Origin of the sequence: Bacillus sp. SRB3LM, from assembly GCF_015712745.1 — a bacterium.
GTDB lineage: Bacteria > Bacillota > Bacilli > Bacillales > Bacillaceae_G > Bacillus_A > Bacillus_A thuringiensis_K.
This window is the reverse complement of sequence record NZ_VWVQ01000103.1, coordinates 634,384-749,726: the sequence shown is the minus strand read 5'-3', so window position 1 is coordinate 749,726 and position 115,343 is coordinate 634,384. Positions and strand designations below refer to the sequence as shown.

Below are 115,343 nucleotides of genomic sequence, written 5' to 3'. Positions count from 1 at the left end.
TGATTTTATCGTAACAACTCTAAAGGTAGAGTGCAATAATGGAAGTTTTCCAATTTACGATATTTGTTTTGCTGTGGAACGAGAAAATAGTATTTCTAGCAAGATTGCCATTACAGATCCAAGAACGAGACCATTACTTAAAAACGATGCTAGAAATGGTGGAAGTGTGGAATATGCTCCTGCTGGAACAAACATAACTCCGACTCCTGTAAAGATTGAAAGACCGGCTACTTTAAATAATCGTTCTTTATCCTGGACAGTTTCGTATTCTCGAAAGGCGAGGCCAATCATGCTTGCGAATACAGGATAAATAGCGGCATAACCAACTGCAACAGGGATTGCTGCAAAGAATGAAGTAATCTTTGGAAATATACTAACGACAATAATAAAGCTTGACCCTAATATAAACGGGAGACGTTTATAAATATTAGTCGTTGCAATAAAACCTGCTGATCCAGAAATAGCGACAGGCCCAATAGCTGAAAACAGGCCGCCTAGCAATTGGTTGATTCCTGTTATAATGCCAGCTTGTTTAAAACGATCTGATGCAGCATTTTCTTCATATTTAGAGACAACCTTTTGTACAACGCGAATACTTGCTAACATATTTGTTAGAAGTAAGAGTGTAACGAAAATGACTGTAATTACCATATTCCATTCAACACGAGGCATTCCGAAAACAAATAAGGACGGAAAACGGATTATGTCTGTCACTGGTGTTATTGGATTAGATAATCCGAAGCATGCGAATAATATCCAGCCGCATATGATACTGAAAAGAACGGAATATTGTCCAATAATAGGTAGCTTCATGATGAAAAAGGATAGTAAAATAACAATGAGTGAAAGAATAAATACGTTAGGTTGTACTTCTGTATGTTTTCCATCAAGGCCAAACATTCCCTTTAAGAAGGAGCCACTAAGCTGCGCGACAAGAAGAAATAAATACGTTCCAATGACTGTCGGTGTAAAATAGCGAACAAGTTTATCAATAAGTCCAAAAACGCTAAGAATAATACAAATAATACCGCTTAATAAGAAAGCATATTGAAGAACTTTAAGTGTCTCATTGCTGGATCCAAATAATACGACACCTAAACTTGCGTAAAGGGAGAAAATTCCCCACCAAAGGCCAGCAGGACCTTCTTGAATAGGAAGTTTATGCCCAAATATAGCTTGCAAGAGACCAGCAAAGCCTAGAACAAATAACGTTCTTTGTACGAATGCGATAGCTTCAGCGCCATCAAGACCATAACTAGTTGCGACACTAATTGGTACAATAAGGCTTCCAGCTAAAATAAATAGTGCCCATTGTAAGGCGGAAAGAAATGTCTTCATTATATCAACCTCTTTCATAGATTCCGTATCTAGTATATACGTATTTTATTTCCACTGGCAAAGATTGTAGATAGAGAAAAGAGTTGAAACAAGGTATGAATGCACGTAAGCAATTATGGATAGCAGTTATATGTATGACTTTTGTTGTAATTCTAGGAACGATAGGATTTATGACGATCGAAGAGATTAGTTTGTTTCAAGCATTTTGGATGACGATGATTACTGTATTGACTGTTGGATACGGGGATGCCGTTCCTGTAACGCAAGCGGGGAAAGTATTTGCGCTCCTTATTATTCCTGTTGGCGTAGGTATTGTTACGTATGCAATTGGGGTAGTGGCAGCTATGATTATTGAAGGGAATTTATTTCATGCAGTACGGAGGAAGAAGATGGATAAACAAATAGCGCAGTTGAAAAATCATATTATAGTATGTGGTTGCGGTAGAGTGGGGCTTCAAGTTGTACATGAATTGCAAGAAAAGAATATTCCATTTGTCGTTGTTGATAAAGATGAAAGTATATCGGGGCAGGAAAAGCTTTTATTTGTACATGGAGATGCAACGGAAGATCAAGTATTACATAATGCCGGAATTTTAGAAGCAGCTGGTTTAGTTGCTATTGTTGCAAATGATGCCGAAAATGTATTTATTACATTAACAGCCAGAGGATTAAACGATACGATTAAAATTGTGGCGAGATCTGAAAAGCCAGAAACTGAAGAGAAATTAAGGCGTGCTGGTGCAAATAAGGTTATTAATCCATCTAGTATGGCAGGTATTCATATCGCAAAAGGTATTGCCAATCCATTAACCGTTCATTATATTGATACAGTGTTGTATGGAGTGGAACAGTCATTTGTCATTGAAGAAATTCTAGTTGGAAAAGATTCAATATTAGTTGGTAAATCGTTACTAGAGAGTAATGTAAGGAATCAGTTTGATGTAACAATATTAGCGATTTTAAGAAATGGTAATATTATACATAATCCAGCGGGGCAGGAAAAATTGAAAGAACGTGATATGATAATAGTATTTGGTTCAGTAGAGAAACTGGGACAATTCGAGAAAGAATTACAAAGTACGAGGTGATAAGGAATGCAAATATCTAGCGACAAGATTTTAAATAAAATGGCGAATGAAATTGCGAAGGCAAAAAGTAGTGAAGGACAAAAGTCAAAAGAACATTTATTAGTTGTGCGCGCTTTATGTGACTTATTATTAGATGAACAAGTTGAAACATCTACATATAGAGAACCACAAATTCCATCGAAAGTAATTGGATCACAACCAGTAACAACTATGCAACCAATTGCACCTGTTTCTGGGGAGCCAGTATATATAAAAGAAAGTGATGCAAACGGTAATTCTTTATTTGATTTTTAGAAGATAAATCGTTTGGCTTATATGCAAAAATTGCTTATGATAAAGGTAAAAAAGGGGAATTAAGATGAAAATTTTCTTTTTACTAGGTTGTATTGCAGCGGGGCTATCTGTTGCGTTAGGGGCCTTTGGAGCACACGGTTTAGAAAATAAAATTTCTGCAAAAATGTTAGAAGTGTGGAAAACAGGCGTTACATATCAAATGTTTCATGCAGGTGGACTATTCGTAGTTGCTTTATTAATGGATAAGGTCCAATCATCACTTTTAACTACTGCTGGTTGGCTAATGGTAGCTGGGATTATTATGTTCTCAGGTAGTTTGTATGCATTAAGTACGACAGGAATTAAGTTCTTTGGCCCAATTACACCTCTTGGTGGTGTAGCATTTATTGTGGCATGGATTTTAGTCGGAACTGCAGTTGTAAAAGGATTATAAAAAAACAAAAGCTGGCATATGCCAGCTTTTTTTATGGTCTTGGAGCATAAGTTGCTTGTTGACTAGGTAAATACGTAATTTCCTCTGGAAATTCTACGTAATCTAAGTAAATCATTAGTAGTAAATAGCGTTTTCCTGATTGTGGTTCACTAATAACGATATGGTCACGGCCAGCCGCTTCAATAATACCTGTATAAGATTGTGTACCAAGGGAACTGCCACGTTCATAAGTCATTACAACCGTAGCTTGCTTACCTTTGTTTAAGCGAAGGATATTTTCAATATAGGATTGCTCTAGAGGTAACATGCCTTGAGAAATTGCATATTGAGCTTGTGCAGCTTGAGCTGATTGTTGTTGCATTGCTTGCTGTTGTTGTTGAGTCATTTGTTGCGGTTGTACATAAGTTCCAGATGGTTGATAAAAACCTGTTCCATAGTACGGATTTTGTTGCTGTGCCATTCAAAAATCCCTCCTCATTTTCATCTCTTAATATACGCTAGGACAGTCTTCGCCAGATGGTTGGAAGAAGCAGTGTTTTTTGAAGCGACCAGAGTTTTGTTGGTTATACCAAGTTGGCGGACATGCACCCTCAGGTCTAAAGAACCATAAGGCAAAATTGGCAGGCCAAAAACGTTGCCCTTGAATGGTCCGTCTCGCCAGGGCAATATCTTGTTCACGTGCCCGTTGATAAAAATATCCTTTTTGCGTTGCTTCAAAACCGCCGGGGTTTTGATAAACCATTTGACGTAAATTACGAATGCTTTTAAAGTCTAAACAATTTCCGCGGACACGATTTACCCCAACGTTTCCGACCATTAACATTCCTTGTTGCCCTTCTCCTTCGGCTTCAGCACGCATCAGTCTAGCTAACAACTTTACATCTGCTTCGTTATAAGCAATAACGCCCATTATGTGTCACCTCTCTTTTTGTAATACCTTTTGGAAAGAGGTTTATCTCTAGATGAAGTGTGTAACAATTACTAGTTCATACGTATGAGGAAAAGGACTCAGATATGACAACCAAACGAAGTTTTACATTGAGAGTGGAAAATAAAAAAGCTAGCGTGAGCCAGCTTTTTTATTAAAAAACTTTAGACCATAAGTTTGAGAAGAAATCACCAATAGAGCGCATTGTTAACACAAACCAATTTGCTTTTTCAACTTCCTCTGTCGTTTTTGCAGTAACTTTCATACTTTTACTACCGTCTAAGAAACCATATTTATCAGTTGATTCTAAAGTAATTGAGCCTACTTTGGCATCTTTCTTAGTAGGAGCAACTAAATGTCCATCTTCAGCAAGAGATTTATCTAATTCAGTCCCAATTTTATAAGGCTCTTTGCTACCTTTTTTCGCAATTACTGTTATTTCTTTTTCGGGTGCAACAGTTACTTGGTCTTCTTTCCCTTTTACTACAGAGATTGTATTGTTCTTATTAACTTTTAGTTTTTGTTTTTCAAAGTTATTAAATCCATATTCGATTAATTCACGAGATTCTGTGAAACGTTCATCCATTGATTTTGTTTTAATAATAACTGAGATAAGACGTACATCACCACGTTTAGCAGTAATAGTAAATCCGTATCCAGCTGTATCAGAACTTCCGGTTTTTAAACCATCAGTACCTTCATAAGCGAAAGCAGCTCCTGGTAACATCCAATTCCAGTTTTCCATACGAATTGGTTTTGGATGATTGTCTGGGAAGTTTCTAAATCTTTGTTTTGTATCCTCTAGCATTTCTGGATACTTTGTAATCATTGCTTTTGAAAGCATACCCATATCACGAGCTGACATAGAGTTTTCTGCATTTAGATCAGTTCCCTCAGGATGTTTTCCTTTTAAGTCAGCGTTATTTAAGCCAGTAGCGTTTACAAATTTATATTTCTTTAATCCTAGCTTTTTAGCATGTTCATTTGCAAGATTTAAGAAGTTTTTCTCACTTCCTGCAAGAAGTTCTGCTAAAGCGATACTAGATCCATTTGCAGAGAATATAACAATAGAATGATATAATTCTTTTACAGTATATTGACGTCCTTTTTCGAACGGTACATTAGAGAATTCATTATTACGAGAGACTTCATAAGCGTAATCAGAAATATTTACTTTCGTATCCCATGTGATTTTTCCTTCTTTAATTGCTTCTAAAACAGCATAAACAACAATTAATTTTGACATACTAGCAATAGCTAGCAATTCATCTGGATTTTGCTCGTGAAGTATTTTTCCTGTATCTGCATCAAATAAAAGTGCAGCCGCCGCCTCAATATGTATTTTTTCTTCCGCATGGGATGTTGTCACTCTTAAGGAAGAAATTGACAATACAAGCAATAGTAAAATAGACAAGATTTTTTTCATATAGATTATCACCTTCGCATCGTTATTTAGCATATAGCTCGTATCATTTTAGCATATCTTTACATATAAAAAGGTTACAATTTTACAATAAATTTGAAAAAATGTCGGTTTTTCTTCAAAAGTGCAGAAAAAAGGAGATTTTTGAGGATAAATATAGAGAAGAATAAAAAAAGGAACGAAATTCGTTCCTTTTCACCATTTATATGTGTAAAAATTTCTCTACTTTTTCGTCTGGTAAAATGTTTCCAACGAAGAATGTTCCAAATTCACCATAACGAGCACTTACTTCATCGAAGCGCATTTCATATATAAGTTTTTTAAATTGAAGAACATCGTCAGCGAATAATGTTACGCCCCATTCGAAATCGTCGAATCCAACAGATCCTGAAATCACTTGGCGTACTTTACCTGCATATTGACGACCAATTTTACTATGACTGTACATCATTTTTTTACGCTCTTCCATAGGAAGCATGTACCAGTTGTCATCACCTTGGCGACGCTTATCCATTGGATAGAAGCAAATATGATTTGCTTTCGGCAATTCAGGATATAAGCGAGCTAAAATTTGTGGGTTTTGGTATGGATCCTCATCAGCTGGAAGATAGTTGCTTAATTCAACAACAGATACGTAAGAATATGCAGGAACCATATATTCAGCTAAAGTTGTTTTATTCAATTCTGTCTCAATTTCATTTAACTCTTCCATTGTTGGACGTAAAATCATAAGCATAATATCAGCTTTTTGGCCAACAACTGTATACATTGCGTGACTACCTTTTTTCGCAGTAGCTACTTCGTTCCATTTTTCAACGACATTTAAAAATTCAGACACTGCTTGTCCGCGTTCGTCGCTAGATAATGTTTTCCATGCAGCCCAATCAATAGAACGTAAATCATGTAAACAATACCAGCCATCTAACGTTGTTGTTGCTTCACTCATTCTATTCACCTCAGTTAATGATAGTTTTACACGTTAACTATAGCATATATAGTTTTAAAATCATCTATATAAAACCTTGGCGCATAAAATTGTCACATTTAAGTGTTTAAGCAAGTTGAATTCAACGGCTGAATTTTATGAAAATATAATCATTTTTATTTTATCTATTTTTTGGGAGCTATAAGTTTAAAATATAGAAGAAAAGCAGTATTCTTAAAGATAGAGTATTTTTAACATATGTAGGAGGGTTTATTCGTGAGCAACTTATTTACAACAGTAAAAGAAAAAGTTCAAGGAAAAGGCATTTCTATCGTACTTCCTGAAGGAACTGATGAAAGAATTTTAGGCGCTGCAGAGCGTTTAGCAAAAGAAGAGTTAGTAAAACCAATCTTAGTTGGTAATAAGGAAGAAATTAGCGCAAAAGCTGCTAGCATGAATTTAACATTAGCAGGCGTTGATATTTACGACCCAGCTACATACGAAGAAATGGATGCAATGGTAGCATCTTTCGTTGAACGCCGTAAAGGTAAAGCAACTGAAGAAGACGCTCGCAAAATCCTTAAAGACGAAAACTACTTCGGTACAATGCTTGTATACATGGGAAAAGCACACGGTTTAGTAAGTGGTGCAGCTCACTCTACAGCTGATACAGTTCGTCCAGCACTTCAAATTATTAAAACAAAACCAGGCGTTACAAAAACTTCTGGCGTATTCATTATGGTACGTGAAGAAGAGAAATATGTATTCGCTGATTGCGCAATTAACATTGCACCAAACAGCCAAGATTTAGCTGAAATCGGTATCGAAAGTGCGAAAACTGCTGAGTTATTCGGCATTGATCCACGCGTTGCTATGTTAAGCTTCTCTACAAAAGGTTCTGCGAAATCTCCAGAAACAGAAAAAGTTGTAGAAGCAACTCGCATTGCAAAAGAAATGGCTCCTGAGTTAACTTTAGATGGAGAATTCCAATTCGATGCTGCATTCGTACCATCTGTAGCTGAGAAAAAAGCTCCAGGTTCTACAATTAAAGGTGATGCTAACGTATTCGTATTCCCAAGCTTAGAAGCTGGTAATATCGGCTACAAAATCGCTCAACGTTTAGGTAACTTCGAAGCAGTAGGACCAATCTTACAAGGCTTAAACATGCCTGTAAATGACCTATCTCGTGGATGTAACGAAGAAGAAGTGTACAAGTTAGCTTTAATTACAGCAGCTCAAGCACTTTAATTCTATAATGAATTGAAATAAAGACCGTCGCTATTATAGCGACGGTCTTTATTTTTCTAAGCCAAGTGCTTTATTATTACGATCAATAATACGTTGTAAATTCGTCTCATATAAAGGAATCTCATCTATTGTTAATTGAGATGGAGTTAACTTTGGAGCGAATTGCTGCAATGTTTTTAAAAGACGCATCATTAAATCTTGTACTGTAATGGTTTCGTCAAGTAATTCTGAGAGTGAGGCCATCGTACTTGGTACAATTTCAGGGTACGTAAAGCGTGTTTCTTCCCCTTGAATTGCTAGGTTGTAGAAATCACGAACGAGTGCGGCACGCTCAGAGCCACTTCCTGTAGCACAAAGATAAATTTGGACAGCGACACCGCCGCGAATACGACGTTGTGAAATACCAGCGAATTTTTGATCGCGAATACTTAAATCATAACTACCAGGACAGTAAGAGCCGACAATTTCTTTTGCTTCGATAGTAACGTCGTAATCCTTTAACATCTCCTTAATCAAATGCCACATCGTATCGTATCCAAGATCAATATCGATACCTTTTTCTGTTTCTTGGAATAAAAGTGATACGTTTAAAACACCTTCATCAAGCACGACTGCAAGCCCGCCAGAATTACGAACAATAACATTGAAGTTGTTTTGTTTTAAAAAAGAAATACCTTCTTCTAAATGCGGAAGGCGTGAATCTTGAATACCAAGGACAATTGTATTGTGATGAACCCAAGAACGCATTGTTGCGGCTGACTTGCCATTTCCAATGCTTGTGCATAATGTGTCATCCATTGCGAATGACTGAAGTGCATGGAATGTTGGCCCCAAACTAGATTGATCTACAATGCGCCACTCTGGCTGAGATAAAATGGAACGGGAATTGCTCATATAACTAACCCCTTATCTTTAAAATGACAATCTCTATTATAGCAAAAAATGAAGAATGGAGTTTTCTCACATATAAAGGGGAGCTTAGAGGTGAAATAATAAAAAGGATGCATTACATGCATCCTTTTTATTCTGCAATTTTTTCTAAATTACCGTTTCGGTCCATTCGGAAAGATGTTTGAGAACGTTCTTCATCATCCATGACTGCCAATTTACGAGCTCGGTTCATAATGTTCATAAGTGTTTCGTAATCTTCTTGTACAGTATGAGATTGCTTTTCTAATTTTTCTAGTTTCTTTTCTAGTTCCTCATTCCTAAGAATTTGTGCTTTAATTTCTTGTTTCAATCTCGTATTCTCGTTTTCAAGAGCTGTCACTTTTATATTTGAAGATCCGACTGTTTGTAAAAAATAAATAACATCTTGCATTGTCATAGAGCTTCTTGCAGCAGTAGATTCTTGATATGGAATAGCTTCTTTATATTGTACGATTGAATCTTCTTGTACTAACTCTTCATAATTAGTTATCGAATCTGAAACTGGTGGTGTATAAAGTAAACGTTTTTTCGCTTGTTCACCGCTTGCAGCACGCATTTTATCTTTACGATGTTTTTTTGCTAGTTGAAGAGCTTGTTCATAGCTATAGCGAACGACAGCATTCCAGCGGAAACCACAAGCAGCAGATGTACGATTTAACTGATCCCCTACTTCCTCAAATGCATTTAATTGTGTACTTCCTTCTCTAACATGACGAAGTACCGTTTCAGCAAGTAATAAATCATCCTCATCTGTCCAAGCATCTTGTCTTACTTTCATAGATTCAACTCCCTTTCTTTTTATGAACTTCCTATTTTTATAATGGGCAAAAAAATAAACTTTTATACAAAGCTTTTAAAAATATGGTAGATTTCGATGAAAGGTAAAAATTTTCCCATGAATGGTGAGCGCTTCTGTAGGAGAGCATATAAATATGTAGCATTATGTAGAGAATAGGCTTTGTAGGGAAACTTGCAACGAGCTTCAAAGAGCGGTAAAATACCATTTAGTGTTTATTTTTAAATGTACTTGAGAAAAGTTTAAAATAGAGGAAGTGTTATGTAATGGGAAACGAGTTTCGCGTGTGCGATGACTGTCAGGCAACGAACGTTAAAACGTTAGTTCCGAAGTTAAAAAAAGTAGATTCATGTGCAACGATTGAAGTTGGATGTCAGTCTTACTGTGGTCCTGGTCGTAAAAAATCATTCGCATTTGTAAATAACCGTCCAGTTGCGGCTCCAACAGAAGATGAGTTAATCGTAAAAATTGAAGCAAAGTTAAATAAGTAAGAAAAAGAAGAGTGAAAAGATTACTCTTCTTTTTTTATGCCCATAAGAGGAATGGTTTATTCTGCAAAAGTAATCTTGTGTGTACGAACGTTTTCTAAAGGATGGACATAATTTTTGTATTAAAATTCCAATTTATATAAATTTATATTTCAAAATAATGGTTGACAGTCTTTTAAAGCGATAGGTAGAATAGAAGTGTCTGATTCTGAGAATCATTATCAGGAAAATAACAATTCACCTAATTTTTTTATTACTATTTGAGAATAAATTTCATTTTAATAAATATATGTTGTTGGTTAGGATGGTTGAGGGATGGAAGCGAGTGCAAGCAGTATAGAACAGCAAGAAGAGAATGTTAAAGAGATTAAGAGCAGACCGCTCATCGCTTCTATTATTTTAGTAGCGGGTACAATTTTGTTAGCTTTAAGCATGGCAGTTTCTATTTCTTTTGGGGCTGCAGATATTAGTTTAAAGACTGTATGGCAAGCTGTATTTCAGTTTGATGGATCTATTACACATCATAACGTAATTCAAGAGCTTCGCATGCCTAGAGCAATAGGGGGCGTAGTAGCAGGTGCCTTTTTAGCGGTATCAGGAGCAATTATGCAAGGTATGACGCGAAATCCACTTGCTTCACCATCATTAATGGGGATTACAGATGGGGCTGTATTTGGAATTGCAATTATGTATGCATTTTTCCCTAATTCACCTTATTTAATGTTTGTAATCGCATCTTTTATTGGAGCTGCGTTTGGTGCAAGCATTGTATATGGAATTGGGTCTTCTTCACCAGGTGGATTAACACCTGTGAAATTAGCTTTAGCAGGTGCAGCTATTAGTGCTTTATTAGGGGCAATTTCATCTGGAATCGCATTGTATTTCAATCTTGCCCAAGAGGTGAGCATGTGGAATGCAGGCGGAGTTGCTGGAGTGAAATGGCAAAGTATTAATATGTTAGTACCAATTGGCCTTGTTTGTCTTTTTATCGCAATTATGATGTCGAGATATATTACAATTTTGAGCTTCGGTGAAGAAATTGCAATTGGACTTGGTCAAAATACGACATTGATTAAATTTATCGGAACAGTACTTGTTCTTGTTTTAACGGGTTCTGCAGTTTCCATGGCAGGATCAGTTGGATTTGTCGGTCTTGTAATCCCGCATATGACTCGTTTCCTCGTAGGCTCGGACTATAGATGGGTTATTCCATGTTCTGCGGTCTTAGGCGGGCTGTTAATTGAATGTGCAGATATGTTATCTCGCGTTATTAACCCACCATTTGAAACGCCAATTGGAGCAATTACAGCGCTAATTGGGGTTCCATTCTTCCTCTACTTAGCACGTAATGAAGGGAGAGGAAAGATGTGAGGACGAGTGTCTTAACAAAAAAGAACATTTCTATATTAACGATTTTAGTAGGACTAATCATTTCTATATTTCTTATTAGTTTAAATACAGGAACTTTTAAAATCCCGCCAATGGACGTATTAAAGTCATTGGTTGGACTAGGGGCTGAAGATCAGTCTGTTATTTTATTTGAATTCCGTATGCCGCGTATGGTAATTGCTATACTAGTCGGATCTGCCTTAGCTATGTCAGGTGCGATTTTGCAAGGTTTATCGCGAAATCCGCTTGCTGATCCAGGTATTATAGGTATTAATGCTGGAGCGGGATTAACAGTTGTTATATTCGTCTACTTCTTCTTCGGGAAAGTAGGGACTGGTACATTTTTATCTGTATTCATTCTTCCATTCTTCGCACTAGTTGGAGCGATATTAGCAGCGGTAATTATTTATTTACTAGCATGGAAAGATGGCGTTTCATCGACTCGATTAATACTTGTCGGTATTGCCGTTGCAGCTGGATTTGGAGCTGTTAGTTTAATTTTCTCTATGAAGATGACATCTAACGATTTTCGTTTTGCTACGATTTGGCTAGCGGGAAGTCTGTGGGGTACAGATTGGAAATTTGTATTAAGTGTACTTCCATGGATGGTTATTTTCTTACCGCTTGCTATAAGTAAAGCACACATATTAAATGTAATGAACCTAGGCGATTCTACAGCAGTTGGCCTTGGTGTAAACGTAGAAAAAGAAAGACGTAAATTATTATTTATTGCAGTTTGTTTAGCAGGTGCATCTGTTGCTGTTGCCGGCGGAATTGGCTTTATCGGTTTAATGGCCCCGCATTTAGCAAGGCGCCTTGTTGGTGGTAAACATCAAATTATGTTGCCCACAGCTGCGCTAATAGGAACGTTTTTACTTTTATTCGCAGACGTAATTTCAAGAAGTGTACTAACAACTTCAGAAATACCAGTCGGTCTTGTTATTTCTGTAATTGGTGCACCGTATTTCATTTATTTACTTATGAGGACAAAATAAAGGGAGGCTTTTCGTATGGCAACTTTAGCGGTGGATGCGGTATCTGTTGGCTATAATGAAGGTTTAATTATTGATGGATTAACAGTTGAAATTCCGGAAGGCAAAATTACAACAATTATTGGACCAAATGGTTGTGGGAAGTCCACATTATTAAAAACGGCGTCTCGTATTTTGAAGGCAAAGCAAGGTACTGTTTATCTTGACGGAAAAGCAATTGAGAAACAGCCAACGAAAGAAATTGCAAAGAAAATGGCGATTTTACCACAAACTGCAGAAGTGCCAACGGGTCTTACTGTATTTGAGCTTGTGTCATATGGAAGATTCCCTCATCAAAAAGGGTTTGGCACGCTGAAAGAAGAGGATTATCGCTACATTAACTGGGCACTTGAAGTGACAGGAATGAAAGAATTTGCGAATCGTCCAGCAGAAGCGCTATCAGGTGGTCAACGTCAACGTGTGTGGATCGCAATGGCTCTTGCACAAGGGACAGAATTACTCGTATTAGATGAACCGACAACGTACTTAGATATGGCCCATCAATTAGAAGTATTAAACTTATTGAAAAAGTTAAATGAAGAAGAAGGTAGAACGATTGTTATGGTTATCCATGACTTAAACCACGCTTCTCGTTTCTCAGATCATATGATTGCATTAAAAGCAGGTAAGTTAATGAAACAAGGAACGCCAGATGAAGTTATGACAAGTGAAACACTTCGTAACGTATTTGAGATTGAAGCTCAAATCGTTCCATGCCCAGTAAACTGTAAGCCAATTTGTTTAACATATGATTTAGCGATGATTAGTAATCAATTGCGTAAAAAAGCATAAGTAGAACCCCCCTCGTGAAGAGGGGGACTTCTAATGGACGTTGAGCTTCTTATATAAGAATGGGAAGTTGAACGCCCGTTAGAATGGGTTATTAACAACAATTAATAAACATATATTGATTAATTGTTATCTTTGTTTCTTATAGTTCATTGTAACTTATAAGATAAATACAGCTAGAAGGAGTGGGAACATGAAGAATTTTAAAATGGCACTATTAGCAATGGTACTAGTTGTGACTTCTGTACTATTTGCAGCTTGTTCTAACAAAGAAGAAGAAAAGAAAGCAGATGCAAAGACTGAAGAGCGCACTGTAAAACATGCAAAAGGGGAAATTAAAATTCCTGCAAACCCAAAGAAAATTGCTGACCTTAGTGGTTCAACAGAAGAATTATTAATTTTCGGTATGAAACCGGTTATTACTGCTAATACATCTCAAGAAAAAATTGATGCACATATTGAAAAGAAACTAAAAGATGTTAAACCAGTTGGTTCTGCTTGGGGCGATAAAATTAACATCGAAGCAGTAGCTGCTGCAAAACCAGATTTAATTCTTGTAAATAATCGTCAAGAAAAGATTTATGACCAATTATCTAAAATTGCACCAACAGTTATGTTAAACACTCCATTAGATCAATGGCGTCCAAAATTCGAAGAAGTAGGTCAAATCTTCGGTAAAGAAAAAGAAACAAAAGAATGGTTCAAAAAGTATGATGAAAAAGCAAGCAAATTACATGACAAAATCGTCGCTAAAACTGGTGAAGCAACATTTATGAAAATGGCTGCATATCCAAATGCTTTCCGCGTATATGGTGATTACGGTTACGGTAGCGTAATCTTTAATGATTTAAAACTACCAGCAGTTAAAGGTACACCAACTGATAAACCGTTAGTACAAGTACAAAAAGAAGCTTTAATCGATTACAACCCAGATTACTTATTCGTATTTACAACTGGTGACGGTTCTCAGCGCTTAAAAGAATTCCAAGAAGAATCAATTTGGAAAAACATGAACGCTGTTAAAAATAACCACGTATTTACAATTAAAAATGAAGACTTAAACAAAGGTTACTTCCCACTAGGGAAAGATATGATCTTAGACGAAGTTGCTGAATTCGTTTTAGGTAAATAATGTATAAAGGAAATCACTTTTACTTCGGTAAAGGTGATTTTTTCTTTTTATAAAGGGAATTAATATAGTCTTTCATTTCTTTCTGTTTCTCATTTCGTTTATAATATAAAGTAAGAATGTAGTAAAGAAAGGGGGATGTCGGAAAGTGGTATATTTAAACGACAAACTCAGCGAAACAAAAGTGTTTAAAGACCCAGTACATAAATATGTGCACGTGCGTGATCGTGTTATTTGGGATTTAATCGGAACGAAAGAATTTCAACGCTTGCGCCGTATTAAGCAGCTTGGAACGACATTTTTTACATTTCACGGTGCAGAGCATAGTCGCTTTACTCATTCGTTAGGTGTATACGAAATTATTCGTCGTATGATTGATGATGTGTTTGATGGCAGACCAAATTGGAATGCTGAAGATAGATTGTTATGTTTATGTGCGGCATTACTTCATGATGTCGGCCACGGCCCATTTTCTCACTCGTTTGAAAAAGTATTTTCATTAGATCATGAGAAATTTACGCAAAAGATTATCGTTGGCAATACGGAGATTAATGATGTATTAAGTCGTGTTGATAAGGAGTTTCCACAAAAGGTAGCAGATGTAATTGCAAAAACGTCTACTAATAAATTAGCGATTAGTATGATTTCGAGCCAAATTGATGCGGATCGTATGGATTATTTATTAAGAGATGCTTATTTTACAGGCGTAAAGTACGGAAACTTCGATATGGAACGTATACTGCGTGTAATGCGTCCGTATGGGAATCAAGTAGTCATTAAAAATAGTGGTATGCATGCTGTTGAGCATTACATTATGAGTCGTTATCAAATGTATTGGCAAGTATATTTCCACCCGGTAACGCGAAGTGCAGAAGTTATTTTAACGAAGATTTTACACCGTGCGAAATCACTGCACGAGAAGTATTATACATTTAAAAATCATCCTGTTCATTTCTATTCTTTATTTGAAGAAGAAGTAACAGTAGAGGATTATTTAAAGTTAGACGAGAACGTTATGTATTACTACTTCCAAGTATGGCAGGAAGAAGAAGATCCAATTTTAAGCGATTTATGCCGCCGTTTTATGAATCGAAATCTATTTAAATATGTAGAGTTTACAGATAAACACGGTTTAGATAATTGGATGGAATTAAGTAGTTTATTTAAAAAGATTGGACTTGATCCGGAGTATTATTTAGTAGTTGATTCAACATCAGACTTACCGTATGACTTTTATCGTGCAGGAGAAGAAGAAGAGCGTCTACCAATCCTACTTCTTATGCCAAACGGAGAGCTTAGAGAGCTTTCACGTGAGTCGGATATTGTTGAGGCGATTACAGGTAAGAAAAGAACGGATCAAAAGCTATTCTATCCACATGATTTAATCTATGAAGATGGAAGAAAAGGAAAATATAAAGAGAGAATTATTGAGTTGTTAGAAGGAAAGAAATAAGAAGCAGCTAATGGCTGCTTCTTATGAAAAAACTTGAAATTATTTGTCGCTTAAGCGTTTTCCGCCAACTGCATAATGGTTTTTAGACATTTCTTCGATGAAAACAACGATGTTTTCTTCAGGAGCACCAGTTGTTTCGCTTACTGCTGCTGTTACTTTCTCAGCAAGAGCTTTCTTTTGTTCTTCTGTGCGTCCTTCTAGCATTTTCACTGTTACGTATGGCATGTACAATCGCTCCTTTTATGTAAGTTACACTCTTATTATAGCGGATTATGGGGAAGAACAATCGAAAAACAAATAATTTCTTTTTTTGACATATGGAAGAGGAGATGAAGCATGGATCAGTTATTTAGATACCCGTTGCACCAAATTCCTTTGGTAGCAATGGCCATTATTATCGCATTATCAGTTCATGAATTTGCACATGCATATGTAGCATATAAATTTGGAGACGATACAGCAAAGAGACAAGGCCGTTTGACTTTATCACCGATGGCACACTTAGATCCTATAGGTTTGATTGCAGTATTAATTCTTGGATTCGGTTGGGCAAGACCGGTTCCTGTTAACCCATATAACTTTAAAAGACCGCGTCTTGCAGGTATATTAGTTTCAATTGCAGGGCCGATTAGTAACTTCATTTTAAGTGCAATTGGTTTAATTATTTGGTATAGCTTATTAAAATTTGGTGTATTATACTCAATTCCATCTGCAGTGGCAGATACGTTAGCTCAATTTTTCCAGATTTTTATTATGCTGAATATCGTTTTACTTGTATTTAACTTATTACCGATCCCACCACTTGATGGGTATCGCGTAGTGGAAGATTTAGCACCAGCAAATATTCGCGCGAAAATGACACAGTATGAAAAATACGGGGCAATTGCGTTATTAATTCTCGTTATTACACCGCTTAGTAATTACACAATTCAACCTATTTTTCAGGTAGTTATTCCGCATGTATTTGTATTTTTAGATAGCGTCATTGCGCCTATTTTTGGCCTTTTATAATTTTTAAGTGAGGAGGATTTTACATATGACAGAGAAAAAGAAAAAAATCGGTTTTAATATCGTGAAAAATGATTCAACAGATGGACATGGTGGATTTGGTGTTGGAGCATTAAGCTTAGAAAACATTTCACCTGTATTTGTTGATGTACTAGAGAAGACTGCATTCGTTGATATCGGTGCGATGCATGCGCGTAGTACAGTAGAAAAAGGTATTAAGTTTTTAACAAATAAAGATGAGGTTCCAAACGGAAAACCGTTTTGGCTTGTTTGGGTAACGATTGAAAGAACTGCAACGGGTGCGTATTACGCAGGTGTAACAGCTTGTGAAATGACAGTTGACCGTGAGATTCGCCGCGGATATAAATCACTTCCAGAGCACGTAAATAAAATGGATAAATCATTGAAGCGTCACATTATGGTTGACCATATGGACGAGTCATCTAAAAAGGTACTTGGTACGTTCTTAAAAGAACATAATGAAGCGATTTGGAACGAATCTAGTGAAGAATTGCGCCGTGCATTATTAAGTGAATAAAAAATAGCTGACGGGTGCCCGTCAGCTATTTTTTTTACCAAGGAAGATATTTTTTCCACCAACTTGTTTTTTTCTTTTCTTCAGTCGTTTTTTCAAATTCTTCTTTATCATCGACGTGATCCATACAATATTCAGTCGGTTCGGTACCTTTAGCGAAATACATTTTCACAGAAATAGGACAATTTTTTGTAGCAATTTTACCGTTCTCTGGATTGATATTAACCGCTACGACGTCACTTGGTTGTTTAAATTCTTTTTTAGGCTGTCCATCTAAGCCCTTCTCCATCGTATCAGTCCATATTTTCTTCGCATACCCTTGTTCTGCTACGTTTGAAATAGATTTAGGTTGATCGTATCCGACCCATACACCTGTTACGATTTGCGGAGTAAATCCGATCATCCAACTATCCGTTTCAGTAGAACCAGATTTGCCGGCATATGTTCTTGATAGTTTGGATAACATCGATTGACCAGTTACAGCAGCATAGCTGCTTAGTTTCTTATTAAACATACCAGTCATCATTTCTTCCATTACAAACGCTTTGCTCTTGTCGAGAACTTGTTTACTCTCTAAATGAGCATCGTATAATATATTTCCTTCATGATCCATAATGCGGCGAATGAAAGTAGGTTTTACTTCTTTTCCACCGTTTGCGAACATGCTATAAGCGTTAACCATTTCAATTGGTTTTACTGGTGATGTACCGAGAGCTAGAGAAGGCACATCTTTTAATGCACTTGTAATTCCAAACTGTTTCGCTGTTTTTGCAAGCGCGTCATCGCCTAAAAACAAATTTGTTTTCACAGCATAAATGTTATCAGAGACTGCGAGAGCTTGTGCCATCGTTACGAAATCATCTGCATAATAATCTTTATAGTTCTTCGGTTTATACTTTGAAACGCCGTCACCTAAGGTGAATACAGTATATTCGCTTTTTAAGCGTGTAGCAGGCGTGAATCCTCGTTCTAATGCTGCATAATATAGAAATGGCTTAAATGTAGAACCAGGCTGACGAATGGCTTGTGTAGCCCTGTTAAATTGACTCGTAGTATAATCAGTTCCACCAACAAGAGCAGCCACTTCACCTGTCTTTGGATTCATAGAGACGAGAGCAGTTTGTATGTTTGTTGTGTCAGGTATGTGATCTTTTACAGCTTGTTCTGCTACAGCTTGTAGTTTAGGGTCTAGCGTTGTATAAATTCGCAAGCCACCCCGTTGTAAAGCTTGTTCGTCTAATCCAACATCACGAAGGAGCGAAGCTTGTACAGCATCTTGGAAATATGGTGCGACCTCTGCTACTTTTTTCGTATCTAATGAGGCAAAAGTTAGTGGCTCTTTCTTCGCTAAGGCTGCTTGTTGCTTCGTAATATATCCTTGCTTTACCATTTCATCTAATATGAGAGCTTGTCGTCCTTTCGCACGATCCTCTTTCAAAAAGGGAGAATAGACACTTGGCCCTTTCGGGATACCTGCGAGCATACTAGCTTCTGCTAATGTTAACTCTTTTGCCGTTTTATCGAAATATAGACGGGACGCAGCTTCGATGCCATAAGCGCCATGTCCGTAATAAATTGTATTTAAATATCCTTCTAAAATATGATTTTTATTATAATTCACCTCAAGGCGAATTGTGTACATTGCTTCTAATAGTTTACGTTTCCACGTTTTATCATGATCTAAGTAAAGGTTACGAGCATACTGTTGTGTAATCGTACTAGCACCTTGGACTTTTGCCATCGCTTTTAAATCGGCAACAATGGCACCAGCAATACGTTTCATATCAAAGCCATGATGTTTGTAGAATCGTTGATCTTCAATAGATAGTGTCGCCTCTTTTACATAAGGTGAAATTTCATTAAGAGATACATTGTAACGTTTTTGCATTTCATTACTTTGTCCTATAACAGTGTCATCATTTGCGTAAAAGACGCTTGTTTGCGGGACCGCAACAGGAGGAGGTCCCATAATTTTTGCAACTATAATAATAACAAAAAAAGAAAAAACGAAGAAAAGGACGCAAGAAAACATTGCGGTGAAGAAAAGACGTTTATATTTTTTAAGTTTTGGATTCATAGTTTGATCCATCTTTTTTCAGCCCCTCATTAATACAAGCGTTATTGTATTAGTATTGAGGGTTTTCGTTTATTTTAAACAATGAAATTTCGAAAATAAAAAAGCCCCTTCCATTAAGAAAGGAGCTCAAAGGCACGTGCTGGCCAATCGGTAATGATGACATCTACACCATAATCAATCATAGTTTGTAAATCTTTGTATTCATTAATTGTATATGGACGGAAAACATACCCTTGCTCTTGTGCTAACTGCACAAATTCTTTCGTTAATAACTGGAAGTTTGGATGTAATCCATTTGCTTCTCTATGTTTTGCTTCGGCAATTGGATCAGCAAGTGGTGTATCATATAAAATTGCTCTTGGGATTTCAGGAGCAATTTCTGCTAATAATGAAACAGAGTCATGGTTAAATGATGAAAATACAATTTGATTAGAAAGATGATATTCACGCACAAGTGCGACAGCTTTTTCCTCAATATTTGGGTAATGAATAACATCTGTCTTTAATTCAATATTTAGTTGTAAGTTCGTTGTGGAAAGCCAAATGAAAACCTCGCGCAATGTTGGGATTTTTGCTTCATGGAAAGAAGGGTCTTTATAGCTACCAGCGTCCAATGATTGTAGTTCCTCCACCGTTTTTTCCGAAACAAGTCCAACGCCATTTGTTGTGCGATCGACGGTTTCATCGTGAATTACGACAAGTTCACCATCTTTTGATAAGTGGACATCGAGTTCAATTCCGTGAGCGCCAATGCGTTCTGCTTCTTGGAAGGCAATCATCGTATTTTCGGGATGTGTTCCTTTTACTCCGCGATGAGCGAAAATAAGTGGTTTAATCATGTGAAATTCTCCTTATTATCTCATTTCTTTTATTATGAAACTGCTTTAGGGAAAATACAATTGAATATGACAAACATTTACAAAAGTCTAACAGTTGCAGAAAAGTTAACGTTAACGTAAAATGTAATAATCAAGTGAAGGGAGGAATAAACATGTATAAAATTGATGAAGTAACAAAGCAAGTCGGTTTAACAAAACGTACACTTCGTTATTATGAGGAAATTGGTTTAATTCATCCCCCAGAACGTAGTGAGGGAAATATTCGTCTGTATACTGATGAGGATATTGCCAGAATTAAAAGAATTGTAGAAGCGAAAGAAGTGCTAGGAATCACACTTCAAGAAATGCAGCATTTCTTATCACTAAAAGAAAGAATGGAGCAAAGGAGAAATAGCGAGAACCCTCGTGATCGTGAAGTGATTCAAGAAATTAAAGATATGCTTGAAAAACAAGTGCAAACGTTAGACGAAAAAATGGAGCAAATGCAACGTGTAAAGGCAGAACTCGAAGATAGTTTACATCGTGCAGTAACATTTTTAGAGAGCACAAAAGGAGAGTAATCAAAATGGAGAGCAAACAAAAACTAGGGAGATTGATTACAGTGGTGGCTACCTTCCTTGCCTTTTCGGGTATAGGAGTAGTCGACCCAATTTTGCCAATTATTGCAGAGAAAATTGGTGCAACACATTGGCAAGTTGAAATGTTATTTACCGCTTATATTTTAACGATGGCAATCATGATGTTACCAGCTGGTATATTTGCATCGAGATTTGGTGATAAACGGATGATGACAATCGGTCTTGCGATTGTGACTGTATTTGCGTTTATATGTGGTATATCGCAAACGATTGCTCAATTATCTCTTTTCCGCGCTGGATGGGGATTAGGAAATGCGATGTTTTTTGCTACAGCAATGACGCTGTTAATAGCATTAAGTAAAGAAGTTCATGAAGCAGTAGGATTATACGAAGCAGCTATCGGTTTAGGCATGGCTGGCGGACCATTATTAGGCGGGATATTAGGTGGTCATTCTTGGCGTTATCCGTTTTTCGCGACGAGTATTTTAATTTTCTTAGCATTTATTTTAGTATTCTTTTTTGTAAAAGAACCAGAGCGAAAAGTGAAGCGTAAGGCTGCTGGCGTAGGGGAATTACTTAACCTGGTGAAGTATAAACCATTTATGCAAGGTGCCATTTCAGGGATGCTATACTACTACGGATTTTTTGTCGTGTTAGCATATTCACCACTTATTATGCATTTATCAGCTATTCAATTAGGTTTTGTATTTTGCGGATGGGGACTCGCGTTAGCTTACGGTTCTGCAATTTTAGCACATAAGCTAGAAGGGAAATATGAACCAAAAACATTATTGAAGGGTAGTTTACTTGTATTTGCGATTTTCTTAATTGCACTATTCTTTGTGAAAATTATGTGGTTACAAATTACTCTTATCGTTTTATCAGGATTGGCATCTGGTTTAAACAATGCATTATATACAAGTTATGTAATGGATATTTCACCTTATGAAAGATCTGTTACGTCAGGTGTTTATAACTTCGTTCGTTGGCTAGGGGGCGCAATTGCTCCGATTTTATCAGGAGTTATCGGTCATACTGTTTCACCACAAAGTCCGTTTTTAGTAGGTGGAATTGTGGTATTAGTTGGTTGTATTATGATCCTAATTCCAATTCGTAAACCAGTAGAAATTGAGACAAAAGCCCTTTCTTAAGAAAGGGTTTTCTTTCCTTTTACGGTGCAAACCCTTTCTGCACATATGTTAGAACCCTCTGACTAAAATATATTTTCGGTATTTTTGTACTTTTAACTATACATTTTGGATGTTTTGTTTTATTTTTGTTAGGGGACATTAATGATGTCCCTATTATAAATTTGCATTGAAAGGCGTGATTGTACGATGGAACTATGGTTCACTGAAAAACAAACAAAACATTTTGGGATTACGGCGCGTATTAACCGCACATTACATACGGAGCAAACAGAATTCCAAAAACTTGATATGGTTGAAACGGAAGAGTTCGGAAACATGCTTATTTTAGATGGCATGGTTATGACGACAGAAAAAGATGAGTTCGTTTACCATGAAATGGTAGCGCACGTACCTTTATTTACACATCCAAACCCTGAAAACGTATTAGTTGTTGGTGGCGGTGATGGCGGTGTTATTCGTGAAGTGTTAAAACACCCAAGCGTAAAGAAAGCAACTCTTGTTGAAATCGATGGAAAAGTAATTGAGTACTCTAAACAATACTTACCATCAATTGCAGGCGCATTAGATAATGAGCGTGTAGAAGTGAAAGTAGGAGACGGTTTCCTACATATCGCAGAAAGCGAAAATGAATATGACGTAATTATGGTAGATTCTACTGAGCCAGTAGGACCAGCAGTAAACCTATTTACAAAAGGCTTCTATGCTGGAATTTCAAAAGCGTTAAAAGAAGATGGTATTTTCGTTGCTCAAACGGACAACCCGTGGTTTACACCAGAATTAATTACAACTGTGTTTAAAGATGTAAAAGAGATTTTCCCAATTACTCGTTTATACACAGCGAATATTCCAACTTATCCAAGTGGTCTTTGGACATTCACAATCGGATCTAAAAAACATGATCCATTAGAAGTAAGTGAAGAGCGTTTCCACGAAATCGAAACGAAATACTACACAAAAGAATTACACAATGCAGCATTCGCATTACCGAAATTTGTTGGCGATCTAATTAAGTAAGAGAATCGTATCGAACAAATAAAGTGTAAGTAGCTCATTTAAGGTGTTTGTCCAGAAGACTTGAACATGCTAGCTATTTACACTTCTGTAAAGAAAATTGTCTTCTTGTATGAAACAGAAGACCCGGTAAATCGAGAAAGAGGAGCAACTCGCTCCAAATTTGAGAAATAATGAAAGGTTGGGATACCTTAAGTTCCACATAAGGAGGAAAAGAATATGCGTTTTGATGAAGCTTATTCAGGTAAAGTATTTATTAAAAGTCATCCAAGTTTTGAAGAGTCAGAGGTAGTTATTTACGGGATGCCTATGGATTGGACAGTAAGTTACCGTCCAGGATCTCGCTTTGGCCCTGCACGTATTCGTGAAGTATCAATCGGTCTTGAAGAATATAGTCCGTATTTAGATCGTGAACTAGAAGAGGTAAAATATTTTGATGCGGGTGATATCCCATTACCATTCGGAAATGCACAACGCAGCTTAGACATGATTGAAGAATATGTATCAAAACTTTTAGATGCCGGTAAGTTTCCACTAGGTCTCGGCGGTGAGCACCTAGTGTCTTGGCCAATTTTTAAGGCAATGGCAAAAAAATATCCGGATTTAGTAATCATCCACATGGATGCTCATACTGATTTACGTGAATCGTATGAAGGGGAGCCTTTATCCCACTCTACACCAATTCGTAAAGTGTGTGATTTAATTGGTCCGGAAAACGTATATTCTTTCGGAATTCGTTCTGGAATGAAGGAAGAATTTGAATGGGCGAAAGAAGTGGGTATGAACTTATACAAGTTTGACGTATTAGAACCGTTAAAAGAAGTATTACCGAAACTTGCAGGACGCCCAGTCTATGTCACAATCGACATTGATGTATTAGACCCAGCTCACGCTCCAGGAACAGGAACGTTAGAAGCTGGCGGTATCACATCTAAAGAATTATTAGATTCCATCGTAGCAATTGCAAATTCAAATATAAATGTAGTTGGAGCAGACTTAGTAGAAGTAGCTCCAGTCTACGACCATAGTGATCAAACACCAGTCGCAGCAAGCAAATTCGTGCGGGAAATGCTGCTCGGTTGGGTGAAATAAAAGTGAAGCCGACTGTTTAGACCCGGTGGCTAAGGTTCTTTCCTGCAAAAGGTGCTTTTTACCTTTTGGCAGGGAAGGTTCTTAGACGCAATGGTCTAGGAGGCGTAACTGGATAGTAATAAAAGCGGAGGCAGCTCGCTCAGAATCGCAGGTCATTGGAACGCTCGATCGAGAAGCACTTTTGGCGCAGGCCGAGAGTGTGAAATGGCCAGAGATTCTAGCCGCTGCAGTTAGATAAATTAAAAGCCCTCTATATGTGAAGTGCACCCCAATTGTTAGACACAGTCTAACAATTGGAGGTGCATTTTTTATGGCTAAATTTTCTTCAAAAGAAAAAATCCAAGCGGTGAAACGATATTTAGATGGTACAGAAAGTGGAAAAACAATTGCTAAATCTATAGGAGTTAACCCTAGCGTACTTCGTGAGTGGATTAGACGATATGAGTCTTCAGGTGAAAAGGCCTTTGAAAAGTGCTATACATTCTACCCAGCCCAGTATAAACTAGATGTACTTTATTATATGAATGAACACGGGACATCTATCAGAGAAACAGCGGCACTTTTCAATATACCGTCTTATGAAACACTTCGGAAATGGAAAATAGCTTATGAAACAGGAGGATTGGATGCCCTACAATCAAAGAAAAAGGGGCGTCCAACCATGAAAGATAAAAAAATAAAACCAGTAGATGAAGGATCAATCGAAGCCTTACAAGCGGAAAATGAGCGTTTACGTATGGAAAATTCATATTTAAAAAAGTTGAATGCCTTAGTTCAAAACAAAGAAAAATCACCAAACAAGACAAAGCGCAAGTAATCTACGAGTTAAGGCATGAATTTCCTATCAAGGAGTTACTTCAACTCGCAAACATTCCACGTAGTACGTACTATTACTGGATGAAACATTTTAATCGTCCTGATCCAAATGCGGAGGTAAAAGAACTGATTCAAGCTATTTATAATGAACACGATGGGTGTTATGGTTATCGTCGTATTCGTGATGAACTTATGAATCGTGGACACAAAGTAAATCATAAAAAAGTGTATCGTCTTATGAAAGAATTAGGGTTAAAATGTCTGGTTCGTATGAAAAAATATCGCTCTTACAAAGGGACAGTTGGGAAAATTGCACCAAATATTTTAAATCGCAACTTCCAAGCTGAAAAACCAAATGAAAAGTGGGTTACAGATATTACGGAGTTTAAGTTATTTGGGGAGAAGTTATACCTATCACCAATGTTGGATTTATTTAATGGTGAAATTATCACGTATACAATTGGTTCAAGACCGACCTATTCCCTTGTTTCAACGATGTTGGACCAAGCCCTTTATTGTGTAACCGATCCGGATAAACTCCTCATTCACTCTGATCAAGGTTGGCACTATCAAATGAAACAATACCGTCATTCTCTTAAGAATTGTGGCATAACTCAAAGTATGTCTCGCAAAGGAAACTGTTATGACAATGCCGTTATTGAAAATTTCTTCGGTATCATGAAATCGGAATTTCTGTATCGAAAAGAATTTGAAAGTATAACACATTTCAAACAAGAGTTAGCAAAGTATATAGAATACTATAATCATAAAAGAATTAAGGCAAAATTAAAGGGTATGAGCCCAGTACAATACCGGGCTCATACCCTAGAGGCTGCCTAATGAAACGACCTGTCTAACTTTCGGGGGTCACTTCAGAATAGGGGGCTTTTCTTACTTTTTATAAATATTTATTCCAATTATATTATCAGATGAGTCTAAACGAATATAAACGTCATCTGATAAAAGGTGTGCATTATATATTCGTTGTTTATATGTTGATATCTCGAAGCGTTTTCCATTTAATTCACATTCTAGAATAATCATATCGCCATGTTCTTTCCAATTTATTAATTTAGCAGTTGTATTCATATAAACCTCCTCTAAATCATTTTATGAAAATTAGTAGAGATAGTGTGAGAAAGGAGTTTATATAACAAAAAAAGACACCTTAAGTGTCTTCTTTGATTACTATAAAAGTCGTTGAATGAAATAGGTTTCTATTTTTATTTGCGTGAAAAGCCTTCTTCATCAAGGTATTCCGCAGCTTCTGGATAAGAGTTGAATGTACCGTCTAAGTTTACACCAGCGTACACGTTCCACATGTCATCCTCTGAAATAAGAGTAAGAATATGACCATCTTCGTTCTGCCATTCTTCTTCTTTCGCAGGTTCTACAGGTGCTACTACCTCTTCTTGTGATAGAAGGTCAATTGATTTCTCAATTACTGAACGTAACTCCTCTGCTGAAAACTCACGGATGTTAACCATACCTTTATCATCTGTTTTATAACCTTTAATACCGCTTGCATATACAAATCCATTTCCATTTGGGTGTAAATGAAATACAACGTTCTTTTTATCTAAACGACTTTCTTCAAAGTGGAAGTTTACACGTTTTAATGATACGTTCTTTCTTTCTAGTTCTGGGAAAGATTCAATAATCGATAATTTTTCTTCAAAAGTTAGCATAGTGCCTCCAAGTATATAGTAAAAGATTTAATTTGTTCATTATAGCATAGTTGCAATTGTTTCCAAAGATAAGGGGAAAACTTTTCGTTGAATACGTTTACGTCACGAGAATGTAAAAAGTGAGCTAACGAATGTATCTTTTTAGGTGTACAATGGAACATGGACTTTATACAAAGGTGGTTTTTTTATGTTTCAAAAAATAGCAAAGGAATGTTTAGCAGGATTTACTGTTGCGATTGTTGCGTTACCACTTGCGATTGCGTTTGGTATTGCTGCGACAGGAACGTCTGAGGGAGCGCTTGTTGGATTGTATGGTGCAATTTTTGCAGGTTTATTCGCAGCGTTATTTGGCGGGACACCTGGGCAAGTAACAGGGCCAACTGGACCGATTACCGTTATTGCAACAGGAGTTATTGCGACGCACGGGTTAGAGGCAAGTTTTATTGCCTTTATGATGGCAGGATTATTTCAAATTTTATTCGGTGTATGTAAGCTCGGTTCTTACGTTCGATATATTCCGTATCCTGTCGTTTCAGGATTTATGAATGGTATTGCATTAATCATTATTTTAGGCGAAATAAAACACGTACAAAATAGTTTTCTACTTGTTGTGTTAACGATTATTGTAATGATTGTTTCTGGCAAATGGATTAAGGCGATTCCGTCTAGTTTAGTAGCACTAGTCGGTGTGACAGCTTTGCTTCCTTTATTTTCTTCTCTACTCGAAGGACTTACAGTAAAGTTACCGATTATCGGAAATCTTTCACTAAATAAAGTAATTGAAAAGATTGGAACTATTCCAGAAGCGATACCTACGCTTCATATTCCATCTTTAAGTGGAACAGGAATAGCAGCACTTATTTTACCAGCGCTTAGTATTGCTTTGTTAGGGTCGATTGACTCGTTGTTAACATCGGTCGTAATGGATAATGTGACAGGTACACGTCATAAAAGTAATAAAGAGCTCGTTGGACAAGGTATCGGTAATATGATGAGCGGATTGTTTGGCGGATTAGCAGGTGCAGGTGCGACTGTAAGGTCTATCGTGAATATAAGAAGTGGCGGTAAAACGGCACTTTCGGCATGTATGCATAGTGTTATCTTATTTATTTTTATTATGGGTCTTGGTTCGGTCGTACAATATATTCCACTTGCTGTATTATCAGGTATTTTAATTTTAACTGGTATTGGAATGTTCGATTGGGGAAGCATGAAAAAGATGCATGTCGCTCCTAAAGGTGATGTCGTTGTTATGCTCGTAACGATGATTGTAACGGTGAAGTTCGATTTAATGATTGCTGTTGCCTTCGGTATTATTCTTTCGTTCATCATATATATGGTGAAATGTAAAGAACGTAAAACTTCTATCGTAAAAGAAAAAGAAGAAACGTACACAATTCAAGGGCCGCTCTCTTTCCTATCAGTAGATCGTATTTTCTCTACTTTACAAGATGTGAAGTCACCGGTTGTTTTACGTATGAAAGATGTGCGTTATATGGATGTATCAGGAGCTATGGCATTATTAAATTTTGTTGAGCAATCAAATAAAGTAGGAGCAAGTGTAGAGCTTGAGCAAGTACATCCGAGTATTGAAAAAACAATCGCAGCAATGGCAAGCGATGAACAGAAAGAGCAATTGAAAATCTTAAGTGTTTAGATAGTAATTAGAATATCTCACAATTTTACATAAATTATAATGTAGAGTTGTGGGATGTTTTTATAATGTTTTTAGTAATATGTATCGCAGTGACAGAGAGGAAGGGCTCTTTTGGCGTAACAGAAACGCTTATAGTGTGTACATATATAATGGAAGGAATTAGAAAAATATTGTGAAGAGACAGGCTTAAATGGGTTCGCTTTTCTATTTTGAAAAAAAAACCAAGTATTCAACCTATAATAAATTTGTTATGATAACCAATGGGATAAAATGAATCCCTATCGCTTAAAACAATATGTTTGAGAGTATATGTATAAAAGAAAAGAGAAAAAATATGAATAAAACATTTGTAAAAGGAGCAGCAATTTTAACCATTACAACTTTTTTGTCAAAATTGCTTGGTAGTTTTTTTCAAATTCCATTACAAAATATTGCAGGAGATGAAGTGCTCGGTATTTTTCGCCTTGTTTTTCCTGTATATATGATTGCTCTTACATTATCGGTAGCCGGAGTTCCACTTGCAATTTCGAAACTAATTGCAGAGTTGAACGAAAAAAATAAGCAAAAGGAAATTGCGAAATTATTTAAATCAGCGTCAATTATTGGGATAGCATTTGGCGTTTTCGGCTGTTTAGTCATTGTATTATTTTCTATTGAAATTGCGAATATGCTCGGTGGACAAGAAACTAGAATGCCGTTGCTTATTACTTCATTAGCATTACTCATTGCGCCATACATGGCGGTGTATAGAGGGTATTTTCAAGGTTTCGGTGATATGAAACCAACAGGGGTATCACAGGTCATTGAGCAATTTGTACGTGTGTTTTTTATGTTAATAATTGCTTACATACTAGTATCATGGGATAAGAGTAATACTGTTATTACTAGTGGTGCGATGATTGGCTCTTTTCTTGGAGTCATTAGTTCGCTTATATATTTGCGTATAAAATATAATAGAAGTCCATACTACAATAAAAGCAATTCCTATTCGCTCCGAGATTTAAGAGAAAACGGCAAAAAGATATTGCGGGTATCGATCCCAATCGCTATCGGAGCTTTATCAATGCCACTTTTAAATTTAGTAGACTCGCTTACAATACCGCATGTATTACAAGGATCATCAACAGAAATTCAAGAACAATTTGGAATATACAGTCGCGGTTTTGCATTCACGCAAATAATTGTTATTTTTGCAAGTGCAATTGTATTTCCGTTAATACCACTCTTAACTTCCGCATTGGCCAAAAGAGATATAAATTTGGCGAAAATAACAATTCAAAATACAAATCGACTAGCGCATGTTTTGACAGCACCGTTAACAATATGGTTGATGGCATTAACAGTACCGTTAAATGTCGGATTGTTCACAGACGTAAAAGGCAGTAGTATGTTAACAGTTATGATTGGCAGTTCGTATTTTACTGCGGTTATGGTATTATCAATAGGTGTTTTACAGGGCATTAACCGTTCTGCACAAGCTGCATGGATTGTTATTGGTGCGAGTTGTGTGAAAGTCGTGTTAAACATGATGTTCGTGCAGAAGTTTGGTATAGATGGAGCGGCGTATAGTACACTAATTACTTACGTATTGATTTGTATTGTAAATCATTTGTATATTCGAAGCTATATTGCCTATTCTATTCATTTAAAAAGCTTTTTTGGTGTGCTAGCAATAGCATGTATTTTGGGACTAGGATTGTATGAACTATGTAATGTGATAGATGTTACATCTTCAAGAATTATGACGTTATTATTCAGTGGTATAGCATTAAGTATTACAACCATTTTGTATGGTGTATGTGCTTTGAAATTAAAATGGATATCAATAAACAAAATACCATTTTTGAAAAGATAAATATAGAAATTTAATTTTTTATTATAATTCATATGAGCTGATAAAGAGGAAACTATGTAGGGTATCAAGTGTTTAGGTAAGGAATGGGTACCAGTTTATGTTAGATGAAATAAACGGTTACCTAGTTTTGGAGGAGATTTAGGGTGCGTTTAGTCTTATCAGGATATTATGGTTTTTATAATGTTGGAGACGAGGCGATTCTACAATCAATTATTGAATCGTTAAGTAAAGAGAACCCGGATATAGAACTAGTAGTACTATCAAATGATTCTAAATATACAAAGGAAATGTATGGTGTAGAATCGGTAGATCGCTGGGATATAAAAGCTGTTTATCATGCAATCAAAAACAGTGATGGAGTTATTAGCGGTGGCGGGAGCCTTCTTCAAGATCAGACAAGTACGAAGAGTATTCTATATTATACGGGTATTATGGGACTCGCTCGATTATTAAAAAAGCCGTATTATATTTATTCACAAGGAATAGGTCCAATTACAAAAGGATATAATCGTTTATTAGTAAAATGGAACTTGTCAAAAGCTTCCTACGTATCAGTTCGAGATGAGGATTCGTTTTTATATTTAAAAGAACTTGGCATAAAAAACGATATTGAAATTGTTCCAGACCCTGTTTTAACATGGAAACGGACAAAACAATCGGATTGGTTGCAAAAGCATTCGATACATGGAAAAGTAATTGCGGTTAGTGTGCGTTATTGGAATGCAAAAGAAGATTATATAAAAAAATTAGCTGAGGCATTAAAAAAATTAAAGCAAGAAGGATACCAAATTCTATTTGTTCCAATGCATGAGCCATTTGATCAAAAAGCTTCGCGTGAAGTAGTAGACTTAATGGGAGAAGAGACGTATATGCTTCCATATAAAATGGATATCGACGAGAAAATATTCATTTTATCACAATGTTCATTACTAATTGGTATGCGTCTTCATGCACTAGTTTTTTCTGCTGTAGCCAAAACTCCAATGGTCGGGATTTCATACGATCCGAAAATTGATTCGTTTTTAAGTCAAGTGAATCAGCCAGTTATAGGAAGTGTGGATGGCGAATGGAGTGCTGAGTATTTATATGAAATTGCGAAAAAGCAATTAATGCAACAAGGAACTGTGCAGCAAGAGTTACAATTGACAATAGATGAGCTTCGGTTGCAAGGCAAACAGGCAACAAAGAAACTCATTGATCATATGGAAAAAGGCACTTTATTAAAAAAGTAAAGTGTCTTTTATTTTTGTTTTGAATTTAATGAAAATTCTAATTACAAAAACGTTTTATTTTAATTCCTATTTATTATGCTAAAATGATTGCGATTATTATATAATCAAATTTGTGATAATAAATTCGTAGATTACGAGGAGGGTAAACTTGAAGACTTTTTCAAAAGGTATAACAGCAGTGGCATTAACGGGATCATTACTTTTAACTCCTATTTCAAGTTATGCGGCAAATGATGATATTACAGGACATATGTTTGAGACGAATATGCGCTCACTTATTACTAAAGGAGTTTTAATGGGGTATGGAGACAATGTATATGCGCCTGATAAATTAGTAACAAGAGCAGAGTTTGCTACATTCATAGCAAGGGCTTTAAATTTACCGAAAGCTGATTCGAATTTCGAGGATGTGCCGAAGACTTACGGTTTATATGATGGTGTAAGTAGAGCATATGGAGCGAAAATTATTAATGGCCGTACGAACGAGACATTTTCACCAAATGATGTAATTACACGTGAAGAAATGTCGATAATGGTAAAGCGAGCGTTAGACTATAAAAATATTAAAGTAGCTGTAAGTCCGCTTACCTTTACTGATAAAGATAGTATTAACTATAAAGAGCATGTACAAGTTATGGTGGCCACTCAAATTATTAAAGGGTATCCAGAAGATAATACATTTAGACCACATTTATCAGCTACAAGAGGGATGGCTTCAGCTATGTTGGATCGTATGCTTCAGACGATTGAAAAAAACGGAAATAGCAATCCTGTAGAAACTAAGAAATATGTTGTGACAAATGTAAGAGAAAACGGAACAGAGCAAGAAGTAGAGCGCTATAATACGTATAAAGAAGCGGTTACGGCTGCTCAAAATAAAGGTATGAATGCGGTAAAATACGAGAACGAATTTTTATGGATTAAAGATGGTTTTGCAAGTGCGAAAAGAATAACTGGGCAAAACATCATTAATATTTATGATGAGAATTTGTCAACAGTATATACGTATATTCAGTATGGAACAGAATTGAAAGTGTTAGAAGTTGGCGAAGATCGTGTGAAAGTTCAACTTTCTGGTTTGACAGGTTATGTGAAGAAGAATGAAATCACTTTAATTCCTACAAATGAAATGAAACAGTCGTCTTATTATGTGAAATCAGATGGATATTTATACCATAAATATTATACATATAATACAAGTTCACCTGGATATACAGAATTTAGATATGGTGTGGCACCTTCTTTCATGAAGCAAGGACAGCAAATGTATAGTGTAGATGGAAAGACATTTGGAGACGAAACTTTCTATCAATATTTCAATTATTTATCATTACGTTCGAAAACAGATTATACAGCTGAACAACTAGATAGTTATGTGAAATCGATTAAACCAGACTCTCCATTAATTGGTTTAGGAAAGAAATTTAAAGAAGTAGAAAGCAAGTATAATGTAAATGCATTATTCTTATATTCATTAGCAATTCATGAAAGTTATTATGGAACAAGCGCTCTTGCAAAAGACAAAAATAATTTATTTGGTTTAAAAGCAACAGACGATAGTCCGTATGGTAACGGAGAAGCATTCAATTCAAAAGAAGATTGTATTGAACATGCAGCAAAATTATACATGAATGAAGGATATTTAAATCCAGGACATTGGCGTTATACAGCAACATATACAGGTGATAAAGCTGCTGGTTTAAATGCGAAATATGCATCTGATGCGAACTGGGGTAAAAAAGTAGCGGGGCATATGAACCGTTTTGATTCTTATTTAGGTAAAAAAGAATACAACAAGTACAAACTTGCACGTGTGATGAATAACGTGGAAGTGAAAAAGAATCCTAGTATATCAAATGAGCGACTGTATCGTTTAAATACAAATGTAGTTGTCACAGTTACTGGTGAAGAGATAATAAATGGAAAAGCGTGGGTTAAAGTTATTTCAGATAATCCTACCGTAACAGAAGCGTATATTGCAAAAGAAAGCTTAGAATACGTAAAACATTAATTAAATAAAAAAGAAGGTGCTACTAATATTTCGTAGCACCTTCTTTTTATCCCGCTATTTGCCGGGCAGTAATCCCCCACTGATTAAAGTTTCACTTTATTCAATTTCAAAATCAACAATGATATAAGCGAGAATAACAATGAAGAAAATACTAACGGCTGGTGCTGTTAATACGTGGCCAGACATAAAGCCAATGCCAAGTGATAGAACGAGTGTGCTCGCTAATAGCATATACTTTACTTTCATGATTTTCTTAAAGTTTGTGATCATGCGGATAAATAATTTAATACCAAAGTATAGAAGAGGTATTAAGTAAATAAGGGAACCGACAATTCCAAAGGCGAAAAATAGGTCATGGAAGTCCATTTCAATTAATTTAATTTTATCTGTGTAGTTACCAGCGTAACCCATTCCGAATAGTTTTTGTGAAAGCGGTGCGTCTTTATAGTATTGTTTGTATGTTTTTAAGAATTTGTCGCGATCACTGTAAATTAAACTTTTTACTTCAGAATCTGTAAGTTCACCTTTTGCATGTCTTTTTGCATCTTCTGGATCTGCTTTAATTACTTTTCCTTCTTTTCGATCTTTCTCTTCTTGCACTGATTTTTTGTATTCGTATATTTGCATGTGAATGCCCATATTTTTTGCGATAGGAGTATGCGGTGTAAGAGCAATTAAACCTCCTAGTATAACTGCGACAACAACGGTATTTACAATATGTGTGAATCCTTTTCCTTCTTTTTTACGATTTATCATATATTCAATGAATGAGAAGAAAAGTGCTACGCCTAATGTAATAACAATTGCGCCATATCCGACTTTCGTTCCGACCATAATACTTGCATACATCGCAAGTATTGTTGGAATCCAGTAATATATTTTCGAGAAAGAAGTTGTTTTATGAATCGAATATAAGACAATGATTGGGAACATAATGGCGAAAAGAGAACTTAAATCATTTCCAGCGAAGAACCAACCTCTTGAACCAATTTTTGAGTGAGGATAGCTTGGGAAATCCGTTCCAGTTTGCATTGCGACAATCATTGTAATGCTTAAAATTAAAGTTGCATATAAGAAATATGTAATGATTTTATGGAATACATACTCTTTATTTTTTAGCTCTTTAAAGGCGATAATATATCCAAACAGTAGCACAATTGGATATACGCTCTTTAAGATGAATTTAACTTCTTCTCCAAATGAAACTGGAGATTTAACCATCATATTATTTACAAGACCAATTGCGAGTGCGATTCCGAGTAAGCATAAATAGAGGATGTACTTTTTCGCATCTTGTTGTTTGTGATGAAGAAGTAGGTACCCTAATGCAAGAAGCATAAAGGCGAAACGGACTACAACTCCAACTGTTGCGCTCATGTGTAGTATATAGATTGAAAAAGATGTTAATAAATCTAAAATTGGTTGAAACACAATGAATAGCAATAGGAAATGTGGGAAGTAGTTATCCGTTTGTTTCAACTTATTAACCATATGTTCCTCCAGTTCTTCATTCCTTTATTACAACACCCAAAAGATGGGTATAAAGCCTTTTTTACATAGTAAGGCGAATGAATTTCAATATTTGTTTTTTTATCAAACTTAAGAATACACCATTTCATTGTAATGGTAAATAGATGAAAAGCATGGATAAACCGACTTTAATTTCTATATTTTTCAACGGAATTGTATGTTTTATACGGTAAATGTACAAATTGCGAGATTATTAGACAGAAAATTGAGAAAAAAGAAGGGTTTTTCAGTGGTTTTCTATAATTATATAAGTATAATCTTTATGGAGAAAAGAGGGGTATATATAATGGAAATAACAAGTAAAACAGAATCTGTCGTTGTGAAATATGAAGGCCACGTTGCAACGGTTATGGTCAATCGCCCAGAGGTGTTAAATGCGTTAGATGAGCCGACCTTAAAAGAGTTATTACAAAAGTTGAAAGAAGTAGCGGAAAGTTCTGCGCATATCGTTGTGTTATGCGGGAACGGCCGTGGTTTTTCTGCGGGTGGGGATATTAAATCGATGCTTTCAAGTAATGATGAAAGTAAGTTTGATGGCATTATGAATACCATTTCTGAAGTTGTCGTGACATTATATACGATGCCAAAGCTTGTTATTAGTGCAATTCATGGACCGACTGCAGGTCTTGGGTTAAGTATTGCGTTAACAGCTGATTATGTAATGGCGGATATATCATCTGTTATTGCAATGAACTTTATTGGAATCGCTTTAATTCCAGATGGAGGTGGTCATTTCTTCCTTCAAAAGCGCGTCGGTGAAAATATGACGAAGCAAATTATTTGGGAAGGTAAGAAATTATCAGCGACAGAAGCGCTTGATATCGGCTTAATTGATGAAGTAATCGGCGAAGATTTCCAAACGGCTGTGAAGCAAAAAATTAGTGAATGGTCACAAAAACCGATTAAAGCAATGATTCAAACGAAGCAAATTTTGTGTGAAGTAAATCGCTCTAATTTAGAGCAAACATTGCAATTAGAAAAGCGTGGTCAATATGCAATGAGACAAACAGCGGATCATAAAGAAGGTATTGCTGCGTTTTTAGAGAAACGTTTACCAGCATTTAAAGGGGAATAAAGTTTGTCAATTCCTCACTGATTATTAGCTCGTTAATTCGGGATAAAGGGGAGAAAGTGCTAACACATTTTAGTATAATTGTGTTAGCACTTTTTTTAGGAGTAATACATGAAGAAAATAATCGGTGTTATCACTATTATTTTGCTTACATATTCTGCTTTACATAGTACACCATCTTTGGCAGTTCGGACTGCGTTATTTTTTGAGGGACATCCAAGTGTTGCATTTTCTGACGGGGTGACGAAAGAAAAAGATGTGAAAAAAGAAGCGATTCCAGATGAGTACCAAACTCTATATGGTAAGGAAGAAAACTCAGAGCACTATTTCTTTCCGCATGTAAGAGCACATGAATCAGGAATTGATATGTTAAGTGCATGCGTGAAGAAAAAATGGTTTTTCTATAAAGCAGAGCTCGGATGTTATTAAGTATAGGAGGATAAATGATGTCAGCATATAACAAGTTAGTAAGAGATCGTGTTCCAGAGAAGATTTTAATGTCTGGAAAAACATATACAGCACAAAAATTAACAGGGCAAGCATACATACAAGCTTTAGCGAAAATTGGAACGGAAGAAATTCGTGAATTTGCTTCTATGAAAGAACGCGAACATGCGCTAGATTCTCTTGCGGATGCGCTAGAAGTTATCATCTCATTAGCACGTGCAGAAGGTGCATCGATTGAAGATGTAGAACGCCTTCGTAAGCAAAAAGAGATAGAGCGCGGTGGATTTGAAAGAGGGATTTATTTATTAGACGTTTCAGAAGAATAGTTTTATAGGAAAAGCATAGCGTTAATGAGTAACGCTATGCTTTCTTGTTGCAATGAAGCTAATAATGAAGAAGATAGCTGTTAATATCCAGCCGATTGTAATAGAAGTAGTAGTATGAACGGCATAAGAGATTTGTAAACAAAATAATGATGCTAAAAACCAAATGAGTGCAATGTGTATATATTTTTTTGATATATTCATATTTCAAGGCTCCTTTTGTATACTAAAAAGAATTTTACTACAATTTAGAAAATTAGGCCATATAAGTAGAGGTTTTCTGGCGAATTTTGTATACTGAATAGTAGAGAAAATGAGGAGGAAACGACAATGGCACACCATACGAAAGAAACGATGGAACTGATTAAGGAGCTTGTCTCTATTCCAAGTCCATCTGGAAATACAGCAAAAATTATTAATTTCATTGAAAACTATGTCAGTGAGTGGAACGTAGAAACGAAACGTAATAATAAGGGAGCTCTTATTTTAACGGTAAAAGGGAAAAATGATGCACAGCACCGCTTATTAACGGCACACGTTGATACGTTAGGTGCGATGGTGAAAGAAATTAAGCCTGATGGTCGCCTGAGTCTTTCTATGATTGGTGGATTTCGCTGGAACTCTGTAGAAGGGGAATATTGCGAAATTGAAACATCAAGTGGCAAGACATATACAGGAACGATTTTAATGCATCAAACATCTGTACATGTATATAAAGATGCAGGTGAAGCAAAACGCGATGAGAAAAATATTGAAGTTCGTATTGATGAGCGCGTATTTTCAGCTGATGAAGTACGCGAATTAGGAATTGAAGTAGGAGACTTCGTTTCATTTGATCCGCGCGTTCAAATTACAGAGAGTGGATACATAAAATCACGTCATTTAGATGACAAAGTAAGTGTTGCAATTTTATTAAAATTAATTAAAAGATTACAAGATGAAAACGTAACATTACCATATACCACGCATTTCTTAATTTCTAATAATGAAGAGATTGGATACGGTGGTAACTCTAACATTCCAGAAGAAACTGTTGAATACTTAGCAGTTGATATGGGAGCGTTAGGTGATGGACAAGCATCTGATGAATATACAGTATCTATTTGTGCAAAAGACTCTAGCGGCCCGTATCATTATGCACTGCGCAAACATTTAGTAGAGCTTGCGAAAACGAATCATATTGAATATAAAGTAGATATTTATCCGTACTACGGATCTGATGCATCAGCTGCGATTCGCGCGGGATTTGATGTGAAACATGCGTTAATTGGAGCGGGTATTGATTCTTCCCATGCATTTGAACGTACGCATGAAAGTTCTATTGCGCATACAGAAGCATTAGTGTATGCATATGTAATGTCTAATTTAATTGAAGAATAATTTCATAGATAATAGAGAGCTGATTAAAGATATTATTTTTAATCAGCTTTTTATTTGGCAAAGCGATTAGGAGACATGTCCTAATCGCTTTTTTATTCCGCTATTTGCCGGGCAGTAAGACCACTACCTCAAAATTCAGCGAAAGCAAAAAAGTTAGATGGGGGCGGGCTGCCCGTAAAAGCCCGATTGGTGAGGGCTGATTAAAGTTTTTTATATACATTCATTATAAGTTATATATATGCGATTTTTGTTATACGGCCTTAAACGTATTTACTATAGATATATAATGTTATACACTATGAAAGGAATTAATTAATAGTTAATATTTTTTAGTTAGCTTGATTAAAAAAATGAATGAATATGAAGTTTTGAGAGGAGATTTATTTTTCATGAAGTACAAAGCAATAGCCGCAGGTTTATTAGCAGCAAATTTACTAGCACATCCAATTAGTAGTTTAGCAGAAACGAAAAAATTTCCTGATGTTTCAGATAGTGCGTGGTCAAAAGACGCAATTTATTATTTAGTAGAGAGAAATGTAATTAACGGTATGCCAGATGGTAACTTTATGCCATACGGAAATTTAACACGCGCTCAGGCAGCAAAGATTATCGCAACAGCAATTGGTGCTAAAGTAGATCCAAACGCAAAGCCGTCTTATAATGATGCGAAAAATAGTTGGGCAGCTTCATTTATTGCAGCCATGGAAAAAGAGAATATTATTAAAGGGCGAGAACCAGGAGTATTTGATCCTGAAGGAAAAGTAACTCGTGCTGAAATGGCAGCTATGCTTGTAAGAGCATATAATCTGAAAAGCAAAGTAACAGGACCAGTTCCTACAAAATTTGCTGATTTAGAGAATCATTGGGGTAAAGAAGAAGTTAATATTTTAGTAGAATTAAAACTTTCGTTAGGTACAGAGGATGGCTGGAAACCGAATGATTCTATTACGCGTGAACAAGCAGCTCAACTTACTGCGCAAACAGATAAATTTAGCAAGAATAGTGATCGTCCAGTAGAAACAAAGAAAATGTACATAGATAGAAAATTTATTACATATCACGCACCATCATTAAGTTCTGGGATTAGTGCAAATCAGCATAATCCACAAATGGTTGAAATTAAAGAAGAACGAGATGGATGGATTAAAATTGCAACAAGTAAAGGTGATAAATGGACACCTTTAGTAGAGAAAACAGAATTTATTAATGAAGGATTCACTACTTATGCAGAAGCTTCTTCTTCTTCAAAAGTAATGGGAACACATAACGCACAGCAAGTAACTGTTATTGAAGAGAACGGCAGCTGGATTCGTATCCGCATGGGCGCTGGTTTCCAATGGGTTAATAAAAATCAATTAAATCCAGTGAAGCAAGGTAACTTCTTAGAGGGCAAAGCGATTATCATTGATCCAGGTCATGGTGGAGTTGATCCAGGGCATTCTGGTGTGAAAATGGATGAAAGTGCTATTGTATTAGATACATCTTTACGTGTACAAAAACTATTTGAACAAAAGACACCATTTACCGTCTTATTAACACGTAATGATGATACGCGTCCGGGAAATACCCCTGGTGAATCTTTGAAAAAACGTGTAGAATTTGCACAAGAAAATAAAGGTGATATTTTCGTAAGTATTCATGCAAACGGGTTTAATGAACAAGTAGAAGGAACAGAAACGTTCTACTACAGATCAGCAACAAATCCAAATTCAGAAGAAAGCCGTGTACTAGCAGAAAAAGTACAAAAACGTTTAGTACAAGCACTTCAATCAAATGATAGAGGTGTAAAGACAGAAAACTTCTATGTAGTGAAATACAATACAATGCCTGCTATTTTAGCTGAACTAGGTTTCATCGATGCTAAAGGTGAAGGTGAAAAACTAGCTACTGAAGAATGGAGACAACGTGCAGCGGAAGCTATTTATCAAGGTATTTTAGATTACTATGAAGAAATGGGTAACAACGTGTCTTCTTTCCGTTAATAAATAATAAGAGATTGCCATTGGCAGTCTCTTTTATTTATTAACGTTTCTCTTTATTTCCGGCATATGATATCATTTAATTTTATATACAAAAGTATTTGAGTAATTGTAATCATAACAATTTTAAACGATAGAGGATGATAATAGATTGAATAATCATAGTAAAACACCTGCCTGTATATATACGTATGCATTTCGTGAGGAGGAGCGTGCTCTATGTTACTTGGAAATGCGCTCGTTCTTTGGAATGGAGTCCCACGTTAATATTTTAAAAAGTGATGTCAAAATTGACCCGAGTAGAAGTGCGTTTATGAAAGAGCGCATTGAGGTTATGTATGAAGGGGACGACTTAGAAAGCATTTTAAAACAAGTGGAACAAATTGATTTGGCGGGAGCGACATTTAAAGTTATCTTCGTTAAAATCAATGACCTTGTTGGAGAGAATAAAATTGAATATGGAGAAAGACGTCTTATTGAACGAGACCTCGGCATGCATATTGAAGGAGAAGCGGATGTTCGTAATCCAGAGCGTGTATTCGGGATTGTTCCTCTTGGAGGACGCTGGTACTTCGGGCACTATGTAGAAAGCGAACCAGTTTGGTATCATCACATAAAAAAACCGCATAGTTATTCGACATCTCTTAGCACACGTGTTGCGAGATCAGTTGCAAATATCGCTGTACCAAATCCAGAGGGAGTACGAGCAATTGACCCGTGCTGCGGTATTGGAACAGTAGTAGTAGAAGCACTTTCTATGGGGATTAACATCGTTGGTAGAGATATAAATCCACTTGTAGTTCTTGGAACGAGAAAAAACATCGCGCATTTCGGATTTGAAGGAACAGTAACAAAAGGTCCAATCGAGGAAATTACTGAGAACTACGACGTTGCCATTATCGATATGCCGTACGACCTATTTACGCACGCCACACCAGAAGATCAACTATCAATTCTCTCAAGTGCACGCCGCATCGCGAAAAAAGTAGTCGTTGTCACGATGGAAACAATGGACGACATGATCCATGAAGCAGGATTTGAAATTACAGATCGCTGTATTACAAGAAAAGGGTCATTTACTAGACAGATTCTTGTTTGTGAATAAGAAAGGAAGGTCACCCGTTTGGGTGACCTTTTTTGTTTGTATTGATGTGTAATTGGTTGGTGGTTTAGGTAGATGAATTAGCGAAATTTGTGGGTAAGTCGATATTGCATGTCGAATCGCCGATAAATTTAAAAAATCGCTGATATATTGTGTTGAATCGCTGATAAATTTAAAAAATCGCTGATATATTCCGAGAATCGCCGATATCGTTACATTAGAATATTACTGTTCTTTTAATTTCTCTTGTTGTGCAAGTAGTAAATTGCGCAAGATGTGTCCGCGGTAACTTTCTAGTTTTCGTCCTTCATGATAGCGCACGCCTAATTTTTTTAATTCAGCTACGTACCAGCCTTTTGTTCCGTAGTACATTGGATCACTTCCTTTTTGCTTTTGAACAGTATATGTTGGGGGTGGAAGTAACTTTCCAGTGAAAATAATAAGACTGGTTGTATCAAGGGGCTCCATAACATAGCCTCTGGACAGTGTATAAAAAAATAGACAGTACTGTATGCTTTTTTACACAATGTATACAAATTTATATCCTATGCGTTGGCATGATATTTGCAATAAAAAGAGTATCAACATATAGGGGAGAGATAGAAATGAAGGTTAGTAAAGTGTACACAACAATTGATGCTCACGTAGCTGGGGAACCGCTTCGAATTATTACAGGTGGCGTGCCGGAAATAAAAGGAGACACGCAGCTAGAAAGACGCGCATACTGCATGGAACATTTGGATCATCTTCGCGAAATTCTTATGTATGAACCGAGAGGACATCACGGCATGTACGGTTGTATCATTACTCCGCCTGCGAGTGCTCACGCTGATTTTGGCGTATTATTTATGCACAACGAAGGATGGAGTACGATGTGTGGTCATGGCATTATTGCTGTTATTACAGTCGGAATTGAAACAGGCATGTTTGAAGTGACAGGTGAGAAACAACAGTTCATTATTGATAGCCCTGCTGGGGAAGTCATTGCGTATGCAACATATAACGGGAGCGAAGTAGAGTCCGTATCATTTGAAAATGTTCCTTCTTTTGTATATAAGAAAGACGTTCCTATTAAAATAGATGACTATGAATTTCAAGTAGATATCGCGTTTGGCGGAGCTTTTTATGCAGTAGTAGATTGTAAAGAATTTGGCTTGAAAGTCGATTTCAAAGACTTATCTGCTATTCAAAAGTGGGGCGGTAAAATTAAGCACTACATTGAGAGCCAGATGGAAGTGAAGCATCCACTTGAAGAAGATTTAAAAGGAATATACGGCGTTATTTTCTCAGATGAACCGAAAGGAGAGAGCGCAACTTTACGAAATGTAACGATTTTCGCTGATGGACAAGTAGATCGTTCTCCTTGCGGCACAGGAACTTCCGCAAGAATCGCAACGCTTTTTGAAAAAGATGCCTTACAAAAGGGAGAAATTTTCGTCCACGAATGTATTACTGACGGGGAATTCGAGGGGGAAGTATTGTCGGTAACCGCAGTAGATACATATGAAGCTGTCGTTCCGAAAGTAACGGGGCATGCATTTATTACAGGATTTCATCAGTTCGTTGTAGACCCAAGAGATGATTTAAATCGAGGGTTTTTGTTAGGATAGAAGGAGGAGGTGGAAAGATATGCTAGTCATAAGCGCGAACGAACAACGAAACTTAGTAAATATGAACGAAGTCATTGAATACGCGGCGCTTGCTTTAAAAGAATTTTCCGCAGAAAGAACAATCACGCCAATTCGAGGTTCATTACCATTTGCGAACGAGAAAAATACGGCATTAATTATGCCTTCAGTAGCTGAAGGGCTTGAGGCACTTGGCTTAAAAGTAGTAACAGTAGTCCCCGAGAACAAAAAGGTAGGAAAGAAAACGATCAACGGGATTGTGATGTTATCAGACTTTCAAACGGGAGAACCGCTCGCACTTTTAGAAGGATCGTACTTAACGATGATTCGAACAGGCGCCTTATCAGGAGTAGCGACAAAATATTTAGCTCGTCATAACGCAAAAACTTTATGCATTATCGGCACGGGTGAACAAGCGAAAGGAATTGCTGAAGCAATATTTGCGGTTAGAGATATCGAAAAAGTCATCTTATACAATCGCACAGAAGAAAAGGCGTATGCATTTGCGGAATATATACAAGAGAGATTCAACAAACCTGCATATGTTCACACAAATGCAAATGAAGCAATAAGCGAAGCAGACATCATCGTCACAACTACGAACGCATCCACACCAGTCTTCTCAGAAAAACTACAAAAAGGCGTCCACGTAAACGCCGTCGGTTCATTCAGACCGAGCATGCAAGAACTACCCTCACATGCCATAGCTAAAGCAAACAAAGTAGTAGTCGAATCAAAAGAAGCAGCACTAGTGAAACAGGGGATCTTCTAGTTCCGATAAGAGAAGGTTTATTTGACGCAAGCGACATCTACGCCGAACTCGGACAAATCATAAGCGGAGAAAAAGCTGGACGCGAAAATGATGAAGAGATTACTGTTTTTAAATCGGTTGGTTTGGCAGTAGTAGATATTATTGTTGCGAAGTATTTGTATGAGAGAGCGGTGGAGCAAGGAGTAGGGAATAAGATTGAGTTTTGAGACTGCCTTTTGGTGGTCTTTTTTGTCAGGATGGGTGTGCTAGTATTTATAATTAAATACTTTTAATATTATGTTTAAATATATGAATTCTGCGCGGACATCACATCATTCATTCAATTGGTATATGAAAAAAGCTGCACCTCTAACAATTAGAGGTGCAACTTTTTACCATTCTCGCCATTCTTCTGTTATGTCTTCTTCAGATTCTAGACCAGCTATTCGTGCTGCTGTATCGATAAATTCATAGAGATCTTCTCTTTCCATTGTTTCGATAAAATAGTCATGTTCGTCATTTAATTCATTTATGTTAAGAACAACCTCTTTAACAACATGCATTATTTCAACTTCAGTTGGATTTTTTCCCAATTGCTCTAAATTATTTATGTAAGTGTCAAGAACTGTATTTGTTGCACTTATATTTTCTTCAGTAAAAAATTCCCCATCCTCATCATTCTCAATCCATTGGGTTGTTGGTTTGTTTTTTTTCAATTCATCAAATGTCATGATAACCTCCTAAATGTGTTTTTTGTCTTTAATTTCATTCTACATTTTCGGTCATATATAACAATCATTTTAGAGTTTTTTTGTAAGCTACTAGTTTTTTAACTCATTTTACGAGGTAACCTATTCGTGGTCTTCTTTTTTAATCCTCCTTATAAATATATTTTATGGCAAGAATGTATTAGTAGATTTCAAACTTTCCACATTTACAAAAAAGTTTGACTTTACATACAGGTAGTGGTAATTTAAAACTTATAAGAAAACTCGGGATTAATTCCGAGTTTTCTTATGGGTATAACTAGTTTGAGGGGGCCAAAAGATGAAACGGAAATTATTTGCATTACCATTTGTTCTAATACTACTTATTGCATTAGCGGCTTGTTCTGGGGAAAAAGATTCTTCGAAGCAAGCGGGCACTAGTAAATCAGGGACTCCGAAAGATGGAGGAACGTTAACGATTGGTGTTAGCGATAATCCAGATACGATGAATCCGCTTTATGCGAACGATCGTGTGTCATTAACTGTGCAGCAAGCTTTATATGCGCCGCTGTATCATATGGAAGACGGTAAGAAAAAGTTTGTTCTTGCTGAGAGCTTTACGCCTTCAGAAGATCAATTAACGTGGACATTGAAATTGAAAGATAATTTGAAATGGCATGATGGTAAGAAAATTACATCAGACGATATAGCATTTACATTCCAATCTATTTTAGATGAGAAGCAAAATAGCTCAAGTCGTGAAAACTTTATTTTTAAAGGAAAGCCGCTTGAGGTGAAAAAGGTAGATGAGTTAACAACTCAATTCGTTTTACCACAAGTAAGCGCATCTTTTGAAGGTGTGATGAATGATTTCTTCCCAATTCCGAAACATGTATTTGAAGGGGAAGCAGATTTAGCGAAGAGTAAGAAAAACTTACAGCCTGTAGGATCAGGTCCGTTTAAGTTTAAAGAGTATAAATCAGATGAGTATGTTGCATTAGATCGATTCGATGATTATGTAGGTGGAAAAGCTAAATTAGACTCTATCGTATACCGCGTTGTAAAAGACCGTAATACAGCAAATGTTTCACTGCAAAATGGTCAAATCAACATGAAAATGATTGAGCCGCAAGACTTTAAGAAACTAGATAGTACTGGGAACTTCTCAATGGTGACATTCCCTGAAGGTAGATTATTCTACTTATCTTATAACATGAATACAGATTTGATGAAGAAAAAAGAAGTGCGCCAAGCAATTGCGCATGCGTTAGATAAAAAAGAAATGATTAACTCAGCATTCGTTTCGGGTGAATTTGCAGAACCAGCAAATTCAATCTTAACGCCAGACGCTATGTATTATGCGAAAGATATTAAAGACTATAAGTATGATAAAAAAGAAGCGAAAGATTTATTAGCAAAAGCTGGCGTGAAAGATAAAGAAAAAGTACGCGTGATGTATGTAACGAATAATAAAATCATGGAAAGCTTAGCGCTTTATACACAACAAAAATTAAAAGAAGTTGGCTTAGAAGTTGAACTAAATGCATTAGATGCTAGTGCAGCAAGTGAAAAAGGCTTAGATAAAGAGAATAAAGAATATGACATTACATTTGGTGGTTACATAATGGGACCTGAGCCAGATTCATATAAGAGCTTATTCTTAAGTAATGCTGAATACAATTATGCACGATATAAAAACGCTGATTTCGATAAGTTATGGGAAGAAGCTGCAGTTGAAACAGATAAAACAAAACGTGCAGAGCTATACCATAAAATTCAAGAAACAGCTAGAGAAGATGTACCTTATCTACCAATCGCATATCCGAAAGCAGTTATTGCAGTAGATAAAAAGTTTGATGGATTAAAAGAAGCAAAAGCAATTCCTGTCACAATGTTTGAAGATCTATCTAAGATTTATGAAGTGAAATAAGAAACAATAAAGAAGCTGGTGGAAATCAGCTTCTTTAGCTTGAGGGGGGAAGTTTGTGTATAAAGTAATTGCGAAGAGGCTGTTAAATGCAATTGCGCTTTTATTTGTTATTTCTATTATTTCTTTTTTATTAATAAAACTAGCACCGGGAGATCCCGTACGAAACTTTGTCACGCCGAATATGAGTCCAATTGATGTCGAGCGTATTCGCACAAGTTTAGGACTCGATCAACCCATTTATATGCAGTATATTTTATGGCTAAAAAATATTTTAACAGGGAACTTTGGTTATTCACTTCAAAACCATCGTCCTGTTTTAGACCTTATTGTAGAACGGTTACCTGCGACAATCGGCTTAATGGGATCGTCTTTACTTGTCTCATTTGTAATCGCAATACCACTAGGACTACTTACAGGTGTGAAAAAGAATTCTATTTTTGATCGCATTGTAAACTTTATCTCTTATGTGGGAATTTCCATGCCAGTCTTTTGGTTCGCTTTACTATTAATCTACTTATTCTCTTTAAAGTTGAACCTTCTTCCGAGTATGGGTATGCGTACAGTCGGTCAAGATTCCGTCTGGGATATTGTCCAGCATGGTATTTTACCTTGCATGGTGCTAGCGTTCCAAAACGTCTCTGTTTATATGAGATATATTCGTTCCAGTACAATTCAGCAATTAGAAGAAGACTATGTACAAATTCAATATGCGTACGGTGCTTCGAAAAAAACAGTTTTATTTAATCACGTACTTCGAAACGTATTAATACCAATCATTACAATTTTCGGATTATCCATTCCAAGTTTAGTAGGCGGGGCGTTTATTACGGAAACAGTATTCTCATGGCCGGGACTTGGTTCGCTCGGGGTGAATGCTATTTTTAGATTTGATTATCCAATTATTATGGCAATCACATTGTTATCATCGTTCATGTTAATTCTCGGTAATTTAATTGCTGATATTTTATATGGCGTAGTAGATCCGCGCATTCGAATGAGGGGGTGATTTGGAATGAATAATAGGAGATTTCAAACGTTAAAAAGTAGTTTTACGAAAAATAAGTTTGTACTAATAGGAGTTATTATACTTGCGGTTTTAACAATTGCATCGATATTTGCATTCGTATCGCCGTACGATCCTAGTAAAATGTCGATTTCAGATCGTTTACAAGAACCGAGTATGAGTCATCCTTTCGGCACGGATGATTACGGAAGGGATTACTTAACGAGGGCATTATATGGCGGAAGAGTTTCACTTGCGGTCGGTTTCCTTGCGATGGTTGTTTCCATTACAATCGGAACCGCAGTCGGAACAATTAGCGGATATTTTGGCGGAAAGTTAGACAACTTCTTAATGCGAATTGTGGAAGTACTTATGTCAATCCCATCATTCTTCTTAATGCTGTTATTAAATGCTTATTTAAAACCAGGGATTACGACGTTAGTTCTTATTATTGGATTACTAACATGGATGGACACCGCTCGTATTGTAAGGGCAGAAACGCTATCTGTAAAAGAGCGTGAGTACGTTTTATACGCAAAAGTATCAGGACAGAAATCACTCACAATTATTGTAAGACATATCATTCCTAACATTTTATCAACCATTATTATCGCTGCGACATTAACAATTGCGACATCGATTTTAATGGAATCATCACTTAGCTTTTTAGGTTTAGGTATTAGAGAGCCAGATTCTTCTTGGGGTAGCATGCTAAACAATGCGCAAGGATATATTGGCGAAGCTTGGTATTTAACACTCTTCCCAGGATTCCTTATCCTTTTAACGGTACTTAGTTTTAACGTAATTGGTGAAGCATTGAAGAAAGCTTTCGCGCCAAAAGGAGCTGGAAATGAAAACTAAAGTGTTACGTGAAAGGAGTGAGAAGCGTGTCTGAAAAACTATTAGAAGTGAAAAATTTAAAGACTTCTTTTTTCATAGAAAGCGGAGAAGTAGAAGCAGTTCGCGGCGTTACATTTCGTTTAAATAAAGGAGAAGTAGTTGGTATCGTTGGGGAGTCTGGAAGCGGAAAGAGTGTGATGGCGAAGTCTGTTATGTCTCTCGTTACATCACCAGGGAAAGTGAAAGAAGGGGAAATTCTTTTTCATAATGAAAATATCCTTTCTAAATCTGAGAAAGAATTACGTTCTATTAGAGGAAATCAAATTTCACTTATCTCTCAAGACCCAATGTCAGCGCTAAATCCGGTCGTGAAAATTGGGAAACAAATGATGGAAGTAATTATACGTCATCAAAAAGTGAAAAAGAAAGAAGCAGAGCAAATCGCGGTCAACTTGTTAAAACAAGTCGGTCTTTCTTCACCAGAAGAAAGGGTGAAACAATATCCGCATGAACTAAGCGGAGGTATGAAGCAGCGAGTTATGATCGCAATGGCGATGTCTTGTAACCCTGACCTTCTCATTGCGGACGAACCGACGACAGCACTTGATGTAACGATACAAGCACAAATACTAGATTTAATGAAAAACTTAAAAAACGAAACGAACATGGCGTTACTTCTTATTACGCACGACTTAGGAATTGTCGCGCAAAACTGTACGCGTGTCATCGTTATGTATAGCGGACTTATTATGGAAGAAGGACCTGTACTTGATATTTTCCAATCGCCGAATCATCCATATACGAAAGGGTTATTAAACTCTCTGCCAAAAATCGCAAACGGCGTAAAAGAAAGACTTGCTCCCATTCAAGGTGTAACGCCAAACTTATTAAACCCGCCACAAGGTTGCCCGTTCGCAGAGCGTTGCCCGCATGCGATGGACATTTGTGAAAAAGAACGTCCACCATATTTTGAAATCGGAAACGAAAGACGTTCCATGTGCTGGCTAAACGATAGGGCGGTAGGTGATTTTCATGCATGAAGAAAACTTAATTGAAGTTCGGAACTTAAAAAAGTATTTTCCTATTAAAAAAGGACTATTCGGCAGAAAAACAGAGCAATTAAAAGCAGTCGATGACCTAAGCTTCACAATTAAAAAGGGTGAAACATTCGGATTAGTAGGAGAATCGGGCTGCGGAAAATCAACGACAGGAAGAAGTATCATTCGCTTACATGATGTCACTTCAGGTAACGTTTTATTCGACGGAAAAGACATCGCAAGTTTAAAGGAAAGTGAACTAAAAGAATATCGAAAACGAATGCAAATCATTTTCCAAGATCCATACGCATCATTAAACCCGGCAATGAATGTATTCCAAATTATTAGCGAGCCAATGAACATTCACGGCTCTTACGAAAAAGAAGAACGAAAAGAAATCATATTAGACCTGCTAAAAAAGGTAGGTTTAAAAGAAGAACACTTATATCGCTACCCGCACGAATTTAGCGGAGGCCAAAGACAGCGCATCAGCATTGCGCGCGCACTATCTGTAAAACCAGACTTTATCCTATGTGACGAACCAATCTCAGCACTTGATGTCTCAGTCCAAGCACAAGTCGTAAACATGCTGCAAGACATTCAAGAAGAAACAGGCGTCACATATTTATTCATCGCGCATGACCTATCGATGGTAAGACACATATCAGACCGAATCGGAGTCATGTACTTAGGAAACATAGTAGAAATTGCCGATAGTGAAGACTTATACACAAAATCGGCACATCCATACACACAAGCACTACTCTCATCTATGCCAGAACCAGATCCAACAAACACAGGCAAAGAACGGATCATCCTAGAGGGAGAAGTACCAAGCCCACTAAACTCACCGTCCGGCTGTAAATTCAGAACGCGCTGCAAATTCGCCACTGAAAAATGCGCACAGGAAGTACCGAAGATGGTGGAGATTGCGAAGGGGCATCATGTGGCTTGTCATTTGTTTTAGAGGAAGAGCACTAGGGGGGACCTGGTGCTTTTTTCTTTGTAGGTGGACGTGGTGTGGGATTGGTTGTTGGTTTTGGTGATAGTTTTCACGAAATTTGTCGGTAAATCGATATGTTGTGTCGAAACGTTGATATATTCGGAGTTACGATCGATATAATTGAATAATCGTTGATATATTTTTGTAAAGAGTGGGATTAGTTGTAGATTAATGTAGAAATTTAATGTTTTCGAAAAAAAGAATTGACTTCTATATTAGTTGTAACTAAAATAGTTACATAAAGATGTAATCATTTTAGTTACAACTAATATCTGCTAAAAATATGATTTATATATTTAATTAAGGATGGTGGTCCATACGTTGCCACCCGGTGTAGAAAATTACTAACACATTCAAATCAATGCATATTCTAAGCTTTAGTATTTTCTGTTACGGGGCAATAAGGTGCAACGTTATCTTTTATTAAAAACCTTGGTGGATCTTTCTTTGGAAATATTAGTTTTGGGGAAATATAGTAAGGTATCTAAAAAAGAACAAGGTATAAAAATATGTACTTATATAAACCAAAAATTTAGTTGAGCTGGATAATAAAAAAAAGGTAGGAGATTTAAATGGAGACGAAACAAGATAATCTTATTTACGTATGGGATGCATATTGTGGATGGTGCTATGGTTTTTCAGAAAGTATTAAAGGATTTTACAAAAACCACACTGAAGTACCATTAACGGTTTTATGTGGAGGGTTATTTTTAGATAATTTACCAATGAAAAACTTCTCATATATAGAAGAAGGAAATAAAAGAATTAATCAACTTACAGGTGCTGAATTTGGTCCTTCATATCAAAAATTGGTGGAGGAAGGGACTTTTAAAATGAATTCGAAAGATGCTGCAATTGGCTTTTCAGCTTTACGCTCATTAGCGCCAGACCGTTTATTAGAATTCACTTCGGCTATGCAAAAAGCGTTTTATTATGAGGGCCAAAGTCTGAGTGATCCTGAAACATATCGCAAAATTGCAATCGAACATGGTTTGGACCCTGAACAAGTATTAGAACGTTTAAACGCTCAAGAAACAATAATAGATGTCCAAAATGATTTCAATAAAGTTCGACAGCTTGGTGTTAATAGCTATCCTTCCTTACTTTTACAAAAGGATAATCAAATTATTCCTATTGGTGGTGGCGTAATGACGCCGGATAAAATTGAAGCGCGTTTTAAAAATTTATATTAAGAAAATTTAGGATACAGTAGCAAACATGTTATCTTAGACCACCTAACGTTGATCTCCGGAATATTCGCCAGTACTATTACACTTTCAGATGAATGGGAGTGGGAGATTTTATCCCGCTTTAACGGGCAGTAAGACCCCCACCTCAAAATTCAGTGGAAGCAAAGAAGTTAGGTGGGGGGGTCAACTGTCCGTAAAAGTCCGATTGGTTCAACTAATAATCAGTGGGGGATGAACAAAACCCCCACTGATTAAAGTTTCACTTTATCGGAACAAGATAAAAATATGATAATTAGTTAATAACTTTAACAAAAGGAGAATAACATACTATGTTTAAAACAATCGATACAAATCAAAAAGATGTGAAATTAACGGTGTTTAGTTCGGACGAAAAAAGCTTTATGGTCACAGCAACATTAGTTGAGAAAGCAGGACATGCATTTTTAATAAACTCAAAATTTACTCAATCTGATTCGAAAGAAATTATTGAGTATCTGAAAAAAAACAACTTATCTCTAGATAAAATCTTTATTATTCATGGGGATCCAGACTACTACTTTGGATTAGAGAGCATTAAAGCCGTTTACCCAGAAGCTATAGCGTATGCAACAGAGTCTACTGTTGAACATATCGTTCATTCTGTCTTAGGAAAATTAAAAGTTTGGAAAGACGCCCTTGGAGAAAATGCGCCAAGTAACGTGGTATTACCTCAAGTATTTAAAGAAAAAGCGATTGATTTTCAGGGGTTAACATTTGAACTAGTAGGCTTAGATCATTACAGAACTAGCCTATTTAATAAAGAACTAAAAGTATTAATTGGTGGTATTGATGTATTTAACGAAATACATGTATTCTTAGCGGATACTAGCTCAAAAGCGGCTATGGAGGCATGGATTGAGAACTTGAAAGTATTACAAGCATTACATGCTGACATAATTGTGCCTAGCCATGGATCAATCGAAAAATCCCTAAATAATCAAGCACTTACTGCGACAATGGATTATCTAAGAACGGCGGTTCAAGCTTCTGAGGAAAGTGGAACTTCAAAAGATTTTGTGGCAAAACTTGAAGCAGCATATCCAGGCTATGCAAATAAAGGTGTATTAGAATTAAGTGCAAAAGTTGTAACAAAAGAAATGCCTTGGGGTTAATGATATGAATAAATATCAAAAACTATTACATGAAACGTATGTGTTAACTGGCGAAGGGAAATTGGATGCGTTCAAAACGTATTTAAGTGAAAATGTATCTTGGACAGAAGCTGCTGGGTTTCCATATGCAGGTACTTATATAGGTCCAGATGAAGTAGTGAAAAACGTACATGAACGTCTTGGCACGGAATGGGATGACTATAGTGCTAAAGATGAAATTTATACTTTTAATAACGATACTGTTATCGTGTATGGAAAATATAGTGGAACATATAAAGCTACAGGGAAGTCATTTGTAGCAGATTTTTGTCATCTTTATAAGTTTGATGAGAACGATAAGGTTAAGAAGTTTATTCAAATTGTGGACAGTGCAACTGTTAATGAGGTATTAAGTTAGAGTTAATCGTTTCTAATATGCCTTGTATAGGGGGAGGTTAGGATAAATGAAATTCCTAACATTACCCCTGACATTACATTTTGGGGAAGGTTTCTCCTTCTTCAAGCTTTTTATAGAAGAAAACTTATTTAAGTAGAAGAGGTAGGTATATATGAAATTAGAGAAAAGTTTAATAGTAATAATTATTTCTGTGTTTATTTTAGGAATTGTATCGACTTTGATATTTCAAGCTTCCACCGGTAATAACAAAGGGAACTCAATAAAGAGCGAAAATGTCGCTTCTGTATCAAAAGAAGTAAAAGAAAATGAAAAGAATAAAAAGATGGTAGTTGATTTCTATAATGAAGTTTTTAACAAACATAATATCGATACTATCCCTAAATATGTTAGTGAAGATTATAAGCAACATAATCCTTTTGTTGCTGATGGACGAAAAGCCTTCATGGATTTCTTTAAGGAGGATTTTGTTAAAAATCCTAATTCCTCTGCAGAGATTAAACGTGTAGTAGCTGAAGGGGATACAGTTGCTCTTCATGTACATTCTCGTACTAATTCTCAAGATAAGGGAGTTGCTATAGTGGATATATTTCGTATCAAGGATGGAAAGATTGTCGAACACTGGGATGTAATTCAAGAGATTCCAAGTGAAGCAGCTAATGATAATACGATGTTTTAGTTAGAAGATATATTTAATAATTGTTTAAATGATAGTGCTGTATAGAGTTTAGAAATTTAGATAAGTAAAGGAGATGTCCTAGTACCATGCCTGGGACATCTCCTTTTTGTTTTAACGATATTTAATTTATTGTTATTTGTATTTTTTTATGTACTACTATTCAAGTACATATCATTTCAGGCGGTTTTCTTTTATCCCGCATTAACGGGCGGTAAGATCCCCATTTCAAAATTCAGCGGAAGCAAAGAAATTAGGTGGCGGGCTGCCCGTAAAAGCCCAATTGGTGAGGGCTGATTAAAGTTTCACTTTATGCTTCTATATCTTTTCACTCTTCTACACCAGCAGAAGCAAATCAGATAAAAATGTAGGGCTTAAGTAACTAAAATAAAGAAAAAGCCATACAAGTAGTATGACTTTCTTTGCGGAACAATTAAGCTTGTGGTGCAGGCGGTCTTCCATTGAAGTTAGAACGTTTTGGAATTCCTTAAATTAAGAACAGAGTGGGATTAATCCTAGCCCAATTACTAGCGCTGTTTTCTACATACCTTACTTTTTTACGAACAGATTTCAACTGATTTAATAATTCATCACTATTAAATCGTTATAAGCTTCTTTTATACAATATTTCATACAACAATATCAGCTTCTCGATTTTTTGCAACAGGACCCATTTTAATGACTTTAATAAGGATACGTATAGTAACGAAGAAACGATTCTATAAATACATAAGAATCGTCCTTTCGTTTTGCAAATGATGCATTAATATCAGTCTCATACTATTTTCATGGTATGGGTAAAAATAGTTTCTTTTTAACCTACGCTAAATTGTTATAATTTTTTTTGCTCTAGAGGCCAATTCCATATCATGTGTAACAAATATTATCGTTTTTCCATCTTCATTAAGGTCTTTTAATATATTAAACACTAAATCTCGATTATTGTTATCTAAATTACCAGTTGGCTCATCAGCTAAAATGTAGTCGCATTTTTTAATAAGTATTCTTGCTAAAGCGATTCTTTGTTGTTCTCCACCACTAAGCTCAAAAATTTTTTTCTTCTCATAATTAGGCAAATTCACTTTTTGTAAAGCTTCTTTTATTATTTTTCTTTTATCGATATTTTTTTGATATTCTAGGGCTATTAATAAATTTTTCTCTACCGTTTCGTTTTCCATTAAAGCGTAATTTTGAAATAGATAAGCTAATTTTTCACGTTGCAATAGTAAGGTTTGCTTTTTGTTTGGATTCATTTGTTCTTCTATAATTATATCTCCAGAGTCGCTTTGTTCTAATAAACCAATAATATTTAATAACGTCGTTTTTCCTTTTCCACTTTCCCCAACGATTGCGATGAAGTCTGTATCTTCAATCTTCAATGAGAAGTCTTTTAATACAACTTTATTACCAAATTTCTTATTTATATTCACTAATTCAATCATTACTAATGTTCTCCTTTTATGATAGCATTGAATGTTTGATTGCTTAATTTCTTATCAAAGAAATAGCTTATTAAAATTTCTAAGATTAGGATCAAAATACCTATAGAAATCACATAAGTATCAATAACATATATAGATACAGATATAATAGGTATAATATTTACTAATAACAATAAAGTAATCATAATTTTATTGCGCTTTATAGCGCTAAATCCAAATAACTGTTTAATATACAAATTGAACTTGTTTTTTTCATAGTAACTAGAAATAGTGTTATAAGTTATTAGAAAATTCGAGACGATTAATATGATCATTGCGATCAATAAATTTTCTTTTTCTGTTTTTAGGTTTTGAATTTCAAACGCTAAACGATCATATACTGAGGTGATATTTTGTATAGTTGATTGAGCCTCATTTTTAGTAATAGTAGCCCTTATACTATCGTATGGTTGCTCACTATTAGTTTTAAAATAAAATTCAGATGCAACATATGACAAATAAAAGGATTGATTGAAGATACCTGTATCAATAATTGCAATAGGATCTCTAATGAGATTTTTATCTTCCGCTTTTATAGTTGAATCATAAGTAAAATAATCTTGATTATTTTTTACATATATAATATTTATATTTAACTCTTGTTCTTTAGTATTATTTTTCTCTCTTCCTAGTTCCTCATTATAAATGTTATCAACTTCAACTTTTTGGAAATAAAAATGTTTTCTATAATTCTTATATATTTCCTTCTCATATTCCTTTAATTTTTCAGGCACTAATATATTCATAGTATTCGAATCATAAATAATTTGCTCTTTGATTGTTTTTTTAACTGATTTAATAGGATTATAAGATAAATAGTTTGAATTTATAGTAACACTATTTCCGGAAGGTTCTAACTTCGGATCCCCATTTTCATTATTTAAATCATAGATATACTTTCCATCTATTTTGTCATAATTTGACGTACTAATTAGAAAGCCACCATGTTGTTTTTCCATATCCAAGTAAAGGTCTTTCATTTTTTTGCTAATTTTTTCTTCCGCACCTAAATCGTCGCCCTTAGCGAAAGTAACTTGAGTTTTATAAATATGTTTAGTTTTTGACCAATTAGATAAATTATCTATCTTTTGATTGAGTTCATTCGATAGGATTTTCCAATGATACGTGGACAATAACATTACGACTATAAATAGAAATTTTAAAGTGAAATTTAATGTGCTAACTAATATATATGGCTTGTTACCTTTTATTTTTGAAACATTTATATTTCTAGTAAAGGCTACTATCGTAATTATTGTGATAGGTATAATTAAAATAAAACTCAATGTAATTGCTATAATCCAAAAAATACATGATAATTCAAAATAAAAATCTGTACTATCTGTAAATATACAATACATAATAAATAATACATAAATCATAAGACTTGATAGTATCATGATTTTCCCTAAATTAAAGATAAAGAAGCTAACTATTTTTTTTCTTGTATAGCCTAATGTTTGCATGATAGCTATATCTTTCAATCTACGAATGATATAGTGAATAATCGCAACAAAGATGCATAATACAATCAAAAATATACAAAATATTTGAAACCCATTGCTCTCAAGTAAATATATAAAATTGGCTTTATTTTCGCCAAAAATTTCTGTTTTAGCTACATTTTCATTTAGTTCTTTTAACATGGCATTTATTTTTTCTTTATCTTGAGTCGAGATATAGTACATACCACTTCCATCAAAATTTTCATCTGCACTTAAAGGTTGGATAGTTATTTTAGTTTTCGAATCTATTCTTTTTATAATACCAATTTGATCTGTGCTCTCAATTTCAGAAGTACTTATAAATTTGTTTGAATTTACTTCTGGAAACTTCCCTGATTTTAACTTGATATGGTTATTTAAACCAGTATCAGTTGTAAAAATATGTAAATCATTTTCTCCCGGGTATATGTATTTTGAAATATTCACATTATATTTCTTTGCTAAACTTTGTAAAAATTCAATGTAATTCTTAGTGTAACTTTTCTCTTCTTCAAAATTTAAAGTAATACTAGTTGTATTTTTATAGAATAACTGTTGTGTTTTATATTCTTTAAAAATATTTAAAGATAAAAATGCAGTTAATGCCAGCGTTGCTGCCATTAAAATAAAAATGATTTTTTTCATGCAAACACCTCTTAGAAAAATCTAATATCACTAATTATCTATATTCAAAAACAAGAGAAGTTTTTAAACTTCTCTTGTTTTTGAATATTATTTATTATCGTAATTCGCTTTATTTGTACCACTAGATGTCCATGTAGCTTTTGCTTTGCTAAATACATCTTTCTTCTGCCATTTTCCATCATTGTAGACGCCTTTTCCATTTGTAACTGTTGCTCTACCTTGTTTTGTATAATGTTTATATTCGGAAATGACGTTTCCATCTCTTTTTCCTCTAATCCAATACCCACCGTCTGCTTTACCAGACGTTACACCTGCGTATAACTGAGGTTTATTGCCAGAATTGTTTTCATCTGCTACAAATCCTTCAGTTATTGTGCTATCCGCTGTCACAATTTCGGACTTTCCAACTGTTTTTTCTGCGGCAAATACATTCATTGAAGCTGGAACTACTAAAACACCTGCAGCAATTGCACCGATAATAGCTTTTTTCATACTAATTCCCCATTTCTATCAGTTTATATTTTGTTAATATTTTACACTGATGGAAAATCTTACAATGTAAATTTACCATATCCTCATTTTTTTGTAAATAAAAAGTAAATTTTCAGTTTATAATAATTGTTTTTAATTCATTGTTCATATATTCATCTTTATTATTTTTTCGGGATCAAGAAAGGGTATTTTAAGATTTAAATGTTAGTTGAAATAATAACGCCTTTCAAATAAGTTAAGAGGTTTTATTATTATTTTATGAGAGAACAACAGCGAAAAAAGCAGTGAAATAGAAGTTTCTAGTAACAAATATTACTGTGGAAAATTTGATAATTATTGGTAATATTGGGATATACTTATATGTTAACATAATATAGGATTGTATTGTTATTAAAAATTAAAATATTCAAAATTAAAAAAAGATCAACTCTATTAAAGAGTTGATCTTTGTAGTGGAAGTAGTTTTTAATTGGACAAATTACCCTATGAAAAGAAAACAGTTCTGTTGCAAAAATAAAATACAATAACTTAACATGGCACAATAATATTTGGGACAGAATCCAATACATATTATTAAAATTAAGATAGTTCAAGTCGGCAGAAGACACCTTTAGGTGTCTTTTTTTTATGAATTTCAAGCCCACCTATTTCCGTAGGTGGACTACTTGTGATTTTACACAATTAAGTTATAGCAAAAGCATTTATATCGAAAGTAATTAAAATTAACTTTGTAACCCTAATAATCTCCATTGTTTTATTATCTTTTATTTTAAAATGAAGTCTTTTCCCTATACGTTCACTAATTACAATATTTCCAAAGGCTAATTTACGCAAATGTTGTACAATCAAATCCTCTGTAATTCTTGTTTGCTTACTTAAATCAAAAACTGACAACGATCTATATGTAATCAATTTACAAACAATTGATAAGCGAGTAGAATTCCCTAATAACCCTAAAACTTTTATATTTTCTGTATAGAAGCTAAAATCCATATGAAAAGCATGTAACAGATCTTCCAACCTCCTAAAATAAGATGAATATCAACCAAAATATCTTAATATAAAAATAGTGAAAAACCCAAAATATCCCAATTATTAATTGGGAAAATAATACTTGAATGGGAGTCCAATACATATTCTTAGAATTAAAGTGATTCAAATCGGAGGAAGGAACCTTTGGGGTGCCTTTTTATTTATGGAGTTTATTAGAAAATATTTGAAATATAATACAGTAGATTATATTATTATGTGTGTATGATTTCTGGTTTTAAAAATTACAAAAATTAATAGGGGGGAAACAATAATGAAGTTAGGAAAATTAGCATTAATTGGGGCATTAACTTTTAGCGGTTTTACTGCAATAGAAATGAGTAAACCTACCTCACAAGCAGCTGCAGCTTACTCAGATCCACTTAATGATGATTGGGGATTTAAAACCATTGTGGATTTACAAAATTCAGAGGAAAGTACATATCAACCAGATTGGAAGATTAGGAATTTAATAACTGGTGATACATTTTACTTAACACAGCACTTTGGTAGAGAACATTTTGGTGCGCAAATGAAAATTTTTAAAATCCACACAAATGGTACCCTAGAACGATTCCAAACAATAGAACCAGAATTTATTCCTGGAACAGAAATTTGGCAAACCCCTATCACAGATAGCTATACAAGCGGTACTTATGTCGCTGCAATTAAATATCGTGGTGAATTCACGTATTCAAATCAATTTACAATCAATTAGGGATATAACGTGATCATTTATTTTTTACGAAACTCACCCTTTTGCTTCCGACGGCGACGAGGAAGCAAAAGGGTGGGTTTTTTGTTATCTTTTTCTAAAATTTGTTTCCTAAAAACATACGCAGACACTTCACGTACAATGGCTTTCACAAATTCTTTTAGAAGCTCAAACAAAAACTCCATAGGTATATTACCCCTTTCCTTCCAAATGGAAAGAAGGGATAACCAATCAAATTCACAATAAACAGTTAATCCTATTTTATTATACTAGTACAATCTCACCAATATAAAAAAGACCACCATTACTGGCAGTCCTTTTTTGGTAGTTTTAGAAATTAAATTATAACATATTAATATACAAATTATAAATATACTTTTACAAAAGATACTATAAGTTTTTTATAATTCTTGATTTCTCAATTTCCATTGCATACTGAATTTTCCTGTAAGTATTAATAACTACCATTAAAATTATCAATCCACTAGATTATTAGAAAAAACTGGTTATCTACATAATCATTTGGTAAAATATAGATATAATGTAAGGGGGGAAAGTTAATATAGATCAACTAAGTAATGCTAAGAAAATGTTTTATTGCATAAAAAAAGGCTCCATTGCTGGAGCACTCAAAATAAACAAACGAATTAAAACAAGAAACAGACAATTTAACTATATAGATAAAACATAAATGAATCTATATATATGTAAAAATGCATATAAAAACTCTATTTATTGATGCTATAATAGTTTTACTCGATGATTGTTATATTTTTTTATGGTTTTTAAGCAATAAATACCTTCTTAACACCAATTGTACAAGTAAAAGAAGACATCTTAAGCGATGTCTTCTTTTCTTATATAATAACAACACAATAAAATTAAGATGGTTCAAGTCGGAAAAAGGAACCTTTGGGTGTCTTTTCTTTGTCGAATTTGCCTAATAGGGCAACACCACATTGCTATCAAGTTAAAAATTTTTTTCACCCAAAACCAAAAAACGAGCTGAATTCACATAAATAACTATGGAAGAAAACAAAAACTTGGGATTAAAGAACTTGTGATGTATGACTATATTGGCTGTTTTTATCCAGAAGGATACATGAATCCTGATTATACATTTGTATTTAATCATGAGGATATTGAAGGAATTATATTGTAGGTTTTATAGATGAGGAAGAAGAGGCATTTGTAGGATTGCTTAATTGAATAGGATCTAGAAACAGGTAATCTTCAAATTTTGATAAAACTAGCAATCTCCACGCCGAAATTGGTTAAATTATAAGGGGGAAAAGCTGGTCACGAAAATGATGAAGAGATTACTATTTTCAAATCAGTTGGTTTGGCTGTAGTAGATACTATCGTTGCGAATTATTTGTATGAGAAAGTAGTGGAGCGCGGGATGGGATTGAGCTTTGAGGGACTGCCTTTTGGTGGTCTTTTTTTGCATAAAATCTTGTAAAGCTAGAAAAAGTAGGATATTTAATGATTAGAATTGAATATTCATATTCTAATATTCAATAGAAAGATAAAACGTTTAAAAGTTCAGAATAATAAATTATAATATGTTTAGTAAAATTAACCAATAAATATTTTGCTCATTATGTATTAAAGGGGAAATGAAAATGGCTGGACAAATTCGTATGTCACCAGAGGAGCTTAAATCGAAAGCGGCTCGATATGGACAAGGTGCAAATCAAATTGAGGACATTTTAAGTCAACTACAAAACTTGCAAAATGAATTAAGAGGAGAATGGGAAGGTCGTGCTTTTGAAGGTTTTGACCAACAGTTCAATCAATTAAAGCCAAAGGTACAAAACTTTGCACAGCTATTACAAGAGATTAATATGCAGCTTAATAAAACTGCAGAGGCTGTTGCTTCTCATGATGAAGAATTATCACGTAATTTCGGTTTGAAATAAAAATTGTCGTACTCTATATAACAAGTATTTTAAATGAGCCATACAGCTTATATTGTATGGCTCATTTGATTGCATGCCCAACTTAGCTGGACACACGTTTAAAAAGAGTGATATTGATAGGGAGTTTTCATATATTTATTGGGATTTCTTTGGCATGTTCTGAAAATTAGAGAAAGGATTTGAGTGATGGGACAATTTCAAAGTAATTTTCAAACGGCACAACAAATTGCTACGCAGATGAGAACAGCCTCGAATATAATCCAAAGTGCAACAAATCGTTCTATAACAAAGGCGACGCGTACAACATTATCTGTTAATTCCAAAGCACAAGAAGCGAATCAACAAATGTTAGATTTTACGAAACAATTTTCCACTGTCTTTCAACAAGCGGTCGATAATATTCATTCAGTAGCCCAAGAGTTTGAGAGAATGGATAACGAACTTCACAACACTTTTCGCTAATGTGACAACCTACGTAAAGGTAAAATAGTAGGAGGAATATAATGAGTCAAGATATTGAAAAACAAATCAATCAAGTAAATCAAAAGTTAAGAAGTGTATTTGAAGAACAAGACCGAAATCAATCCGCGATTCACATTCAGGAGCAAGCGGAAGCAGATTTTTATGAATGGAGAGGTCGAAACCATCGTTTGTTTGATCGAATTTTAGGAACTTGGCATGGTGATAGAGAAATGTCTCAGTTTTTTATGAATACATATCAAGAGGCACAACATATTGAACGAAAAGTCACATTTGAATTGGAAAACAAAAAAGAAACGTTGCTTAAAGAAAGACGAAACCTTAGTGATTTAGAAAACGACCTTTCCTATCAACAACAACAATTAGCGAGGGAGGTCAATGCATGAGCTTAAATATGTATTTAGGAGAAGTACAAGGCCAAACTCAAAGCATGAATGCTGTATGTAACGCTACTATTCAAGGTATGGAACAAGTCATTCAGTCAATTGATGCCTTTGCAATTGATACTGTTCTACAAGGACAAACTTATAGCAGTGCAAAATCATTTTTTATACAAACCTTTCGTCCTTTAGCGCAAGGAATCATTTATCTGTGTGAAGAGTTAATTCGCCAGAACGATGCTTTTCCAAGTCAATTTCAATCACAAGTCGCTTCCACAGATGTAATTGAACAAGAAATATTAGAACAAATTCGAGAAATTGACCGAATGAAAGCAAGTATGGAAGCCATCAGTCAAGCTATGCCAATCCCAGGTATGGACGCTATGGCGAATCTTTTTACTGTGATGAGGAAAAAACTGCAAGAAAAGCTGGATCATTTGTATCAATTCAATCAGACCTCTAGTAATAATTATAGTACAGCACTTCAATTAGCAGCTAGTATTGCTGCAGGTCTTGCGGAAGTTCAAAGTGGAAAAGGCTTTAGTCCTGCAAGTGGTACATTTAGTACGCAAGGGTTGAATATGGAATGGACAACTTCAATTCAAGCGATTACAGAAGAGAGGGCACGACAAGCTACCAATTCAATTGAAGAAGGTGAAATGTGTGGTAAGCTACCTGAAAAATCTACTGGTGAAAAAATTTGGGACGGTATTGTAGATGGCACGGGACAAGCAGTTAGCGATACAATAGACGGAATAAAAGCTTTAGGGGATTGGGAAACGTGGGAAAACATGGGGAACGCTGCTTTGCACCCTATTGATACCCTCAGTACCATGTATAATGCATTGTCAGATTCATTTATTAATGATGTAATAAATGGAGACGCAGAAAGTCGGGCAAAGTGGGGAAGTTATGCTTTAACACAAGTTGGATTAGGACTTATTGGTGATAAAGGATTAAGTAAAGTATCGAAGGTAGCAACTACTGCAAATCTAACAAAAGGTATGTCCAGAGTAACTAATTCTGCTACATATAGAAATGCAATAAACGTATTAAATAATTTTAATTTAAACATTGGAAACCGTTTTGCTTATGCTGGTATTGGGGGAAGTTCTTTAAAATCTAGCTTTATTGATGCTTATCAAACAGCTAAGGATAAGCTATCACCTTATCAATATACTAAAAGGACTACGGATGGTGACATTTTTGTTGGTAAATTATATGGAGAAGATGTAATTCTTAAAGATGTTAAAGTTGATGAAATTACTTACTCTAAGAGAACTCGAGAAGAAGCTGCAAAACTTAGAAGGGTTTTTCAAAATACTGTAAAAAAGGAATTCCTTTACAGTTTGGCAACTAATCCTGAGAAGATTCTTGAACTTAAGAAAGCGGGTATACCAGATTTTGAAATAGAAAATATGAAAAAAGGAAAAAATCCATCAGGGTGGCAAGTACATCATAACCTCCCCTTAGATGATGGGGGGACAAATGACTTTGAAAATTTAACTTTAATACAAAATCATCCATATCATAAGGCTATTACTAATACACAAAAAACACTAACTAAAGACTTGACTCATGGAGATAGTATTGATATAGATTGGCCTATACCAAAATATAATATTTATCCTAAAGGGGAATAAATTGAGAAAGAAGGTTTTTATATGTGGAAAGATACGCTTTTAGAAGTTGAAAAAACAATGAAAAGTTTTAACCTCAAACTGAATAAACCAGCAAAAGATACTGAAGTTCAAAGATTAAGAGAACGTGTTAAAGAAAGCTTTAATATTGATTTGCCTAATGAGTATGAGGAATTTCTTAGAATTGTAAATGGCTTCGAATTTGATGGTCTGATAATTTATGGAGTTGACCCTTCTTTACTAGAAACAGAAAGAGATGAAACAGTTTATGGACTTTTAGAAAATAATAAGATTTGGTATGAGAATGAGTGGCAACAAGAGTACCTTTTCCTTGGAGATTCAGATATAGCATGGTTTTGTAAAAACATATCTGAAGGTACTTACTTAGAACTTGATAAACCATCTGGTACAGTGATGGAAACATATAATGATTTCAATACAATGCTTGAGGAAGCATTGAAACCAACTCTTCTTTAGTAAGGAGGTAGTAAAAATTATGTTTAACTTTTTGAAAGAATGAGACAATTTCAAAGTAATTTACAAACAGCAACGAAAATTGCTACGAAAATGGGATCAGCCTCTGATAGGATTCAAAGTGCAACCAGTCGTTCTATAACAAAGGAGAGTAAAAATGAAAATTTGGGAATTAAAGAGTTCATTTGATGACTATGAATCCTTTCAACTATTGAATTTAGAAGAAGATTCTAAAAAGTATTTTAAAGGAAAAATTGACTCGGCAGTAAAAGCATCTGATTCATGGGGAGAAATACGTATTAAATGTGTAGAAGAAGGAAATCAAAGTGATTTGCCTCATTTTTGAGGAGAAGTTGGTACACCGATGGTTAGTGGGAAAGCTAAAAAATTCTTAGAGTCTATACTTGGTGATAATGTAGAATTTCTTCCCCTAATTCATGATGTGACGGGAGAAGTGTATTATATAATTAACGTTTTAAATGTAATAGATGCTATTGACTATGAGAAAGCTATACTAAAGAAACTACGTTCTGGCTTAGTAATAGATTTCAAAAAATACGCATTCTTACCTAATATGGTTAAGAACCAAACAATATTTAAAGTTTACTTAAATGAAATATTACATACTCCTTCCGTTTTTGTATCAGATGAATTTAGAAATACAGTGTTAGAAAGTGATTTAAAAGGTTTTGAATTTATAGAGGTATAGGATTCAGAAGCAAACATGTAAAAGAAAGTCCTAAAATAATTGATAGGAGTTAGTGACATGGATGCAAAGGTTTTAGAAATTCTAAGAATGTTAAACAATTATGAGGGAAATGAAAAAGAAATTTTTGAACTGATTCAAGCTGAAGCAATGGTGAAATTTATATGTGGAAAAATCTGATTTTAGAAATTGAAAAAATAGAGAAAAGTTTTAATGATAAACTGAATACACCAGCAACAGATAGTGAAGTTCAGAAATTAAGAGAACGCATGAAAGAGAGTTTTAATGTTGACCTACCGAGTGAATATGAGGAGTTTCTTAAAACTGTAAATGGATTAGATTTTAACGGGCTAGTACTTTATGGAGTCGACTCTTATTTGTTAGATACAGAAAGGGACGAATCAATTTGCGGGCTTATAGAAACCAATGAGATTTGGTATGAAAATGAATTTCAAAAAGAGTATCTTTTCCTTGGAGATTCAAATATAGCATGGTTCTGTAAAAACTTATCAGACGGTACTTATCTAGAACTTGATAAACCATCAGGTACGGTAATGAACACATATAATGATTTTAATACAATGCTTGAGGAAGCGTTAAAAATAACCCTTCTTTAATAGGGGAGAGTAAAAAATATGTTTAATTTTTTGAAAGAATATGTTGTAGTAGACAGAAGTGCCCGTTCTAAACAAAAATCTATTTTTTATCCTTTACCAAAAGAAGAGATAGCAGAAGCAGAAGATTTGTTGAAAATGCAGTTTCCAAAAGAACTAAAGCGTTTTTATGAGGAAATTGGCTATGGATTTTTAAAGACTAATAAGACTCTTATTAACAGATTCATGGACCCATTTTCTGTTGTAGATTTTCGTTTAAGACAAGATATTTATGAATATAATCCCAACCTAGATGATGATGAATCATTAGTGTTTTTTGAAGTATCAGAGATTAGCTTTTTAACAATTAAATTTAAGCAGGAAAATGAATTAGGTCAATGTCCTATATATTATGGTTCAACGAAAATAGCGGATTCTTTAGAAGAATTTTTAATAAAAATGGAAGGAAATCCTGATTATTATATTTAATAGATATCAATTCTATTTTGTAGAGTGTGCATTATTGGTTCATCATTTTAAGAAATGTTTTCTAGCTTATGTGATTGCGAAGACAAATAATAATTAATTATGAGTAACAAAAGTAAGACTTATGTGAATTACGCATAAGTCTTTTTAATATTATCCCCAAGTTAAGAAGATTGAGGGGGAAAATTTTCATGAATCTAGGGGGGCTAGTTTAAAAGAAATTAAAAGACAATTAAATATACCTAGATTTCAACACCCGATTAGTAAAAAAATGGTACCATTAACAGATAGTAATGGTAAAAGGATATTAAATGATAATAAACAGCCTATTATGACTCGAGAATTTACATATGAAGTAAAAGGACAATCAAGATCATTCAGAGGGTCATAAGTTTGGAGAAGGTGGAGTTGGAGATCATCCACTGCATCATAATGTAAGACCTGAATACAATACACGAACAGGACAGGTAGATGGTATAGAGGATCATTATTATTTTGAGAAGAGAAATAATAAATAGGGAGTATAAAAATGATTGATCAATTTAAAATTTTAAATCCCCAAGCGTTAATTAGTATTTTTGGGGAAATACCAAAGTTGGAAGAATCAGAGTTATTAGATGTGCGTCTTAAAAGAGATGGGCCGACTTTAGTTATTCAATTGATGACAAAGGAAAATGTTGAAAACAAGCCAAAGCGATGGAATAAGTGGGATGTAATTTATGTAGAGATATCTTTCTTTACTATTCATAATTTAACAATAAAAGGTTTAGGGACAGAAAATATAATTGATTATTTTGAAATAAATACGATAGAAGAAGAGGGTTTATTAAAAATTAAGTGTAAGAATCAAATGTTAGTTGAGTGCTCGTTTGAATGGGCAAAGGTAGAAGGGGTAACCCCAGGTTTAATAGGATTAAAATAATTTTGATGGGAAGTAGATAGTTAATTTTTATAATATTCATATTTTAATATTTTGGGGTTAAATAAGGAATGTATAAAGGACATTTGAAACGTTGATAGTATTGCAAACATATGAAGCGGAAATTATTAAAATTAAGACACCTGATTATATACCTGTATTAGGTGATTATGATAGAAGTGTCAAAGGTGAGATTATAATAGGTGGGTATGGTTATAGATTCCGCAGGAGTTTCATTTAAGTTTGAGAAGGAAGCGAGATAATAGAATGCAAAAATTTTCAAAAATAGTTATATGTGTTGGTGCGTTAATAATGATTATACTGGGCATGATTGTACATGATACATGGAAGGATAGGATTTATTTTTCTTTAGCTGTACTTTTTGTTACCGTGCTTTCTTTAATATGGAATATAGTTGCTCATAATATTATGGATAAATTTAAAAAAAAAGAGAATAAATAGCTATGAAACTTTTAATGATTGGAACAATAGCAGGGTGGTTTAATTAACATGAAAAGAAATACAGATTTTAATAAAAAAGTTTTTGAATATTACATGGCTCTTTACGCTGTAAGTGGTATAAGATCGACTATAATTACTCTTGTGATTGGGATAGCAGATATATTTGTGCTTTTACCTGCTTTTGCGAATCCTGTTCAACCGATATATATGTACATAATAGTTCCACCAGTTGCTTTTTTAAATGTATGGGCAATATGGATTGTTATAAATCCTAGGAAGCGGCAATTACAATACACTCTATTTCGTGGGGTATTTGGCATCGTATGTTCAGTAGGATTATTAGTTATAACCCAAAAGTTTGCATATGGAATGTTAGGATTACAAACTCCCATCTATTTTATTTTTTCAGTTGGTTTGTATATTTTTGCTTTGAATCAGTATTATAAAAATCATATTAAAAAACTTCAGGGACCAATCAAAAAATCAAAGTCATCGAAAAAAAACTCTGGCTTTGGAGTAGTGGCTTTTATAGGATTGGGTCAACTCGTTGCTAATATCAGTCTTGGTTTTGCAACACAAAAGATGGTAGCAATTGTATTAATGTGTGTATACTCCATGCTTTCGTTTATGTTGTTTCATTTCATTATGGAACTCCATAGGTATTATTATTTAAGGAAGCATATAGAAGATGGGGGTAGAACACATGAAACCATTTAAAGAGTCTGTATTGAATTTTAAGTATATAATCGTGGTTCTCCTATAGTCAGTAAAGAATGCGGAAAAGAAAAGGGAGAAGCAACATCATGAATATAGAATTACATTTAGATAAAGCAAGGATAGGGAATTATGCAATTTTTTAAAGAAAAGTTTTTACCAAATGGTTCTATTGTTCTCTTAAAAGGAGGGACAAAAAAGGTTGTAATTTACGGAAGAAAACAACTACTTATGGTTGAAGAACCTGTATAACTACATAGGCTGTTTTTATTCAGAAGGATTATAAAACTAATCCACTTAACGAAGGTAGAACAGCTCCTAAGATTGTTGACAAGGGTACTTTTGATAAATATGGATTTGAAGGTATTGCATACGAATTACCTGACCCCACTAGTCGGTGGTTGGTAGAATATGGACGAAATGCTAAACTTATTAAGTAAGAGAGGAGAACGAGTTAAATGATTAAGCCTTTATACGCCGAAAATATTATAGTGGGTGTAAAATATAAAAATAAGCTCAATTGGTATATAAATGAATCGGATTTATGGTGTTTAGATTATAATCAAGCTGGTTATTCTCCTAGTGAATATCCAGAAGAAAGAAAAGGCATTAGTATTTTAGATGAGACTACAATAGCTAACTTTTTAGAAAGAATAGAAAAATATAAAAGATTTACAGAAGATATTAGGTTAGAATTTTTAAGGGAACTAAGAACTAATAGAGAAGAAGCCTATTATGATTATAATCCATGTTTCCTAATAGATTTTGAGCGTTTAATTTTTTATTCTAATTATCCGGAATCAATATCTTTTGAAGAATATATTCCGAATAACTGGAGAGGTTATTTACAGCGATTTGATGAACAAGTACCCTATGAATATAGATACTGGGAAGATAAGAATAAAAGCTATTTAGTTAGAGAGGATTAGGTCATTGAAGAAAATAGATTAATTATGATAAAAGAAACATTTAAGAATGAAGAAATTGGTGGTGTAAAAGTAGCAGCTATTGCAGCGGGATCGGGGCAGTTAATTGCTAATATAATTCTTAGCATTGCAACACAACAGATGGGTGCGATTGTATTTATGTGTGCATGCACAGTGTTTTCGTTTGGTTTGTTTTATATGATTATAGAACTCCATAAGTATTATTATTTACGGAAGCATATAGAAGATGGAGGGAAAATACGTATAGGCTTTTAAAGAGAATTTGTTGCATTTCAAGTATATAATCGCATTCTTCTTATGGAAGCCATTCACGAGGCTTATAGCAATAAAAGATGTATAAGTGGAAGATTATATTGTGGTAAAACATCTGAAGGAATGGAAATTAGGTTTGTTCTTATTGATGATAAGATTATAGCTGTTTATCCCGTGTATTAAAGAATATGAGGTACTCAAAAATGAAAGTAACTAATCAGCCCATAGTTAAAAATGTAAGAAAATATAGAGGTAATTGCTAAGAAGCACTCCCCCTAAGTTTCAGATGAAATTAAATGATTGAATATTTACATTTAAATAATCGACTATTTATGCTTTAATATTTATATGTACATAATTGGGATAATTAGGGATTTAAATTTAATATGTTTTAAGAAAGGGGAATGTTTTTTATATGGAAACTCCAGAAAATCAATTTAAACGTGCGCTTAATCCTTGGTTCTCCATTTGGACAAAACCACGTGATACAATGAAAGAAATTTTTATATCCAAACCAAAGAATGTGTTTTTACTCATTTTACTAGGCTCATTCGTACAGACTTTAGATCGAGCATCTTCTAAAAATATGGCGGATTCAATAAGTAGTCCAGTTTCATTAATCTCAATGGTTATATTCGGTACCTTCGTTGCCTTCTTAATTTATTATTTTTTGTTACCAGCGTTATTTAATTGGGTGGCAAAAAAACTTGGTGGACAAGGTACCTTTGAGAAAACACGTTACTCAGTTGCCTATTCTTATATCCCTTACGTTTACTCTCTTATATTAGTTTGGGTGCCTTCATTTTTCTTGTTTGGGATAGAAAACTTTACGAGTGAGACACCGAAAATGGAGAGTAGCATAACTTTAACGATTTTGTTTCTTATTTTTGCCATAATTGATATAGTTATTGGAATTTGGACAATCATTATTTCCTTAAAATGTTTAGGAGAAGCACACCAATTTTCAGCATGGAAAGCATTATTAACAATAATAATATCCTTTATGATTATCATTCTTCCTTTGGTAATAATAGTATTTCTTATAGTAGGGGTTACAATCTTTTAATCATTGATTTGCTTCTTATTTATCCAAATGTTTTCTACGCGCTGTTAGTAATTGTTACAGGGTGAACAACCACATGATTCGGATGTTCCACTTGGCGAAGCGTATGACCTATATGATCAAATTGATCGCCCGTTTTACGGCCTGTTTTTCTTATTATCAGTGTTAACAGGAATTTGTGAAGGCAAACTTGAAAATCAAAATATTAAACCATTAAAATCTTAGGGTAGCTAAGTAGATTGTCCTTGTTTGTCCCTTATTTTCCAATTGGAGGCTAATTATTACCAATTGGTTCTGTAGCTCTTATAGAAGAAATTAATCAACCTCTTATGATTTATGGAAGAAAGCAACAACAAGCTGATAATAAATTATGCGATTATGTTTCTTGTCCATATCCTCATGGTAATTTATCAAAAGAATATAATGTGTTTTTTAATCATAATCAAATAATTCATTTATTATTTAAGGGTTTCGAAACAGAGGATGAATTAGAATTAAGAAGTAAATTATCTGAGTTTTGGTGGAAATGGAGAAAATATAATATGGTTTTAGGAATTTCATATTCTGATATTTTTCGTATTATAATTATTGTTTTGTTTTTTTCATTTTTGGGAGATTGAATACTTGGTATAATAAAAAATATAATGTTCCTAAGGTTTTTCAATGGTTTCCTAGAAGATGGGGAAAAAGAAAAGTTTCAGAGCATTTGTCTCAACTAGATAAAAAGTTAGAAGCTGAAGGTAAAGGTATCTGGGTTACAATCTATGCTATAGATTTGTACATTGTAACTATTCCTTGTACAGTAAAAAAATATAAATCTTAATACATATATGTTTATAAAAAAGACCTTTTATTTTAAAATAAAAGGTCTTTTTTATGATGATTGAAATAGTAATTTTAAGTGAATTAAATTTGAAATGTATCAAGAATATTATCTTTTTCTTCTTTATTAATTCCAATATATTTCAGGGGGATGTGTGGTGTGCTATGGTTAAGAATTTCTTGTAACATAGCAACATCTTTTATTTGTTTATAGAACCAATAGCGTGAGGTAGGACGCCAGCGCCTTTCCGCTCAGCGTAGGTTTCCAACGTCCCCCTCCCAAACCGGACTTGCAAGTTTCCCTGCATCCGGCTTTCCAGTTATTCGCTAGAGGTTAGGTTTGTTCCGTCGTATCGTCCTCCATGAATATCAAGATGACATTTTTTACAGACTATCAAGGTTTTTCTGTTCTTGGCAGACATCGTAACTACCCATTTAGGGGTAGGTTTGTTCTTATGCTTATATTTGTTTTTGACGTCTTTCAATTTCCTAATATGATGAACCTCGAAATCTTTTGGATTGTCACTACTCTTTCCACAGAGTTCGCATTCAGACGCTAATATTCTTTTCGCTAGGCTACTATACATGAACTTTTTGTCAGGAAGGGAGTCCGATAGGTCGACCTTCGGTTTTCTAATCTTAATTAATGGCTCATTGAAATAAGTTAAAGTTTTAGTTCCTTTTTTTGTCTCATATTGTACTCCAAAAATCTTCCTGGTACCCTGACCGTCTTTCCTTTTGGTCTCTACTCCATACTTACTAATGACTTTTGTAGTCGATGTTTTTTCTTTATTTGCTATTGTTTTAAGAAGGCTTGTGTAATGGTAATACTTGAACCAATGGATTCTTGCTGCTACATTGTTAGCTAGACTGTAGTAGTTATATAGTCCTCGGATTTCTGCATTGTATTGGATAAGGGTTTCTAATACCGTCTGACTGATTCGTGCAGGGATGTTTGCTGGTTTTCCATTTTTGGAGTATTTTTGGATTTTATCTTTAATGACATCATAAGGGACGAGGAGAGCGATTTTTCCGTTGGCGTTTCTACGTTTGACACCATCACTACCTTTAGTGAGGTAGGTGTTATCTTTAATCTTGGTAATTTCATAACCAAGGAATCGCACCTTGTCCTCCATGTGTGTAATGAAAGTTTTGTTCATGTTTAATTCCAACTGTAGATTGTCCTTAAGGAAAAATCTAATTCGCTCCCTAATTTCTAATGCTACCCGTTTACTTCCGCTTATAAAAATGACAAAGTCATCAGCGTATCTATAATAGTCTACCTTCACGTAATCTGGGTCGAAAGGATCATAGACAGGAAGCTTTCGCATCTCGTTGAGATACTCCTGTGCTTTTTCCATCCATCCTTTCTCTAGTACCCATCTTCTTTTCCAGTACCATTTCATGTATTGAGGGTTCTTTTTCTTGTATGTACCCTTATTAAACTCCCCAATTATGTTTGATACGAAAATGTCCAGTCCATGAAGATAAATATTGGCCAGAATAGGACTGATAATTCCTCCTTGAGGGGTTCCGGAATACGTGTTGTATTTTGTTTCATTCTCCAGATACCCTGCTTTTAAAAATCTTGCGATGAGTTCAAGAAGTCTTCCATCGTCAATTTTTTTCCTTAAAAATGAGAGGAGTGTATCATGGTTGATATTGTCAAAGAAACCTTTGATGTCTCCTTCTATTGCCCAAACTGCTCCAGTACTGATTTTTTTAATGTCCGTAAGGATTGTATGACAGCTTCTGTTCGGACGAAAACCGTGTGAGCAATTAAGGAAGATAGGCTCATAGATGGCTTCAAGGATTTGTCTTAGGACTTCTTGAACTATCTTATCTTTAATGCTTGGGATGCCTAACGGCCTTTGCTTACCATCTTTTTTGGGAATGTATTTTCTTCTAACGGGTGTTGGTTGGTATTTCTCTTTTTTGATGTCATCAATGATTTCACTTATCCAAGTCAGATTGAATCCGTCGATAGTCTTTCCATCAGCGCCTGCTGTCATATTTCCTTCTTTTCCTTGAATTTTGGAGTAGGCTTTCAAATAAAACGTTGGGTTGTATAAGTTTCTGTAAAGCCCTTTGAAAGTATATTGTTTATCCTTTTTTGACTTTTCCTCTAGGATTGTAAGAGTTTGTTCAGCATTTCGCACCTCTCGTGCACCTCTCATTCTCTAACAAAATGAATAACCTGCCTTCCTTCGCCATGTAATAGGCTTTCCCTATCTCGAACTACTACGAAGGCTCCGTAGCCATAGCATCTATGCCTTAGGCTATCCCCAGTTGATGTAAGACACATGTTTAGGCGAAACTTAGGTTTCCCGTTCGTCACGTTAACGCATTTCCAATGCTCGGGGAATAAGAAGGAGCTTATCAATAACCGTTCGGCTGATATCGATATCCTTATTCCGAAGGCGTGTTAACGGATGTACGCCTTCCCCGCAAATAAGAGCCTTATGACTAGGATTCAAGCAGTTTAGCTTTAACCATATTTCGCGTTACTCTTGCAAGACAATCTGATAACCCGCTTCTCAGCTTTCTTGCGTTACCTACATGCTTTGTTCCCTTTCAGCGTTTCCACTTCCGGTAAGTAGGTTGAGTACTGGATGTTGCTCCAATCCAGACCTCTATCGAGGCAATGTATCAAACACCCTGTCTGGGCGCACCGAAGGTTTTTCGCATGGTGTGAGTACCAATGGATTCTACATTGGCAAAATCTCCGGCTTTTTGCAATTGTCGATAATACGTGTTTTTTCGTCATACAAAAACCCCTACATATAAGTAAAGGTTTTTAAATTATATCTTAATGAATTATGCCTTCTTAGATAAAGTAAATCGAGTTCAGATAAACGAAGATTATAGAATACATCATTTTAACTAGATTTATTATTAACTAAATTATCCCCACCACCAAGCTCTGCCTCAATCTGCGAAGTCTTCGATGACTCATCCATACGCCAATACGTAATAAAGCTGATCGCGATACATCCAGCTACGTAGAAGTAGAATAGTGATTCCATTCCGATACTTTTTAGCCATAATGCGATGAACTCAGCTGTTCCGCCAAATATCGCAACTGTTAGTGCATATGGTAAACCTACGCCAAGTGCGCGAATTTCAGTTGGGAAGAGTTCTGCTTTTACAATTGCGTTAATAGAAGTGTAACCAGTAACGATAATGAGACCGACCATCATGAGTAAAAATGCTACGATTGGTTCTGTCGTTTTTTCCATGAAGAAGAAGATCGGTGCTGTTAGTAATGTTCCGAGAATACCGAATGCCATTAATAGTGGGCGTCGTCCAATTTTATCGGATAGTAGCCCCGCAATTGGCTGAAGTACGACGAAAATAAGTAGTGCGGCAAAGTTAATCCAGCTTACAACTTCTTTCGGAAGACCGACTGTGTTTACCATGAACTTTTGTAAATATGTTGTGTACGTATAGAATGCGACAGTGCCTCCTAATGTTAGGCCAACTACTGTTAATACTGCTTTCGGGTGTTTCATAAGAGCGCGAACGGTTCCTGCACTTTCGCGTTTTTGTGATTTTATGTTTGCGAACTGCTCCGATTCATCCATCGTGCGGCGAAGCCATAATACAGCTACTGCGCCCATCGCTCCAATAATGAATGGAATACGCCATCCCCAAGCTTTCATATCTGGTTCGCTTAGTAATTGCTGAAGAACAATTTGAACGCCTAACGCAACCATCTGTCCAGCAACGAGCGTTACATATTGGAAACTTGAATAAAAGCCGCGGCGACCACTACTAGCCATTTCAGATAAATATGTGGCAGAAGTTCCGTACTCTCCGCCAAGTGATAATCCTTGTAGTAAACGGGCAAGAACTAAAATAATTGGTGCCATAATACCGATACTTTCGTAACTAGGTGTACAGGCGATAATGAAAGAACCACCGGCCATAACCGTAATCGAAAGTGTTAATGCTGCCCGGCGTCCGTGCCGATCTGCATAGCGTCCCATTAATAAACTTCCGATAGGGCGCATTAAAAATCCAACTGCGAAAATAGCCGCTGTGTTCAGTAACTGACTCGTTGGATCGCCTTTAGGAAAGAACTCTGCTGAGAAGTAAACAGCGAAAGCAGAGTAAACGTACCAGTCGTACCATTCAATTAAATTGCCGACAGAACCTTTGAAAATATTGCCGGCGACTCGATTAGATTTTACTTGAGCCATAATCGTTCCTCCTCTTGCTTAGTAATAAAATAATAATTATGAAAGCGTGTTCATTGTAGTTGAATTGTACTGTTCTTTAAATGAAATCTCAATATTATGACAATTTTATTCTTTTTGTACTTTATGAACATGGATATTTTTAATAGTTGCTTCATTTTCAGTTTTGTCATAATAATAGAAAAAGGAGATTGATAGTTTAGAATATTTTATCAAAGGGTATGAAGCATGAAGAAATCACACAAAGTGTCATTACAAACGAAAATAGTAAGCTTAATTATCGCGTTAATTTTATTTGTCGTTCTCCTATTAGCGGGAATATTTGTTTACATTCAGTCCGTTGATACGAAGCGCCAAGTAGAACAGTTAGCACTGCAAACGGCTAAATCTCTTTCTTTTATGCCAGCGATAAAAGAGGCTTTTCAATATAACGAGCATAAAAGTACTATCCAATCCATTGCGGAACAAGTTCGTGAGCAAGCTGGTGCAGATTACGTCATTGTAGAAGATCGCTATGGGGTTATGTATTCCCATTCTAATTCTGAGTTGATTGGAACAAAGAGTAACAACCCGTATAACTATGAGGCACTCACTTTTGGAGGGTACTATACGCTTGAAGGAAATGGTGAAAGTGGTCTAGCCTTAATGGCAAAGGCACCTATTATTGTTCATAACGAAGACTACGATCAAGTAGTAGGCGTTGTAACAGTAGAGTTTTCAATAAAAGGTATCGAATATAACATATTAAGCAGAACGAAAGAAATTATCCTCTTTTCCTTAGGTGTATTACTAGCTGGAATCATTGGTGGCATTCTTTTAGCACGTAGTATTCGTAAAGATACACTCGGTTTAGAGCCGAATGAAATCGCAGCGCTATACCGGGAACGAAGTGCAATACTACTATCTATAAAAGAAGGAATTATCGCCATTGATCAAAATGGCCTTATCACGATGATGAACACCTCGGCAGAAGAAATGCTGCATGTACATGATGATTATATGCAGCAACACATTTCAAAAGTTTTACCAGAATTTAATATGGAAAGAGTGCTAGAAAACGATCAAGAAATCGCGTTTCAAGATAAAGTGTTTATTTTAAATAGGACACCGATACTTGAAAATAACAGTACGGTAGGAGTTGTATGTAGTTTTAGAGATAAAACAGAACTGCAAAACTTAGTGAATACAATATCTGAGGTAAGAAAGTATTCGGAGGACTTACGCGCTCAAACACATGAATTCACAAATAAGCTGTTCGTTTTATCAGGATTACTTCAGCTAGGACATTACAAAGAAGCGATTGAATTTATCCAGCAAGAATCTAATATTCATCAAAGCCAAAATCATATTTTATTCCATCAAATTCATGATGCGAAAGTACAAGCTATTTTATTAGGGAAAATCGGAACAGCATCTGAGAAGAAAATCGATTTTCATATTGAAGGAGATAGTGCGCTTCATCCGTTACCAGACCATATAAAAGTTTCGCACCTTATTACGATTCTTGGAAATATAATCGACAATGCGTTTGATGCGGTTAGTGAACGAGAGGAGAAGAATGTTGCCTTCTTCGTTACGGATATTGGGCACGATATTGTGTTTGAAGTGATAGATAGTGGAGTAGGGATACCAGTTGAAAAAATCAAGACCATTTTTCAAAAAGGATTTTCAACGAAAGGAAATGATCGTGGTTACGGGCTAGCAAACGTGAAAGAAATGGTAGATCTACTAGAGGGAACAATTGAAATTCAAAACGAGAAAAATGGGGGAGCGATTTTTACAATTTACCTTCCGAAAACATTGAGAGAAAGTACATGACAAACAGGGGGATGGGCATATGTTGAAGGTTGCAATTGCAGAAGATGATTTCCGCGTCGCGCAAATTCAGGAAGAGTTTTTATTAAAAATAAAGGATGTAAAAGTAATCGGAAAAGCATTGAACGCGAAAGAAACGATGGAACTACTACAAAAGGAAGAAATCGATTTACTTCTATTAGATAATTACTTACCAGATGGAATTGGAACTGACTTATTACCACAAATTCATGCTGACTTTCCAAATGTTGACGTCATTATGGTAACAGCGGCGAATGAAAACTATATGCTAGAAAAAGCAATTCGAAATGGCGTAAGCAATTACCTTATAAAACCGGTCACGTTAGAAAAATTCGTTCGCACCATTGAAGACTATAAAAGAAAGAAGCAATTATTACATAGTAACAATGAAGTAAATCAAGCACTCATCGATAACTTCTTCGGTATTTCGCAAACACAAGACATAAAAAACTTACCGACAGGTGTGGATCCGTTAACACTGCAAAAAGTGAAAGGGATTATAAAAGGATTTGAAGAGGGCATTACAATAGAAGAAATGGGAGAACAAATGGGGGCCTCCAGAACAACCGCAAGAAGATACTTGGAATACTTAGTAGCGACAAACGAATGCACAGTAGAGTACACATACGGCATTATCGGACGACCAGAACGAAAGTACCGAATAGGACGAGGACTATGAAAAAGCGATTATTACTATGTATATGGATCATGACAGGAGTAATAGCTGGTTGTTCTTCGGAAAAAACTCAAAAGAATACAGTAAACATAGACAAAGTAGAAATCGTTGCGCCAAATGTTCAAGGAGCAGGATGGGACTTAACAGCACGAGCGATGCAAAAAACACTAACAGAAGAAAAAATCTTCACGAAACCAATCACAGTTACAAACAAAGTAGGTGGCAGCGGTGACGTGGGATGGAAATATACGAAACAAAAAGGTGGTCACGTACTGGCGATTAACTCAAGCTTACTCATAACGAACAACCTACTAGGCCACAGTAAACTAACATATAAAGACTTCACCCCGCTCGCGACACTCGCATCAGACTGGGAAGTCGTTGTCGTATCAAAAGACTCAAACATAGAAAACGCAAAACAACTCATGGAACAACTAAAACAAAATAAGAAAAACTTCAAAATCGGCGTTGCTCCAGGCCTAGGAAACGACGATCACCTATCCTTCGTACAAGTAAGCAAAGCATTCGGCATAAACCCAGCCGAACTACAATTCTTCGTCTACGAAAACAAAGAAAAAATCATAAACGCCCTAACGAACAAACAAATAGGCGCCGCAACCATGACCCTATCAGAAGCCGAAAAACAATACAAAGCCGGCAAAATAAAAATACTAGCCGTATCAGCACCAAAACGACTAGACCGCCTACCAGAAATCCCAACATGGAAAGAACAAGGCATCGACGTCATATTCCAGCACTGGAAAGGGATCATGGGTCCGAAAGATATGACAGAGGAAGAGGTTGCTTATTGGGATGGTGTGATTAAGAAGATGGTGGAGAGTGATAGTTGGAAGGGGATTTTGAGGGAGCGGGGTTGGGAGAGTTTTTATAAGGATAGTGGGGAGACGAGGGGGTTTTTGGAGGAGAGTGGTGGGTGGTATGGGGGGATGGTGAAATTTAGTGACTGATACTCTTCTATTGGTTTATTTGTAAGTATGATATATGTGACGTGAATAGTGCTGGATTTCGATTTATAATTTTGTAATAACAAGTTATGAAAGGTCATTATTGCTACAATTTTTATTAATATACAAAAAAAATATATGTATAGGGGATTTATCATTAATGAAATTAGCAAAAACAGAGATACAACAATTTATTTTAAAACAATTGGAGCTGTTTAAGTTGAAAGAACTAGATGTTGAGTTCGCAGTTCGAGGGCTGGATTTTGATCCGAACATGTTTATTCGCGCGGGAGAGATGGGATTAGAAATAGGGTTTCATAGAATAGTATGGAATAGCCCATGTACACCAGATATGACAAAATTTACGCACCATATATTGTTATGGGAACACCTAAGTAGGTTAAGTAACAGTGAGAAAGCCATGGAGATTAAAGAGAGTATTATTATGGTAGCTGAGTATAGAAAAAGGCGGTATCAGCAGTGTAAGTTTTGCAATACAAAGACTTTGCCAGAACATCTTTTTGAGGATGGTGTATGTCAGGGGTGTGCTACTGTGCATTTTGGGGTAATATATTGATTTTTTAGAAGTAATTATAGAAATAATTTAAAAGATAGTTCTATTCTTTTATACTTGAATGAGGATGGATGAATAGAAACGGGGAATTATATGAGCAAATTAAGTAACTGCCTATACATGATTGAACTCCTACATGCGAGAGGGAAAATGAGAATTAGTGAATTGGCAGAGTTATTAGAAGTAAAAGAGCGGATGGTCCGCATTTATCGTGATGATATTGAAATGGCAGGTATTAAAATTGAGACAACGAAAGGCAGATACGGTGGCTACTCCCTTTCAAATACATCGTTATTTCCTATTAAAAATATGTCCCAACAAGAGCTAGATGCGTTAACGTTCTCTATTCAAAAACTAGTTTCAAAGGGTAATGACATTTATTCAAGGGATGCACAAGTAGCGCTAGATAAATTAAATGCCGTTCGGAAAGTGGAAACGAACAAAGACCGTCATATTTATTTTGTGCAAAGATCGAAGCCGAATTATGCGTTTTCGAATGAAAACCAAAAATATGTACAACTGCAAGAAGCCTTATTTACAAGAAGCAAGGTGAAAATTCAATATGAGAAACGGTCTGGTGAAAGATCAGAACGAATTATCGATCCGTACGGCTTTGTACACTACAACGAATTTTTTTATTGCCTAGCTATGTGCAATGATAAAAAGGAAAAACGCATGTTTAAATTATCTCGAATAAAAGATATTAAAATTTTGTATGATACATATAAAATACCCGACAATTTCGATATCCGAGAAGAATTTCCGAAATTCGGCATTATGAAAGAACCATTAGAAGTTGAGTTACTCATCTATCCACCATTCGCTGTATCCGTACCAGAATCCATTTGGGGAGAGAATCAAAAGATAGAATATAATGATGACGGTAGCATTCTCTTCCGCGCAACGATGAGCGGAAAAGAATCAATTAAGAAATGGATTTTGGGGATGGGGTCCTCGGTTAGGGTGGTTGAACCCGGGGGATTAAGAGATGAGGTTGTTGAGGAAGGGAGGAAGTTGTTGGAGTTATATAACTCTATTGATTTTTAAAATTTTATGGCTGTTAGTCACCAAGTCTTAATAGTTATTCATTGTTTAGGTGATTAACTGAGTATCAGATTATTAGTCTGAATTAGGTTAAGTGATAAATTATAGATTAGTAGGACTGTGTTAAATATAAATATGAAGGATATATAGGAAAGTAATCTATAAAAATTTTTTGTCTGTAATTAATAGGAAAATAGCACATATATAGAAGAGTTATGTAATATGAAAATATGTTCCTATTTTTTCCTTATGTCAAAATGGAAATTTAAAAATGCAAGAAGGAGAAATGTGCTGAAATGAAAAAAATAAACTCTCATCTTGAACGTAGAACAGAATTAATTGCTGATCTTGAAAAATTTTTAATTGGACCTATAGAAGAGCATGAAGTATTAAGTAGTAAAAAAACGCCTATGGCACTCTATTTAACAGGCAAGTTAGTCCCTTTTGGGTCAACAGTTGAAGTTGTAAATGAAGAAGAATATGATGTTCAAACAAATGAGTTGTTAGATACAGAGAATGTGGATGAGTTGATTGCCAACCGAAATCCGTTTCGAGCTTCATCTATGGGATTTAGTTTTCGAATGAGTCAATTAGTTCCTATTAATATTAAGATTTCATGGGGAATGTATGGTGAAAATCATGTACGAAAACCTATTATGGTTACGCTTGATAATATTATTCCAGAAAATAGAGAGTGGCAATTAGAGGAACCGGGAGTTCTCCGATGTAAGGTAAAAGAAAGAGATGGAATATATCATGTTAGTTTTTATTTGTTAAATGGGTATAAACGTGATTCTTATCCACTTCAAAATGAGATCATGTTTCAAACAAAGATTGCCGTAGAAGTTAAAGAGGAATCGATAGCGAAGTTTAGTTCACGAGCAGACCAATGGAATTTGGAAGATGAATTATTGTACCGTCATGTAAATGAATATGCTATCGGTCATGGTATTGGTGTAGGCTATAGTTTCAGTGAAGGAAAATGTTTATTAGAAACTACATGGCTACCAACTACAGAGGTGCCAATTGTCGAGCATAAGGAAATAAAGGAGTTAACAACTTCTATGGTTGAACTGGCCGAGATGTCGGCAGAAGAATTGCAAACTAATTTATATAAATTAGTTTATTCGTATAGGGTGTGGGTAAAAGAGCAATCAGATAAATTCGAAGGAATTCCTAGTCATTTACATAGTGTAGTGAATAATAACTTATCTAAAGTTAGCCGAATCATTGAAAGAATTGAGAATGGTATTTTATCGGTAGTATCAAATGATAAAAAATTAAAGGCATTTAGATTTATGAATAGAGTAATGGCGATTCAACAAGCTCAATCTAAAGTGGCACTAAAATATCGATCCAACAGTGAAAGAGTTGAGCCGATTTATAATGGAAAGTGGAGACTTTTTCAATTAGCGTTTATTTTAATGAATATTGATGGGGTTAGTAATCCCGAACATAAAGATCGTGATTTGGTTGACTTACTATGGTTTCCAACAGGTGGAGGGAAAACTGAAGCATATTTAGGAGTAGCAGCTTTCTTAATGGGGCTGAGACGTTTAAATGGTGTAGCACATCGACGTGAAACATATGCAGGAGTAACTGTTTTGATGAGATATACACTAAGATTATTAACTACTCAACAATTTCAACGTGCTACTGCAATGGTTTGCGCAGCGGAGTTTTTACGTCAAAAGGATCCTGTATTATGGGGGTTAGAGCCTTTTTCAATTGGGTTATGGATTGGCCAAGCTTCAACACCAAATAAAATTGAAGAAGCAAAGGAAAAGTTACAACAAATTATTGATGGGAATGAAGTGACTGAGGCAAATCCAGTGCAGTTAGAAAATTGCCCTTGGTGTGGTTCTAGTTTATCTGCACACGATTATCACTTTGAAGATTATAGACAGAGAATTACTTGTAGCCACTCAGAATGTTATTACGCTAGTAATGGAGGTATTCCAGCCTATACTGTAGATGAAGTTATATATAATCATGTGCCTACAATCTTAATTGGTACAGTAGACAAAATTGCGCAGATTGCTTGGAATAAACGTTTTTGTGAGTTGTTTGGCTGGAAAACACACTATAGTCCTATTGAAGGGTTTGTAAATGATATAGATTATAAGAGTTATCATTTAATTAATAAGCAACGGATTTATACAGAAGAAATAGACGGTTTAATACCACCTGAATTAATAATTCAAGATGAACTGCATTTAATTAGTGGACCATTAGGCTCCCTAACAGGACTGTATGAATTAGCAATTGATTATTTATGTCAATACAATGGAAAAGGTCCTAAAATTATTGCTTCAACAGCAACGATTCGTGGAGCACAAGAACAAGTTAAACGCCTGTATGGTAGAGAAGTGTCTCAATTTCCTTTATCGGTAACGGATGCGCGTGATAATTATTTCTCTTATCAAGTTCCGATAGAAGAAAAACCTGGTCGTTTTTATTTAGGTGTTTGTGCACCAGGTGTGAGTGGGGCAATTCATACGGTACACGTTTACGCTGCATTACTCTCTATCGTTCGCAACTTGGAGGAAAAGGATGATTCTATTGACCCATATTGGACTGTTCTTGGTTACTTTAATACAGTAAAAGAATTATCTGGTACATCAACGAAGTTAAAAGATGAAATCCCGATTCGTTTGAAATTACTAAGTGACCGGAGTAAAATGGTCAACCCATTAATTACGGAAGAATTAACTTCGAGAAAAAAAGCAGCGGAAATCCCACAAGTGTTAGGTGCGATTGAACGTAAATATGATGAGAATGGATTAGATGTAGTATTAGCAACTAATATGATTTCTGTTGGAGTAGATGTGAATCGATTGGGGCTAATGGTCATGCACAATCAGCCAAAAACGGCCTCTGAATATATTCAGGCTACGAGCCGTGTTGGTCGTAGCTATCCAGGTTTGGTTGTTACTTTATTTAATTCGATGAGGTCAAGAGATTTATCACATTTTGAACGTTTCAATGCATTTCATCAGGCGATGTATCGTTATGTTGAACCAACAAGTGTAACTTCCTTTGCAAGGGGTAGCCTTGAAAGAGGATTAACTGGTCTTGTAGTCGGAATGATTCGACAAACCGATTATACATTGCGTAAAGAAAATGGTGCGGTGGAGTTTAGGCAAAACAGCATAACTGATGAAATTCTAGAATTTATTATAAAACGAGCGGTATCTACAAGTGAAGTAGAGTTAAATGATATAAAAAAAGAGATAGAGAAAATCTATTCGTGGTGGGAAGATAGGGCGATTTCTGAAGAGAAATTAAGTTACCGACAAAACGTCAAACAAGGAAGAACAAGGCATATTTTAAAAAATTTCAAAGAAAGAACAAATTATCAATATGCAAAACCTACATTAAATTCATTACGAAATGTTGAAGGTGAAATTAAAATTGTGGAGATGAGAAATTATGAGTAAGCAGGAAATAGGTAAATTGCGTCCTTCTCAGTTATTACACTATCATGGACCGGGTGCTATTGTTGATTTACTAGAAGATAGTGTAGTTATCTCTGCAGCGGATGAGTGGTCAATCCCAAGAGAAAATCGTTATCAAGAGCCAAGAATAGAGAGAATGTTAAATATTGATTATATTAAGTTGATTAGTGAGGAAGAAGATCGTATAAAAGTTGGAGCGAGATCGTTTCCGCGATGGAGAATATGTCCGTCTTGTGGGATGATGGATTCGTTTGCAAGTAAAGAGTGTTTTTATTGTAAGAAAAATGAAGACAAAAGTGTTAAATTGTATCCGTCCCGTTTTATTCTCGTTTGTGAAAAAGGACATTTAAGTGATTTTCCTTGGATTGATTGGGTGCATAATGGTAAAAAATGTTCTAGTGATAAATCAGTCTTGAAATATAAATCGAAAGGTTCTGCTGGTTCATTATCGGATATTGTTGTTTCATGTGTAAAATGTGGTGAACAGAATAGTCTTGCTCAAATTATGAAAACGGAGGAAATTGAAAAATATGTTCCTCAATGTACTGGTGAGCGCCCTTGGTTAAATGATAAAGAAGAATGCTCGGAAAGTATGAAAACAAGTTTGCGTGGAGCTTCCAATATTTATACACCAATTATTACAAGCGTTCTTTCAATTCCTTTAACAGCTTCGTCTGGTGATGAAATCATGTTTATTGTTGATAGCAAAAGGGATGTAATTGCAAACTTACTAGAAATGCAGAACTATGATGACAATGCAAAAAAGACGTTGATTTGTTCAGTTTTAGGTAGACCAGAAAGTGACTATGAAAGGATCATGAATTATTATCTAAATGAGGAGACAGTAAATTACGATTCAATACGTAAACAAGAATGGTTAACATTAATTTCTGGTGATATTAATGATCAAGAAGAAACAGGTTTTGTTAGTAAACAAGTTGCAATACATGAGGAAATGTCTACATATTTTAATTCGATTGTTCGTGTAGACCGATTACGTGAAGTAAGAGTGCTAAATGGATTTACACGTTTGAACTATCCAGATCCATTTTTTGAAGAAGCTCTAGATGCACTTCCTATTATGAAAGAAAGACAAAATTGGTTACCTGGTGTTTTAGTACATGGTGAAGGCGTATTTTTTGAATTTAATCCTAAAGCGATTTACAAATGGCAAGCAAATCAAAATGTACAGCAGCAACTTAACAAAATCATTAATAAATATAACGTAATGCGAGAAGAGCTTGGTTATAGTAGTCGAGATTTAGCACCAAAGGATATTCTGATTCACACATTTTCACACATGTTAATCAAGGAGTTTGCAGCACATTCGGGATATTCCTCAACATCTTTAAGAGAAAGATTATATTGTGGTCCTGATATGATGGGCGTATTAATTTACACAGCGTCTTCTGATTCAGAAGGCAGTTTAGGTGGTTTAATTGAACTATCTAAGCGAGAAAAATTGTATCCAATTTTTATACGAGCATTAGAACGTTTTGAGTATTGTTCATCAGATCCTCATTGCTCTGATGGTGATTTTGAATTACAAACATCTATTAATGGTGCTGCATGTCATGCATGTTCTTATGTTTCTGAAACATCATGTGAATGGAATAATCATCTATTAGATCGTCGTACGACAGTTCCACTGTTAGGATTTGAAAATATGACACTTTTTAAATGATAATCCCATTTTTAGGAAGGTTTTCATTGCCATTTTTCATTGTGAATATATTTAAGTTATATTACTATATTTTATATAAGGGAATTTTAAATACACGAAAAATAGGGATTTTGAAAAAGAAAATTTAATTTTATGTATTGTAATTTTAGTTGAAGAGGATGTATGCTAGATGGATTTTCATCTTTTAAAAAATGAGATAGAAAACATGAGTTCTTGGTGGCATAAGTTGATTTTTGTATGTAATGTTGAATCTATAGTGGACGAAATAGTTAGTTTAAATTCAGATATTGAAGTATTGAATGTAAATCTAATATTAAGTGAATCACTAGTGACTGTTTCAAAAAATAAATATCCACTTTATGTTGAAGAAGCTATGCAAAATAAGATTAATAATCCATCTAAAATATATTTACTTCAATATATTGATATTTTATTTGATCCGGTTTTACAAATTAATTCAATTCGTTTGTTAGAAAACATAAGCAAACGAAATAAACTCATTGTAATATGGCCGGGAATATATAAAAATGGGCAGTTGATTTATGCTGAGAATGGACATCCAGAATATTATTCAAATGGTAATTTTGAAGGGAAAGCAATTACGAATTAAATAAAGGAAGTGTTGTAAGGATGTTAAAATATGGAGATTTAATAAAGTTTGAAGCAGTTGAATCGGTTGTTCAACTAAAAGAAGCAAATGATACAGACTATGCAATTTCACTATTAAATACATATGTTATTTCAGATAATATGGCAGAAAAACTAACAAATGAGATTATTGAAAATATTCAATTCGATCGTTGGGTTGATAATAAAGGAATGCTTATTGTTGGTAACTATGGAACGGGTAAATCTCATTTAATGAGTGTTATTTCTACAATTGCAGAATTACCAGGAGCAAGTGAGCACTTACGACATAAAGAAGTAGCTGAAAAGGCAAAGGAAATTGAAGGAAGGTTTCAAGTTGTTCGTGCCGAATTTGGTGCAGTTACAATGCCGTTACGCGATATCATTTGTCGTGAATTAGAAAGTGGATTGGAAAAAATGGGGATTGATTATACTTTCCCAGCAGCGGATCAAGTTACTAATAACAAAGAAATGTTTTATGAAATGATGGAATTGTTCCATGAGCAATATCCAGATAAAGGACTACTTTTAGTAATTGATGAGTTACTTGACTATTTACGTGGTCGTAAAGAACAAGATTTGACTTTAGATTTAGGCTTTTTACGTGAAGTAGGAGAAGTATGTGGTAAATCTCGCTTCCGTTTTATTTCTGGTGTACAGGAAAGGTTATTTGATAATCCTAAACTTAGCTTCGTTGCTGATTCACTTCGTCGTGTGAAAGAGCGTTTTAAAGAAGCACGCATCGTTCGTGAAGATATAGCGTTCGTTGTATCTGAACGTTTGTTAAAGAAAAACGATGAACAAAAAGCATTGGTTCGTGAACATCTGAGTAAATTCACAAAATTGTACAATGGATTAGCGGAAGATATGGAAACGTTCGTAAATATGTATCCAATTCACCCTTCCTATCTTGAGACATTTGAAAAGGTAAATATTGCTGAAAAGCGTGTTGTACTTCAAACAATCAGTAAAGAAATTAAAAAATTATTAATGCTTGAAGTCCCTGAAGAAGCTACAGGGCTAATCTCTTTTGATCGTTATTGGCAATACATTGAGGAAGATTCGTCTCTTCGCACAAATGATAATGTAAAGTTAGTTATGAATAAAGTTGAAATGTTAAAAGGATGTATTCAGACAGGTGTGAAGCGTCAATACAACAATATAGCAAAGCAGCTAGTTAACGCATTAGCTGTATATCGTTTAACGACGGACGACTTAAAGACACCAATTGGTCTTACATCTGAATCATTACGTGACAAATTATTTATAAATCACTCTATGCTATTAGAGTTAGATGAAGACGCAGCCGAATTTTTAATGACAATGATTGAAGCAGCTATGAAAGATTTAATGACTGCAGCGAGCTTCCAATTTGTTTCGTTAAATAAAGATAATGGTCAATATTATATTGATATTGCGAAAGTGACGGCAGTTGATGAGTTAATTCAACAACGTGGGGAAGGTTTAGCAGATAACCAGCTGGATAGTTATTACTTTCAAGTATTAAAACAAGCAACAGAAGTAGCCGAAACATCTTACGTGAATGGCTATAAAATTTGGCTACATGAAATTCCATGGATTGATCGTCGTGTCAAACGACAAGGATATATATTCTTTGGAGCACCAAACGAACGCTCTACAGCGCAACCTGAACGCGATTTTTATATTTATATGCTTCAACCATTTGAAGAACCTAAGTTTAAAGATGAACAAAAAGAAGATGAAGTGTTTTTCCGTTTGATTAAGAAAAATGAAGATTTTGTTAATCTGTTGCGCTTATACAGTGGTTCATGTGAAATGTATAATGATACAACAACAAATCGTCATCTATATAAGCCGAAAATGGATGACTATTTGAAGAAGCTCGTAAAGTGGTTAAAAGAAAACTTTGTTGAAGCCTTTGAAATCGTATATAAAGGAAAGCATGCAGATGTTTTAGAGCATGGATTTTTCCTTCCAAGCAATCCTGATACACTAATTCAAATTATTGATTCTGTTTCACAAGATTTACTTTCACAATGGTTCGAAGTAAAGTATAGTGAATACCCAACATTCCGTAAATTGGATAAATCATATGTTACAAAATCAAATATGCACACATACGTAAAAGATGCGTTGGAGTATTTAAATGGAAAGAAAACAAGCCAAGGAGAAGTGATTTTAAATGGCCTTGTTATTCTTGATAATAATGAAAAATTAACTATAAGAAACTCTGGTTATGCGAAGTGGGTATTAGAGCTACTAAATCAAAAAGAACCGGGACAAGTATTAAATCAAAATGAATTAATAGAAGTCATTAATACAGTGCAAGGCACGCCAGATCAAAGATTAACAAAACAGTTTGCAATGGAGCCAGAATTAATAGTAGTTGTGCTAGCATCTTTAATTCAAAGTGGTGAAATCGTTGTTACTGTAAATGGTACAACATACGAAGCAATGAACTTTACTGAGTTTGTTCGTTTGCCGATAAATGACTTAACATACTTTAGTCATATTAAAAAGCCAAGTGGTTTACCCGTTCCAACAGTGCAAGCCTTAATTGATATGTTTGGTGGAAAACCAATTGACTTTACTGATCTAGATTCTGTAGATTTTTCTATTAAAAAAATTATCTCTAGAGCGAAAGAAGAAACAAATAAAACAGTTGAGATGATTGCTAACATTCGAAACCAATTCGTAATTTGGGATGGACAGTTATTCTCATCGGAAGAGAAAGAAGAAAAGATTGCAAAGTTAAGTAGTTTAAGTGAATTTTTACAAGGGTTACAAGTTTACAATACTCGTGCTAAAATGGTGAACTTGAAATATGATGTACAGCGTATTGAAAAAGAGAAAGAGCACTTAACAATTGTTCGTCAGCTTGAGAAGTTGCAACAAAAGATTAATGAGTATACAAAAGTGGCGAATTATTTAGCACAAGCAAGATATATTGTGTCACCAAGGCAAGAGTGGATATATGACGTCGACTTGTCTCTTGGGAATTTAAGTAGTGCCTTAAAAAATGGTGAAGATTGTTCTAGAGAAGTGACAGAACTTGAAAAACTGAAAAAAGAATATATTGAACATTATATAGGACTTCATCAAGCTGCACGATTGAATGCCACAGAGAACAAGAAGAAATCAGAACTTCTAAAGGATTCGCGATACGATGCTTTAAATACATTAGCTTCTAAGATATCGTTCTTACCTCGTCAAGCCTTTGATGAGTGGCAAATGAGTTTAAAAGTATTGAAAGATTGCTATAACCTGACAGTGGAAAAAATGCAACATACGCCGGAGTGCCCACATTGTAGATTTAATCCACGGGAAGAACAAAATAAAGTTAAACCCTCATTGTTACAGTTAGAAGATCAATTAGGAGAGCTTTTAAATTCATGGACAGAAACACTATTAACAAACTTTAATGATCCGATTGTAAAAGAAAGTATTGAGTTACTTGAATCTGAACAAAGAAGTTTAATAAATGAGCTAATTGAAAATAAAGCATTTACACTTCCAATCTCATTAGGTTTAATTAATGCTATTAAGGCGGTCCTTAAGGGTATTCATAAAGAGCAAATTGGAATGGAACAGCTTATGAAAGCATTTGGAGGTGGAAATCCTATCACAGTGGATGAAGCGCGTAAAAATTTTGATATGTTATTAAAAGCTTTAATTGGTACAAATGAACCAAACCGCGTTCGTTTAACGGTTAAGAAATAAGTGGGGGGAAACAGATTTGGATAAAGATACGAAACAACTATCACTGTTAGACGAATATACTCAAGTAGACAACAATCCCGTTGTCTGCTTGAGTATGACGTTTGAAAATGATCAAGCGCGTCGGGAATATTTTCGAAATGAATTGCGAAAATTGCTTCCGGAATTAAAGGGAATAGAAGGATTTCCTATTGGAGAAGACGAGGATATTATTGCATTGTCAGATCCACCGTACTATACAGCGTGCCCTAATCCATGGATTAATGACTTGATTAAGGAATGGAAAGGAGAAAAAACAGATATATATGGTACAGATGAGTTTGAGGAATACCATCGTGAACCCCTTGCAGCTGATGTAAGTGAAGGTAAAAATGATCCGATTTATAATGTGCATAGTTATCATACGAAAGTCCCGTATAAAGCATTAATACGGTATATACTTCATTATACTAAACCTGGTGATATCATTTATGATGGTTTTTCAGGAACAGGCATGACTGGATTAGCTGCACAAATGTGTAATAATCCTGATATTCTAAACGGTTTAGGATATAAAATTCAAGATAATAACATTATTAATGATGGAGAAGTTTTTTCACAAATCGGGTTGCGAAAAACTGTACTAAATGATTTATCTCCAATTGCTACATTTATAAGCAAAAACTTTAATAGCTCCTTCGATTTAGAAAGCTTTAATTCAAAAGCACAAACGGTTTTAAATGAATTAGATAGGCAATGTTCTTGGATGTATGAAACTAACCATGTACTCGATAATCAAGAACAATATGATGCAAATGGTAAAAAAATAAAAGGGAGAATTAACTTTACCATATGGTCCGATGTTTTTATTTGTCCTGAGTGTTTAGATGAAATGATTTTTTGGCATTCGGGAATAGATAGAGAAAATGGAAAAGCTAAAGAAAATATAGAATGTAATTCATGCGGATGTATAACAACTAAGAGGAACTTGGAACGTGCATATCATAGTATTTATGATGAGGGTACTGGTGAAGTAATAAGTCAAGCTAAACAGGTACCAATTCTAATAAATTATTCAGTCGGTAAGGGTAGGTACGAAAAAACAGTTGATAACGATGATCTAGAGCTATTAGATAAGATTCAAAAGTACCAACATAATTTATGGTTCCCTTCTTATCAATTACCAAATGGATATAATACAGCACAACCAATAAAAAGTCATGGGTTTACAAACATACATCATTTCTATACAAAACGAAATTTAATAGCTTTATCGGTATTAAAATCTATAATTGAGCTTCAAAATTATGAGAGTTTAGAATTTTTATTTACAAGCATGCTGCAACGAGCAACCCTGATGAGTAGGGTTCACTTAAAAAACTTTTTCTTTGGAGGTGGAGGATATAATGCTGGTTATTTAACTGGAATATTATATATTTCTTCTTTACCAATAGAAACGTCGATTATAAAACAGGTGGAAGACCGTATTAAAGGTTTTTTAAGAGGTTTTAAAGGGATAAATACTAATAAAGAAAATTTAGTTATAGGTACAGGCTCAATGACAAATTCGCAAGTTTCAGATAACTCTGTTGATTATATTTTTACAGATCCTCCGTTTGGTGGGAATATTATGTACTCAGAATTAAATATAATCTGTGAGTCTTGGATGAAAATATTCACTAATAGTACATCTGAAGCAATAGTGAATCCGGTTCAAAATAAAGCAATATTAGAATATCAAGGCTTGATGTATAGTTGCTTTAAAGAATATTATAGAATTTTAAAACCTGGTCGTTGGATGACTGTAGAATTTAGTAATTCTAAAGCAAGTGTATGGAATGCGATTCAAGAAGCTATTCAAAAAGCTGGTTTTATTATTGCTAATGTTGCAGCACTGGATAAGAAGCAGGGAAGTTTTAAAGCTGTGACTTCTACAACGGCAGTAAAACAAGATTTGGTTATTTCTGCTTATAAACCTAAGAAAGAAAATATCGAAAAAATGAAAGAGGAACAAAATACAGAAGAATCTGCTTGGACCTTTGTAAGGCAACATTTAGAGCAGTTGCCAATATTTATAGGTATTAAAGGCGAAGCGCAAATTATTTCAGAAAGAACACCTCGTATCTTATTCGATCGCATGGTAGCTTACCATGTTCAAAATGCTTTATCTGTTCCAATTTCATCTGCCGAGTTTCAATCGGGTGTTGTACAGCGATTCCCAATGCGTGATGGTATGGCATTCTTGGAAAGTCAGGTTGCTGAGTATGACAAGAAGCGTACGCTAGTAAAAGAATTTGCACAGATGAGCTTATTCGTATCTGACGAAAACAGTGCGATTGAATGGATTCGCCAGCAGCTGTTGAAGAAGCCACAAACACGTCAGGACTTGCATCCAAACTATATGAAAGAAATTCAGCATATCGCGAAGCATGAATTGCTTCCTGAGTTGGACGACTTATTGCACCAAAACTTCCTACGTTATGAAGGGGATGGCGGAGTACCGGATCAAATTGCTTCTTATTTAAGAAGAAATTATAAAGATTTAAGAGGCTTGGAAGCAAATGATACTGTGTTGATTGAAAAAGCGATGAAGCGTTGGTACGTACCAGATCCAAACAAGCAGGCAGACTTAGAAAAACTTCGTGAGAAATCATTACTTCGTGAGTTTGAAAGCTACTTAGAAGAGCTTGAGAATAGCAAGAAAAAGCTAAAACAATTCCGTACGGAAGCGATTCGTGCAGGATTTAAGAAAGCATATAGTGAAAAGGAATTTGAGCAGATTGTGAAAGTTGGAGATCGTCTTCCTGAAAAAATAATTCAAGAAGATGATAAGTTGTTAATGTACTATGACAATGCTTGTATTCGTTTAGGACTATAGTAGGTGATGATGATGGGGAATTGGCGTGATGGAATACTGAAAAAATTTCAATATCAAAACAGCAAAATGATATTAGTCTATGATCAAGATTTTCTTTTAAATGACGAATTACTTTTAAATCATTTAAAAGAGAATGGTTATGAAGTTATTCATTTTGAAGATAGCGTTTCTTTTCGGTATTTGTACGAACAGCAATATCGTGAGTCATTAAAGTCTGATACATTATTGGTATACACAAATGATGATATTAAGTTTCCGTACGAGTATGTAAAGGGTAACTTTAGTATGAAGATTGATATCAATACAATCTTTCCAAAGTTTTCCGCGCCAATACTTCGAAGTATAAACCGTGAAGATTTAGATGCCTTGTTTACTGTGCATGCACAGTATCAAGGCTCTTCTTCTAATAAAGATACTTTGGAGTATATCGTAAAACATTTATATAAAATATCATATGAAATTATTGATAGTGAAGTGGAATTGTACAAGCTTTTTCTTTTTCTTCATTATAGGAAGAAAGAAATACCTCAGGTTGTACAAGAGTTTCTTATAGAAAAGTTGAATCAGTGTAAAGTGTTTCATAAGTTACCGATGGAAAAATTGATTTCTTCAGCTGGATTTTTTTATGGGTTTTTAGAGGAACAATGGTCTTGTTTTGTATCTGAATATACAAAGTGTGAGAGTGAGAAAATCTCGGAACCTGCGTCGTTATGTAAAATACATCCATTTATAAATGATGATGTATGGAGACTAATGGCTAACTTATTTATGGAAGGGATCGTTTCAAAAGTAAAGAAAGGTTCACTTTTACAAACCCCTAATTGGATGAAGATAGGAATTGAGGAAGAATCTAAATCAGAGACGCTTCACGAAAAGCTAAACCACATTAGTAAAAGGGTTAACGAGAAACTTGCAAGGATTAAGTTGTATAAAGACTGGATTGAGTTAATTGATTTGGTTGCTGAATATAAGTACACTGCATTGGAAAGTAATGATACAGTATGTGTGGAAGAGGCAAACACATTAATGATGAAAGTAAATCAGAACTTCCAAGATTGGATGTTAAAACAGTATCATACTTTAATAAGTTTGCCTCCAATTCCAAAACCGAAGATGGTTCATCATGTTCCACATGTATTGCATGCACAAAGAAGAGACAATGAAAAGGTAGCTCTGTTAGTACTGGATGGCATGAGTTTTATTCAATGGAAACGTATAAAAAAACACTTGAAAGAAAATGGTTTTTCTTTTGAGGAAAATGGTATATTTGCATGGGTACCGACACTTACTTCTGTATCTCGACAAGCTATTTTTTCAGGTAGCATTCCATTTACATTTAGTAATACAATAAAAACTACTGCGGCAGAAGAGAAGTATTGGAAAGCTTTTTGGGAAAAGCAAGGTATGTTAAAGCAATATGTAGCATATCAAAAAGGATTAGGTACAGAGGATTATAGTAGGGAGAATATTCTTGCGTTAAAAAGAAATTCTGTGAAAATATATGGAGCGGTGATTGATGTGATTGATAAGTTCACACATCACGCAGTTTTAGGTGAAAAAAGTTTAGTTTCTAATTTAGAAATATGGTTACAGACCAATTATCTCGTAAACTTGTTAGCTGATTTAATAAAAGAGAATTATACTATTTATCTCACTGCTGATCACGGTAACACGATAGCTAAAGGAATTGGACGGATTTCAGAAGGTGTTTTAGTGGATCAAAAAGGAGAAAGAGTACGAATATATAGTGACCCAATACTTTATGAAGATTCGGCATCTAAAATTGATGCAGTGAGTTGGAATAATGCTGGTCTTCCTGAAAATTACAATGTTCTCTTATCTCAATATGGCCAAGCTTTTGTTCAAAAAGGTGAAGGAATTGTAACGCATGGTGGAATCAGTATAGAAGAAGTAGTTGTACCTTTTATTAAAGTACAACAAAATTAAGGAGAGGATATTTCATGACCAAACCTGTTGGATTTGATCAAAAGGTATTATTGCATCATTTAGATTTTACAGCGAACCATACCAAAAAATATTCTCGCAAAGATATGTATGAAGTGCTAGATGGTTATTTACGAAACGATATTACAGGAGCGAAGTCTAGAAAAAACGCTGTTACAATGTTAATGAAAATATGGTATTTAGTTGATAAGGATTTAATCGAGATTCGTGATAGAGTTTTGGAAGTATTACCCGTGTTAACAAAAGAAGAGCGTGTGTTTGTACACTGGGGAATGACATTAGCAGCTTATCCATTTTTTAAAGATGCTGTACATGAGCTAGGAAAGTTGTTTCAATTACAAGATACAGTTCCTAGTACAGTGATTGGAAAAAGAATGAAAGAAGAGTATGGTGATAGGCGGAGAGTAGAAGTAGCTACTAGCGCTGTAATAATGAGTATAAAGGCGTGGGGAATTATAATTCCAACTAAAAACCGCTCGTATCAGTTACCAGAAAAGATATTCATTAGTAATCCGGTTCTACATGTGTTTATTGTAAAAATAATGTTATATGTTTTAGAGAATACAGCATTACAACTTGATATAATACAAAGCCATCCTATGTCATTTCCATTTGGTCATGAATTCAATTTGTTTGAATTACGTCAATGTGAAGAGGTAACGTTACACCATCAAGGAGTAGATACGTTAATAGTAGAGTGTAAGAGAAGTTAAACCTTATTCATTGGTGAATAAGGTTTTCTTATGAATAGAGGGGGGATTGTTCATGATGAAAGTAGGTGAAATTGTCTCAAGTTCACAGTTTCCTGAAAGTGTAGAAATAAAAAAATGTGAAGCTTTTGGAGAATACGTCATTATTGAGGCAATTGGTCAAGAAACAAATAAGTATTATGAAATTATGTTAGAGCAAGAAAAGATTCATGATTTTAAACATTTAAAACAAGAAAAGGAAGTTGCAAACTTAAAAGCGTTAGATGTTCAAAGATACATACAATATGTATTGTTAAAAAATGAAGTGAAATTCTCTAAAACAAGAGCATTAGGGAACAAGAATTTATTACCGTTACCGCACCAAATTGAAGCTGTATATGGGAAAATGCTTCAAGTGCCACACGTTCGTTTTTTATTAGCTGATGATCCAGGTGCTGGAAAAACGATCATGTCTGGAATGCTCATTAAGGAGTTAAAAGCAAGGTTAAGTGTTGAACGAATTTTAGTTTTAGTACCCCCGCTTGTATTGAAGCAATGGCAAGAAGAATTGGAACAGAAATTTGATGAGCATTTTCATATTATTAATCGAGCGGTGCTGAAGGAGTACGGTGGTAAGAATCCGTTTATATCCAATAGATTGTGTTTAACTTCTATGTACTGGGCTATGAGGGATGATGTAAAGGCGTTAATTCAAGAAGCGCAGTTTGATTTGGTAATTGTTGATGAAGCGCATAAGATGGCGGCGTATACACATGGGACGGTTAAAAAGAAAACATTTCGAACAAAGTTATATCGGTTAGGGGAATCACTTCTAAGAAAAACAAATCACTGTTTATTACTAACTGCAACACCGCATAAAGGTGATTCTGAAAACTTTAGACACCTAATGAGGTTAATCGATGAAGATATTTTCTCCAGTAGTAAGACAACTGAAAGTTTAAAAGAAAAAACGAATCCGTTTATTATTCGGCGTTTAAAAGAAAACTTAAAGAATTTTGATGGCACTCCACTATTTCCAAAAAGAACTACGAAAACAATTCAATTTAATTTAACAGATGAAGAATTAGCATTATATGATGCAGTAACTGAATATGTTCGAGAGTATTTTAATCGTGCAATGAATAATGGCAGTAATAGTACAGCATTTGCGATGATGTTATTGCAGCGTCGATTAAGTTCTTCTATTGATGCGATTTATTTATCTTTAAAAAGAAGATATAATCGACTAATTAAGCTATATAAACAAACAGAAGCTGAACGCAATAAGTATATAAAGAAAATGAAAACCCTCGAAACAGAAAACTACTTAGAAGAAGGTAGCGATATTCAAGAGAAAATAGAACTTCAACTTGAGAAATCAATTGATGTTATTGATACAAAAGAATTGAAAAAAGAATTGATTGTATTGAAAAAGCTTATTCAGCAGGCTGAAAATATTAAGTTGTATGTTGTGGAGAAAAAATATCAAGAGTTAGAAGAGACATTATTTGGAGCGAGTGGGCTTTTAAATCATAATGAAAAGATTTTAATTTTTACGGAATCTGTAGATACTTTGAATTATTTAGAAGAAAAGCTTTTGAAACGGGTACCGAAAATAGCGAAAATTATTGGAAGCTTGTCTATGGAGCAACGCCGGAAACAAGTTGAAATGTTCCGTAATGAATGTCAAATTATGATAGCTACAGATGCTGGTGGAGAATCTATTAATCTTCAGTTTTGTAATCAGATGATAAATTATGATATTCCATGGAATCCGAATAAGCTAGAGCAGCGTATGGGGCGTATTCATCGTATTGGGCAAAAAAATGAAGTGTTTGTTTTTAATTTAGTAGCGCAAAATACGCGTGAAGGTAGTGTAATGACTAAATTACTAGATAAAATGGAGTTGATGAAATCAGATTTAGGATCTGATCTTGTATATGATTTTATGGGTGATATTCTGGAAGATCATTATGATAGTTTAGCAGATTTAATGCAACAAGCTATTATAAAACGTGAACACCTTGATGAAGTCATTGCTGGTATGGAAAAAACTTTATCTGAAGAACATCAGAAGCTGTTAGCTTTAATGAATGAAGAGCGAATGACTGAAGATAACGTTGATCTTACAAATTTAAAACGTGAGAAAAATGATTTAACTGTTCAAATGATACCAAAGCGTACATTTACAGATTTAGCAACATATGTTTTAGAAAAAAAACGTGTGCGTATTTTCAAATCTCAAGATGGGAAAGTTATGCGTATTGAGCGTTTGCCAAAGTTTATACGAGATTACATTCCAGAGTTACAAGATTATCAAGGAGATAGCTATCGTTTTACAAATTCAATAGAATTTGAAGAAGCTGAATTACCAATGATAACTGAAAGTCATCCGTTATTTAATGCAACTTTGGAATTGATGAAAAAAGAAGTGGAAGGTCGGACATGGCATTGTTATACTGTGACAGCTCATGTTCCCGAAAATCTATATGTGGAAATCTATCATGTAAGTATTGTGGATGGTACAGGGGAAGAATTAGAAAATCATTATATTCATCTTGCAAGACGAGAAAATGGAGAATTTATTACGTTGGATCAAGGCTGGATCTTTGCTAATGATTTTATCAATAATGGATTTTATATAGAAACAGATGCCACTAGTCAATGTATGAGTGAAGTAATGAAGCAATCTATCATAGTCCGAGATAACATTTTAACAAAGAGAGAAAAACAGTTAAATAAACTAGTAACATTTCTGGAGAAGACATTTAATCAACAATATCGTGAAACGCTAGAAAGACTAGAGGTATATCAGCAGGAAAACCTTGATAATCGGAATAGTGCTCTAATAAATCAAATGAATGCGCAACTCATTGATTTGGATATAAAAAAAGAAGAACGCTTAAATATAATTTATCGTCAAAAAAATATTTCTATGAAGCCTCCAAAGAAAATCATATCAATGAAATTAATACCAAATGGTGTATGTGATAGAGTAGTAGCAAAAGATTATTATGAAGCTGTAATGAGTTATGAAAGAGAAAATGGTCGTTTAAATATAAAAATGTTTAATAATTTAGGTTTGGTAGATTATTATAGCGAAAGATTTAATGGAGAAGAGCGCTATATTATTCTTACAAGAAATGAGCAGTATACTCCTAGTGATTTTTATGTTGAGGATCTTAATGACATATTAGAAAAGGTATATGTTTATGTAGTGAAAGATGGGGCTGTTGTGGAAGAGAAAGCGATGAAGGATATAGTAGTTATAGGCTAGTTCAAAATGGGGATGAATTTATAAATTTAAACTATGGAGGGGATGAAAGTTTGAGTTGGTTAGTTGGAATAATGCTAGTGATATTAATTTTTTCCTCGTCTTATGCTTTGTATTATTACCGTAAAGAAAAATTAAAAGACATAGATCGAACGAATATACCAATTGCTGCAGCTAAAGACGTAGTAATTGAGGAAAAAGACATGCGAATATATAAAGAAAATCCGATACCCTGGCAGTTTATTAAGATGGATAATGAGTATCAAGGTAAAGAGATTCCATTAAATGAGGAGTTAAAAGATTCAATTGTTTCTATGATGAACATGAGTAAAACTGAGGTTTTCAGGAATATGGGGAGAGGGAAAGAAATATATGAGCTTGTATTTACTGACGAAATAAAAATGGAATTTAAGAAAGGTACTATTCATTTAATGGATTCAGTGAGGAATGCAGGATTTAAGAGAGGTATGGCAGTTGATGGGACAGGAAAAATAGTCGCGCAAGCAGAGTTGAAAAAAATGAAATTTAAGCCTGGACAATTAAAGAATTTAGCTATTGGTGTTGCTACTGTTATTGTATCTCAAGAACATTTACAGGAAATTAAACAGGAACTTAGTGTATTGAATAAAAAAGTTGATGAAGTCATAGGTATGATGAAAAATGAATATGTAGGTAGAGCAAAAGGGACATCTCGTTATATAAAGGATAATCTTTATCCTTTATATAACAGCTATAGTTGGACCGACTCTAATAAAATAGAGTTAGAAAGAAGATATCATCAAACAATAGACGATATAGAAATTTTGTTGGAAAATTTAAAGTCAATGAAGGATGGGATAGATCGTATTAAAAAGAGCGTTTGGATAAGTTATAAGGAGGAGTATGAAAAAATTGAGAGTTTATCTCGCGATTTTAAAAATCAAGAAGAGGTTATAGAGGTAAGCTTACAAAATGCAATATTACTTTTTAAATATAGACAGTTACATGGTCTGGATATTGCTATAGAAAAAAATACTAGGGAATCCTTAGAGGAATTATATAGAAGTTTCATTGAGGCTCATAATGATTTTCAAAAAGAAATAAAAAAATTCATAGCTGATTTTAAAATTAAATTTTTCACTTCAAAAAATGAAAATGAAATAAGGAATAGATTAACCAGGAAATTAAGTGGAGATTATAAAGAGAGAAAAGATAACTTAAATTCCTTAAATTCAATTAGTAATCCATATGTATCTATTAAGATAGAAATTTTAAATGGAGAGGTTGTTGGATTAAAGAAATAAAATTCTTTGATAGATTATTCTTAGGAATAATGTCTAGAGATAAATATTAGATTATATGCTTATGGATATAAAGGTTAGTTTGCTAATAATAAATTTCTTTTGTGAAAGTGCTATTAGGAAAATTTATAGATAGGTGTAGGATAATCAAAAAGAATTTCTAATAATTACTATTAAAAGATCGGTATTATGACCGAGCTACTAGAGGTAGAATTACTTATACATCTGCCGTTTGCTATATCCGTACCAGAATCCATTTGGGGAGACGATCAAATTATAGAACATAATTCGGATGGTAGTATTCGTTTTCATGCAACAATGAGTGGGAAAGAATCGATAAAGAAATGGATTTTGGTATGGGAGCGGCTGTGGAGCTAATAAAAACTGATAGCTTAAGAGATAACATGATTAAAGAAGAGAGAAAATTGTTAGAGTTATACGAAAAGTAAAACGAAATATATTTAAGGAAGTTTATGCATATGATAATAATAGATTTTATGGAACTCCAATCACTCAGTAAGATTTTTAGGTGATTGGAGTTTTGGTATACAAAAAAATTCATATATAAGAAATTTTGTAATTATGTGACGTTATAATTACCGGAAAGATTGTTAATATGGAGATATAACAATAATTATATTAAGAAAAGGAGAGTAGGGTTATGCAGGATATAAAATTGTTTTTGATTTATTTATTTTTAATTGTATTAGGAGGGGCGATATCTTATTTTCTTATCAATAAAGTGATCTTCCCGTTTTTAGAGAAAATTGGGGAAAAAGGCGCAAAAAGATTAATGAGGAAGTCAAAACAAACAATTAAAAATGTTTTGATTGTGTTTGAAGGGTTGGTTATCATTGCGACAATGTTCCTAAGCTATTTTGCTTTCCAGGTTATTATTGGGGCGGATATAGAAAAAATGCAATGGTCAATTTTAAGTGTAGTATGTGCTTATCCAGTATTTGTTGTAATAGTTAGTCGGATTAAATTGGACGTAGAAAAAGAAATAGGTACTTTTAATAGTATTATTAAAAAAATGGTAGCAAAAATTAATAAAGATAATTATTTGATAAATAGATTAGACATCTTATTTGGGAAAACTACACTTAGTTTAATGATTCATATCACAATAATATGTGTTTTGTTTGTTGGGGCAGTCAATTTTAAACATATGCCATATCAAATTTACTATATAGTGATCATTATATTACCCATTTCCTTAATAACTTTTATATACTTTACTGATCGTGATTTAGTCTCACAAAATATGAGAAGAATCCTTAGTTACTTTTTATTAATGATGATAGCGCTTGGAAAAGGCTATAATGATTTTAAAATTTTGATGGGAATAGATACTCCTAATCAATTTAACGATTATTTCGTATTTCTTTTTTTGACCGTATTTATTGCAATGGATAGGTTGATAAAGAGTATTGTGGATGATTACATTGCTTATCATGGCCCACAGAAAAAAGAATCTTTGAATGATAAAGGTGAATAAAGTTGAACAGCTATTATTATGAAGTACTTTGCAAAGTAGACGAAGATCATTGAATAAATCGATGGTATTAAACAAAAGTCATATAGTTTTTAAGAAGCCACTAAGTGAACAAAATTCAATATTTATTAGTGGCTATTTGTTATGAATTTTTAGAGTAATATTCCGTTACTGTAAATGACTTGCAAGTGGCCTGCTAATTGATATGCTAAATTTTATATACCTATAACTTCTGCACCTTCTTTAACAAATAAACTGTTTTCTTCCTGTACTATGTTACTTTCGTGTACTCGAAGTTTATAATCGTCATGATCTTTACTTTGAGCGGTCCAAACTTTGAATTTTTTTCCTTCTTCTTTTAATTTCTTGTTTGGTTCATTTGTATACACTATCTTAGTTTGCACTTAATTCCCCTCCCAAATTATGTACATTATTTAAATGTTTATGTTATGAGGATTCAATGGGATTTCCAAGTTAAGTCCTCATACTATTAAATATACCTCATAATACATTTTGTAACAAATATACAAGTTATATGAAGTTGAGATGTTGAGAAAAATTAAAAGTAAGATAAAGTGAAAGGTATTAGAATAGTTATCTTTGTCTATGCTGAGAGTCTTCCTAATCCAAGTAACCGACAACTAACCCCTCCTAAGCCCCTTACAAGCCCCTACCAAGTAATAAATCACTAAGAAAAAACACAACAAAACAAAAACACCAACAAACACCGTAGTAGTAGTCGAAAAAAAATTTGAAATAACACGCCAAAAACCCAGCCCTCCTTCCTATATATAGTACAAAGAGGAATTTTCATTTTTGAATGAGGACGGGAGGAATTAGGATGGCGGTGTATCGTAATGTGCAGGTGAATTTTTGGCAGGATGATTTTGTTTTGGATTTGACGCCGGAGGAGCGGTATTTTTATGTGTATTTATTGACTTGTTCGAAGACGACGCAGTGCGGGATTTTTCCTTTTCCGAAGCGGTTAGCTGAGATGGAGACGGGTTATAATCGGGAGACTGTTGATAAGCTTGTGCAGCGTTTTGTTGATTATGGGAAGATTCTTTATGATGCGGATACTCGGGAGTTATTCGTTTTGAATTGGCTTCGTTATAATCCTGTGACGAATACGAATGTGGAGAAGTGTGTGCTTCGTGAGCTTAAGGGTGTGAAGAATAAGGAGTTTATACATATGTTTCTTCAGAAGTGCGTAGAGGAGGAGCTGAATGTTCCGATGCTTTTAGCGCATTTCGGTATGCCTGATGATTTGACTGTGGATGATGTTGAGCCGATTTGTGAGGAGACAGAGGAAGAAGAGGTTGTAGAGGAAGAAACGGGAAGTCGCGTGTTTTCTTTTTATGAGCAGCATTTCGGTAGTTTGTCACCTCATACTGTAGAGGAATTGAGTGCGTGGATGGAAGATTTGTCAGAGGAGCTTGTGCTGAAGGCTCTTCAAATTGCGTTTGAGAATAATAAGCGGACGGTTGCTTATGTGAAGGGAATTTTGAGAGGCTGGCACGGGAAAGGATTTACGAAAGTGTGTGAGGTTGAGGCGGATACAGCTAAGTTTAGGAATAAGGAGTCGTCTGTTAGTACGGGGGAGACGGAGGAGTTTTTGGCGAGGTGTGAGGAGTGGGAGAAGAATGCGCCGTCTGAGGAAGAGTTGCAGCGCTTTTTAGCGGAGCGCGGGTGGCGTCCATGAGTATTCAAAATGTGGAGGCGGAAAAGACGGTGTTAGGTTCTCTATTAATTGATGGAGAGCTTATTAAGGAGTGCCGTTTGACGGAGCAGTATTTTTCTCTGTCAGTGCATAAGTCTATATTTCAGTTAATGCGAACAATGGAAGAAGATGGGCAACCGATTGATCTTGTGACGTTCATTTCTCGGGTAGATCCGAAATTTTTAGAGGGGATCGGGGGAATGGAGTATTTTATAGGGTTAATGGATGGTGTGCCTACTACTAGCAATTTTTCTTATTATGAGGGGCTTGTTCGAGGTGCATGGAAAATGTATCAGGCTGGTGTTCTCGGGCACAAGATGGGAGAGCGTCTTATTGCGGAGAAGAGTGAGAAAGTTATCGGTCAGACGATTACGGCACTTTGTGAGTTAGAGGAGAAAGACTCTGTATGTGAGTTTGATTTGAAGGATGCGCTAGTTGATTTATATGAAGAGCTTCATCAAGATGTGAAGGAGATTACTGGTATTGAGACTGGTTATACATCGTTAAATAAAATGACGTGCGGATTGCAGGAAGGTGATTTTGTCGTTCTTGGTGCGCGCCCTTCTATGGGGAAGACTGCGTTTGCGCTTAATGTTGGATTGCATGCGGCGAAGTCTGGAGCGGCGGTTGGATTGTTTTCGTTAGAGATGAGTAGTAAGCAATTGTTAAAAAGGATGGCATCTTGCGTAGGTGAAGTGTCAGGAGGTAGGCTGAAAAATCCGAAGCATCGTTTTGCGATGGAAGATTGGGAGAAGGTAAGTAAGGCGTTTGCGGAGATTGGTGAGTTGCCATTTGAGATTTACGACAATGCAGGCGCTACGGTACAAGATATTTGGATGCAAACTCGTAAGTTAAAGAGGAAGCACGGTGATAAAAAGATTTTAATTATTGTAGATTACTTGCAGCTTATTACGGGCGATCCGAAGCATAAGGGCAATCGATTTCAAGAAATTAGTGAGATTTCTCGTAAGCTTAAGTTATTAGCACGTGAGTTAAATGTTTGTGTAGTAGCGTTATCACAGTTATCTCGTTCTGTAGAGTCGCGGCAAGATAAGCGTCCGCTTTTATCAGATTTAAGAGAGACGGGCCAAATTGAGCAAGATGCGGATGTCATTATGCTTATGTATCGCGAAGATTATTACGATAAGGAAACGAAGCAGAAAGAGATGACGGAGATTCATGTGGCAAAGCACCGGAATGGGCCTGTGGGGAGTTTTAAGCTGAGGTTTTTGAAGGAGTTTGGTCGGTTTGTGGAGATTGGATGATAAAATAGAAGAAAGCATATAAAAAGGTAAAGGAGTGGTTACGGATGACAAAAGTAGGTCGTTTATATGAACAAGAGAAGCAAGAAGAAATTGATAAAGCACTTTCGGCAGCTGGAATGCTCTTTAAAGGAATGAGTGTAGAAGAAATAGCTAAAAAATTAGATGTAACAATTGAAAAGGTGAAAGAGTGGGAGAAGCGTTTATCTCATTAATCGCCGGGGGAATGGCAGCGTTTGTATAAATTTATATAAAAATAGCCGACTGTTTACTATATAATAGTCGGCTATTTTTGTACGGAGAAGTTGTTAGGTTTAATACGCAAATCTTTTGGTTTGCTCTTGAATATGTTCCTCATTTCCCCATAAAGAAAGATCTTCTCTCTGCAGTAATCCATTGCTGCAAGTCATCTTGGCTACGTCGGACAAGTCGATTTACTAAAACATCATGCCATACATAATCCTCTAATAAGTATATATGAACGGGGTCATCTGTATAAAAAGCAATATTACGCTCTTCAAGTGATGGTCCATAAATCATCTCTTTAGAATCTATCGATACAATAAACCAATGTTCTGTAGACAAGGTTTCTGTATAAGGTGTTATGCGATGGGCTTCTAGATTTTTAATGGGATTTTCAACATGCAGGGTAATACCTTGTATTGAAACTTTATCAGCTACTTCAGATAGATCTTCTTTTAATGCTTCATACATCTCATCCCACATTGAAATGACAATACGTCGTTCTGCTTTTTTTATTAATGCCTGACAATAGCTAATGATTGTTTGATTGTCTTTTAAAGTAATCACTCGATTATCCGTTTTTTCCTCGGAAGTTTCTAGTTTTTTTAATGAATCACTTATTCCTTCGTAAGTAGACTGCCATTCTGTTTGCGCCTTCTGTAAAAAGATTTCAACAGGTAGAGGTGAATAGCGAGTGGTGTCATTTATTTCTTCCTTCATGACAATTCCTTTTTCTACAAGGTTACCTAAAATCTCATAAATTCGCGCTCTTGGGACACCCGAATCCTTACTCACTTGGTAGGCTGTGACAGGCCCTTGTTTAACAAGAGATACATAAGATTTAGCTTCATATTCATTGAAACCAATTTTTTTAAGCTGTTGCACTATGTAGTCCACTTTTTTCGTCCTCCGATGTTTGCTTTTATCCCGCTTTAACGGGTAGTAAGACTCCCACCTCAAAATTCAGCGGAAGCAAAGAAGTTAGGTGGGGATCAACTGCCCGTAAAAGCCCGATTGGTTCAACTAATAATCAGTGGGGGATGAACAAACCCCCCCACTGATTAAAGTTTCACTTTATATTTCAACGTTACAATAACTCTTTACATTTAGCAAATTGATAGTTACTATTACAATAGTGACTAAAGGGGAGGCTACTCGTATGGATTTTTATTTAGACCCATCTGTATTAATGATTTTGATTGTTTTTGGATTTGTAGCTGCATTTATTGATTCAGTTGTAGGTGGTGGTGGACTCATTGCTTTACCAGCTTTATTATTTACAGGATTGAATCCAGCAAGTGCAGTAGCCACGAATAAATTAGCATCGACAATGGGGAGTGCAACTAGTAATATTGTGTTTTATCGTTCTGGTAATCTTGATTTGAAATCGGCGTTTAAATTATTTCCAATCACTTTCATAGGTTCCATAATAGGGGCATGGACCGTTCATTTAATGAACCCAGAAGTACTGAAGCCATTAATGCTGATCATGCTTGGTGTGGTCGCTATTTATACGATATTCAAGAAGGATTGGGGAAGTATTTCCACTCATAAAAAATTGTCTGGTCGACACGTCATTATTTTTACCTTTTTTATTTTTGCTATTGGTTTTTATGATGGATTTCTAGGTCCTGGTACAGGTTCATTTTTAATGTTTTCTCTTTTATTTATTGGGTATGATTTTTTAAAAGCAGCAGGTACTGCGAAGTTTCTTAATTTAGGAAGTAACGTTGGTGCATTGTTGATGTTTATGTATGTAGGGCAAGTAAACTATGTGTATGGTTTTATAATGGGAGTTGCTCAAATTGCTGGAGGAATCGCCGGCTCCAGATTTGCTATAAAAAAAGGAAGCGGGTATGTTCGTGCTCTTTTCATTACAGTAACTTGTTTATTGTTAGCGAAAAATCTGTATGACTATATTCAGTAAGTAATTAAAGAACGTAGAAAAGGTTAAATACGCAGATTACATAAAATATAAGAAGACACTAGGGAGAAAATTCTTTTTAACGTTTTTTAGATGCTACCTTATTTGAAGATAGCATCTAAAAAGAAAATCTAATTGAAGAGAATGAAAATAATATAAACTCATATTTTCTATATAAAATTTCATTTGTTTTGTTTACATAATATCTTTACAATCATTTGATAAAATATATGTAACTGCATATTGTGAGGGTGGGTGGTTATCCCTTCTTTCCATTTGGAAGGAAAGGGGGTGATAATATGGAGTTTTTGTTTGACCTTGTAAAAGAATTTGTAAAAGCGACTGTACGTGAAGTTTCAGCGTATTTTTTGCGGAAGCAACTTCTGGGTAAGGACAACAAAAAACCCACTCCGCGCCGTAGGAAGCAAAAGGGTGGGTTTCGTAAAAAATAGTAACGTATAATAACCACCACCCTATACGGTAGCAGTTAGGGAAGAGATGTTAGCGCATCTCTTCTTTTTATTATATGCCAATTTATTCGCTGTCACACTTATATAATATTCTACCGAAAATATATCATACTCCTACTTTATGGTCAATTTGATTCCATGATTGAAAAGGTGTAGTCTTATTCTTTTTCAAACTGAAAAATATCCTGGTTAATAAGTTGGTGAAGATACCTATCCATTTCAGCAGCAGAAACTTTTCTTTCATTTTTAAACCACCATGCGCTTAATGAGGTGATTGCCCCTGAATAAAATTCAATGATTAAATCATTTGGCATCGTATGATTTTTGCGCAGTTGATGTAACGCTTCTATTTCTTGTTTTCTCGTTTCGTGACTTAAATACTGTGTCCGGTTAATGAATTGTTCATCAGACATTTGCGTTTCTAATATTTTACCGATTTCTTCATGGTGTAGGAATTGTTCCATTACTTGAAATGGTTTACTTAATCGATCTGAAACTGGTATTTCAGCAATCATCTTGCTATATCGTTTAAATCCAAATGCTAATAAAGCATCTTTATCTTCGAAGTGTTTATAAAAGGTTGTTCGGTGTACCATTGCGCGGTCACATATTTGGTTAATCGTGATCGTACTATATTTCTGTTTTGATTGCGTCATTAATTCAAATAAGGAATCCCATAGTAATTTATGTGTACGTCTAATACGTAAATCAATTTGTTTTTCATTATCGTTCATCTACACTTCTCCTTTTTTGTAGATTAAATATACAGTGGCTGAAAATTGATTCTCCCTTTTTAATCTACATATGTATATTATATTACATGTGTTTAGGTATATTTAAAGTTTTTTAAGTAAGAAACAGGAGGAGAATCTGTAAATGAATATGACAACTAAGAGCCCTGCAAGTGGCAAAGTTGATACTTCTAATTTGAAACATACCCCCATTTTAATTGCGTTACTTTTAGGGGCAATGGTTGCATTATTAAATGAAACATTACTTGGTAATGCGTTAACGGTATTAATGAAAGAATTTGACGTAACAGCTTCAACGATTCAATGGCTTTCTACAGCTTACATGTTAGTAGTTGGTGTTTTAGTCCCAATTACAGCGTTACTTCAACAATGGCTCACAACGAGGCAAATGTTTTTAATCGCTATGGTAACGTTTTTAGCTGGTACATTAATTGCGGGATTTGCGCCGACATTTTCCGTTTTATTAGTCGGCCGTATCGTCCAAGCTGTAGCGACGGGATTAATTACACCGTTATTAATGAATACGATTTTAATTATTTGTCCGCCTGAAAAACGTGGTGCAACAATGGGATTAATCGCACTTGTAATGATGGCAGCTCCAGCAATTGGTCCTACATTATCCGGAGTAATCGTAGACTCACTAAATTGGCGCTGGTTATTCTACATTGTTATTCCGATCGTGATCATTTCCATTATGATTGGGATGAAGTACATTCAAAATGTTTCAGAGTTAACAAGACCAAAAGTAGATTACCTATCAATCCTTTTATCGACACTCGGATTTGGCGGACTTGTGTATAGCTTTAGTGCATCAGGTGATTTAGGATGGTCTGATACGAAAGTGTATGGCGCTTTACTTGTTGGATTTATCTCATTATGTATTTTTGTCGTCCGACAATTAAAAATTGAGAATCCAATTTTAGAATTACGCGCATTTAAAGTCCCGATGTTTACATTATCAGTTGGATTAATCGTCATTGTGATGATGTCATTATTTTCAACGATGACTTTATTACCGATGTTTCTGCAAACTGTTTTACTCGTTACAGCTTTTAAATCAGGAATTATCATGCTTCCGGGAAGTATTATTAGCGCTATAATGGGACCGATTGCAGGTAAACTATTTGATAAATTTAGTCCGAAAGTTATTATCGTTCCCGGCATTGTGTTAGTAGGGATTGCAATGTTCTTATTTAAAGGCATTACTCCTGATACATCAATGTTACAAATTATTATTATGCATAGCGTATTAATGGTTGGACTTATGTTTGTCATGACAGCACAAACATACGGTTTAAATCAATTAACACCAGATTTATATCCGCACGGAACAGCATTGTTTAGTACACTGCAACAAGTATCTGGCGCAATTGGTACAGCTATATTCATATCGAAAATGTCTTCAGGAACAACTAGCTATATGGAAAGCTCCGCAAATCCACTGGATCCAGTAGAGAAGTTAAACGGTTTAACGTCAGGATTCCAAGGTGCATTTACACTTGGGCTAGTCTTTATAATTGTTGCGTTTATCATATCGTTATTTTTAAAAGAAGAGAAAAAGGGAGTAAAGGCAGCGAGGGTTTTACAGAACGAACATTAAGGTTTATATAAAGAAGACATCTTTCCCTAAAAAAGATGTCTTTTTTATATTTTTTTCGTAACACTTGTTTTTGATGTCTTAATACATAAGAATTGGTATGTAAAATATTTGTATTTTTTGAACATGAATAATTATTGAGAATAACGATGCAAAGCCGTACTAATAACTAAAAGTCCAATAATGAGAGAAAGTGTTCTTATAATAAGTTCTGCCACTAATAGTTCACCAAATGATTTAGTGACATCGTATATAGATCCTGTTATGAGAATAGGTGCGATCATAATTATAATTCCAATTATTATTTGAAGAAGTAGATTGATGTTTTTATTCAAGACAATCACCTCCAAAAAAATAGGGAATGAGAATATGGTTTTTTTTGTATTATAAAATGATTATATCGTATTACATTAGACGATGAGAATATTTTAAAATAGTAGAAATTAGAGACTCTTCAATAAAAAGGAATTAAATATGGTATTCTTTAGTTAATGTATGTAAACGAAGACGGGGGAAGTGAAGATGGATAAGAAGCTAAAGTATTGGCTAGCATCTATTATAGGGGGAGTAGTACTTGCAACTGGTATGACTTATGGAATATTGCAGTTTGCTGAAGTCCCGCTTAAGAGTGAGGACCATGTTTTTGCAGAGGTTAATAAAGAAGACATACTATCGAATGAAGCAGAAGTGAAAGGTTCAAATGCACAACTTCACATTACAGTAACTTCTACTGAAGAAGAAGTTATTTCAGCTATGCATAGCATGACTTATCAAAAAGTAAAAGCGTGTGAAGGAAAGGGAGCAACCCCTATGTCCAAAAAGAATGCAGAGAAAGTAAGAAATATTCTAAACGGAAACAATTTCAAGAACAAAGAAGAGCTATTAGCAATTACTGAAAGATGGGCAAATAGAGATTTTAGTAAAATTGTAGAAGAACATAACTATTTTATTAAACTTCAAGGTGGCGTGATAGGTGAAGCTACAGTGATGGATAAGGTAGACGAGCAAGTATTTTGTCTCAATACTTTCGGTGATGATGTAACGGCCGCATTAATTAAATCAGGAGATCTTCAAGCGCTGTAAGGTGTTTTTTCTCTGATATAAAGAAAGCCTCAAGTATTCATATACTTGAGGCTTTTCCAATGGAAAGATAGGAATGATCCGAATTCCTTACATTAAGAACAAAGTGGAATTACTCCTAAACCAATTAATAAAGCTGCAGCAACTGCTGGAATTGGTACAGGAATTTGAATACCTTCTACAAATAAGAAATATTGACCACTTACTATTTTAAAACAAACTAATTGCATGGCTATTCCTCCCTTCTTTTAGGATTAATACATTATATTAATTTATCTATCTATTGATATAGTTAAATTATTTATTTTTAAAAATATAGTTAATATGTGAATAGTTTTCGAAAGGACCTGCTCAATCAATACGGAAAAACATAAGATGAAACGAATCCATTAAAATACATGAGTGAACCTTAGTTTTCCCCTCTTATCTAAAGGAGGAACTATTATGGGTTACGGTGGTAGTTGTGGCGGTTGTGGCTTTTCTGGAGGCTTTGCTTTATTAGTTGTGTTATTCATTTTATTAATCATCGTTGGAGCTTCTTGCTTCTGCTAAAAACTATTGGAAAAGACACTCATATAGAGTGTCTTTTCTTTCGTGCAAAATGATTCCTGACAATAGCCAACTGTATAAAGTATACGGTATACTTTTGCCTCATTAGACATATAAAAATGTTGGAGGGATGTTATGAAACTAGTAGGGAAGCACATTTATATTCGGCTTTACAAAACTGCTGATGCTAACGAGTTAGCTAACTTACATATTAGAAATCGCGAATTTTTTCAACGAGTTTGTCCATTTCTCCCAGAAGTTTTTTATACAGAAGAACATCAAAAAATACGTCTTGAACAAGCTCTAAAAAAGACAGCTGAAGGGCAAGTATACCCTTTTGGAATCTTTTTAAGAGAAAATGATAAGCTTATCGGAGACATTTCATTAACTCAAATTGTTAGGGGAGACCTCCAAAGCTGTTATATGGGATTTACTTTAGATAAGGAGCATAATGCAAAGGGCTATACAACAGAGGCTCTTCAACTTGTTGTAGATTTTGCTTTTAGGGAATTAAAGCTACATAGAATTGAAGCAGGAGCGATGCTTGATAATATAGCATCTATTCGTGTATTAGAAAAAGTGGGGTTTAAAAAAGAAGGTATAGCGAAAGAAAATATAAGGATTAATGGCGAATGGACAGATCATCAAATATTAGCTATTATCAATAGTTTGGATGTGTAAGCTTATTTTGATTCCAATAACGATAATTATGTAAATACGAAACCCCTTCAGCAAGTAAACTGAAGGGGTTTTTTCTAGATACATTGAATCCCGATAAGTGATGTTATGGTAACTAAGTCTTTGTAAGTATTATCACTATGGTATAATATGGTTAATTATGTTTGTAAAAAGGAGAAATGTTTAATGGGAGTTTTTACAGCATTGTTAGCAACTAGCTCAATTTTATTAGTAGCTTGGGTTGTAGGTGAAAGAGAAAAACAAAATCAATAATAATATTTTATATTTATGGATGAATTAATTATAAAATTAAGAGGGGTTTGGGTATGGGAGACGTATATGGGGGACTAAAATATTTTGGTTTTTTACTTGTATTAGTATTTAGTGTGGGATTTATTATACGTTGGATTTTTCGTGATGTAATTTCGTTAGATCAATTACTTGGTTTAGGTATAGGAATTATTACGTTAATAATGGCGTTTTTTATAAAGAAATACAGTAAAGAGCTAAATACTAATAGTTAATTTATGTTTTCTTTGGATGAGTATCTCGATAGTGAGGAGATACTCATCTTTTCTTATGAGGGATTCAACTTCTTTTTTTATAATACTTCGAATGTATACTTTTATTTTATATTTTGAGAGTATCAGAAGATTTGGTGTGAACTCAATGTTTAAGGTAATTTAAAAGTTTACTTTCAGGAATAACAAAAAAAGAGTCCTATATTAAGAGGACTTTTTTTCTATTTCCCTTATTTTTTTCCGCAACTGTTTGCCAAGTGAACATGCTCATTAAAAATGTTGTTGTTAATTTGTTTTTCATATTTCTTTAATTCTTCATTGATTTTACTGCCAGTTTTACTTTCAAAACTTTTCTCTAATTCTGCTGCTATATCTCTTAGACTTGTTTGTAATTCATGAAATGCCCCTATGTTTTTTTGAAGAGCATATGTATCTTCTTTTATAATATCTATTGATTTAAACCCTACTTCTGTTTTTAACATCATACGTTGCATTTCTCTTTCAATCTGTTTTTTAGCAGCTTGTAACTCCTCAACAACCTGATTCGCTAAATCTCCTGTAACACTTTCGATTTGCTTTTCTATCTTTTTAATTTCCCCCATAAAATCCATCATATAATTATCTCCTTATCTAAACTGAAAATTCCCCGCTAATTGATTATCTTTATCCCTAAGTGAATTTGCTGCATCACTAATTTCATCCCCAAATCTACTTAAACTTTTTTGTTCTTTTCTTAAAAGATGAATTAATTCTTCTGCTATGTGTACATCGTGAAAATAGTCATTTCCACCTTCTTTCGTTTTGGCAATTCGTGAGATGGCTTCATCTATTTCGTATGCTTCTAATAGATGATATTTCCCACCTGGCCCTGTTTCATATTTTAATTGACTCTTCAACTTTTTAACCGCTTCAGCTTCTCTTCTTTGAAACTCTTCTATATTTTTTGCGATATCTGATAATCGATTACTGAGCAATTGAATTTTTTGTGCTTGTCTTATAATATCTTCAGGCTCTAATTTTAATAGGGGACTTCCATTTGAATGAAATGTTCCTCTAAATGTATCTCTGCCGTGTCCTTCCATAGTTAAACGTGTAAAAAAATCTTCTTTTGTATCGTTCTGTCTCACTGTAAATTGCTTACCAATTAGAGGCGCACCGAATTGAGTATGGTTACCAATTGGATCATTCTCATGTGTATAATCCGTAGCTTTGTTTTCCATTTCCCCTCTATCTACTCGTTTTTTTGCTTCAGGACTTAGCAAACGATAAGGATTTGGTGCAGCCCATGTAGTTGCATAACAATCTAATTCTGCAGCGATAAGGTCCGCTTCTGCACCACCTTTACTATGTCCAGTAGTATGAAGAGAATAAGGGGTATATTTTGCTACGATGTCATTTTTTGCCCATTTTAATCCAGTATCAAATGATGTTGCAGAATCCGGTTTTATTGTTTGACTATTACTTGGAGTAATTACTTTAGAATGTGTTTTAATTCCAAACGTAATTTGATCGATATCTGTTTCGAAATCTGCTAATTGCGTAGGCTCTGTTCCACGAAATGCTAGGATTATCTCATCATAATGTGTTGCATTTTCATCATATTTGTCTGCTGGTACTACTGCGATAGCTTCTAATCCATTTTTTACTTTTTGACAATCTGCATCAATTGATTCTATAACTCTCCATTCTTTTCCGTTACTTCCTTTTATTTTTGCTCCTTTGTGTAAATAACTGTCTTCATAAACATGGTCTGATAGTTTAAAATAATCTTCATCTGTCGCAATTGGATTCTTTTTAAATTCACTCATATGTTTCAACTCATTTCATGGTATATTTTAACTATATTTAAATATAAGGGGATTTTTTATGAAGAAAAAATTGGTAATTATTTTATCCATTATTTGTATTATAGCAGGAGGGTATTTTACAATGGAATACTTAAAACAGAAAGAAAAAAAAGAAATTTTTTGGAAAGCACAAGAGGCAAGAGTAACAAAGTATATTCATTATAATGTTAAAAATGTAAAATCTATTACATTTACAAAACAAGATGTAAGTCCAATGGGTGTTCCTAAATTAAAAGGGTATATAAATAAAGATGAAAATTTATGGTTTGTAGCTCATATTAGTACGACAGAGAATTTTGAAGATGATTTTGGATGTTCTGGAGAACTATATGATAACTATGTTAAAAAACCTGAAAAATCAATATCCCAAATTGAAAGGGAAGAGAAGGAAAAGAAATAAGAATAGTCTCTGCACTACTCTTGTCTTCCCTATCCCATTTTAAGAAGAATGTAATGGTAAGTTTTTTATAAGGGGAATTTCTAATGAAGAAAGTAGTTATTTTGATTGTATCTGCTTTGGTGCTCATAGCAGGAGGATTTTTTTCTTTGGAATACTTAAAAGATAAAGAAATAGAAGAAAAGTTTTGGAAAGTACAAGAAGCACGTGTAGAAAAGTATATTCGTTATAATATTCAGGACGTAAAATCTATTACGTTTACAGAACGTGAAACTAGTCCTATGGGAATTCCTAGATTAAAAGGGTATATAAATAATAACCAACAATTAGATTTTGTAGCTCGTATTAGTACTACAGAAAATTTCGAAGATAAATTTGACTGTTCCGCGGAATTAGGAAAACTTATAAAAGCCCCTGAAAAATCCGTATCCGAAATTGAAAAGGAAGAAAAGAAAAAAATCCAAGAGTAGTCTTTACGATTACTCTTTTGTTTTCCTATAAAAAATAAACCAAAAGTTGGTTATTTGTAATATAGTAATAACCATTTAACTATCTATAAGATAATTTTTTTATTTTTGATAACCATATGACTATTAATTTCTTTATTTTAGTCTTATTCTTTTTCCAACCTTTATTATCTCTCATCCATCTTACGTTTTATGTATGCAGCGATTTCTATTCTCTTGTTTAGCTATAGCTATGTCTCTTACATTTGCAGAAACATGAATTATTCAACCGAAGATTTATAATCACTCTTTACATTTTTTAACCCTTCTATTACATTATTTATTCTTATCGATAAATCTTTTATTTCCTCTACTGTCAATTCACCTTCTGCCTCTTGAAGATTAAACATACTTAGCCTCTTTGTTATACCTTTAATACGCCCAACAAAGACCA

At 34.7% G+C, this 115,343-nt stretch carries 111 protein-coding genes and 11 pseudogenes (1 of these 122 running past the window's edge); 89 read left to right on the top strand and 33 right to left on the bottom strand.

Annotated elements, in window-relative coordinates; translation table 11 throughout:
• Window positions 1–54 precede the first annotated feature (54 nt).
• Window positions 55–1,338, bottom strand: a complete 1,284-nt coding sequence (locus F3I02_RS31000; RefSeq protein ID WP_000847032.1) for a purine/pyrimidine permease — start codon at window positions 1,336–1,338, stop codon at window positions 55–57.
• Window positions 1,339–1,433: 95 nt separating this feature from the next.
• Between F3I02_RS31000 and F3I02_RS30995 the strand changes: the two genes are divergently transcribed.
• The 3 genes from F3I02_RS30995 to F3I02_RS30985 all read left to right on the top strand — a co-directional run bounded on the left by F3I02_RS30995 (window position 1,434) and on the right by F3I02_RS30985 (window position 3,153).
• Window positions 1,434–2,426, top strand: coding sequence for a potassium channel family protein (locus F3I02_RS30995; RefSeq protein WP_002164263.1), 993 nt, complete (start codon window positions 1,434–1,436; stop codon window positions 2,424–2,426).
• A 6-nt stretch (window positions 2,427–2,432) separates the two neighbouring features.
• Window positions 2,433–2,720 (top strand): YwdI family protein, encoded by a 288-nt coding sequence (locus F3I02_RS30990; RefSeq protein ID WP_001167350.1) that lies wholly within the window; start codon window positions 2,433–2,435, stop codon window positions 2,718–2,720.
• A 64-nt stretch (window positions 2,721–2,784) separates the two neighbouring features.
• Window positions 2,785–3,153 (top strand): DUF423 domain-containing protein, encoded by a 369-nt coding sequence (locus F3I02_RS30985; RefSeq protein WP_000688315.1) that lies wholly within the window; start codon window positions 2,785–2,787, stop codon window positions 3,151–3,153.
• Window positions 3,154–3,184: 31 nt separating this feature from the next.
• On the opposite strand, the gene gerQ is transcribed toward F3I02_RS30985, so the two are convergent.
• The 4 genes from gerQ to hemQ form a co-directional block, all read right to left on the bottom strand.
• Window positions 3,185–3,613 carry a spore coat protein GerQ gene (gerQ, locus tag F3I02_RS30980; protein WP_000068651.1) on the bottom strand — a complete coding sequence of 143 codons (429 nt, stop codon included), beginning with the start codon at window positions 3,611–3,613 and terminating at the stop codon, window positions 3,185–3,187.
• Window positions 3,614–3,640: 27 nt separating this feature from the next.
• A complete protein-coding gene (cwlJ, locus tag F3I02_RS30975; RefSeq protein WP_000538154.1) occupies window positions 3,641–4,063 on the bottom strand; it encodes a cell wall hydrolase CwlJ in 423 nt (140 codons plus the stop codon).
• A gap of 172 nt (window positions 4,064–4,235) precedes the next feature.
• The gene (locus F3I02_RS30970) at window positions 4,236–5,507 is read right to left on the bottom strand and encodes a serine hydrolase (protein WP_000722878.1); all 1,272 of its coding nucleotides are present in this window, start codon (window positions 5,505–5,507) and stop codon (window positions 4,236–4,238) included.
• A 199-nt stretch (window positions 5,508–5,706) separates the two neighbouring features.
• Window positions 5,707–6,450, bottom strand: coding sequence for a hydrogen peroxide-dependent heme synthase (gene hemQ, locus F3I02_RS30965; protein WP_001287595.1), 744 nt, complete (start codon window positions 6,448–6,450; stop codon window positions 5,707–5,709).
• Window positions 6,451–6,705: 255 nt separating this feature from the next.
• On the opposite strand from hemQ, the gene pta reads away from it, so the two are divergent.
• The gene (gene pta / locus F3I02_RS30960) at window positions 6,706–7,677 is read left to right on the top strand and encodes a phosphate acetyltransferase (RefSeq protein ID WP_000067215.1); all 972 of its coding nucleotides are present in this window, start codon (window positions 6,706–6,708) and stop codon (window positions 7,675–7,677) included.
• 48 nt (window positions 7,678–7,725) lie between these two features.
• Here the strand turns inward: pta and lipL are convergent, their stop codons facing one another.
• Window positions 7,726–8,571 carry an octanoyl-[GcvH]:protein N-octanoyltransferase gene (gene lipL, locus F3I02_RS30955; RefSeq protein ID WP_000071947.1) on the bottom strand — a complete coding sequence of 282 codons (846 nt, stop codon included), beginning with the start codon at window positions 8,569–8,571 and terminating at the stop codon, window positions 7,726–7,728.
• A 127-nt stretch (window positions 8,572–8,698) separates the two neighbouring features.
• Window positions 8,699–9,385 (bottom strand): RsfA family transcriptional regulator, encoded by a 687-nt coding sequence (locus F3I02_RS30950; RefSeq protein WP_000868368.1) that lies wholly within the window; start codon window positions 9,383–9,385, stop codon window positions 8,699–8,701.
• A gap of 284 nt (window positions 9,386–9,669) precedes the next feature.
• Between F3I02_RS30950 and F3I02_RS30945 the strand changes: the two genes are divergently transcribed.
• From F3I02_RS30945 to F3I02_RS30920, 6 genes are all read left to right on the top strand, one after another.
• Window positions 9,670–9,894 (top strand): YuzB family protein, encoded by a 225-nt coding sequence (locus tag F3I02_RS30945; RefSeq protein WP_000526079.1) that lies wholly within the window; start codon window positions 9,670–9,672, stop codon window positions 9,892–9,894.
• A gap of 312 nt (window positions 9,895–10,206) precedes the next feature.
• Complete coding sequence (locus F3I02_RS30940; RefSeq protein ID WP_000388294.1) at window positions 10,207–11,262, top strand: FecCD family ABC transporter permease; 1,056 nt, start codon at window positions 10,207–10,209, stop codon at window positions 11,260–11,262.
• Window positions 11,259–12,275, top strand: coding sequence for a FecCD family ABC transporter permease (locus F3I02_RS30935; protein WP_061884804.1), 1,017 nt, complete (start codon window positions 11,259–11,261; stop codon window positions 12,273–12,275). Before F3I02_RS30940 ends, F3I02_RS30935 begins: the two co-directional genes overlap by 4 nt.
• A 15-nt stretch (window positions 12,276–12,290) precedes the next feature.
• The gene (locus tag F3I02_RS30930) at window positions 12,291–13,103 is read left to right on the top strand and encodes an ABC transporter ATP-binding protein (protein ID WP_000212068.1); all 813 of its coding nucleotides are present in this window, start codon (window positions 12,291–12,293) and stop codon (window positions 13,101–13,103) included.
• 190 nt (window positions 13,104–13,293) lie between these two features.
• Entirely contained in the window at window positions 13,294–14,232 is a 939-nt protein-coding gene (locus F3I02_RS30925; RefSeq protein WP_000787724.1) for an ABC transporter substrate-binding protein, read from the top strand.
• A gap of 145 nt (window positions 14,233–14,377) precedes the next feature.
• The gene (locus F3I02_RS30920; RefSeq protein WP_000262742.1) at window positions 14,378–15,682 is read left to right on the top strand and encodes an HD domain-containing protein; all 1,305 of its coding nucleotides are present in this window, start codon (window positions 14,378–14,380) and stop codon (window positions 15,680–15,682) included.
• A 39-nt stretch (window positions 15,683–15,721) separates the two neighbouring features.
• Here the strand turns inward: F3I02_RS30920 and F3I02_RS30915 are convergent, their stop codons facing one another.
• On the bottom strand, window positions 15,722–15,907 hold the full coding sequence (locus tag F3I02_RS30915) for a 2-hydroxymuconate tautomerase (protein WP_001147171.1): 186 nt from the start codon (window positions 15,905–15,907) through the stop codon (window positions 15,722–15,724).
• A 111-nt stretch (window positions 15,908–16,018) separates the two neighbouring features.
• Here F3I02_RS30915 and F3I02_RS30910 point away from each other — a divergent pair, with 111 nt between their 5' ends.
• Both F3I02_RS30910 and F3I02_RS30905 read left to right on the top strand, forming a co-directional pair.
• The gene (locus F3I02_RS30910) at window positions 16,019–16,693 is read left to right on the top strand and encodes a site-2 protease family protein (protein ID WP_196478747.1); all 675 of its coding nucleotides are present in this window, start codon (window positions 16,019–16,021) and stop codon (window positions 16,691–16,693) included.
• 25 nt (window positions 16,694–16,718) lie between these two features.
• Window positions 16,719–17,228, top strand: coding sequence for a YwhD family protein (locus tag F3I02_RS30905; RefSeq protein ID WP_000136678.1), 510 nt, complete (start codon window positions 16,719–16,721; stop codon window positions 17,226–17,228).
• 34 nt (window positions 17,229–17,262) lie between these two features.
• Here F3I02_RS30905 and F3I02_RS30900 read toward each other — a convergent pair whose 3' ends face one another.
• The gene (locus F3I02_RS30900; protein ID WP_000372968.1) at window positions 17,263–19,314 is read right to left on the bottom strand and encodes a transglycosylase domain-containing protein; all 2,052 of its coding nucleotides are present in this window, start codon (window positions 19,312–19,314) and stop codon (window positions 17,263–17,265) included.
• A gap of 101 nt (window positions 19,315–19,415) precedes the next feature.
• Window positions 19,416–20,141 carry a glycerophosphodiester phosphodiesterase gene (locus F3I02_RS30895; protein ID WP_000595028.1) on the bottom strand — a complete coding sequence of 242 codons (726 nt, stop codon included), beginning with the start codon at window positions 20,139–20,141 and terminating at the stop codon, window positions 19,416–19,418.
• Between the two features lie 152 nt (window positions 20,142–20,293).
• On the opposite strand from F3I02_RS30895, the gene F3I02_RS30890 reads away from it, so the two are divergent.
• The 5 genes from F3I02_RS30890 (at window position 20,294) to F3I02_RS30870 (ending at window position 25,629) form a co-directional block, all read left to right on the top strand.
• Window positions 20,294–20,701, top strand: a complete 408-nt coding sequence (locus F3I02_RS30890) for a MerR family transcriptional regulator (RefSeq protein WP_000276560.1) — start codon at window positions 20,294–20,296, stop codon at window positions 20,699–20,701.
• A gap of 5 nt (window positions 20,702–20,706) precedes the next feature.
• The gene (locus F3I02_RS30885) at window positions 20,707–21,870 is read left to right on the top strand and encodes an MFS transporter (RefSeq protein WP_000444234.1); all 1,164 of its coding nucleotides are present in this window, start codon (window positions 20,707–20,709) and stop codon (window positions 21,868–21,870) included.
• Window positions 21,871–22,056: 186 nt separating this feature from the next.
• Window positions 22,057–22,884, top strand: coding sequence for a polyamine aminopropyltransferase (gene speE / locus F3I02_RS30880; protein ID WP_000424696.1), 828 nt, complete (start codon window positions 22,057–22,059; stop codon window positions 22,882–22,884).
• Between the two features lie 216 nt (window positions 22,885–23,100).
• Window positions 23,101–23,973 (top strand): agmatinase, encoded by an 873-nt coding sequence (speB, locus tag F3I02_RS30875; RefSeq protein WP_001209827.1) that lies wholly within the window; start codon window positions 23,101–23,103, stop codon window positions 23,971–23,973.
• 310 nt (window positions 23,974–24,283) lie between these two features.
• Window positions 24,284–25,629 (top strand): IS3-like element ISBth10 family transposase gene (locus tag F3I02_RS30870; protein ID WP_085960089.1). Its coding sequence is split into 2 segments (ribosomal slippage): window positions 24,284–24,725 and window positions 24,725–25,629, totalling 1,347 coding nucleotides; the frame shifts between segments, so codons are not numbered across the junction.
• A 51-nt stretch (window positions 25,630–25,680) separates the two neighbouring features.
• Here F3I02_RS30870 and F3I02_RS30865 read toward each other — a convergent pair.
• Together F3I02_RS30865 and F3I02_RS30860 are read right to left on the bottom strand one after the other, a co-directional pair.
• Window positions 25,681–25,878: a hypothetical protein gene (locus F3I02_RS30865; protein WP_001098260.1), complete on the bottom strand. Its 198-nt coding sequence runs from the start codon at window positions 25,876–25,878 to the stop codon at window positions 25,681–25,683.
• Between the two features lie 134 nt (window positions 25,879–26,012).
• Entirely contained in the window at window positions 26,013–26,477 is a 465-nt protein-coding gene (locus F3I02_RS30860; RefSeq protein ID WP_000954998.1) for a hypothetical protein, read from the bottom strand.
• A 187-nt stretch (window positions 26,478–26,664) separates the two neighbouring features.
• Between F3I02_RS30860 and F3I02_RS30855 the strand changes: the two genes are divergently transcribed.
• From F3I02_RS30855 to F3I02_RS30840, 4 genes are all read left to right on the top strand, one after another.
• A complete protein-coding gene (locus tag F3I02_RS30855) occupies window positions 26,665–28,134 on the top strand; it encodes a SulP family inorganic anion transporter (RefSeq protein ID WP_196478746.1) in 1,470 nt (489 codons plus the stop codon).
• A gap of 334 nt (window positions 28,135–28,468) precedes the next feature.
• Window positions 28,469–29,989, top strand: coding sequence for a putative polysaccharide biosynthesis protein (locus F3I02_RS30850; RefSeq protein WP_196478745.1), 1,521 nt, complete (start codon window positions 28,469–28,471; stop codon window positions 29,987–29,989).
• 143 nt (window positions 29,990–30,132) lie between these two features.
• Window positions 30,133–31,221 carry a polysaccharide pyruvyl transferase CsaB gene (gene csaB, locus F3I02_RS30845; protein ID WP_001241595.1) on the top strand — a complete coding sequence of 363 codons (1,089 nt, stop codon included), beginning with the start codon at window positions 30,133–30,135 and terminating at the stop codon, window positions 31,219–31,221.
• Between the two features lie 148 nt (window positions 31,222–31,369).
• Window positions 31,370–33,232: an S-layer homology domain-containing protein gene (locus F3I02_RS30840; RefSeq protein ID WP_000847506.1), complete on the top strand. Its 1,863-nt coding sequence runs from the start codon at window positions 31,370–31,372 to the stop codon at window positions 33,230–33,232.
• A gap of 96 nt (window positions 33,233–33,328) precedes the next feature.
• Here the strand turns inward: F3I02_RS30840 and F3I02_RS30835 are convergent, their stop codons facing one another.
• Entirely contained in the window at window positions 33,329–34,723 is a 1,395-nt protein-coding gene (locus F3I02_RS30835; RefSeq protein WP_196478744.1) for an O-antigen ligase family protein, read from the bottom strand.
• A 301-nt stretch (window positions 34,724–35,024) separates the two neighbouring features.
• Between F3I02_RS30835 and F3I02_RS30830 the strand changes: the two genes are divergently transcribed.
• The 3 genes from F3I02_RS30830 to F3I02_RS30820 all read left to right on the top strand — a co-directional run bounded on the left by F3I02_RS30830 (window position 35,025) and on the right by F3I02_RS30820 (window position 36,607).
• Window positions 35,025–35,837, top strand: coding sequence for an enoyl-CoA hydratase (locus F3I02_RS30830; protein ID WP_141529036.1), 813 nt, complete (start codon window positions 35,025–35,027; stop codon window positions 35,835–35,837).
• Between the two features lie 108 nt (window positions 35,838–35,945).
• Complete coding sequence (locus F3I02_RS30825; protein WP_000720149.1) at window positions 35,946–36,263, top strand: hypothetical protein; 318 nt, start codon at window positions 35,946–35,948, stop codon at window positions 36,261–36,263.
• A 17-nt stretch (window positions 36,264–36,280) separates the two neighbouring features.
• Window positions 36,281–36,607 carry a nucleoside triphosphate pyrophosphohydrolase gene (locus F3I02_RS30820; protein WP_001277350.1) on the top strand — a complete coding sequence of 109 codons (327 nt, stop codon included), beginning with the start codon at window positions 36,281–36,283 and terminating at the stop codon, window positions 36,605–36,607.
• 21 nt (window positions 36,608–36,628) lie between these two features.
• Here the strand turns inward: F3I02_RS30820 and F3I02_RS30815 are convergent, their stop codons facing one another.
• Window positions 36,629–36,808 carry a hypothetical protein gene (locus F3I02_RS30815; protein ID WP_001027086.1) on the bottom strand — a complete coding sequence of 60 codons (180 nt, stop codon included), beginning with the start codon at window positions 36,806–36,808 and terminating at the stop codon, window positions 36,629–36,631.
• A gap of 126 nt (window positions 36,809–36,934) precedes the next feature.
• Here F3I02_RS30815 and F3I02_RS30810 point away from each other — a divergent pair, with 126 nt between their 5' ends.
• From F3I02_RS30810 to F3I02_RS30800, 3 genes are all read left to right on the top strand, one after another.
• Complete coding sequence (locus F3I02_RS30810) at window positions 36,935–37,984, top strand: M42 family metallopeptidase (RefSeq protein ID WP_000930085.1); 1,050 nt, start codon at window positions 36,935–36,937, stop codon at window positions 37,982–37,984.
• A 389-nt stretch (window positions 37,985–38,373) separates the two neighbouring features.
• Window positions 38,374–39,966 (top strand): N-acetylmuramoyl-L-alanine amidase, encoded by a 1,593-nt coding sequence (locus F3I02_RS30805; RefSeq protein ID WP_131252001.1) that lies wholly within the window; start codon window positions 38,374–38,376, stop codon window positions 39,964–39,966.
• Between the two features lie 148 nt (window positions 39,967–40,114).
• On the top strand, window positions 40,115–41,068 hold the full coding sequence (locus F3I02_RS30800; RefSeq protein WP_001059319.1) for a TRM11 family SAM-dependent methyltransferase: 954 nt from the start codon (window positions 40,115–40,117) through the stop codon (window positions 41,066–41,068).
• Window positions 41,069–41,290: 222 nt separating this feature from the next.
• On the opposite strand, the gene F3I02_RS30795 is transcribed toward F3I02_RS30800, so the two are convergent.
• Window positions 41,291–41,533: a YflJ family protein gene (locus tag F3I02_RS30795; RefSeq protein ID WP_000433499.1), complete on the bottom strand. Its 243-nt coding sequence runs from the start codon at window positions 41,531–41,533 to the stop codon at window positions 41,291–41,293.
• An 89-nt stretch (window positions 41,534–41,622) separates the two neighbouring features.
• On the opposite strand from F3I02_RS30795, the gene F3I02_RS30790 reads away from it, so the two are divergent.
• Together F3I02_RS30790 and F3I02_RS30785 are read left to right on the top strand one after the other, a co-directional pair.
• Complete coding sequence (locus F3I02_RS30790; RefSeq protein ID WP_131252005.1) at window positions 41,623–42,675, top strand: proline racemase family protein; 1,053 nt, start codon at window positions 41,623–41,625, stop codon at window positions 42,673–42,675.
• A 19-nt stretch (window positions 42,676–42,694) separates the two neighbouring features.
• Window positions 42,695–43,671 (top strand): annotated as a pseudogene (locus tag F3I02_RS30785) (ornithine cyclodeaminase family protein).
• 165 nt (window positions 43,672–43,836) lie between these two features.
• On the opposite strand, the gene F3I02_RS30780 reads toward F3I02_RS30785, so the two are convergent.
• Window positions 43,837–44,175, bottom strand: coding sequence for a hypothetical protein (locus F3I02_RS30780; protein WP_074593253.1), 339 nt, complete (start codon window positions 44,173–44,175; stop codon window positions 43,837–43,839).
• A 316-nt stretch (window positions 44,176–44,491) separates the two neighbouring features.
• On the opposite strand from F3I02_RS30780, the gene F3I02_RS30775 reads away from it, so the two are divergent.
• From F3I02_RS30775 to F3I02_RS30735, 9 genes are all read left to right on the top strand, one after another.
• Complete coding sequence (locus tag F3I02_RS30775; RefSeq protein WP_000823579.1) at window positions 44,492–46,081, top strand: ABC transporter substrate-binding protein; 1,590 nt, start codon at window positions 44,492–44,494, stop codon at window positions 46,079–46,081.
• Between the two features lie 55 nt (window positions 46,082–46,136).
• The gene (locus tag F3I02_RS30770; protein WP_196478743.1) at window positions 46,137–47,087 is read left to right on the top strand and encodes an ABC transporter permease; all 951 of its coding nucleotides are present in this window, start codon (window positions 46,137–46,139) and stop codon (window positions 47,085–47,087) included.
• Window positions 47,088–47,093: 6 nt separating this feature from the next.
• Window positions 47,094–47,945 carry an ABC transporter permease gene (locus tag F3I02_RS30765; protein ID WP_196478742.1) on the top strand — a complete coding sequence of 284 codons (852 nt, stop codon included), beginning with the start codon at window positions 47,094–47,096 and terminating at the stop codon, window positions 47,943–47,945.
• A gap of 26 nt (window positions 47,946–47,971) precedes the next feature.
• Window positions 47,972–48,964 carry an ABC transporter ATP-binding protein gene (locus F3I02_RS30760; protein ID WP_196478741.1) on the top strand — a complete coding sequence of 331 codons (993 nt, stop codon included), beginning with the start codon at window positions 47,972–47,974 and terminating at the stop codon, window positions 48,962–48,964.
• A complete protein-coding gene (locus F3I02_RS30755; protein ID WP_196478740.1) occupies window positions 48,957–49,928 on the top strand; it encodes an ABC transporter ATP-binding protein in 972 nt (323 codons plus the stop codon). The genes F3I02_RS30760 and F3I02_RS30755 overlap by 8 nt, the downstream gene beginning before the upstream one ends.
• A 608-nt stretch (window positions 49,929–50,536) precedes the next feature.
• Entirely contained in the window at window positions 50,537–51,157 is a 621-nt protein-coding gene (locus F3I02_RS30750; protein ID WP_000448622.1) for a DsbA family protein, read from the top strand.
• 326 nt (window positions 51,158–51,483) lie between these two features.
• A complete protein-coding gene (locus F3I02_RS30745; protein WP_046945322.1) occupies window positions 51,484–52,305 on the top strand; it encodes an MBL fold metallo-hydrolase in 822 nt (273 codons plus the stop codon).
• A 4-nt stretch (window positions 52,306–52,309) separates the two neighbouring features.
• Window positions 52,310–52,702, top strand: coding sequence for a nuclear transport factor 2 family protein (locus F3I02_RS30740; protein ID WP_001046364.1), 393 nt, complete (start codon window positions 52,310–52,312; stop codon window positions 52,700–52,702).
• A 151-nt stretch (window positions 52,703–52,853) separates the two neighbouring features.
• The gene (locus F3I02_RS30735; RefSeq protein ID WP_000764220.1) at window positions 52,854–53,378 is read left to right on the top strand and encodes a nuclear transport factor 2 family protein; all 525 of its coding nucleotides are present in this window, start codon (window positions 52,854–52,856) and stop codon (window positions 53,376–53,378) included.
• Window positions 53,379–54,199: 821 nt separating this feature from the next.
• Here the strand turns inward: F3I02_RS30735 and F3I02_RS30730 are convergent.
• The 4 genes from F3I02_RS30730 to F3I02_RS30715 all read right to left on the bottom strand — a co-directional run bounded on the left by F3I02_RS30730 (window position 54,200) and on the right by F3I02_RS30715 (window position 58,470).
• Window positions 54,200–54,817: a putative bacteriocin export ABC transporter gene (locus F3I02_RS30730; protein ID WP_000571715.1), complete on the bottom strand. Its 618-nt coding sequence runs from the start codon at window positions 54,815–54,817 to the stop codon at window positions 54,200–54,202.
• A 2-nt stretch (window positions 54,818–54,819) separates the two neighbouring features.
• Entirely contained in the window at window positions 54,820–56,985 is a 2,166-nt protein-coding gene (locus F3I02_RS30725) for a DUF1430 domain-containing protein (protein ID WP_196478739.1), read from the bottom strand.
• A gap of 87 nt (window positions 56,986–57,072) precedes the next feature.
• The gene (locus tag F3I02_RS30720) at window positions 57,073–57,477 is read right to left on the bottom strand and encodes a lactococcin 972 family bacteriocin (RefSeq protein ID WP_000709112.1); all 405 of its coding nucleotides are present in this window, start codon (window positions 57,475–57,477) and stop codon (window positions 57,073–57,075) included.
• Window positions 57,478–58,158: 681 nt separating this feature from the next.
• Window positions 58,159–58,470, bottom strand: coding sequence for an ArsR/SmtB family transcription factor (locus F3I02_RS30715; RefSeq protein ID WP_000347620.1), 312 nt, complete (start codon window positions 58,468–58,470; stop codon window positions 58,159–58,161).
• Between the two features lie 310 nt (window positions 58,471–58,780).
• Here F3I02_RS30715 and F3I02_RS30710 point away from each other — a divergent pair, with 310 nt between their 5' ends.
• Window positions 58,781–59,224, top strand: a complete 444-nt coding sequence (locus F3I02_RS30710) for a DUF5065 family protein (RefSeq protein WP_086411029.1) — start codon at window positions 58,781–58,783, stop codon at window positions 59,222–59,224.
• Between the two features lie 17 nt (window positions 59,225–59,241).
• Here the strand turns inward: F3I02_RS30710 and F3I02_RS30705 are convergent, their stop codons facing one another.
• A complete protein-coding gene (locus tag F3I02_RS30705; RefSeq protein WP_165498060.1) occupies window positions 59,242–59,406 on the bottom strand; it encodes a hypothetical protein in 165 nt (54 codons plus the stop codon).
• 839 nt (window positions 59,407–60,245) lie between these two features.
• On the opposite strand from F3I02_RS30705, the pseudogene F3I02_RS30700 reads away from it, so the two are divergent.
• The 22 genes and pseudogenes from F3I02_RS30700 to F3I02_RS30595 form a co-directional block, all read left to right on the top strand.
• A pseudogene (locus F3I02_RS30700) lies at window positions 60,246–60,430 on the top strand (DUF4176 domain-containing protein); the annotation flags it as partial.
• Window positions 60,431–60,506: 76 nt separating this feature from the next.
• Window positions 60,507–60,683, top strand: a pseudogene (locus F3I02_RS30695) (hypothetical protein); the annotation flags it as partial.
• Window positions 60,684–60,846: 163 nt separating this feature from the next.
• The gene (locus F3I02_RS30690) at window positions 60,847–61,143 is read left to right on the top strand and encodes a WXG100 family type VII secretion target (protein ID WP_000918591.1); all 297 of its coding nucleotides are present in this window, start codon (window positions 60,847–60,849) and stop codon (window positions 61,141–61,143) included.
• Window positions 61,144–61,329: 186 nt separating this feature from the next.
• Window positions 61,330–61,605 carry a TIGR04197 family type VII secretion effector gene (locus F3I02_RS30685; protein ID WP_163050692.1) on the top strand — a complete coding sequence of 92 codons (276 nt, stop codon included), beginning with the start codon at window positions 61,330–61,332 and terminating at the stop codon, window positions 61,603–61,605.
• A 41-nt stretch (window positions 61,606–61,646) separates the two neighbouring features.
• Complete coding sequence (locus F3I02_RS30680; protein ID WP_046945326.1) at window positions 61,647–62,009, top strand: DUF3958 family protein; 363 nt, start codon at window positions 61,647–61,649, stop codon at window positions 62,007–62,009.
• Complete coding sequence (locus F3I02_RS30675; protein WP_196478738.1) at window positions 62,006–63,646, top strand: T7SS effector LXG polymorphic toxin; 1,641 nt, start codon at window positions 62,006–62,008, stop codon at window positions 63,644–63,646. Before F3I02_RS30680 ends, F3I02_RS30675 begins: the two co-directional genes overlap by 4 nt.
• Before the next feature lie 21 nt (window positions 63,647–63,667).
• Entirely contained in the window at window positions 63,668–64,120 is a 453-nt protein-coding gene (locus tag F3I02_RS30670) for a YrhA family protein (protein ID WP_000265345.1), read from the top strand.
• 39 nt (window positions 64,121–64,159) lie between these two features.
• A pseudogene (locus tag F3I02_RS30665) lies at window positions 64,160–64,273 on the top strand (TIGR04197 family type VII secretion effector); the annotation flags it as partial.
• A gap of 1 nt (window position 64,274) precedes the next feature.
• Window positions 64,275–64,826 (top strand): annotated as a pseudogene (locus F3I02_RS30660) (imm11 family protein).
• A gap of 161 nt (window positions 64,827–64,987) precedes the next feature.
• Window positions 64,988–65,440, top strand: coding sequence for a YrhA family protein (locus tag F3I02_RS30655; protein WP_000265791.1), 453 nt, complete (start codon window positions 64,988–64,990; stop codon window positions 65,438–65,440).
• An 18-nt stretch (window positions 65,441–65,458) separates the two neighbouring features.
• Window positions 65,459–65,905, top strand: coding sequence for an SMI1/KNR4 family protein (locus F3I02_RS30650; RefSeq protein ID WP_196478737.1), 447 nt, complete (start codon window positions 65,459–65,461; stop codon window positions 65,903–65,905).
• Window positions 65,906–66,324: 419 nt separating this feature from the next.
• Window positions 66,325–66,420 (top strand): HNH/endonuclease VII fold putative polymorphic toxin, encoded by a 96-nt coding sequence (locus tag F3I02_RS34265; RefSeq protein WP_225986704.1) that lies wholly within the window; start codon window positions 66,325–66,327, stop codon window positions 66,418–66,420.
• 11 nt (window positions 66,421–66,431) lie between these two features.
• Complete coding sequence (locus tag F3I02_RS30640) at window positions 66,432–66,824, top strand: immunity 50 family protein (RefSeq protein WP_000566927.1); 393 nt, start codon at window positions 66,432–66,434, stop codon at window positions 66,822–66,824.
• 264 nt (window positions 66,825–67,088) lie between these two features.
• On the top strand, window positions 67,089–67,283 hold the full coding sequence (locus F3I02_RS30635; RefSeq protein ID WP_196478736.1) for a hypothetical protein: 195 nt from the start codon (window positions 67,089–67,091) through the stop codon (window positions 67,281–67,283).
• Between the two features lie 48 nt (window positions 67,284–67,331).
• Window positions 67,332–68,000: a hypothetical protein gene (locus tag F3I02_RS30630; protein WP_196478735.1), complete on the top strand. Its 669-nt coding sequence runs from the start codon at window positions 67,332–67,334 to the stop codon at window positions 67,998–68,000.
• A 129-nt stretch (window positions 68,001–68,129) separates the two neighbouring features.
• Window positions 68,130–68,277, top strand: a pseudogene (locus F3I02_RS30625) (DUF4176 domain-containing protein); the annotation flags it as partial.
• A 178-nt stretch (window positions 68,278–68,455) separates the two neighbouring features.
• Entirely contained in the window at window positions 68,456–68,926 is a 471-nt protein-coding gene (locus tag F3I02_RS30620; protein ID WP_044796058.1) for a hypothetical protein, read from the top strand.
• Between the two features lie 54 nt (window positions 68,927–68,980).
• Window positions 68,981–69,199, top strand: a pseudogene (locus F3I02_RS30615) (hypothetical protein); the annotation flags it as partial.
• Window positions 69,200–69,611: 412 nt separating this feature from the next.
• Window positions 69,612–70,262, top strand: coding sequence for a Yip1 family protein (locus F3I02_RS30610; RefSeq protein WP_000449720.1), 651 nt, complete (start codon window positions 69,612–69,614; stop codon window positions 70,260–70,262).
• A gap of 51 nt (window positions 70,263–70,313) precedes the next feature.
• Window positions 70,314–70,484, top strand: a complete 171-nt coding sequence (locus F3I02_RS30605; RefSeq protein ID WP_196478734.1) for a hypothetical protein — start codon at window positions 70,314–70,316, stop codon at window positions 70,482–70,484.
• 62 nt (window positions 70,485–70,546) lie between these two features.
• A pseudogene (locus tag F3I02_RS30600) lies at window positions 70,547–70,777 on the top strand (DUF4176 domain-containing protein); the annotation flags it as partial.
• A gap of 98 nt (window positions 70,778–70,875) precedes the next feature.
• Complete coding sequence (locus F3I02_RS30595; protein WP_001999199.1) at window positions 70,876–71,082, top strand: hypothetical protein; 207 nt, start codon at window positions 70,876–70,878, stop codon at window positions 71,080–71,082.
• Between the two features lie 83 nt (window positions 71,083–71,165).
• Here F3I02_RS30595 and F3I02_RS30590 read toward each other — a convergent pair.
• The 4 genes and pseudogenes from F3I02_RS30590 to F3I02_RS30575 all read right to left on the bottom strand — a co-directional run.
• Window positions 71,166–71,318, bottom strand: a pseudogene (locus tag F3I02_RS30590) (tyrosine-type recombinase/integrase); the annotation flags it as partial.
• Between the two features lie 83 nt (window positions 71,319–71,401).
• Window positions 71,402–73,240 (bottom strand): group II intron reverse transcriptase/maturase, encoded by a 1,839-nt coding sequence (gene ltrA / locus F3I02_RS30585; protein ID WP_308018533.1) that lies wholly within the window; start codon window positions 73,238–73,240, stop codon window positions 71,402–71,404.
• A 511-nt stretch (window positions 73,241–73,751) separates the two neighbouring features.
• Window positions 73,752–73,829: pseudogene (locus F3I02_RS30580) on the bottom strand (tyrosine-type recombinase/integrase); the annotation flags it as partial.
• 131 nt (window positions 73,830–73,960) lie between these two features.
• On the bottom strand, window positions 73,961–75,283 hold the full coding sequence (locus tag F3I02_RS30575; RefSeq protein ID WP_196478733.1) for an MFS transporter: 1,323 nt from the start codon (window positions 75,281–75,283) through the stop codon (window positions 73,961–73,963).
• A gap of 225 nt (window positions 75,284–75,508) precedes the next feature.
• On the opposite strand from F3I02_RS30575, the gene F3I02_RS30570 reads away from it, so the two are divergent.
• The 16 genes and pseudogenes from F3I02_RS30570 (at window position 75,509) to F3I02_RS30495 (ending at window position 101,406) form a co-directional block, all read left to right on the top strand.
• Window positions 75,509–77,098, top strand: a complete 1,590-nt coding sequence (locus F3I02_RS30570; protein WP_196478732.1) for an ATP-binding protein — start codon at window positions 75,509–75,511, stop codon at window positions 77,096–77,098.
• A 19-nt stretch (window positions 77,099–77,117) separates the two neighbouring features.
• On the top strand, window positions 77,118–77,795 hold the full coding sequence (locus F3I02_RS30565) for a response regulator (RefSeq protein WP_098286042.1): 678 nt from the start codon (window positions 77,118–77,120) through the stop codon (window positions 77,793–77,795).
• Complete coding sequence (locus F3I02_RS30560) at window positions 77,792–78,760, top strand: tripartite tricarboxylate transporter substrate binding protein (protein ID WP_196478731.1); 969 nt, start codon at window positions 77,792–77,794, stop codon at window positions 78,758–78,760. Before F3I02_RS30565 ends, F3I02_RS30560 begins: the two co-directional genes overlap by 4 nt.
• Window positions 78,761–78,917: 157 nt before the next feature.
• Window positions 78,918–79,334: a hypothetical protein gene (locus F3I02_RS30555; RefSeq protein ID WP_196478730.1), complete on the top strand. Its 417-nt coding sequence runs from the start codon at window positions 78,918–78,920 to the stop codon at window positions 79,332–79,334.
• Between the two features lie 90 nt (window positions 79,335–79,424).
• Window positions 79,425–80,378 carry a helix-turn-helix transcriptional regulator gene (locus F3I02_RS30550; RefSeq protein ID WP_098215389.1) on the top strand — a complete coding sequence of 318 codons (954 nt, stop codon included), beginning with the start codon at window positions 79,425–79,427 and terminating at the stop codon, window positions 80,376–80,378.
• Between the two features lie 293 nt (window positions 80,379–80,671).
• Window positions 80,672–83,815 carry a DISARM system helicase DrmA gene (gene drmA, locus F3I02_RS30545; RefSeq protein ID WP_196478729.1) on the top strand — a complete coding sequence of 1,048 codons (3,144 nt, stop codon included), beginning with the start codon at window positions 80,672–80,674 and terminating at the stop codon, window positions 83,813–83,815.
• On the top strand, window positions 83,808–85,517 hold the full coding sequence (gene drmB, locus F3I02_RS30540; protein ID WP_196478728.1) for a DrmB family protein: 1,710 nt from the start codon (window positions 83,808–83,810) through the stop codon (window positions 85,515–85,517). The genes drmA and drmB overlap by 8 nt, the downstream gene beginning before the upstream one ends.
• A gap of 169 nt (window positions 85,518–85,686) precedes the next feature.
• Window positions 85,687–86,127: a BREX-3 system P-loop-containing protein BrxF gene (gene brxF / locus F3I02_RS30535; protein ID WP_098215392.1), complete on the top strand. Its 441-nt coding sequence runs from the start codon at window positions 85,687–85,689 to the stop codon at window positions 86,125–86,127.
• A gap of 20 nt (window positions 86,128–86,147) precedes the next feature.
• Entirely contained in the window at window positions 86,148–89,846 is a 3,699-nt protein-coding gene (locus F3I02_RS30530; RefSeq protein WP_098215393.1) for a DUF6079 family protein, read from the top strand.
• 16 nt (window positions 89,847–89,862) lie between these two features.
• Window positions 89,863–92,700 carry a DNA methyltransferase gene (locus F3I02_RS30525; RefSeq protein ID WP_230876908.1) on the top strand — a complete coding sequence of 946 codons (2,838 nt, stop codon included), beginning with the start codon at window positions 89,863–89,865 and terminating at the stop codon, window positions 92,698–92,700.
• A gap of 12 nt (window positions 92,701–92,712) precedes the next feature.
• Window positions 92,713–94,647 (top strand): BREX-3 system phosphatase PglZ, encoded by a 1,935-nt coding sequence (gene pglZ / locus F3I02_RS30520; protein WP_196478727.1) that lies wholly within the window; start codon window positions 92,713–92,715, stop codon window positions 94,645–94,647.
• 14 nt (window positions 94,648–94,661) lie between these two features.
• Window positions 94,662–95,378, top strand: coding sequence for a hypothetical protein (locus F3I02_RS30515; protein ID WP_098215395.1), 717 nt, complete (start codon window positions 94,662–94,664; stop codon window positions 95,376–95,378).
• 52 nt (window positions 95,379–95,430) lie between these two features.
• Entirely contained in the window at window positions 95,431–98,631 is a 3,201-nt protein-coding gene (locus F3I02_RS30510) for a DEAD/DEAH box helicase (protein ID WP_196478726.1), read from the top strand.
• Window positions 98,632–98,681: 50 nt separating this feature from the next.
• On the top strand, window positions 98,682–99,911 hold the full coding sequence (locus F3I02_RS30505; RefSeq protein WP_196478725.1) for a hypothetical protein: 1,230 nt from the start codon (window positions 98,682–98,684) through the stop codon (window positions 99,909–99,911).
• 174 nt (window positions 99,912–100,085) lie between these two features.
• Window positions 100,086–100,357, top strand: a pseudogene (locus F3I02_RS30500) (WYL domain-containing protein); the annotation flags it as partial.
• Between the two features lie 212 nt (window positions 100,358–100,569).
• Entirely contained in the window at window positions 100,570–101,406 is an 837-nt protein-coding gene (locus F3I02_RS30495) for a hypothetical protein (protein ID WP_230876907.1), read from the top strand.
• A gap of 212 nt (window positions 101,407–101,618) precedes the next feature.
• Here the strand turns inward: F3I02_RS30495 and F3I02_RS30490 are convergent, their stop codons facing one another.
• Complete coding sequence (locus F3I02_RS30490) at window positions 101,619–101,807, bottom strand: hypothetical protein (RefSeq protein WP_196478723.1); 189 nt, start codon at window positions 101,805–101,807, stop codon at window positions 101,619–101,621.
• A 437-nt stretch (window positions 101,808–102,244) separates the two neighbouring features.
• Here F3I02_RS30490 and F3I02_RS30485 point away from each other — a divergent pair, with 437 nt between their 5' ends.
• From F3I02_RS30485 to F3I02_RS30475, 3 genes are read left to right on the top strand one after another with little or no spacing between them, the layout of a single operon-like run.
• Window positions 102,245–103,105, top strand: a complete 861-nt coding sequence (locus tag F3I02_RS30485; RefSeq protein WP_044306443.1) for a DnaD domain-containing protein — start codon at window positions 102,245–102,247, stop codon at window positions 103,103–103,105.
• The gene (dnaB, locus tag F3I02_RS30480; protein WP_196478722.1) at window positions 103,102–104,388 is read left to right on the top strand and encodes a replicative DNA helicase; all 1,287 of its coding nucleotides are present in this window, start codon (window positions 103,102–103,104) and stop codon (window positions 104,386–104,388) included. The genes F3I02_RS30485 and dnaB overlap by 4 nt, the downstream gene beginning before the upstream one ends.
• A gap of 44 nt (window positions 104,389–104,432) precedes the next feature.
• Window positions 104,433–104,600 carry a hypothetical protein gene (locus tag F3I02_RS30475; RefSeq protein ID WP_000169783.1) on the top strand — a complete coding sequence of 56 codons (168 nt, stop codon included), beginning with the start codon at window positions 104,433–104,435 and terminating at the stop codon, window positions 104,598–104,600.
• A gap of 139 nt (window positions 104,601–104,739) precedes the next feature.
• Here the strand turns inward: F3I02_RS30475 and F3I02_RS30470 are convergent, their stop codons facing one another.
• On the bottom strand, window positions 104,740–105,525 hold the full coding sequence (locus F3I02_RS30470) for a TrmB family transcriptional regulator (protein ID WP_016513681.1): 786 nt from the start codon (window positions 105,523–105,525) through the stop codon (window positions 104,740–104,742).
• 262 nt (window positions 105,526–105,787) lie between these two features.
• Between F3I02_RS30470 and F3I02_RS30465 the strand changes: the two genes are divergently transcribed.
• Both F3I02_RS30465 and F3I02_RS30460 read left to right on the top strand, forming a co-directional pair.
• Window positions 105,788–106,555, top strand: a complete 768-nt coding sequence (locus F3I02_RS30465; protein WP_000348439.1) for a TSUP family transporter — start codon at window positions 105,788–105,790, stop codon at window positions 106,553–106,555.
• A 296-nt stretch (window positions 106,556–106,851) separates the two neighbouring features.
• Window positions 106,852–107,004, top strand: coding sequence for a hypothetical protein (locus F3I02_RS30460; protein WP_000394757.1), 153 nt, complete (start codon window positions 106,852–106,854; stop codon window positions 107,002–107,004).
• Between the two features lie 176 nt (window positions 107,005–107,180).
• On the opposite strand, the gene F3I02_RS30455 is transcribed toward F3I02_RS30460, so the two are convergent.
• Window positions 107,181–107,756: a TetR/AcrR family transcriptional regulator gene (locus F3I02_RS30455; RefSeq protein WP_136999598.1), complete on the bottom strand. Its 576-nt coding sequence runs from the start codon at window positions 107,754–107,756 to the stop codon at window positions 107,181–107,183.
• Between the two features lie 142 nt (window positions 107,757–107,898).
• Here F3I02_RS30455 and F3I02_RS30450 point away from each other — a divergent pair, with 142 nt between their 5' ends.
• Window positions 107,899–109,374, top strand: coding sequence for an MDR family MFS transporter (locus F3I02_RS30450; protein ID WP_136999596.1), 1,476 nt, complete (start codon window positions 107,899–107,901; stop codon window positions 109,372–109,374).
• A 131-nt stretch (window positions 109,375–109,505) separates the two neighbouring features.
• Here the strand turns inward: F3I02_RS30450 and F3I02_RS30445 are convergent, their stop codons facing one another.
• Window positions 109,506–109,706, bottom strand: a complete 201-nt coding sequence (locus F3I02_RS30445) for a hypothetical protein (protein ID WP_001038824.1) — start codon at window positions 109,704–109,706, stop codon at window positions 109,506–109,508.
• Window positions 109,707–109,893: 187 nt separating this feature from the next.
• Between F3I02_RS30445 and F3I02_RS30440 the strand changes: the two genes are divergently transcribed.
• Entirely contained in the window at window positions 109,894–110,454 is a 561-nt protein-coding gene (locus F3I02_RS30440; RefSeq protein ID WP_196478721.1) for a PRK06770 family protein, read from the top strand.
• A 92-nt stretch (window positions 110,455–110,546) separates the two neighbouring features.
• Here the strand turns inward: F3I02_RS30440 and F3I02_RS34550 are convergent, their stop codons facing one another.
• Complete coding sequence (locus tag F3I02_RS34550) at window positions 110,547–110,681, bottom strand: hypothetical protein (protein ID WP_001177693.1); 135 nt, start codon at window positions 110,679–110,681, stop codon at window positions 110,547–110,549.
• Window positions 110,682–110,895: 214 nt separating this feature from the next.
• Here F3I02_RS34550 and F3I02_RS30435 point away from each other — a divergent pair, with 214 nt between their 5' ends.
• The 3 genes from F3I02_RS30435 to F3I02_RS30425 all read left to right on the top strand — a co-directional run bounded on the left by F3I02_RS30435 (window position 110,896) and on the right by F3I02_RS30425 (window position 112,202).
• Window positions 110,896–111,003 carry a YjcZ family sporulation protein gene (locus F3I02_RS30435; protein WP_000540375.1) on the top strand — a complete coding sequence of 36 codons (108 nt, stop codon included), beginning with the start codon at window positions 110,896–110,898 and terminating at the stop codon, window positions 111,001–111,003.
• 132 nt (window positions 111,004–111,135) lie between these two features.
• Window positions 111,136–111,681 carry a GNAT family N-acetyltransferase gene (locus F3I02_RS30430; protein WP_196478720.1) on the top strand — a complete coding sequence of 182 codons (546 nt, stop codon included), beginning with the start codon at window positions 111,136–111,138 and terminating at the stop codon, window positions 111,679–111,681.
• 323 nt (window positions 111,682–112,004) lie between these two features.
• Window positions 112,005–112,202, top strand: coding sequence for a hypothetical protein (locus tag F3I02_RS30425; RefSeq protein WP_000503141.1), 198 nt, complete (start codon window positions 112,005–112,007; stop codon window positions 112,200–112,202).
• Window positions 112,203–112,429: 227 nt separating this feature from the next.
• On the opposite strand, the gene F3I02_RS30420 is transcribed toward F3I02_RS30425, so the two are convergent.
• Both F3I02_RS30420 and F3I02_RS30415 read right to left on the bottom strand, forming a co-directional pair.
• Window positions 112,430–112,813: a hypothetical protein gene (locus tag F3I02_RS30420; protein WP_000968641.1), complete on the bottom strand. Its 384-nt coding sequence runs from the start codon at window positions 112,811–112,813 to the stop codon at window positions 112,430–112,432.
• Between the two features lie 12 nt (window positions 112,814–112,825).
• Window positions 112,826–114,007, bottom strand: coding sequence for a lipase family protein (locus F3I02_RS30415; protein ID WP_016118270.1), 1,182 nt, complete (start codon window positions 114,005–114,007; stop codon window positions 112,826–112,828).
• Between the two features lie 58 nt (window positions 114,008–114,065).
• Between F3I02_RS30415 and F3I02_RS30410 the strand changes: the two genes are divergently transcribed.
• Both F3I02_RS30410 and F3I02_RS30405 read left to right on the top strand, forming a co-directional pair.
• Window positions 114,066–114,446, top strand: coding sequence for a DUF1433 domain-containing protein (locus F3I02_RS30410; protein ID WP_088070371.1), 381 nt, complete (start codon window positions 114,066–114,068; stop codon window positions 114,444–114,446).
• 83 nt (window positions 114,447–114,529) lie between these two features.
• The gene (locus F3I02_RS30405; RefSeq protein WP_098347186.1) at window positions 114,530–114,913 is read left to right on the top strand and encodes a DUF1433 domain-containing protein; all 384 of its coding nucleotides are present in this window, start codon (window positions 114,530–114,532) and stop codon (window positions 114,911–114,913) included.
• 257 nt (window positions 114,914–115,170) lie between these two features.
• On the opposite strand, the gene F3I02_RS30400 is transcribed toward F3I02_RS30405, so the two are convergent.
• Window positions 115,171–115,343: the 3' end of an Imm3 family immunity protein gene (locus F3I02_RS30400; RefSeq protein WP_098347185.1), read on the bottom strand. It continues 184 nt past the right edge of the window; only the last 173 of its 357 coding nucleotides appear in the window; its start codon lies beyond the right edge, outside the window — the gene reads right to left on this strand; the stop codon is at window positions 115,171–115,173.

Excerpts from the sequence above, each read along its gene's own strand:
- speE (WP_000424696.1), top strand. The coding sequence starts at position 22,057 with ATGGAACTATGGTTCACTGAAAAACAAACAAAACATTTTGGGATTACG.
- F3I02_RS30610 (WP_000449720.1), top strand. The coding sequence starts at position 69,612 with ATGGAAACTCCAGAAAATCAATTTAAACGTGCGCTTAATCCTTGGTTC.
- F3I02_RS30900 (WP_000372968.1), bottom strand. The coding sequence starts at position 19,314 with ATGGATCAAACTATGAATCCAAAACTTAAAAAATATAAACGTCTTTTC.
- F3I02_RS30740 (WP_001046364.1), top strand. The coding sequence starts at position 52,310 with ATGAATAAATATCAAAAACTATTACATGAAACGTATGTGTTAACTGGC.
- F3I02_RS30635 (WP_196478736.1), top strand. The coding sequence starts at position 67,089 with ATGCAAAAATTTTCAAAAATAGTTATATGTGTTGGTGCGTTAATAATG.
- F3I02_RS30790 (WP_131252005.1), top strand. The coding sequence starts at position 41,623 with ATGATATTTGCAATAAAAAGAGTATCAACATATAGGGGAGAGATAGAA.
- F3I02_RS30940 (WP_000388294.1), top strand. The coding sequence starts at position 10,207 with ATGGAAGCGAGTGCAAGCAGTATAGAACAGCAAGAAGAGAATGTTAAA.
- F3I02_RS30950 (WP_000868368.1), bottom strand. The coding sequence starts at position 9,385 with ATGAAAGTAAGACAAGATGCTTGGACAGATGAGGATGATTTATTACTT.
- F3I02_RS30860 (WP_000954998.1), bottom strand. The coding sequence starts at position 26,477 with ATGCTAACTTTTGAAGAAAAATTATCGATTATTGAATCTTTCCCAGAA.
- F3I02_RS30730 (WP_000571715.1), bottom strand. The coding sequence starts at position 54,817 with ATGATTGAATTAGTGAATATAAATAAGAAATTTGGTAATAAAGTTGTA.
- F3I02_RS30810 (WP_000930085.1), top strand. The coding sequence starts at position 36,935 with ATGGCACACCATACGAAAGAAACGATGGAACTGATTAAGGAGCTTGTC.
- F3I02_RS30705 (WP_165498060.1), bottom strand. The coding sequence starts at position 59,406 with ATGGAGTTTTTGTTTGAGCTTCTAAAAGAATTTGTGAAAGCCATTGTA.
- F3I02_RS30755 (WP_196478740.1), top strand. The coding sequence starts at position 48,957 with ATGCATGAAGAAAACTTAATTGAAGTTCGGAACTTAAAAAAGTATTTT.
- F3I02_RS30820 (WP_001277350.1), top strand. The coding sequence starts at position 36,281 with ATGTCAGCATATAACAAGTTAGTAAGAGATCGTGTTCCAGAGAAGATT.
- F3I02_RS30825 (WP_000720149.1), top strand. The coding sequence starts at position 35,946 with ATGAAGAAAATAATCGGTGTTATCACTATTATTTTGCTTACATATTCT.
- F3I02_RS30475 (WP_000169783.1), top strand. The coding sequence starts at position 104,433 with ATGACAAAAGTAGGTCGTTTATATGAACAAGAGAAGCAAGAAGAAATT.
- F3I02_RS30945 (WP_000526079.1), top strand. The coding sequence starts at position 9,670 with ATGGGAAACGAGTTTCGCGTGTGCGATGACTGTCAGGCAACGAACGTT.
- F3I02_RS30620 (WP_044796058.1), top strand. The coding sequence starts at position 68,456 with ATGATTAAGCCTTTATACGCCGAAAATATTATAGTGGGTGTAAAATAT.
- F3I02_RS30835 (WP_196478744.1), bottom strand. The coding sequence starts at position 34,723 with ATGGTTAATAAGTTGAAACAAACGGATAACTACTTCCCACATTTCCTA.
- F3I02_RS30910 (WP_196478747.1), top strand. The coding sequence starts at position 16,019 with ATGGATCAGTTATTTAGATACCCGTTGCACCAAATTCCTTTGGTAGCA.
- F3I02_RS30930 (WP_000212068.1), top strand. The coding sequence starts at position 12,291 with ATGGCAACTTTAGCGGTGGATGCGGTATCTGTTGGCTATAATGAAGGT.
- F3I02_RS30915 (WP_001147171.1), bottom strand. The coding sequence starts at position 15,907 with ATGCCATACGTAACAGTGAAAATGCTAGAAGGACGCACAGAAGAACAA.
- F3I02_RS30735 (WP_000764220.1), top strand. The coding sequence starts at position 52,854 with ATGAAATTAGAGAAAAGTTTAATAGTAATAATTATTTCTGTGTTTATT.
- F3I02_RS30420 (WP_000968641.1), bottom strand. The coding sequence starts at position 112,813 with ATGATGGATTTTATGGGGGAAATTAAAAAGATAGAAAAGCAAATCGAA.
- F3I02_RS30575 (WP_196478733.1), bottom strand. The coding sequence starts at position 75,283 with ATGGCTCAAGTAAAATCTAATCGAGTCGCCGGCAATATTTTCAAAGGT.
- F3I02_RS30440 (WP_196478721.1), top strand. The coding sequence starts at position 109,894 with ATGGATAAGAAGCTAAAGTATTGGCTAGCATCTATTATAGGGGGAGTA.
- F3I02_RS30815 (WP_001027086.1), bottom strand. The coding sequence starts at position 36,808 with ATGAATATATCAAAAAAATATATACACATTGCACTCATTTGGTTTTTA.
- F3I02_RS30560 (WP_196478731.1), top strand. The coding sequence starts at position 77,792 with ATGAAAAAGCGATTATTACTATGTATATGGATCATGACAGGAGTAATA.
- brxF (WP_098215392.1), top strand. The coding sequence starts at position 85,687 with ATGGATTTTCATCTTTTAAAAAATGAGATAGAAAACATGAGTTCTTGG.
- F3I02_RS30905 (WP_000136678.1), top strand. The coding sequence starts at position 16,719 with ATGACAGAGAAAAAGAAAAAAATCGGTTTTAATATCGTGAAAAATGAT.
- F3I02_RS30675 (WP_196478738.1), top strand. The coding sequence starts at position 62,006 with ATGAGCTTAAATATGTATTTAGGAGAAGTACAAGGCCAAACTCAAAGC.
- drmB (WP_196478728.1), top strand. The coding sequence starts at position 83,808 with ATGAGTAAGCAGGAAATAGGTAAATTGCGTCCTTCTCAGTTATTACAC.
- F3I02_RS30555 (WP_196478730.1), top strand. The coding sequence starts at position 78,918 with ATGAAATTAGCAAAAACAGAGATACAACAATTTATTTTAAAACAATTG.
- pglZ (WP_196478727.1), top strand. The coding sequence starts at position 92,713 with ATGGGGAATTGGCGTGATGGAATACTGAAAAAATTTCAATATCAAAAC.
- F3I02_RS30805 (WP_131252001.1), top strand. The coding sequence starts at position 38,374 with ATGAAGTACAAAGCAATAGCCGCAGGTTTATTAGCAGCAAATTTACTA.
- F3I02_RS30720 (WP_000709112.1), bottom strand. The coding sequence starts at position 57,477 with ATGAAAAAAGCTATTATCGGTGCAATTGCTGCAGGTGTTTTAGTAGTT.
- F3I02_RS30510 (WP_196478726.1), top strand. The coding sequence starts at position 95,431 with ATGATGAAAGTAGGTGAAATTGTCTCAAGTTCACAGTTTCCTGAAAGT.
- F3I02_RS30570 (WP_196478732.1), top strand. The coding sequence starts at position 75,509 with ATGAAGAAATCACACAAAGTGTCATTACAAACGAAAATAGTAAGCTTA.
- F3I02_RS30715 (WP_000347620.1), bottom strand. The coding sequence starts at position 58,470 with ATGGATTTTAGCTTCTATACAGAAAATATAAAAGTTTTAGGGTTATTA.
- F3I02_RS30485 (WP_044306443.1), top strand. The coding sequence starts at position 102,245 with ATGGCGGTGTATCGTAATGTGCAGGTGAATTTTTGGCAGGATGATTTT.
- F3I02_RS30450 (WP_136999596.1), top strand. The coding sequence starts at position 107,899 with ATGAATATGACAACTAAGAGCCCTGCAAGTGGCAAAGTTGATACTTCT.
- F3I02_RS30765 (WP_196478742.1), top strand. The coding sequence starts at position 47,094 with ATGAATAATAGGAGATTTCAAACGTTAAAAAGTAGTTTTACGAAAAAT.
- F3I02_RS30995 (WP_002164263.1), top strand. The coding sequence starts at position 1,434 with ATGAATGCACGTAAGCAATTATGGATAGCAGTTATATGTATGACTTTT.
- dnaB (WP_196478722.1), top strand. The coding sequence starts at position 103,102 with ATGAGTATTCAAAATGTGGAGGCGGAAAAGACGGTGTTAGGTTCTCTA.
- drmA (WP_196478729.1), top strand. The coding sequence starts at position 80,672 with ATGAAAAAAATAAACTCTCATCTTGAACGTAGAACAGAATTAATTGCT.
- F3I02_RS30530 (WP_098215393.1), top strand. The coding sequence starts at position 86,148 with ATGTTAAAATATGGAGATTTAATAAAGTTTGAAGCAGTTGAATCGGTT.
- speB (WP_001209827.1), top strand. The coding sequence starts at position 23,101 with ATGCGTTTTGATGAAGCTTATTCAGGTAAAGTATTTATTAAAAGTCAT.
- F3I02_RS30670 (WP_000265345.1), top strand. The coding sequence starts at position 63,668 with ATGTGGAAAGATACGCTTTTAGAAGTTGAAAAAACAATGAAAAGTTTT.
- F3I02_RS30565 (WP_098286042.1), top strand. The coding sequence starts at position 77,118 with ATGTTGAAGGTTGCAATTGCAGAAGATGATTTCCGCGTCGCGCAAATT.
- F3I02_RS30990 (WP_001167350.1), top strand. The coding sequence starts at position 2,433 with ATGCAAATATCTAGCGACAAGATTTTAAATAAAATGGCGAATGAAATT.
- F3I02_RS30550 (WP_098215389.1), top strand. The coding sequence starts at position 79,425 with ATGAGCAAATTAAGTAACTGCCTATACATGATTGAACTCCTACATGCG.
- F3I02_RS30435 (WP_000540375.1), top strand. The coding sequence starts at position 110,896 with ATGGGTTACGGTGGTAGTTGTGGCGGTTGTGGCTTTTCTGGAGGCTTT.
- F3I02_RS30795 (WP_000433499.1), bottom strand. The coding sequence starts at position 41,533 with ATGGAGCCCCTTGATACAACCAGTCTTATTATTTTCACTGGAAAGTTA.
- F3I02_RS30710 (WP_086411029.1), top strand. The coding sequence starts at position 58,781 with ATGAAGTTAGGAAAATTAGCATTAATTGGGGCATTAACTTTTAGCGGT.
- F3I02_RS30745 (WP_046945322.1), top strand. The coding sequence starts at position 51,484 with ATGTTTAAAACAATCGATACAAATCAAAAAGATGTGAAATTAACGGTG.
- F3I02_RS30425 (WP_000503141.1), top strand. The coding sequence starts at position 112,005 with ATGGGAGACGTATATGGGGGACTAAAATATTTTGGTTTTTTACTTGTA.
- F3I02_RS30895 (WP_000595028.1), bottom strand. The coding sequence starts at position 20,141 with ATGATTAAACCACTTATTTTCGCTCATCGCGGAGTAAAAGGAACACAT.
- F3I02_RS30885 (WP_000444234.1), top strand. The coding sequence starts at position 20,707 with ATGGAGAGCAAACAAAAACTAGGGAGATTGATTACAGTGGTGGCTACC.
- F3I02_RS30640 (WP_000566927.1), top strand. The coding sequence starts at position 66,432 with ATGATTGATCAATTTAAAATTTTAAATCCCCAAGCGTTAATTAGTATT.
- F3I02_RS30465 (WP_000348439.1), top strand. The coding sequence starts at position 105,788 with ATGGATTTTTATTTAGACCCATCTGTATTAATGATTTTGATTGTTTTT.
- F3I02_RS30495 (WP_230876907.1), top strand. The coding sequence starts at position 100,570 with ATGCAGGATATAAAATTGTTTTTGATTTATTTATTTTTAATTGTATTA.
- F3I02_RS30515 (WP_098215395.1), top strand. The coding sequence starts at position 94,662 with ATGACCAAACCTGTTGGATTTGATCAAAAGGTATTATTGCATCATTTA.
- F3I02_RS30455 (WP_136999598.1), bottom strand. The coding sequence starts at position 107,756 with ATGAACGATAATGAAAAACAAATTGATTTACGTATTAGACGTACACAT.
- F3I02_RS30855 (WP_196478746.1), top strand. The coding sequence starts at position 26,665 with ATGTTTCAAAAAATAGCAAAGGAATGTTTAGCAGGATTTACTGTTGCG.
- F3I02_RS30690 (WP_000918591.1), top strand. The coding sequence starts at position 60,847 with ATGGCTGGACAAATTCGTATGTCACCAGAGGAGCTTAAATCGAAAGCG.
- F3I02_RS30775 (WP_000823579.1), top strand. The coding sequence starts at position 44,492 with ATGAAACGGAAATTATTTGCATTACCATTTGTTCTAATACTACTTATT.
- gerQ (WP_000068651.1), bottom strand. The coding sequence starts at position 3,613 with ATGGCACAGCAACAAAATCCGTACTATGGAACAGGTTTTTATCAACCA.
- lipL (WP_000071947.1), bottom strand. The coding sequence starts at position 8,571 with ATGAGCAATTCCCGTTCCATTTTATCTCAGCCAGAGTGGCGCATTGTA.
- cwlJ (WP_000538154.1), bottom strand. The coding sequence starts at position 4,063 with ATGGGCGTTATTGCTTATAACGAAGCAGATGTAAAGTTGTTAGCTAGA.
- F3I02_RS30680 (WP_046945326.1), top strand. The coding sequence starts at position 61,647 with ATGAGTCAAGATATTGAAAAACAAATCAATCAAGTAAATCAAAAGTTA.
- F3I02_RS30850 (WP_196478745.1), top strand. The coding sequence starts at position 28,469 with ATGAATAAAACATTTGTAAAAGGAGCAGCAATTTTAACCATTACAACT.
- F3I02_RS30750 (WP_000448622.1), top strand. The coding sequence starts at position 50,537 with ATGGAGACGAAACAAGATAATCTTATTTACGTATGGGATGCATATTGT.
- F3I02_RS30890 (WP_000276560.1), top strand. The coding sequence starts at position 20,294 with ATGTATAAAATTGATGAAGTAACAAAGCAAGTCGGTTTAACAAAACGT.
- F3I02_RS30985 (WP_000688315.1), top strand. The coding sequence starts at position 2,785 with ATGAAAATTTTCTTTTTACTAGGTTGTATTGCAGCGGGGCTATCTGTT.
- F3I02_RS30415 (WP_016118270.1), bottom strand. The coding sequence starts at position 114,007 with ATGAGTGAATTTAAAAAGAATCCAATTGCGACAGATGAAGATTATTTT.
- hemQ (WP_001287595.1), bottom strand. The coding sequence starts at position 6,450 with ATGAGTGAAGCAACAACAACGTTAGATGGCTGGTATTGTTTACATGAT.
- F3I02_RS30430 (WP_196478720.1), top strand. The coding sequence starts at position 111,136 with ATGAAACTAGTAGGGAAGCACATTTATATTCGGCTTTACAAAACTGCT.
- F3I02_RS30780 (WP_074593253.1), bottom strand. The coding sequence starts at position 44,175 with ATGACATTTGATGAATTGAAAAAAAACAAACCAACAACCCAATGGATT.
- F3I02_RS30655 (WP_000265791.1), top strand. The coding sequence starts at position 64,988 with ATGTGGAAAAATCTGATTTTAGAAATTGAAAAAATAGAGAAAAGTTTT.
- F3I02_RS34550 (WP_001177693.1), bottom strand. The coding sequence starts at position 110,681 with ATGCAATTAGTTTGTTTTAAAATAGTAAGTGGTCAATATTTCTTATTT.
- F3I02_RS30630 (WP_196478735.1), top strand. The coding sequence starts at position 67,332 with ATGAAAAGAAATACAGATTTTAATAAAAAAGTTTTTGAATATTACATG.
- F3I02_RS30865 (WP_001098260.1), bottom strand. The coding sequence starts at position 25,878 with ATGAATACAACTGCTAAATTAATAAATTGGAAAGAACATGGCGATATG.
- F3I02_RS30405 (WP_098347186.1), top strand. The coding sequence starts at position 114,530 with ATGAAGAAAGTAGTTATTTTGATTGTATCTGCTTTGGTGCTCATAGCA.
- F3I02_RS30460 (WP_000394757.1), top strand. The coding sequence starts at position 106,852 with ATGGAGTTTTTGTTTGACCTTGTAAAAGAATTTGTAAAAGCGACTGTA.
- F3I02_RS30830 (WP_141529036.1), top strand. The coding sequence starts at position 35,025 with ATGGAGAAAAGAGGGGTATATATAATGGAAATAACAAGTAAAACAGAA.
- F3I02_RS30650 (WP_196478737.1), top strand. The coding sequence starts at position 65,459 with ATGTTTAATTTTTTGAAAGAATATGTTGTAGTAGACAGAAGTGCCCGT.
- F3I02_RS30410 (WP_088070371.1), top strand. The coding sequence starts at position 114,066 with ATGAAGAAAAAATTGGTAATTATTTTATCCATTATTTGTATTATAGCA.
- F3I02_RS30725 (WP_196478739.1), bottom strand. The coding sequence starts at position 56,985 with ATGAAAAAAATCATTTTTATTTTAATGGCAGCAACGCTGGCATTAACT.
- F3I02_RS30685 (WP_163050692.1), top strand. The coding sequence starts at position 61,330 with ATGGGACAATTTCAAAGTAATTTTCAAACGGCACAACAAATTGCTACG.
- F3I02_RS30970 (WP_000722878.1), bottom strand. The coding sequence starts at position 5,507 with ATGAAAAAAATCTTGTCTATTTTACTATTGCTTGTATTGTCAATTTCT.
- F3I02_RS30925 (WP_000787724.1), top strand. The coding sequence starts at position 13,294 with ATGAAGAATTTTAAAATGGCACTATTAGCAATGGTACTAGTTGTGACT.
- F3I02_RS31000 (WP_000847032.1), bottom strand. The coding sequence starts at position 1,338 with ATGAAGACATTTCTTTCCGCCTTACAATGGGCACTATTTATTTTAGCT.